General features: G+C 67.2%; 118 protein-coding genes and 3 pseudogenes (2 of these 121 only partly in view). 60 read left to right on the forward strand and 61 right to left on the reverse strand.

The window, feature by feature from the left end:
- On the forward strand, positions 1 to 265 hold the 3' portion of the coding sequence (locus LRQ07_RS03150) for an FMN-binding protein (RefSeq protein ID WP_062635609.1). Its footprint begins 215 nt before the window's first position; only the last 265 of its 480 coding nucleotides appear in the window; its start codon lies off the left edge, out of view; it ends in the stop codon at positions 263 to 265.
- Complete coding sequence (locus tag LRQ07_RS03155; RefSeq protein WP_062635611.1) at positions 265 to 1104, forward strand: FAD:protein FMN transferase; 840 nt, start codon at positions 265 to 267, stop codon at positions 1102 to 1104. The genes LRQ07_RS03150 and LRQ07_RS03155 overlap by 1 nt, the downstream gene beginning before the upstream one ends.
- On the opposite strand, the gene LRQ07_RS03160 is transcribed toward LRQ07_RS03155, so the two are convergent.
- Positions 1095 to 2072: a sensor histidine kinase gene (locus LRQ07_RS03160; RefSeq protein ID WP_062635612.1), complete on the reverse strand. Its 978-nt coding sequence runs from the start codon at positions 2070 to 2072 to the stop codon at positions 1095 to 1097. The two genes, LRQ07_RS03155 and LRQ07_RS03160, sit on opposite strands and share 10 nt — an antisense overlap.
- On the reverse strand, positions 2069 to 2782 hold the full coding sequence (locus LRQ07_RS03165) for a response regulator transcription factor (RefSeq protein WP_256535808.1): 714 nt from the start codon (positions 2780 to 2782) through the stop codon (positions 2069 to 2071). The genes LRQ07_RS03160 and LRQ07_RS03165 overlap by 4 nt, the downstream gene beginning before the upstream one ends.
- A gap of 637 nt (positions 2783 to 3419) precedes the next feature.
- On the opposite strand from LRQ07_RS03165, the gene LRQ07_RS03170 reads away from it, so the two are divergent.
- A complete protein-coding gene (locus LRQ07_RS03170) occupies positions 3420 to 3989 on the forward strand; it encodes a TlpA family protein disulfide reductase (RefSeq protein ID WP_136054588.1) in 570 nt (189 codons plus the stop codon).
- Positions 3986 to 4747, forward strand: a complete 762-nt coding sequence (locus LRQ07_RS03175; protein WP_256535809.1) for a cytochrome c biogenesis CcdA family protein — start codon at positions 3986 to 3988, stop codon at positions 4745 to 4747. The genes LRQ07_RS03170 and LRQ07_RS03175 overlap by 4 nt, the downstream gene beginning before the upstream one ends.
- A gap of 97 nt (positions 4748 to 4844) precedes the next feature.
- Here the strand turns inward: LRQ07_RS03175 and LRQ07_RS18550 are convergent.
- From LRQ07_RS18550 to LRQ07_RS03245, 14 genes and pseudogenes are all read right to left on the reverse strand, one after another.
- Positions 4845 to 6204, reverse strand: a pseudogene (locus tag LRQ07_RS18550) (M23 family metallopeptidase).
- A 193-nt stretch (positions 6205 to 6397) separates the two neighbouring features.
- Positions 6398 to 7081, reverse strand: coding sequence for a copper resistance protein CopC (locus LRQ07_RS03185; protein ID WP_256535810.1), 684 nt, complete (start codon positions 7079 to 7081; stop codon positions 6398 to 6400).
- Complete coding sequence (locus LRQ07_RS03190; RefSeq protein ID WP_256535811.1) at positions 7078 to 8976, reverse strand: cytochrome c oxidase assembly protein; 1899 nt, start codon at positions 8974 to 8976, stop codon at positions 7078 to 7080. The genes LRQ07_RS03185 and LRQ07_RS03190 overlap by 4 nt, the downstream gene beginning before the upstream one ends.
- Positions 8973 to 9488 carry a DUF3515 family protein gene (locus LRQ07_RS03195; RefSeq protein WP_058631458.1) on the reverse strand — a complete coding sequence of 172 codons (516 nt, stop codon included), beginning with the start codon at positions 9486 to 9488 and terminating at the stop codon, positions 8973 to 8975. The genes LRQ07_RS03190 and LRQ07_RS03195 overlap by 4 nt, the downstream gene beginning before the upstream one ends.
- Positions 9473 to 10936 carry an apolipoprotein N-acyltransferase gene (gene lnt / locus LRQ07_RS03200; protein ID WP_256535812.1) on the reverse strand — a complete coding sequence of 488 codons (1464 nt, stop codon included), beginning with the start codon at positions 10934 to 10936 and terminating at the stop codon, positions 9473 to 9475. Before lnt ends, LRQ07_RS03195 begins: the two co-directional genes overlap by 16 nt.
- Positions 10937 to 11060: 124 nt before the next feature.
- Positions 11061 to 12011: a cytochrome c oxidase assembly protein gene (locus LRQ07_RS03205; RefSeq protein ID WP_058631457.1), complete on the reverse strand. Its 951-nt coding sequence runs from the start codon at positions 12009 to 12011 to the stop codon at positions 11061 to 11063.
- 25 nt (positions 12012 to 12036) lie between these two features.
- The gene (locus tag LRQ07_RS03210; RefSeq protein ID WP_045278974.1) at positions 12037 to 12372 is read right to left on the reverse strand and encodes a DUF6804 family protein; all 336 of its coding nucleotides are present in this window, start codon (positions 12370 to 12372) and stop codon (positions 12037 to 12039) included.
- On the reverse strand, positions 12369 to 12902 hold the full coding sequence (gene lspA / locus LRQ07_RS03215) for a signal peptidase II (protein WP_058631456.1): 534 nt from the start codon (positions 12900 to 12902) through the stop codon (positions 12369 to 12371). The genes LRQ07_RS03210 and lspA overlap by 4 nt, the downstream gene beginning before the upstream one ends.
- Entirely contained in the window at positions 12895 to 13563 is a 669-nt protein-coding gene (locus LRQ07_RS03220) for a copper resistance protein CopC (RefSeq protein WP_256535813.1), read from the reverse strand. The genes lspA and LRQ07_RS03220 overlap by 8 nt, the downstream gene beginning before the upstream one ends.
- Positions 13556 to 14470, reverse strand: coding sequence for a cation diffusion facilitator family transporter (locus LRQ07_RS03225; protein ID WP_255163673.1), 915 nt, complete (start codon positions 14468 to 14470; stop codon positions 13556 to 13558). The genes LRQ07_RS03220 and LRQ07_RS03225 overlap by 8 nt, the downstream gene beginning before the upstream one ends.
- Positions 14471 to 14479: 9 nt before the next feature.
- The gene (locus tag LRQ07_RS03230; protein ID WP_319944139.1) at positions 14480 to 15469 is read right to left on the reverse strand and encodes an NAD(P)-binding domain-containing protein; all 990 of its coding nucleotides are present in this window, start codon (positions 15467 to 15469) and stop codon (positions 14480 to 14482) included.
- Positions 15466 to 16131, reverse strand: coding sequence for a DsbA family protein (locus LRQ07_RS03235; RefSeq protein ID WP_055876976.1), 666 nt, complete (start codon positions 16129 to 16131; stop codon positions 15466 to 15468). Before LRQ07_RS03235 ends, LRQ07_RS03230 begins: the two co-directional genes overlap by 4 nt.
- Before the next feature lie 71 nt (positions 16132 to 16202).
- Positions 16203 to 16676 carry a hypothetical protein gene (locus tag LRQ07_RS03240; RefSeq protein ID WP_127481847.1) on the reverse strand — a complete coding sequence of 158 codons (474 nt, stop codon included), beginning with the start codon at positions 16674 to 16676 and terminating at the stop codon, positions 16203 to 16205.
- A 66-nt stretch (positions 16677 to 16742) separates the two neighbouring features.
- Positions 16743 to 17078 carry a hypothetical protein gene (locus tag LRQ07_RS03245; protein WP_255164181.1) on the reverse strand — a complete coding sequence of 112 codons (336 nt, stop codon included), beginning with the start codon at positions 17076 to 17078 and terminating at the stop codon, positions 16743 to 16745.
- Between LRQ07_RS03245 and LRQ07_RS03250 the strand changes: the two are divergent.
- Positions 16989 to 17207: pseudogene (locus tag LRQ07_RS03250) on the forward strand (CoA-disulfide reductase); the annotation flags it as partial. The gene LRQ07_RS03245 and the pseudogene LRQ07_RS03250 overlap by 90 nt on opposite strands.
- Positions 17208 to 17287: 80 nt before the next feature.
- Here LRQ07_RS03250 and LRQ07_RS03255 read toward each other — a convergent pair.
- The 6 genes from LRQ07_RS03255 to LRQ07_RS03280 all read right to left on the reverse strand — a co-directional run bounded on the left by LRQ07_RS03255 (position 17288) and on the right by LRQ07_RS03280 (position 22217).
- Positions 17288 to 18154, reverse strand: a complete 867-nt coding sequence (locus LRQ07_RS03255; protein WP_045278977.1) for a F510_1955 family glycosylhydrolase — start codon at positions 18152 to 18154, stop codon at positions 17288 to 17290.
- Positions 18155 to 18214: 60 nt separating this feature from the next.
- A complete protein-coding gene (locus LRQ07_RS03260; RefSeq protein WP_029259139.1) occupies positions 18215 to 18814 on the reverse strand; it encodes a DUF305 domain-containing protein in 600 nt (199 codons plus the stop codon).
- 85 nt (positions 18815 to 18899) lie between these two features.
- Positions 18900 to 19361 (reverse strand): DUF6153 family protein, encoded by a 462-nt coding sequence (locus LRQ07_RS03265; protein WP_051671013.1) that lies wholly within the window; start codon positions 19359 to 19361, stop codon positions 18900 to 18902.
- A 51-nt stretch (positions 19362 to 19412) separates the two neighbouring features.
- Complete coding sequence (locus LRQ07_RS03270; RefSeq protein WP_200935185.1) at positions 19413 to 21524, reverse strand: heavy metal translocating P-type ATPase; 2112 nt, start codon at positions 21522 to 21524, stop codon at positions 19413 to 19415.
- 56 nt (positions 21525 to 21580) lie between these two features.
- Entirely contained in the window at positions 21581 to 21904 is a 324-nt protein-coding gene (locus tag LRQ07_RS03275; RefSeq protein ID WP_055876979.1) for a heavy-metal-associated domain-containing protein, read from the reverse strand.
- A gap of 31 nt (positions 21905 to 21935) precedes the next feature.
- On the reverse strand, positions 21936 to 22217 hold the full coding sequence (locus tag LRQ07_RS03280; RefSeq protein WP_029259144.1) for a metal-sensitive transcriptional regulator: 282 nt from the start codon (positions 22215 to 22217) through the stop codon (positions 21936 to 21938).
- A 234-nt stretch (positions 22218 to 22451) separates the two neighbouring features.
- Here LRQ07_RS03280 and cmtR point away from each other — a divergent pair, with 234 nt between their 5' ends.
- The 5 genes and pseudogenes from cmtR to LRQ07_RS03305 all read left to right on the forward strand — a co-directional run.
- Entirely contained in the window at positions 22452 to 22811 is a 360-nt protein-coding gene (gene cmtR, locus LRQ07_RS03285) for a Cd(II)/Pb(II)-sensing metalloregulatory transcriptional regulator CmtR (protein ID WP_029259145.1), read from the forward strand.
- A complete protein-coding gene (locus tag LRQ07_RS03290) occupies positions 22808 to 24724 on the forward strand; it encodes a heavy metal translocating P-type ATPase (protein WP_036271584.1) in 1917 nt (638 codons plus the stop codon). The genes cmtR and LRQ07_RS03290 overlap by 4 nt, the downstream gene beginning before the upstream one ends.
- Positions 24724 to 25332, forward strand: a complete 609-nt coding sequence (locus LRQ07_RS03295) for a cadmium resistance transporter (RefSeq protein WP_029259147.1) — start codon at positions 24724 to 24726, stop codon at positions 25330 to 25332. Before LRQ07_RS03290 ends, LRQ07_RS03295 begins: the two co-directional genes overlap by 1 nt.
- Complete coding sequence (locus LRQ07_RS03300; RefSeq protein ID WP_231494440.1) at positions 25329 to 25862, forward strand: signal peptidase II; 534 nt, start codon at positions 25329 to 25331, stop codon at positions 25860 to 25862. Before LRQ07_RS03295 ends, LRQ07_RS03300 begins: the two co-directional genes overlap by 4 nt.
- A gap of 51 nt (positions 25863 to 25913) precedes the next feature.
- Positions 25914 to 26126: pseudogene (locus LRQ07_RS03305) on the forward strand (CoA-disulfide reductase); the annotation flags it as partial.
- Between the two features lie 175 nt (positions 26127 to 26301).
- Here the strand turns inward: LRQ07_RS03305 and LRQ07_RS03310 are convergent.
- The 5 genes from LRQ07_RS03310 to LRQ07_RS03330 form a co-directional block, all read right to left on the reverse strand.
- Complete coding sequence (locus LRQ07_RS03310; RefSeq protein ID WP_081860107.1) at positions 26302 to 26613, reverse strand: thioredoxin family protein; 312 nt, start codon at positions 26611 to 26613, stop codon at positions 26302 to 26304.
- Between the two features lie 681 nt (positions 26614 to 27294).
- Positions 27295 to 29214 (reverse strand): alkyl/aryl-sulfatase, encoded by a 1920-nt coding sequence (locus LRQ07_RS03315; RefSeq protein WP_256535814.1) that lies wholly within the window; start codon positions 29212 to 29214, stop codon positions 27295 to 27297.
- 459 nt (positions 29215 to 29673) lie between these two features.
- Complete coding sequence (locus LRQ07_RS03320; RefSeq protein WP_232762577.1) at positions 29674 to 30276, reverse strand: TetR/AcrR family transcriptional regulator; 603 nt, start codon at positions 30274 to 30276, stop codon at positions 29674 to 29676.
- Between the two features lie 3 nt (positions 30277 to 30279).
- Positions 30280 to 31569, reverse strand: coding sequence for an ABC transporter permease (locus LRQ07_RS03325; protein ID WP_256535815.1), 1290 nt, complete (start codon positions 31567 to 31569; stop codon positions 30280 to 30282).
- Positions 31566 to 32276, reverse strand: a complete 711-nt coding sequence (locus LRQ07_RS03330) for an ABC transporter ATP-binding protein (RefSeq protein ID WP_256535816.1) — start codon at positions 32274 to 32276, stop codon at positions 31566 to 31568. Before LRQ07_RS03330 ends, LRQ07_RS03325 begins: the two co-directional genes overlap by 4 nt.
- 601 nt (positions 32277 to 32877) lie before the next feature.
- Between LRQ07_RS03330 and LRQ07_RS03335 the strand changes: the two genes are divergently transcribed.
- Both LRQ07_RS03335 and LRQ07_RS03340 read left to right on the forward strand, forming a co-directional pair.
- Positions 32878 to 33564, forward strand: coding sequence for a hypothetical protein (locus LRQ07_RS03335; protein WP_256535817.1), 687 nt, complete (start codon positions 32878 to 32880; stop codon positions 33562 to 33564).
- Positions 33565 to 33614: 50 nt separating this feature from the next.
- Positions 33615 to 34052: a hypothetical protein gene (locus tag LRQ07_RS03340; RefSeq protein WP_256535818.1), complete on the forward strand. Its 438-nt coding sequence runs from the start codon at positions 33615 to 33617 to the stop codon at positions 34050 to 34052.
- Positions 34053 to 34178: 126 nt separating this feature from the next.
- On the opposite strand, the gene LRQ07_RS03345 is transcribed toward LRQ07_RS03340, so the two are convergent.
- From LRQ07_RS03345 to LRQ07_RS03370, 6 genes are all read right to left on the reverse strand, one after another.
- A complete protein-coding gene (locus LRQ07_RS03345) occupies positions 34179 to 34793 on the reverse strand; it encodes an HAD family hydrolase (protein ID WP_256535819.1) in 615 nt (204 codons plus the stop codon).
- Positions 34794 to 34920: 127 nt separating this feature from the next.
- On the reverse strand, positions 34921 to 35442 hold the full coding sequence (locus LRQ07_RS03350; RefSeq protein ID WP_256535820.1) for a hypothetical protein: 522 nt from the start codon (positions 35440 to 35442) through the stop codon (positions 34921 to 34923).
- A gap of 33 nt (positions 35443 to 35475) precedes the next feature.
- On the reverse strand, positions 35476 to 36534 hold the full coding sequence (locus LRQ07_RS03355) for a zinc-dependent alcohol dehydrogenase (RefSeq protein ID WP_256535821.1): 1059 nt from the start codon (positions 36532 to 36534) through the stop codon (positions 35476 to 35478).
- A 35-nt stretch (positions 36535 to 36569) separates the two neighbouring features.
- A complete protein-coding gene (locus LRQ07_RS03360; RefSeq protein ID WP_256535822.1) occupies positions 36570 to 38009 on the reverse strand; it encodes an MBL fold metallo-hydrolase RNA specificity domain-containing protein in 1440 nt (479 codons plus the stop codon).
- On the reverse strand, positions 38006 to 38584 hold the full coding sequence (locus LRQ07_RS03365) for a flavodoxin domain-containing protein (protein WP_256535823.1): 579 nt from the start codon (positions 38582 to 38584) through the stop codon (positions 38006 to 38008). The genes LRQ07_RS03360 and LRQ07_RS03365 overlap by 4 nt, the downstream gene beginning before the upstream one ends.
- A 316-nt stretch (positions 38585 to 38900) precedes the next feature.
- Complete coding sequence (locus LRQ07_RS03370) at positions 38901 to 40598, reverse strand: GAF domain-containing protein (protein WP_256535824.1); 1698 nt, start codon at positions 40596 to 40598, stop codon at positions 38901 to 38903.
- 270 nt (positions 40599 to 40868) lie between these two features.
- Between LRQ07_RS03370 and LRQ07_RS03375 the strand changes: the two genes are divergently transcribed.
- The 7 genes from LRQ07_RS03375 to LRQ07_RS03405 all read left to right on the forward strand — a co-directional run bounded on the left by LRQ07_RS03375 (position 40869) and on the right by LRQ07_RS03405 (position 46503).
- The gene (locus LRQ07_RS03375; protein ID WP_232762566.1) at positions 40869 to 41519 is read left to right on the forward strand and encodes a universal stress protein; all 651 of its coding nucleotides are present in this window, start codon (positions 40869 to 40871) and stop codon (positions 41517 to 41519) included.
- Positions 41516 to 41623: a universal stress protein gene (locus tag LRQ07_RS03380; RefSeq protein WP_232762565.1), complete on the forward strand. Its 108-nt coding sequence runs from the start codon at positions 41516 to 41518 to the stop codon at positions 41621 to 41623. Before LRQ07_RS03375 ends, LRQ07_RS03380 begins: the two co-directional genes overlap by 4 nt.
- A gap of 338 nt (positions 41624 to 41961) precedes the next feature.
- The gene (locus tag LRQ07_RS03385) at positions 41962 to 42630 is read left to right on the forward strand and encodes a response regulator transcription factor (RefSeq protein WP_256535825.1); all 669 of its coding nucleotides are present in this window, start codon (positions 41962 to 41964) and stop codon (positions 42628 to 42630) included.
- A 64-nt stretch (positions 42631 to 42694) separates the two neighbouring features.
- A complete protein-coding gene (locus LRQ07_RS03390; RefSeq protein ID WP_256535826.1) occupies positions 42695 to 43156 on the forward strand; it encodes a universal stress protein in 462 nt (153 codons plus the stop codon).
- A 102-nt stretch (positions 43157 to 43258) separates the two neighbouring features.
- Positions 43259 to 43909, forward strand: a complete 651-nt coding sequence (locus tag LRQ07_RS03395) for a GntR family transcriptional regulator (RefSeq protein ID WP_256535827.1) — start codon at positions 43259 to 43261, stop codon at positions 43907 to 43909.
- 199 nt (positions 43910 to 44108) lie between these two features.
- Positions 44109 to 45125, forward strand: a complete 1017-nt coding sequence (locus LRQ07_RS03400) for a TerC family protein (protein WP_256535828.1) — start codon at positions 44109 to 44111, stop codon at positions 45123 to 45125.
- 94 nt (positions 45126 to 45219) lie between these two features.
- Entirely contained in the window at positions 45220 to 46503 is a 1284-nt protein-coding gene (locus tag LRQ07_RS03405; RefSeq protein WP_256535829.1) for a hemolysin family protein, read from the forward strand.
- Positions 46504 to 46526: 23 nt separating this feature from the next.
- Here LRQ07_RS03405 and LRQ07_RS03410 read toward each other — a convergent pair whose 3' ends face one another.
- From LRQ07_RS03410 to LRQ07_RS03425, 4 genes are all read right to left on the reverse strand, one after another.
- Positions 46527 to 47429, reverse strand: a complete 903-nt coding sequence (locus LRQ07_RS03410; RefSeq protein ID WP_256535830.1) for an SDR family NAD(P)-dependent oxidoreductase — start codon at positions 47427 to 47429, stop codon at positions 46527 to 46529.
- A 32-nt stretch (positions 47430 to 47461) separates the two neighbouring features.
- Positions 47462 to 48118: a cation diffusion facilitator family transporter gene (locus LRQ07_RS03415; protein ID WP_256535831.1), complete on the reverse strand. Its 657-nt coding sequence runs from the start codon at positions 48116 to 48118 to the stop codon at positions 47462 to 47464.
- Positions 48118 to 48453, reverse strand: coding sequence for an ArsR/SmtB family transcription factor (locus tag LRQ07_RS03420; protein WP_134352982.1), 336 nt, complete (start codon positions 48451 to 48453; stop codon positions 48118 to 48120). The genes LRQ07_RS03415 and LRQ07_RS03420 overlap by 1 nt, the downstream gene beginning before the upstream one ends.
- An 86-nt stretch (positions 48454 to 48539) precedes the next feature.
- Positions 48540 to 49085 (reverse strand): small multidrug efflux protein, encoded by a 546-nt coding sequence (locus tag LRQ07_RS03425; RefSeq protein WP_256535832.1) that lies wholly within the window; start codon positions 49083 to 49085, stop codon positions 48540 to 48542.
- A 155-nt stretch (positions 49086 to 49240) separates the two neighbouring features.
- Here LRQ07_RS03425 and LRQ07_RS03430 point away from each other — a divergent pair, with 155 nt between their 5' ends.
- The 11 genes from LRQ07_RS03430 to LRQ07_RS03480 all read left to right on the forward strand — a co-directional run bounded on the left by LRQ07_RS03430 (position 49241) and on the right by LRQ07_RS03480 (position 62240).
- The gene (locus tag LRQ07_RS03430) at positions 49241 to 50440 is read left to right on the forward strand and encodes a sensor histidine kinase (RefSeq protein WP_256535833.1); all 1200 of its coding nucleotides are present in this window, start codon (positions 49241 to 49243) and stop codon (positions 50438 to 50440) included.
- Positions 50437 to 51039 (forward strand): response regulator transcription factor, encoded by a 603-nt coding sequence (locus LRQ07_RS03435; RefSeq protein WP_047521181.1) that lies wholly within the window; start codon positions 50437 to 50439, stop codon positions 51037 to 51039. Before LRQ07_RS03430 ends, LRQ07_RS03435 begins: the two co-directional genes overlap by 4 nt.
- A gap of 225 nt (positions 51040 to 51264) precedes the next feature.
- Positions 51265 to 52029, forward strand: a complete 765-nt coding sequence (locus LRQ07_RS03440) for a ribosomal RNA small subunit methyltransferase A (RefSeq protein ID WP_256535834.1) — start codon at positions 51265 to 51267, stop codon at positions 52027 to 52029.
- 49 nt (positions 52030 to 52078) lie between these two features.
- Positions 52079 to 52585, forward strand: coding sequence for a methylated-DNA--[protein]-cysteine S-methyltransferase (locus tag LRQ07_RS03445; RefSeq protein WP_256535835.1), 507 nt, complete (start codon positions 52079 to 52081; stop codon positions 52583 to 52585).
- A gap of 89 nt (positions 52586 to 52674) precedes the next feature.
- Positions 52675 to 54078, forward strand: coding sequence for a threonine synthase (gene thrC, locus LRQ07_RS03450; protein ID WP_134352992.1), 1404 nt, complete (start codon positions 52675 to 52677; stop codon positions 54076 to 54078).
- A 468-nt stretch (positions 54079 to 54546) separates the two neighbouring features.
- Complete coding sequence (locus tag LRQ07_RS03455; protein ID WP_232762550.1) at positions 54547 to 55884, forward strand: purine-cytosine permease family protein; 1338 nt, start codon at positions 54547 to 54549, stop codon at positions 55882 to 55884.
- A 41-nt stretch (positions 55885 to 55925) separates the two neighbouring features.
- Complete coding sequence (locus tag LRQ07_RS03460) at positions 55926 to 57473, forward strand: hydantoinase/oxoprolinase family protein (RefSeq protein WP_256535836.1); 1548 nt, start codon at positions 55926 to 55928, stop codon at positions 57471 to 57473.
- A gap of 1 nt (position 57474) precedes the next feature.
- Complete coding sequence (locus LRQ07_RS03465) at positions 57475 to 58575, forward strand: DUF917 domain-containing protein (protein WP_256535837.1); 1101 nt, start codon at positions 57475 to 57477, stop codon at positions 58573 to 58575.
- A complete protein-coding gene (locus LRQ07_RS03470) occupies positions 58572 to 59690 on the forward strand; it encodes a DUF917 domain-containing protein (RefSeq protein WP_256535838.1) in 1119 nt (372 codons plus the stop codon). Before LRQ07_RS03465 ends, LRQ07_RS03470 begins: the two co-directional genes overlap by 4 nt.
- A 10-nt stretch (positions 59691 to 59700) precedes the next feature.
- Positions 59701 to 60729, forward strand: coding sequence for a DUF917 family protein (locus LRQ07_RS03475; protein ID WP_256535839.1), 1029 nt, complete (start codon positions 59701 to 59703; stop codon positions 60727 to 60729).
- Positions 60726 to 62240, forward strand: a complete 1515-nt coding sequence (locus LRQ07_RS03480) for a PucR family transcriptional regulator (protein ID WP_256535840.1) — start codon at positions 60726 to 60728, stop codon at positions 62238 to 62240. Before LRQ07_RS03475 ends, LRQ07_RS03480 begins: the two co-directional genes overlap by 4 nt.
- Positions 62241 to 62252: 12 nt before the next feature.
- Here the strand turns inward: LRQ07_RS03480 and LRQ07_RS03485 are convergent, their stop codons facing one another.
- Positions 62253 to 62666, reverse strand: coding sequence for a VOC family protein (locus LRQ07_RS03485; RefSeq protein WP_232762546.1), 414 nt, complete (start codon positions 62664 to 62666; stop codon positions 62253 to 62255).
- A 118-nt stretch (positions 62667 to 62784) separates the two neighbouring features.
- Positions 62785 to 63525, reverse strand: coding sequence for an SDR family oxidoreductase (locus LRQ07_RS03490; RefSeq protein ID WP_256535841.1), 741 nt, complete (start codon positions 63523 to 63525; stop codon positions 62785 to 62787).
- Positions 63526 to 63645: 120 nt separating this feature from the next.
- Between LRQ07_RS03490 and sigJ the strand changes: the two genes are divergently transcribed.
- From sigJ to LRQ07_RS03505, 3 genes are read left to right on the forward strand one after another with little or no spacing between them, the layout of a single operon-like run.
- The gene (gene sigJ / locus LRQ07_RS03495) at positions 63646 to 64527 is read left to right on the forward strand and encodes an RNA polymerase sigma factor SigJ (RefSeq protein ID WP_256535842.1); all 882 of its coding nucleotides are present in this window, start codon (positions 63646 to 63648) and stop codon (positions 64525 to 64527) included.
- Between the two features lie 25 nt (positions 64528 to 64552).
- Positions 64553 to 65893 (forward strand): M20/M25/M40 family metallo-hydrolase, encoded by a 1341-nt coding sequence (locus LRQ07_RS03500; protein WP_413775530.1) that lies wholly within the window; start codon positions 64553 to 64555, stop codon positions 65891 to 65893.
- A 55-nt stretch (positions 65894 to 65948) separates the two neighbouring features.
- Entirely contained in the window at positions 65949 to 67409 is a 1461-nt protein-coding gene (locus LRQ07_RS03505) for an MFS transporter (protein WP_248539737.1), read from the forward strand.
- Positions 67410 to 67411: 2 nt separating this feature from the next.
- On the opposite strand, the gene LRQ07_RS03510 is transcribed toward LRQ07_RS03505, so the two are convergent.
- The 4 genes from LRQ07_RS03510 to LRQ07_RS03525 all read right to left on the reverse strand — a co-directional run bounded on the left by LRQ07_RS03510 (position 67412) and on the right by LRQ07_RS03525 (position 71061).
- Positions 67412 to 68239: an acyl-CoA thioester hydrolase/BAAT C-terminal domain-containing protein gene (locus LRQ07_RS03510; RefSeq protein ID WP_256535844.1), complete on the reverse strand. Its 828-nt coding sequence runs from the start codon at positions 68237 to 68239 to the stop codon at positions 67412 to 67414.
- Positions 68239 to 68496, reverse strand: a complete 258-nt coding sequence (locus tag LRQ07_RS03515; RefSeq protein ID WP_256535845.1) for a hypothetical protein — start codon at positions 68494 to 68496, stop codon at positions 68239 to 68241. Before LRQ07_RS03515 ends, LRQ07_RS03510 begins: the two co-directional genes overlap by 1 nt.
- Before the next feature lie 236 nt (positions 68497 to 68732).
- Positions 68733 to 69902 (reverse strand): RtcB family protein, encoded by a 1170-nt coding sequence (locus LRQ07_RS03520; protein ID WP_256535846.1) that lies wholly within the window; start codon positions 69900 to 69902, stop codon positions 68733 to 68735.
- Positions 69903 to 70293: 391 nt separating this feature from the next.
- Positions 70294 to 71061, reverse strand: coding sequence for a siderophore-interacting protein (locus LRQ07_RS03525; RefSeq protein WP_256535848.1), 768 nt, complete (start codon positions 71059 to 71061; stop codon positions 70294 to 70296).
- A 100-nt stretch (positions 71062 to 71161) separates the two neighbouring features.
- Between LRQ07_RS03525 and LRQ07_RS03530 the strand changes: the two genes are divergently transcribed.
- Genes LRQ07_RS03530 through LRQ07_RS03545 form a run of 4 tightly spaced genes read left to right on the forward strand, consistent with a single transcriptional unit; the run spans position 71162 to position 74980 of the window.
- Positions 71162 to 72157 carry a siderophore ABC transporter substrate-binding protein gene (locus LRQ07_RS03530; RefSeq protein WP_256535849.1) on the forward strand — a complete coding sequence of 332 codons (996 nt, stop codon included), beginning with the start codon at positions 71162 to 71164 and terminating at the stop codon, positions 72155 to 72157.
- 48 nt (positions 72158 to 72205) lie between these two features.
- A complete protein-coding gene (locus tag LRQ07_RS03535; RefSeq protein WP_232762538.1) occupies positions 72206 to 73192 on the forward strand; it encodes an iron chelate uptake ABC transporter family permease subunit in 987 nt (328 codons plus the stop codon).
- Positions 73193 to 73199: 7 nt separating this feature from the next.
- Positions 73200 to 74228, forward strand: coding sequence for an iron chelate uptake ABC transporter family permease subunit (locus tag LRQ07_RS03540; RefSeq protein ID WP_256536461.1), 1029 nt, complete (start codon positions 73200 to 73202; stop codon positions 74226 to 74228).
- Entirely contained in the window at positions 74225 to 74980 is a 756-nt protein-coding gene (locus LRQ07_RS03545) for an ABC transporter ATP-binding protein (RefSeq protein ID WP_256535850.1), read from the forward strand. The genes LRQ07_RS03540 and LRQ07_RS03545 overlap by 4 nt, the downstream gene beginning before the upstream one ends.
- A gap of 18 nt (positions 74981 to 74998) precedes the next feature.
- On the opposite strand, the gene LRQ07_RS03550 is transcribed toward LRQ07_RS03545, so the two are convergent.
- From LRQ07_RS03550 to LRQ07_RS03560, 3 genes are read right to left on the reverse strand one after another with little or no spacing between them, the layout of a single operon-like run.
- The gene (locus LRQ07_RS03550; protein ID WP_047520535.1) at positions 74999 to 75196 is read right to left on the reverse strand and encodes a hypothetical protein; all 198 of its coding nucleotides are present in this window, start codon (positions 75194 to 75196) and stop codon (positions 74999 to 75001) included.
- Between the two features lie 22 nt (positions 75197 to 75218).
- Positions 75219 to 76178: a DNA-3-methyladenine glycosylase family protein gene (locus tag LRQ07_RS03555; protein ID WP_131491745.1), complete on the reverse strand. Its 960-nt coding sequence runs from the start codon at positions 76176 to 76178 to the stop codon at positions 75219 to 75221.
- Positions 76179 to 76221: 43 nt separating this feature from the next.
- Positions 76222 to 76929, reverse strand: coding sequence for a winged helix-turn-helix domain-containing protein (locus LRQ07_RS03560; RefSeq protein ID WP_256535851.1), 708 nt, complete (start codon positions 76927 to 76929; stop codon positions 76222 to 76224).
- 331 nt (positions 76930 to 77260) lie between these two features.
- Between LRQ07_RS03560 and LRQ07_RS03565 the strand changes: the two genes are divergently transcribed.
- From LRQ07_RS03565 to LRQ07_RS03575, 3 genes are all read left to right on the forward strand, one after another.
- Positions 77261 to 77569 carry a GNAT family N-acetyltransferase gene (locus LRQ07_RS03565; protein ID WP_047520540.1) on the forward strand — a complete coding sequence of 103 codons (309 nt, stop codon included), beginning with the start codon at positions 77261 to 77263 and terminating at the stop codon, positions 77567 to 77569.
- Between the two features lie 112 nt (positions 77570 to 77681).
- Positions 77682 to 78851: an exonuclease SbcCD subunit D gene (locus LRQ07_RS03570; protein WP_256535852.1), complete on the forward strand. Its 1170-nt coding sequence runs from the start codon at positions 77682 to 77684 to the stop codon at positions 78849 to 78851.
- A complete protein-coding gene (locus tag LRQ07_RS03575; RefSeq protein WP_256535853.1) occupies positions 78852 to 81851 on the forward strand; it encodes an AAA family ATPase in 3000 nt (999 codons plus the stop codon).
- A gap of 26 nt (positions 81852 to 81877) precedes the next feature.
- Here LRQ07_RS03575 and LRQ07_RS03580 read toward each other — a convergent pair whose 3' ends face one another.
- The gene (locus LRQ07_RS03580) at positions 81878 to 82435 is read right to left on the reverse strand and encodes a nucleoside phosphorylase (RefSeq protein WP_153243591.1); all 558 of its coding nucleotides are present in this window, start codon (positions 82433 to 82435) and stop codon (positions 81878 to 81880) included.
- 109 nt (positions 82436 to 82544) lie between these two features.
- Between LRQ07_RS03580 and nadE the strand changes: the two genes are divergently transcribed.
- The 3 genes from nadE (at position 82545) to LRQ07_RS03595 (ending at position 87695) form a co-directional block, all read left to right on the forward strand.
- Complete coding sequence (nadE, locus tag LRQ07_RS03585) at positions 82545 to 83363, forward strand: ammonia-dependent NAD(+) synthetase (RefSeq protein WP_047520547.1); 819 nt, start codon at positions 82545 to 82547, stop codon at positions 83361 to 83363.
- A gap of 85 nt (positions 83364 to 83448) precedes the next feature.
- Positions 83449 to 86919 carry a TM0106 family RecB-like putative nuclease gene (locus LRQ07_RS03590; RefSeq protein WP_256535854.1) on the forward strand — a complete coding sequence of 1157 codons (3471 nt, stop codon included), beginning with the start codon at positions 83449 to 83451 and terminating at the stop codon, positions 86917 to 86919.
- Positions 86916 to 87695 (forward strand): hypothetical protein, encoded by a 780-nt coding sequence (locus LRQ07_RS03595; protein ID WP_256535855.1) that lies wholly within the window; start codon positions 86916 to 86918, stop codon positions 87693 to 87695. The genes LRQ07_RS03590 and LRQ07_RS03595 overlap by 4 nt, the downstream gene beginning before the upstream one ends.
- A 6-nt stretch (positions 87696 to 87701) precedes the next feature.
- Here LRQ07_RS03595 and upp read toward each other — a convergent pair whose 3' ends face one another.
- Positions 87702 to 88334, reverse strand: a complete 633-nt coding sequence (gene upp / locus LRQ07_RS03600; protein WP_047520553.1) for a uracil phosphoribosyltransferase — start codon at positions 88332 to 88334, stop codon at positions 87702 to 87704.
- An 80-nt stretch (positions 88335 to 88414) separates the two neighbouring features.
- Between upp and tadA the strand changes: the two genes are divergently transcribed.
- Positions 88415 to 88870, forward strand: a complete 456-nt coding sequence (tadA, locus tag LRQ07_RS03605) for a tRNA adenosine(34) deaminase TadA (protein ID WP_256535856.1) — start codon at positions 88415 to 88417, stop codon at positions 88868 to 88870.
- A 28-nt stretch (positions 88871 to 88898) separates the two neighbouring features.
- On the opposite strand, the gene LRQ07_RS03610 is transcribed toward tadA, so the two are convergent.
- Entirely contained in the window at positions 88899 to 89870 is a 972-nt protein-coding gene (locus LRQ07_RS03610; protein WP_047520558.1) for a cation diffusion facilitator family transporter, read from the reverse strand.
- A gap of 60 nt (positions 89871 to 89930) precedes the next feature.
- Between LRQ07_RS03610 and proC the strand changes: the two genes are divergently transcribed.
- Together proC and LRQ07_RS03620 are read left to right on the forward strand one after the other, a co-directional pair.
- On the forward strand, positions 89931 to 90770 hold the full coding sequence (proC, locus tag LRQ07_RS03615) for a pyrroline-5-carboxylate reductase (protein WP_256535857.1): 840 nt from the start codon (positions 89931 to 89933) through the stop codon (positions 90768 to 90770).
- 3 nt (positions 90771 to 90773) lie between these two features.
- On the forward strand, positions 90774 to 91061 hold the full coding sequence (locus LRQ07_RS03620; RefSeq protein WP_256535858.1) for a DUF1905 domain-containing protein: 288 nt from the start codon (positions 90774 to 90776) through the stop codon (positions 91059 to 91061).
- A 16-nt stretch (positions 91062 to 91077) separates the two neighbouring features.
- Here the strand turns inward: LRQ07_RS03620 and LRQ07_RS03625 are convergent, their stop codons facing one another.
- The 4 genes from LRQ07_RS03625 to LRQ07_RS03640 all read right to left on the reverse strand — a co-directional run bounded on the left by LRQ07_RS03625 (position 91078) and on the right by LRQ07_RS03640 (position 95601).
- The gene (locus tag LRQ07_RS03625; protein ID WP_256535859.1) at positions 91078 to 92670 is read right to left on the reverse strand and encodes a hypothetical protein; all 1593 of its coding nucleotides are present in this window, start codon (positions 92668 to 92670) and stop codon (positions 91078 to 91080) included.
- A complete protein-coding gene (locus LRQ07_RS03630) occupies positions 92652 to 93428 on the reverse strand; it encodes an ABC transporter ATP-binding protein (protein ID WP_153243596.1) in 777 nt (258 codons plus the stop codon). The genes LRQ07_RS03625 and LRQ07_RS03630 overlap by 19 nt, the downstream gene beginning before the upstream one ends.
- Positions 93429 to 93506: 78 nt before the next feature.
- Positions 93507 to 94178, reverse strand: coding sequence for a potassium channel family protein (locus tag LRQ07_RS03635; RefSeq protein ID WP_047520565.1), 672 nt, complete (start codon positions 94176 to 94178; stop codon positions 93507 to 93509).
- The gene (locus tag LRQ07_RS03640; protein ID WP_232762525.1) at positions 94171 to 95601 is read right to left on the reverse strand and encodes a TrkH family potassium uptake protein; all 1431 of its coding nucleotides are present in this window, start codon (positions 95599 to 95601) and stop codon (positions 94171 to 94173) included. Before LRQ07_RS03640 ends, LRQ07_RS03635 begins: the two co-directional genes overlap by 8 nt.
- Before the next feature lie 106 nt (positions 95602 to 95707).
- Between LRQ07_RS03640 and LRQ07_RS03645 the strand changes: the two genes are divergently transcribed.
- The 9 genes from LRQ07_RS03645 to LRQ07_RS03685 all read left to right on the forward strand — a co-directional run bounded on the left by LRQ07_RS03645 (position 95708) and on the right by LRQ07_RS03685 (position 100437).
- Positions 95708 to 96124, forward strand: coding sequence for an ArsR/SmtB family transcription factor (locus tag LRQ07_RS03645; RefSeq protein ID WP_134353029.1), 417 nt, complete (start codon positions 95708 to 95710; stop codon positions 96122 to 96124).
- A gap of 349 nt (positions 96125 to 96473) precedes the next feature.
- The gene (locus tag LRQ07_RS03650) at positions 96474 to 96665 is read left to right on the forward strand and encodes a helix-turn-helix domain-containing protein (RefSeq protein ID WP_047520567.1); all 192 of its coding nucleotides are present in this window, start codon (positions 96474 to 96476) and stop codon (positions 96663 to 96665) included.
- Between the two features lie 123 nt (positions 96666 to 96788).
- Positions 96789 to 96887: a 30S ribosomal protein bS22 gene (locus LRQ07_RS03655; RefSeq protein WP_003792170.1), complete on the forward strand. Its 99-nt coding sequence runs from the start codon at positions 96789 to 96791 to the stop codon at positions 96885 to 96887.
- Between the two features lie 78 nt (positions 96888 to 96965).
- Positions 96966 to 97268 carry a rhodanese-like domain-containing protein gene (locus LRQ07_RS03660; protein ID WP_047520569.1) on the forward strand — a complete coding sequence of 101 codons (303 nt, stop codon included), beginning with the start codon at positions 96966 to 96968 and terminating at the stop codon, positions 97266 to 97268.
- A complete protein-coding gene (locus tag LRQ07_RS03665) occupies positions 97265 to 97561 on the forward strand; it encodes a glutaredoxin family protein (protein ID WP_232762524.1) in 297 nt (98 codons plus the stop codon). Before LRQ07_RS03660 ends, LRQ07_RS03665 begins: the two co-directional genes overlap by 4 nt.
- Entirely contained in the window at positions 97558 to 97860 is a 303-nt protein-coding gene (locus LRQ07_RS03670) for a Dabb family protein (protein WP_047520573.1), read from the forward strand. The genes LRQ07_RS03665 and LRQ07_RS03670 overlap by 4 nt, the downstream gene beginning before the upstream one ends.
- A 174-nt stretch (positions 97861 to 98034) precedes the next feature.
- Positions 98035 to 98853: a basic amino acid ABC transporter substrate-binding protein gene (locus tag LRQ07_RS03675; protein WP_131491759.1), complete on the forward strand. Its 819-nt coding sequence runs from the start codon at positions 98035 to 98037 to the stop codon at positions 98851 to 98853.
- Positions 98854 to 98887: 34 nt separating this feature from the next.
- A complete protein-coding gene (locus LRQ07_RS03680) occupies positions 98888 to 99685 on the forward strand; it encodes an amino acid ABC transporter permease (protein WP_232762523.1) in 798 nt (265 codons plus the stop codon).
- Entirely contained in the window at positions 99682 to 100437 is a 756-nt protein-coding gene (locus LRQ07_RS03685) for an amino acid ABC transporter ATP-binding protein (protein ID WP_047523409.1), read from the forward strand. The genes LRQ07_RS03680 and LRQ07_RS03685 overlap by 4 nt, the downstream gene beginning before the upstream one ends.
- 175 nt (positions 100438 to 100612) lie before the next feature.
- Here LRQ07_RS03685 and LRQ07_RS03690 read toward each other — a convergent pair whose 3' ends face one another.
- The 6 genes from LRQ07_RS03690 to LRQ07_RS03715 all read right to left on the reverse strand — a co-directional run bounded on the left by LRQ07_RS03690 (position 100613) and on the right by LRQ07_RS03715 (position 105484).
- The gene (locus tag LRQ07_RS03690) at positions 100613 to 100792 is read right to left on the reverse strand and encodes a YegP family protein (protein ID WP_153243598.1); all 180 of its coding nucleotides are present in this window, start codon (positions 100790 to 100792) and stop codon (positions 100613 to 100615) included.
- Positions 100793 to 100880: 88 nt separating this feature from the next.
- A complete protein-coding gene (locus LRQ07_RS03695) occupies positions 100881 to 101972 on the reverse strand; it encodes an ABC transporter ATP-binding protein (RefSeq protein WP_256535860.1) in 1092 nt (363 codons plus the stop codon).
- Positions 101969 to 102763 carry an ABC transporter permease gene (locus LRQ07_RS03700; RefSeq protein WP_256535861.1) on the reverse strand — a complete coding sequence of 265 codons (795 nt, stop codon included), beginning with the start codon at positions 102761 to 102763 and terminating at the stop codon, positions 101969 to 101971. Before LRQ07_RS03700 ends, LRQ07_RS03695 begins: the two co-directional genes overlap by 4 nt.
- Positions 102760 to 103698, reverse strand: a complete 939-nt coding sequence (locus LRQ07_RS03705) for an ABC transporter permease (protein ID WP_256535862.1) — start codon at positions 103696 to 103698, stop codon at positions 102760 to 102762. The genes LRQ07_RS03700 and LRQ07_RS03705 overlap by 4 nt, the downstream gene beginning before the upstream one ends.
- Positions 103695 to 104834, reverse strand: coding sequence for an ABC transporter substrate-binding protein (locus LRQ07_RS03710; RefSeq protein ID WP_256535863.1), 1140 nt, complete (start codon positions 104832 to 104834; stop codon positions 103695 to 103697). Before LRQ07_RS03710 ends, LRQ07_RS03705 begins: the two co-directional genes overlap by 4 nt.
- Positions 104835 to 104968: 134 nt before the next feature.
- Complete coding sequence (locus tag LRQ07_RS03715; protein ID WP_248539755.1) at positions 104969 to 105484, reverse strand: GNAT family N-acetyltransferase; 516 nt, start codon at positions 105482 to 105484, stop codon at positions 104969 to 104971.
- Between the two features lie 65 nt (positions 105485 to 105549).
- Between LRQ07_RS03715 and LRQ07_RS03720 the strand changes: the two genes are divergently transcribed.
- Positions 105550 to 106377, forward strand: a complete 828-nt coding sequence (locus tag LRQ07_RS03720) for a sulfite exporter TauE/SafE family protein (protein WP_131491767.1) — start codon at positions 105550 to 105552, stop codon at positions 106375 to 106377.
- 76 nt (positions 106378 to 106453) lie between these two features.
- Here LRQ07_RS03720 and aspS read toward each other — a convergent pair whose 3' ends face one another.
- Complete coding sequence (gene aspS, locus LRQ07_RS03725) at positions 106454 to 108235, reverse strand: aspartate--tRNA ligase (RefSeq protein WP_131491768.1); 1782 nt, start codon at positions 108233 to 108235, stop codon at positions 106454 to 106456.
- A 143-nt stretch (positions 108236 to 108378) separates the two neighbouring features.
- Between aspS and LRQ07_RS03730 the strand changes: the two genes are divergently transcribed.
- Together LRQ07_RS03730 and LRQ07_RS03735 are read left to right on the forward strand one after the other, a co-directional pair.
- The gene (locus tag LRQ07_RS03730; RefSeq protein ID WP_256535864.1) at positions 108379 to 108753 is read left to right on the forward strand and encodes a DUF5684 domain-containing protein; all 375 of its coding nucleotides are present in this window, start codon (positions 108379 to 108381) and stop codon (positions 108751 to 108753) included.
- 1 nt (position 108754) lies between these two features.
- Positions 108755 to 109384 carry a histidine phosphatase family protein gene (locus tag LRQ07_RS03735; protein WP_256535865.1) on the forward strand — a complete coding sequence of 210 codons (630 nt, stop codon included), beginning with the start codon at positions 108755 to 108757 and terminating at the stop codon, positions 109382 to 109384.
- A 73-nt stretch (positions 109385 to 109457) separates the two neighbouring features.
- Here the strand turns inward: LRQ07_RS03735 and LRQ07_RS03740 are convergent, their stop codons facing one another.
- Positions 109458 to 110363 (reverse strand): NAD(P)/FAD-dependent oxidoreductase, encoded by a 906-nt coding sequence (locus tag LRQ07_RS03740; protein ID WP_256535866.1) that lies wholly within the window; start codon positions 110361 to 110363, stop codon positions 109458 to 109460.
- 54 nt (positions 110364 to 110417) lie between these two features.
- Between LRQ07_RS03740 and LRQ07_RS03745 the strand changes: the two genes are divergently transcribed.
- Together LRQ07_RS03745 and LRQ07_RS03750 are read left to right on the forward strand one after the other, a co-directional pair.
- A complete protein-coding gene (locus LRQ07_RS03745) occupies positions 110418 to 110822 on the forward strand; it encodes a MerR family transcriptional regulator (protein ID WP_047520711.1) in 405 nt (134 codons plus the stop codon).
- Positions 110823 to 110884: 62 nt separating this feature from the next.
- Positions 110885 to 111052: the 5' portion of a TlpA family protein disulfide reductase gene (locus tag LRQ07_RS03750; RefSeq protein WP_256535868.1), read on the forward strand. It continues 483 nt past the right edge of the window; the window shows 168 of its 651 coding nt (coding positions 1-168); its start codon is at positions 110885 to 110887; its stop codon lies off the right edge, out of view.

Here is a 111052-nt window from a genome sequence, read left to right on the forward strand (position 1 = left end):
CACCGGCGCATCGTCGCAGACCCGTTACGGGCCGGTGCAGGTGCAGATCACCGTCTCCGGCGGACAGATCACAGATGCGCAGGCGGTCGACTACCCGAACAGCAACGGTCGAGACCGGCAGATCAACGGGACCGCGGTCCCGAGGCTCGTCTCGGAGACGATCCAGGCGCAGAGCTCCAAAATCCAGATGGTGTCCGGCGCCACCTACACGAGCGATGGCTACCTCTCGTCGCTGCAGAGCGCGATCGACCAGGCGCACGGCTGATGCATACCGCGAATGAGAAGACGCGGGTCTGGGTCGAGGAGATCATGGGCATCCCGATGAGCATCCATCTGATCGGCCCGGAGGAGACGACTAATGCTGGCGCCGACCGGGCGGTGCGAGCATGCTTCGACGAACTGCGCGAGATCGATCGGGTGTTCTCGACGTATCGCGCCGATTCCGATATCAGTCGCATCCGTCGCGGTGAGCTTGCTATCGCGGATGCCGACGGCAGGGTGGCGCTGGTCGCGGATGCCTGCGATCTCGCCGAACAGGAGACCGGCGGCTTGTTCTCGGCCCGGTGGCGGGGATGGTTCGACCCGACGGGGTATGTGAAGGGCTGGGCGGTGGAAGCTGCGGCACGTCGGCACCTCGAGCCGCTGCTGGGTGTGGCGACCGCGGTCGGGATCAACGCCGGAGGAGACCTGCAGCTGTTCACTGCCGAGGGAGCCGACTGGCGATGGCCGGTGGGAATCGCCGACCCGCACCACCGCGGCGAGATGATCGCGGTGGTCGACGTGTCGAACGGTGCGGTGGCGACCTCGGGCACGGCGGAGCGGGGGCTTCACATCCTCGATCCCCGCACCGGCCGGCCCGCGACAGGCACCGCCTCGGCCACAATCGTGGCCGATGGTCTCACCCATGCGGACGTCTGGGCGACCGCTGCCGTGGTGGCCGGTCCAGCGGACCGTTCATGGATCGCGGCTGCGGGGTCGCGCACCGGCATCATCGTCGACGACGATCGTCGCGTGACCCGCTGGCTCGGCTCGACGATGGTGGACGTGCAGACGACGACGGCCGGTTCGCCGCCGATCGGAGGATACGCACCCGTTCACGCATGAGCCGGCAATGTGAGCAGGAAAGTCGTGCCGGATGCCGTCGACCGTTCGACCTCGATGGAACCCCCGGCGCGACGGGCGACATCCCGCACGAGTGAGAGCCCGAGACCGAAGCTACGGGGGCGTCCACTCTCGCGCGGACGCGCGAACCGCTCGAAGACCTGGTCCGGGGAGATGCCCTCGATCCCGGAGCCCTCGTCGATCACGCGCACCGTCACGTTCTGTCGGTCTCTCCCGATGTGGATCGAGACGGTGCCGCGGGCGGGGGAGTGCTGCACTGCGTTGTCGAGCAGCGCGACCAGGATGCGGACGAGCGTGACTTCCGGCAACTGGGCTTCCGCGTCCTGTTCCACCGTGATCGCGAGGGAGACCTCGGACTCCTTCGCGCTCGTCGTCATCGTCGCGACGGCTGCGGCTGCCGCTGTCGCGACGTCCGCGTTCCCGTCGGCAAGCGATTCCCCCTCCGCAGCAATGAGCAGATCATTGAGTACGTCTGCCATCATGTCCGCATCGTGCCGCAGGTCGGTGAGACCCGCTCCGAGCTCCTCGCCCCGGTCATGACGGCGTTGCAGAACCTGGATACGGCTTGTCAGTGTCGTCAGTGGGGTGCGGAGCTCGTGACTCGCGTCGGCCACGAAGTTCCGCTGCCGACGCAGCGCCTCCCCGAGCGGGCGGACCGACCGTCGCGCGGCGACCGCGGCGACCACCCCGAGCAGCACCACGCCGATCAACCCGAGGATGATCACGGTCGGCACGACCACGTCGATGTCGACGATGAAGTCGTCTCTGACACCGTCACCACCGCCGAACCAGCCGCCGCCGTGCTCCTCGCCTTCGCGGCGCGACGTAGAGAGCACCACCGCGATCAGCACCCCGATGCCGATCGCGACGATCACACCAGACGAGATCCCGACCCAGAGCCCGATGGACAGCGCTGCGCGTCGCACGCGCCTGGTATCAGCGTCGCTCATGACGGTGTTCCCGCGCGGTAGCCGCGCGCGCGGACGGTCTCGATCATGTCGGGAGTCGTCTTGCGCCGCACATAGTGCACATACGTATCCACGGAACTCGTCGTGTCTCCTTCATGGAACACGGCGCGGAGGATCTCGTCCCGACTGAACACGTGCTCGGGGCTGGTGCTCAACAGCTCCAGGAGCGCGCTCTCCGTCGCCGTCAGCGCCACTCGGATTCCCGATGGATCGTACGCGGCCTGGGCGTCCGGCGTGAACACCCACTCCCCGAGTCGCCGACGCTTCCCATCAGCCCGGAACGCGCGCCGCAGCGCACGGAGACGCGCCAGTAGCTCGTCGTAATCGAAGGGCTTCACCAGGTAGTCGTTCGCTCCGCCGTCGAGACCGGTGACACGATCGTCCACGGTGCCGAGCGCGGTCAGCATCAGGATGGGGGTCGTGATGTGGGCCGTGCGCACGGCACGGATGAAATCCACACCGTCCATGCCGGGGAGTCGTCGATCGACCACCATGACGTCATACCGCCGGCTCAGCGCGAACCGGAGCGCGGTCTCGCCGTCTGAGGCATGCTCGACGTCGTACACGTCTTCCAGCACTTCGACGGTCAGCGCAGCGATGTCGGCGTCATCCTCCACGTAGAGCAGCGAACTGCGCGGCCTCTGTGCCGAGTCACCCATGGTCGCCGTCCTGTCGTCTGCGATCGAGATCATCAGCGTACGCCCGACCCAAACCCGGTCGGGTATCGCAGACTGATCTCCGCATGCCGTCGCCGTCCGGCCAGAAACGATCGTTTACGGCAGACGCACGGAGGTCGCCGGCCGATCGCACGACACGCCGATCGCGCACCCGCCGAAACCCCCTGCCGAAACCAGATGCGCCGAAACTGGCCGTTCGACGTTTTAGGCAGCGTGAGAGTGGAAGGTGATTTACGACATCTTTCGTGAGACAGCCGGCAGCCTCGACCGTGCATCACTCACCCGTCTTCCCGGGAATGTTCTGTCTCACCGACCGACAGCTTTCGTGAGATCGGACAAGATTTCGACATGTCGTTTCTCATGAAACCTGTCGCATTCTCACGAAACCTGTCGCATTCTCACGAAACCTGTCGCTGTTCTCATGAAAGGTGGCGGATTCTCGCGGATGTTGTCACACGGTCGTCCGGGATTGACGCCGTGTGTCAGCAACGCCGAGGTCGCCTACGCATCAACTTGCTCTGACGAACATCGAAAGTGGCAAGCGATCTCGTGGGGCGGTGGCACGGTTCGGCGGACGCATAGGGGATCTGCGTAAGGTGCGAATGTGCCTCGAGACCCACGTTTTAGTACCGTTCGCGGTGCGGCGGGAGTCATGCTCGCCGCAGTGTTCGCCATCGGTCTGAGCGGGTGTGCGCCGGATCCGGTCAGCGATTCCTACCTCAAGGGTGAGAACACCGGGTATGTGGCCGGCAACGGCGCTATTGTCGAGGTCCCGGTGGCCGAGCGGAGCGAGCCCGTGGTCTTCAGTGGCGTTACTGAAACTGGTGATGATTTCGACAGTGCGGACAACGCCGGCAAGGTCACGGTGGTGAACTTCTGGTACGCCGGGTGCGCGCCGTGCCGCATCGAGGCGAAGGATCTTGAAAGCGTCTGGCAGGAATACGGCGGCGAGGATGTGGCTTTCATCGGCATCAATACCCGCGACCAGGCTGACACTGCCCAGGCTTTCTCTGACGAGTTCGGCATCACCTACCCGAGCCTGATCGACGTGAACACGGCCGAGGCGAAACTCGCTTTCTCCGAGGCTGTGCCGATCCAGGCGACACCGACCACTCTCGTGCTCGACAGACAGGGCCGTGTCGCCGCCCGCATCATCGGGCCCATCGACGGCACCTCGATCCTCTCGACCCTCGTCAAAGACGCCCTAGCGGAGACGCCGTGAACGCAGACACCATCATCGGGTCCGGTGCGCTCTGGCTCGCAGTCCCCGTCGCGATGCTCGCCGGCCTCGTGTCGTTCCTGTCGCCCTGCGTGCTCCCGCTGGTCCCCGGCTTCCTCGGCTTCCTCGGCGGAGCGGTCGCGCCGCGCTCGAAGGGTGACGCGACGAACGCAGTCGCGCCTGAGCGCCGTCAGCTCGTTGTCGGCGTGCTTCTGTTCATCCTCGGCTTCAGTGTCGTCTTTGTTCTCATCACTGCGCTGAGCGGGACGGCCGGCGTGTTCTTCCTACGCTGGGGTGACCTGGTCACGCGCATCCTCGGAGTCGTCGTCATCCTGATGGGGCTCGTCTTCCTCGGGTTGTTCAGTTTCGCCCAGCGGGAGGTCCGCTTTCACGTTGGCTCCCGGGCCGGTGTCGTCGGGGCGCCGCTACTCGGAGTGGCACTCGGTATCGGCTGGGCGCCGTGCATGGGTCCGACGCTTGCCGCGATCATCGCGCTCTCGTTCAACGCCGGCGACCCTGTCCGGGCCGGCTTCCTTGGCCTCGTGTATTCGCTTGGCCTCGGCATCCCGTTCCTGCTGGTCGCACTCGGGTTCGGTTGGGCGGCAAAGACGGTCGAGTTTCTCCGACGTCATATCCGGGTGGTGAACGTTTGCGGCGGCATACTGCTGATCGTCCTCGGCATCCTGATGGTGACCGGGCTGTGGACCGACATCATGTCGCGGCTGACGGCGGTGATGGGCAGCGTCATCCTTCCTCTCTGAGATCCCTAGCAGGGACGTCGCGAGTGCCGACTGGAGCAGTCCTCTCTACCCAACTGCTCATGTCGACGGCGCCAGTTCGTGATCCCGTGTCGGAGCCTTAGATGTAGACGCCGCGATCTTCCATGAATCGGACGGGGTTGGTGTAACCACCGTTGATATAGACCTCGAAATGCAGATGGCACCCGAAGGATCGGCCGGTGTCACCCGCGTAGGCGATGACCTGGCCGGAATTGACCCACTGCCCCCGGCCAACGGCGATGCCACCGGGTTTGATGTGGGCGTAACCGGTGCTGACGCCCCCGCCGTGTTGGATGCGGACGTAATTGCCGTAGTTGCCGTTGGCGCCGGCGTAGTCCACTGTTCCGGAGTTGGCGGCGTAGATCGCCGCTCCGCAGCCGTTGGCCATGTCCGCGCCGTAGTGGTAGCTCGAGGAGCAGCCCTGCGATCCGCAGATGGGGGTCCGCGGGCCGTAGCTTGAACTCCGGCCGCCCCCGTGGGGACGAACCCAACCGCCGCTCCCGGCGGAGCCTCCGCCGCCACCGTTGCCGCCTCCGTTGGCTGCGGCTTCGGCGGCTTCGCGTTCGCGACGGGCTCGCTCTTCGGCCTCGCGTGCGGCTACACCCGCCTGGTAGCCAGCGACAGTCTGCGTGGTGGTGTCTTTCAGCGCGGCGAGCTGCGCCTGCATCGTCTCGAGGTTCGCGGCTTGCTCGTCGAGAGCGGCTTGCGCGGCGTCGGCCGCTTCTTGTGCGGCAATCATCTTCTGCTCTGCGACCTGCTGTAGTCGGTCCCGTTCGTCGCGGGCGACCTTCGCCTGATCGGTCAGCGATTGGGCGGTGTTGCGCGCCGAGATTGCGTCATCGTAGACCGATCGGTTGTACTCGAGTAGCTTGTCCATGGTGCCCAGCCGGGGACAGGAGCTCATCGGCGTTGGCCGCGGAGCCGGAGAAGAACAGTTGCAGTGCTGAGTCGTCTCCACCGTTGCGGTACAGCTGTGCCGCAACTTGACCGGCCCTGCGCGCAGAGGTTTCGGCCATCGCTGATTGTTCGTCGGCCTGCGCCTGCAGGCTCTCGGCTTCCGTGATCGCAGCGAAGTATTCCTGTTGTGCTGCGTAGAACTCGTCGGAGGCTGTATCGGCGGCAGCCTGGGTCTCGGCGACTTTCTGCGTCAAGGACTGGATCAGCCCTTCGATTCGGGTGATCTCGGCGGCCTTGGCAGCTTCGTTGTTCTTGGCGCGTTGGACATCGTCCCAGCTCGGGTAGGACGCAGCGTACGCCGCTGAGACGCCGGAGCCGATACCGAATGCAGCGAATGCAGCGACGCCGAGGGCGCCGAGTCCGAAAGCGCCACGTCGAGTCACACTCAGCTTCCAGAATGAGTCGCGTTCGGCGGGCGTGGGTGCACACCCGCATTCTTCAGCCGCCTCCGTAGCAGCCGCGGAGACGCGTCGTTCGTTCACTGTGCCCTCTCCTCGAGTTCGGCTTCGTGGATTCTGCTGCCATGGGCGCGCCGATTGGCCATGCTCGCGTTGCCCGCTGTCTGGTCTATCGTCCGTTCGTGGGGGCCGAAGTCGCGCCGACTCGCCCGTGATCTCTGATCTGTGCCCCATATCTGACGCACCGGGCTTGAGTTCGACTGCTCTGACACGAAGCTCACTCTTTCGGGTCCGTGTGGGCGTCGGCGCTCAACCCGTTGCGTTTCTTCTTCTTTACTTGCCGTACGACAACGGTGGCGGTGATCACCGCGGCACCTATGACAGCAACGGCGATGATGAGCGGGATCGCGATTGCATCCACCTCGTTCTCGCCTGCAGATGCCGCCGGGGGAGGGGTGTCCGCTGCTGGAGGTTCGGTGGTTGGCGCGGCGGAGGGCGACGCCTTTGCCGGTTGGATCCGTGATTGTTCGTTCCCGCATGCGGGTGTGTCCCATCCAAGTCCCGGCTCGATGCCGGTGGGAGCGTATGTGAACGTGAAGCTCTCGGAGATGGGGTGACCGTCGCTGGAGACGGCGTTCCACAGCACGGTGTAGACGCCCGGTTCTCCGAGTGCGACCGGGGTGGTGAGGATATTGCGGTCGATGGTGGAGCAGCTGGATTCGTAGAAGAGGCCGTCGGGTCCTTGCACTTGGGCGAAGCTGGCCTGGCTGAAGTCAATGAGTTCCCCGCTGAACGTGAGAGCGACGTCGTCAAGTTGGGCGACGGTTTCGTCTGCCCCGGGCACGGTGTCCAGGAGGTTGTCGTGCGCGAGAGCAGCGGGGGCAGGTGTAGCCAAGATTCCCAGTGTGATGAGGGCAAGAAGTGTGCTGGCGAGCCAGCGGGTGCGGTGGGTGGAGGTCACAGGTGTGGGTCCTTTCGTACGGCGGGCACGGGGGTGCTACCGGTAGGTCGGTTGTTGCGTTTCGTGTGGAGAACGGAGATGCCGGTGAGGATTGCGAGCGTTCCCGCGATCATCAAGGTGGCGCCTCCGGCGAGGGCCTGGTCCTGGAGGGGGGTGGGTCCCCACGTCCGCCCCATGGCGCCAAACCACTCCGCGACGATGAGGTCGGCGCGGGTGATCGTGGCGATGCCGAAGAAGGCGGCCACGCCTGTGAGCGCAATGAGTGAGGCGAAACGCCACCGCCCCTCGGGGGTCGTGGACGCATCTAGGGCGATCGATCGTGCGAAGAGGCACCCGGTGACGAGGAGCTGGCTGATCATCCATTCCGCTCCGAGCTGGTCGTAGAGCGACCAGCGGAACAGGTCGGAGTAGTGGAACAACCACAGCGACGTGGCGAAAAGAGCCGCGGCGACGACGGGGCGCAGAGTAAATCTGGCCAGCGGGCTGTGGGCGGCCCAGAGAAGCCATTCCCGCGGTCCTCGGCTTCCATCGTCCCGTGGATGGATGACCAAGGCTGCGAGGGTGATCGGCGCCGCGAAGACAAGGAGCAAGGGGATCGCGAGGCTGAGGAGAGCGAAGGAGAGGAATCGCATACTGATGAGCGAGTCGTCGTAGGCGGCGAGCGGGCCACTGGTTGTCCACAGAAGCGCACCCATCCCCGCAATCCAGCTGACCGTCCGCCTGGCTGGCCACGGATACCCGCGGCGCCGTGCGCGTTGGACGCCGACGAGGTAGAAGACGATTCCGAAACCCGCGACGAGCACCCAGAGGAGGTCGGGGCTCCACGCCGTGAACCATCTCTGCAGGGTGAGTGCGATCGGGACGGGTGCGTCGGTGAGGATCTCCGCGGCGGTGTTCTGCGGCAGTGTGATCGTATCGGCGGGGGCGGCGGTGCGGGCGAGGGCGGCGGCCGCACCGCTCGCGATACCCATGAAACCGAGTTCGACGCTCACGATCATCCAGAAGGCGCCACGGCCCTCGCTGGCATTTGCGAGGAGTCGACGGCGGTAGGCGGCACCCAGGACGCCCATGACCAGAAGAGCGCCGATCTTTGTGAGAAGGATGAGGCCGTACGGTGAGGCCAAATCCTCCCACCGGCCGAGGGCAGTGAGCGCCCGCGCGTATCCCGAGACGGCGACACCGATGAACGCGATGAGCGCCACCGTCGAGTACCGGCGAAGCACGTTGTCGAGTTCGTGCGGAGAGCTGATCGGTCGCACGACGACGAGCAGGATGAGACCTCCGAGCCATATCGCTGCTGAAATGACGTGCAGGACGAGGGACATGACCGCGGGATCGTGGTTGGCGAGCTCACCCGAATGACCTTGGGTGGCCATGGGTATCAGGCTGATGATCGCAAGCATGGTTGTGATCAGCACCGCACCATAGCTGCGCACAGCGAATGCGAGGACTGTCACGACCGAGGCGAGGATCGCGGTGATAAGCCATGATCGTCCCAGTTCGGTGTCGAGGAGGAAGCGGCCCAGCTGCGCGCCGAACTCAGCGCTCAGGTTCACTTGCGGATTGAATGAGGACAGGAAGGTGAGGTAAGCCACCACCCCGCTTGTGATGGTGAGGGTCGCGGCGCCGGCGGAGGCTATATCGAGCGCGACGGTGAAGGGCTTCCCTGCCGAGGGGAGAGCGAACACCGCCAGTACCAGGGGCCCGAGCATCGCCGCACCGGAGAGATTGACGAACAGTTTCGCGGCCGGGAGTCCCCATCGCACGAGCGCTCCAGGGTCACTGGTGAGTCTTGGTGCAGCTCCTCCACCGATCGCGAGCCCGACGACCACAGCGATGAGTGCGGCGGCAACGAGGAGCGTCGGTCCAGCGATCCGGAGAACAACGGCATTCATGGAGTGGTATCCCCTGTCTCAGTGCCAGGAGCGTCCGGGTCTTCTGTCACAGGCGCCGTGCATTCACCGGTCTTGGTGAGCTGCTGGATCGCCCCGGCAAGAGATTCGAGAACCGCGTCCGCCGACAGGGTGGTGGTGTCCACGTACACCTGGGCAGCTGGCTCTCGGCCGTAGGTTGTGAGCCGCAGATTCGGGGTCTCCTCCTCGTCGACGATCCAATCGACGCCACCCAAGCTGACACATTGCAGGGTGGTGGGGGCCGGGGGCTCCAACCCGCAGGTGAGGAGCACGCTGCTGGGGGTACCCCATGCTGCGGTGGCCTGAGCGTCCGTCCAGACGCGAGCCTGGTCGCCAATTGAGTCCGGTAGTCGTACGGTGACCTCTGCGCACAGCGGGTCGTTCGCGTTTGCTGCGGGCTCGAGGTGGATGGTGGGTGCGCAGCTGGTGAGCACAAGCAGTGCGCACAGCGCCGCGACAGAGGTCAGAATCTTGAGCTTCACAACGTCATCCATCCGTCTTCCTGGGAGTCAGCACGAGTCCGTCGCGGTCGGATCGACATGACGAGCAGCGCTAGTACCGTTCCGATACTGAGCATCCAGTCGAGCCACGGCATCAGCACGACAGCGAGAGTCGTGCCGGTGCGGAGGGGGACCTCGGTGATCTTCGCCGCGGTCGTGTCCACCGCAACCTGCGCCAGCACCTTTCCATCGCGGCCGATGACTTGACTGGTCCCGGTGGTGGAGACGTTCACCGCAGTTCTCCCTGTTTCGAGCGCGCGCATGCGGGCGATGGCCAGCTGTTGGAGGTTCTCGTCGGTGCCTCTGAAGTCCGCGTTGTTGGTTTGAAACACGAACATTTGCGCGCCAGAGGCAGCGCTTTGGTGGATGACGTCGTCGTAGATGACGTCGAAACAGATCGCCAGACCGATGGGCACATCGTCAACGTTCATGAGGGGTGTGTTGGAGCCGGGCGTGTACTCGCGTTGTATCAATCCGATGAGGTCGGGGGCGATGGCTTCGTAGAACCAACGGTCCGGGACGTATTCGCCGAAAGGGACGGGGTTGACCTTGTCGTGGAGCTGCTGCGGCCCGGCGCTGGTCCACAGCATGGAGGTGTTGAACGTGTCGGCTCCGCGGGTGGTTGCCGCATTCACCAGTGCCGGAGTGCCGGCACTCTGCACGAGTCGATCAAGGCGGTCTGCGACGGCGGCATCGCGCAGGGGATCGGCGTCGACGGCCCCTTCTGGCCAGACGAGAAGGTCCATTTCACGCCCCAGGAGAGGAGATGTCGCTTCTTCCTGTGCGCGCAGGATGTCGCCTGGTGTCCTGGTGTCGAAGTAGCCGCTGGGTCCGTTGCCCTGTACCCATCCGACGCGCATCATTCCCGCTTGCTCGGTGGGGAACAGAGGGATGGCTATCGCGGCAACGACGATGACCACGGCCGTTGCTGCTGGCTCCCATCGGCGGAGGATGAGGGCTTCCACGACGCTCGCGCAGACGAGAACGGTCAGGAAGGACAGCCCCGTGGTTCCCACCCATGAAGCGGCTTCCGCGAGCGGGCTCTCGGCGAGGCTGAAACCGACGCGCGCCCATGGGAACCCGGTGTACGGCGTACTCCCCATCAGCGTTTCTCGCAGCACCCACACCCCGGCGACGAGCACGGGAGTGATCGCGCGATACCCGTGTCGCGCCCGGGTGGTGGCGACACGATAGGCGAGTGCGATCAGCGCGCCGCCGGCACCGAACAGCAGGGATTCCAAGCCAGCCAGCGCGACCCACGGGATGGGGCCCAGAAACCGTGACACCCATACCAAGTGGGTGAAGTAGAAGGCCGCGCCGTAGACGAGGGAGATCAGGAACGCCCTGGGGAGAGAACGTCCGCGGAGCGTCCACAGCCCGATGGTTACGCTCACGAACGTTGCAGGCCACCACCCGTATGCGGGGTAGCCGAGATCCAGCATGCCTCCTGCGATGGCGGACGCGACGATCGCTACGGGAAACGGCACCCCAGCTGGTAGGCGCGCATCGTGCGCTCGGGGGTTCCCGCGCCGTGGTCGAACGGAGAGGGCGTGTCTCACCAATGGGTCAGCGGTCACGGTCATGAGAGCTCAGTTTTTTGAGGTAGGCGTTGTACATGTCGAGGTCGGTGTTCCCGTGCACGTCGGCGTACCGGTCGGCCGCGGCAGCCCGGGCGGTGTCGCTGCGGAACCAGCGATGCATCACGTAGATCAACATCAGCACGGTCGGGGCTTCACCGTAGGACCATGCCAGAGCGCCGGCTAGCTGCTGATCGGCGAGGGGATCGATGCCCAGTGCTTTGGTGGGGGCGACGAATGAGCCGACCAGGATCGTGCTGGCCATCATGAGGAACACCCCGAAGAACGCGTGGAGCGCGGCTTCAGCAAACACGTCCAGTGCACGGGCACCATGACCCAACCTGACCGGCAGCGGATCGGAGGACAGGATGGGGATGGTGAAGAGCATGCCGGCGAGGAGGAATCCGACCTCGAGTGCGACGTGGCCCCCGGGGAGAGCGAGGATGGCATCGGCAGCACCCGCAAGGTAGATGCCGTAGAACGCGAACAGGTACAGCGGGACAGTGGCCCACGGGCTGAGTATCCATTTCGCGGCCGGGCTTCGAAGAGCACTGTGGGCCGCTGTGAGGACTACCCGTCCCGCCCCATGGTGCGGTGTTGATCGCAGAAGAAGGGTTCCGGGTGAGCCGAGGACCAGTAGCGGCGGCACCATCATCATCAGAGTGAGCTGCTGGAACATGAAAACGGACACCAGCGCCTGGCCGTAGGTTTCAACACCCAGACCGGTGACCGCCGCGAGGAGAACGCACCCGAGCAGGAAGCTGACCGTGCGCCACACGGGCCAACGACGCCCGTGCGTCCACAACCGGATCGCGCCGACGAGATACAGCGCAGCGAGGATCCCCGCAACGATCGGTAGCACTGGAAGCGGAATGTCGGCCGGTGCGAGGAACGCCTGCAGAGATGGGGGGCTGTCGGGGATCTCGCCGCTCATACGCATGGTCGTGACAAGAAGATCGCGCAGTTCACTTCCGGATCACCTTGATCGTCGCCCCCGCTGCCAGGAACACCACGGCCGCGATGGGTTGTGCTGTGGTCCACACGACACCGGAGAAGGGGAAGGGCATCACCGGATTCCAGAGCACGGCAATGGCGAGGAAGACCGGGATCCACCACCAGTGGCGTGCCTGGAGCGCAAACCACGCGACGATCAGCCCGAAAATTGAGGCAATGAAGAGGACGAGCGGCGCCCAATTCGCCTGGAAGAGCGCCGGGGCCAGAAACAGGATCGCGGCGGCGACGAGGCTGGGGGCCAGGGCGTTCCGCTGGTAAGTGGAGGGGACGCGTTCTTTGGGACTCATGGGTGAACCGTTTCTTCGGCGGGTACAGGGTCGTCGGGGCGGGACGTGGGGTCTGGCCGGCGACGGCTCGTGCGCAGACCCGCGACGATGAGGAACACGGCACCGATGCCGAGAGCGATATCGGCGAGGTTGCCGATGAACAGGTTCCCGTAGGCGAGGAAATCGGTGACGTGCCCGATCCCGAACGCGGGCGGCGAGAATAAGCGATCGATGAGGTTCCCGATCGCACCGCCCACGATGAAACCGAAACCAACCGCCGACCACACGTTCCGGGCTCGGGTGGCGGCAACGATGAGGACCGCGGTGACAGCGACCCCGATGACGGTGATGACCCATGTGGAGCCTTCCCCGAGCGAGAAGATCGCGCCGGGGTTGAAGGCCAGTTGAAGACCGAGCCAGTCACCGATCAGCGGTATACGCGCATCCTGCCGCAACGTGTTCAGAGCAAGAGTCTTGGTGCCTTGATCGATCAGGATGACGATGGCGGCGACGATGAGCATCACGGCCGACCGGCGGACTCGATCACGCATCGGCGTCTTTCTCCTTAGCTGCAGCATCCTTGGCGGCCTGTGCGCGGTCGCGCTGGTGACGCTGGCGCCCGGCCATAACCACTCCCACGACGCCGATCCCCAGAATCAGTGCCAGACCCGAGAGGAAGAACAGGGGCAGCAGTTCGAAAGCACCGCCGCCGGATGCCGTGCCACCGTATGTTTGCGCGGGTCGGGCCGGTTCCGGCTCCTCGGTTGGGGAGGTTTCAGGGGTGGGGCTTGTGGTCGCAGTGCTGGGTTCCGTGTCCATCGCGGACGTGACCGTGTACACATACTCCCCGTTGATCGGGTGTCCGTCGGCGGAGACGGTCTTCCAGCGGACGGTGAAGATGCCGGTTGCGGCGTCGGGGGAGAGGTGTTGGGTGATCGAGTCACCGCTCACCGTTGGCGGGTCGACGGCGACGTTTGCTCCGCTTTCATCGATAACCTCGACGACCGTTGCGTCGTCATCACCGGTGAGGGTCCCGGTGAACATCAGAGAGATCTCATCGGGGGAGCCGTTGATGGTCGAGTCGGCGGTGGGGTACGACGAAACGAAGTCATCATGAGCGGCGGCCGGAGATGCAGTCCCAAGTACGACGGATGCCGACAACAACAGGGTGGTGAGGACGGCAGTGGTGCGTGCCGAGAGGCGTTTATGCATGGGTGTCGTGCTCTCCGGGGTGGGATTCGGGTTCGATCTGAAAGGTGGAGTGTTCGATGCTCACGGCGAAATGTTCGCTGACGCATTGCTGAAGTGATGTCAGCAGTGCGGCGGAAGCTTCCATCGTGACGGTGTCATCGACCACGACATGGGCGGTGAGCGTGGGGAGGTCGGTCGAGACCTGGGTCGCGTGGAGGTCGTGCACAGCGACCACGTGCGGCAGGGCAAGGATGTGGCGGCGGACATCCTCGAGATCGAGGCCGGCAGGTGTGGACTCCATCAATACCCGGCCGGATGCTCGCAACAGGATGAGGGTGCGGGGGATGATGAGGAGCGCGATCAAGACGCCCGCGACGGCGTCCGCCTGATACCAACCGAAAACGGCGATGAGGATGGCGCTGGCGATGACGCCGACGGAACCGAGGGCATCGTTGACGACCTCGAGGAACGCGGCGCGCATGTTGAGGTTGCGTCCGCGGCCGCTGAACAATACGAGCATGGAGGCGATGTTGGCGACGAGACCGACGATGCCGAAGAACAGCAGACTTCCCGATGCGATCTCAGGGGGCTCGAACAGCCGCCGTACGCCTTCCACGAGCGCGAAGATGCCCACTCCGAGCAGCAGAGCTGCTTGAGCGAGCGCACCGAGCACCTCCGTGCGTTGAAGACCGAAGGTGTATTTGGGAGTCGGGGGACGGTTCATCAGATGCGCAGCGGTGACGGCCATCGCCAACCCGATGACATCGGTGAGCATGTGCGCCGCATCAACGAGCAGTGCGAGGCTGCCTGTGATGATCGCGCCGATCACTTCGACGATGAAGACCGAGGAGGTGATCGCGAACGCGATGACCAGGCGATTGCGGGGAGTGGGGTCACCAATACCGTGACTGTGCCCTGTTTCTGTCATGGTGCTCCTTTACGGCCGTCCAACGATGAGCCGGGCGACGGTCGCCGCATCGCGACTCGTCCCAGCGAGGGTGTCAGCGTCCGCGCGGGAGTATCGCGGCATGCCAACAGTGAACAGTCCGGGGATGCGTGCACTGACGTGCAATGGCTGCCCGGGCGGCTCCGAATCGGGCAGCCACCCGTCTGCCGCCCTGTATCCGGTCGCGAGGATCACGGAATGCGGCTTCATGGACGCCCCATCGGCGAACATCACGGTGTCTCCGTGAATCTCCGTCACGGCGGCGGCATGAGTGACGTCTGTCGAAGCTACGCGGTGGCGTGCCTCGGACATCGGACCCTTACGCCGCAGCCTTGACCAGACGGACCGCTCCGATATCCGTGCTGGTTCGGCTCGAGTCGCGAGGGTGACGTCGTGGGAGGACGCGAGTTCTTCAGCAATCTCTACTCCGCTGTATCCGCCGCCAACGATCAACACGGGGCCGGGGGGTATCTGCGCGGGGTAGAGGTACTGGCTGGAATGCAGCACAACACCGGGTACTGCCAGTTCCTGGCGCCATCCCGGTATGCGCGGCACGGCGGCAGCTCCCGTTGCGCAGACCACATTTCGGGTTTGCACTTCCCCGGCGGAGGTCGACAGATGCAGCGTGGATCCGTCGCCCAACCGGTTGACTCCAAGAGCTCGTGTGCTCCACACGGTTTTCACACCGATGGCTTTCTCCACCGAAGACAGGTAGTCGGACATCTCATCCGCACTCGGATGACGGTCTTCATCGCCCGGGAAAGGGAACCCGCGGACGACATTGTGGCGTGCCGCACTGCGTAGTTTCATCGCCTGCCGCCGTGTGGCCCAGCTTCGTTGACCGGGGGGTGCAGAATCGATGATCACGAAGTCTTTCTGTGGCTCAAGCCCGGAGGACCTGAGCGCGGCGGCTGTCGCCAATCCGGAGTGCCCGGCGCCAACGATGATGACGCGACGGTGCGATAGCGAATGCGCCATCATTCAGCACCGTTCACCGCGGCTTCAATGCTGTCTTCCAGGTCAGTCCACGTCTCCAGTACGACAGGCTCCCCATCGATGAAGAACGAGGGGGTGCTGCTGACACCGAGCTGCTCACCCTCGTCGAGATCGAATTGGACCCGTTCTGCTGTCGCCGGATCAGCGACCGCATCATCGAACGCGGCCATGTCCAATCCGAGTTCCTCCGCAAACCCCCGGAACAGGTCCGCACGAGACTCTTGAGCCTCACCCCATTGAGGCTGCGTCTCGAACAGGCGGTGATACATGTCTTCCAGGCGGCCCTGCTGCGCTGCGGCTTCGGCAGCGATTGCGGCGTTCTTTGAGTTGAGGTGACCCGGCAGCGGGAAGTAGCGGATCACGTAGGTGATCTCGCCATCGAACTTGCCGCGGAGATCCTCGACGAGGGGATAGAAAGCACCGCAGGCCTCGCACTCGAAATCGAGGAATTCGACGACCGTCACCGCCCCTTCTCCTCCGTCATCGAGGACGTGCGAGTTCTCACGGACGACCTGTGGACCGTCAGCGGGCCCCGTCTCGGGTGCGGCAGCTTGATTCTGATTGATGAGGACGAAGACCAGCGCGACGACCAGCAACACCACGGCGATAGCCACGGTGACAAGTACCGCTTTCACGGAAGATTTCATAGACACTCCAAACACACACAACGAACGAGGACGACCAGTGGAGCGCCATCGAAAAGATGGCGCCGCCAGGGTCAGGTCCGCGACAGAGAAAGCTGTGTGAGAGAAGGAGGCAGTGCGAACAGGCGCCCCGTCAGGGCCGCCATTGATGGTGCGCGCGGCAAACGTTCGCGAATACGAGAAGAGGGGATGTGACGGCGGAAGGTCCGCGTGACGATGAGCACCAAGAAGCAGCAGATGATACCCAAGAGGCACCCGGCAACACCGATCATGATGTCGTTTGCTGTGTCCCCGGTCACGAATTGTTCGGCGGTCGCGCCGGCAACGCTTTCACCCGAACCCGCCGAGACATGGCCAGTCGAAGGCGTCCCTAGTGCGGATGAGGATGTCGTGCTCAGATATGGAGTCGCATCCGTCGCGTCACGGTGGCCGCCCGGCCATGCTCCGACAACGAGAAGAAGAGCCAGTCCGAGGGCTGTAATGATCTTCGTTATCAAGAATTTGTCGGCGCGGCTGGCGCAGTTGCGAGTGCGACCGTGGACGACCATGACCTCAGGATGCTACCAGCCCCACCAATCAAGATTCCTTGCGAACCCGTGAGCCACGCGCCCGTTCTACCGGCGAAACGAGGAAGTCTTAGGACGTCCGCTGAGCCAGCCCATCGCCCATTCAACTGGGCCAGTTCCGACGAAGCGCCACCACAGCCAACCCACCACGATCATGCCCGGAACGATCACCAGCCAGCCCAAGTAGAAGTTCTCGGCAGGGCGGCCATACGCGTTACTCCAGAGCGCGATGAGGCCGCCGTGCAGCAAGTACAGGGACAACGCCACCCGACCGCACGCGCACAGGGGAACAAAAGGGGTCTGCTGCTCGGCGCGCAGCTCGTCGGCACCCGCGGTGCGGAGATCTCCAAGCGCGTCGACACCTACGCCACGGCTCTGCACCACGGCATGACCGTCGCAACGATGAGTGACCTCGACCTCTCCTGCACGCCCCCGCTCGGCTCCCCATGGGACGCCGTGCAGCTCGCAACGCAGGCATGGGAGCGCCAAACTCGGACGAGCACTTTGGTGTAAGTAACCCTGGGATCGGCTACCTCAGCCCAAGTCGTTGCTGCGATCCGAACCCGGGAAAGATTGTGACCGTTCGGGGCGGCCTAGCGGGGCAGCGCAGTGAGTCCGCTCTGATCGAAGACCAAGATGTCGCCGCCGTTCGTGATGGTGATCGCTTGTGCGGAGCCGTGGGTTGTGCCGGCGGGAACCCACTCCGCGCCTGATGCGGGTCTGACCCAGATCTGTCCGCCGTTGCCGACACCGACGAGGCGCTTGCTATCGGGTGAAGCGGCGAGGAGGTAGAGCAGCGGTGCATCGTTCACGGTGGTGAACGTGGCGCCCTCATCCGCGCTGACTTGCAGCCCGTCGGGTGTGGCGGCGAACAGTTGCCCTGCGGCGTCGATGGCGAGGTTGACCGCGACGACTTCCCCGGCGGGCGACCATGTCTGTCCGGTGTCGTCGCTGCGGAGCAGTTCGATGGAGTCTGACGCAAGCCCGTACAGGCTCTCGTCCGGGCCGGCGGCGAGAGCGTGGAAGTCCTTCTCTCCGGTGAGCGAGACCGGTGACCAGGATCGGGCGCTGTCGTCGCTTCGGATGATTCCGAGGTTGGGGGAACCGAGTTCGGGGGCAGTCGTTCGCCCGGGGTGTCCAGACGCGATGAGGGTATCCCCGATGGCGGTGAGGCCCATCGCGTCAAAGTCGGTGTTCTGGACGCGGTCGCCAATTTCGCCGTCAAGCGTGGCCGTGTAGATCCCGTCGTGGGCGCCCAGTAGGTAGCCGTCTCCTGAGGGGTCAGGCACGATCGCGTGGACGTGTTCGATGGTGGTGGCGTGGTCGTGTCCGGTGGTCGGCTCGGCAGGTGCTGTGCACCCGGCGAGCACGATGCTGGCCGCGATTGTCGTAGCGATCGTGAGTGCTCCGCGACGTCGCAGGCGGGAAGTAGGCAGGGTGAAGTTCTTGAGGGTTCGCATGATGGTGTCCGCAAACAGATCTATGGGTGGGGTGCGGGAGTCCCGCACCCCACCCGTGGATCACGGAGTTGCGAGGATCTCCTTCATGGTGGCGATCTCTTCCGTTTGCGTGTCGATGATGGTCTCGGCCAGTGCGACGGCGTCGCTGTTCTGACCGTTGTCGACTTCGTCTTGCGCCATGTCGACGGCACCCTCGTGGTGCTGGATCATCTGCTCGAGGAACAGACGCCCCGCATCGGGACCGGCGGCATCTTCGAGGGCCTGCATGTCCTCTTCGGACATCATGCCGCTGCCGTGATCCATGCCCTCCATGCTGTCCATCTCCGCGCCCCAGTCTTCGAGCCACTGGTCCATCTGCTGGATCTCGGGCTCCTGAGCGGCTTTGATTTCTTCGGCGAGAGAGACGACGCGCTCGTCAACGCCGTCCTTGCTGAGGAGGACGTCGGACATCTCGATGGCCTGTGCGTGGTGTTCCTTCATCATGCTGGCGAACATGATGTCGGCGTCATTCGCATCTGCTGTCTCTGCGGGCGCGGACGAGCTGCCGCCGTGGTCCATGCCTTCCATGCCGTTGTCGGATCCGGTGGTTCCCGCGCAGCCGGCGAGGGCGAGCAGTGCGGTGAGGGTGAGTGCGGCGATCGCCGCGGGTCGAATCTTCATGAGGGTTCTCCAAGGGTCAGTGATGGGGCCCGGCGGCTGCCGGTGCCCGAGGGTGCGTTGCCCGCCAGAGCGGGCTAGCGCGTGATCACGTGCGACTGATGCAGAGAACCGTGAGAGATGGAGGCGGGGGAAGGGCGTGAGCGCGGGCGGGCCCGCGTGTTGTCGCGGGCGCGCGGGTCGCAACCAAGAGGGTGTGCCGCCAGCCGAGCCCGATCCGCCTGAGAAGGATGGTGGCCACCAGGAGCGCGAGGACGCACGCCATCCACGTCATCGAATCTCCGGCCCCACACGTCGCGCATCCCGCCTCCTGTGTCGGCGCGGCTGGCACGAGGGCGGTCGCGGAGGCGTCGGGGTGATGGGCGGATACTTCGGCCTGAGTGCTGACGGTGACGGTGTCATGGTGACCGGCGGCCGTCGCATGCGAGTTGAAGGAGTGCATCGCCAGTAGGCCGGCGATAATGCCCACGGCGATCGCGAGGACGGCCAGGACGGTGTGGGTGAGCGTGCGCGGTCCGCGCACCTGTTGTGAGACCTTGATCAGCGACATACTCACCTCCCGTTCGCCCCAGCCTACGTCCGTCGACCTAACTGTTTCTCGCTACTTACCGGCCACGGCGTCCGGGCGCAGATCCAGTCGGCGCAGCAGCTGCGCGTTGAGCGCGACGACGATGGTTGACAGGGACATCAGCAGCGCGCCCACGGACATCGGGAGCACGAACCCGATCGGGGCGAGCACTCCGGCGGCGAGGGGGACGGAGAGCAGGTTGTAGCCGGCGGCCCACCAGAGGTTCTGCTTCATCTTCCGGTAGCTGGCCCGCGACAGTTCGATCACCGAGAGCACCGACCGGGGGTCGTCGCTGGCGAGGATGACGCCCGCGGACGCGATCGCAACATCCGTCCCGGCGCCGATGGCGATGCCGACGTCGGCCTGCGCGAGCGCGGGGGCGTCGTTGACACCGTCTCCGACCATCGCGACCTTGCGCCCTTCGCCTTGCAGCTCTTTCACCTTCGAGGCCTTGTCTTCGGGTCGGACCCCGGCGAAGTACCGGTCGATGCCGAGCTCGCCCGCGACGGAGGCTGCGACCGCGTCGGCGTCACCGGTGATCATGACCACCTGCACGCCACGCTCGTGGAGGGCCTCGACGGCGTGACGCGACTCCGAGCGGATCTCATCCGCCAAGCGCAGGGCACCCGCGACCTGTCCGTCGACGAGCACGTGGAGGATGATCGCACCCTCACGGCGCCACTCGTCGGCGACCGGTAGCTCGGAGGCGTGTTCCTGCTCGAGCATGTACGGGCCACCGACCTGCACCACGCGCCCATCGACACGTGCACGGACCCCGACCGCCGGGGACGATTCGAAATCGGCTGACGAGGGGACCGTGAGGGTCTTCTCTTTCGCCGCGTTGACGATCGCGCGGGCGAGGGGGTGTTCGGAGTCTGCTTCCGCGGCCGCGGCCCAGGCCAGCAGCTGGTCAGGGTCGGTCCCGGAGACGGGGTCGATCGCGGTCACGGCGGGGGTGCCCTTGGTGAGCGTGCCGGTCTTGTCGAACAGGACGGTGTCGACGGTGCGCATGCTCTCCAGCGCGAGACGGTCCTTGATCAGCACGCCTCCGCGAGCGGCACGCTCGGTGGCGATCGACACGACGAGCGGGATCGCCAGACCGAGCGCGTGCGGGCAGGCGATCACCAGCACGGTGATCGTGCGGATCACGGCGGCGTCGGGCATGCCGACGATCGTCCAGACGATGGCGGTGATCGCGGCGGCGCCGAGCGCGAACCAGAACAGCCACCCGGCGGCCTTGTCTGCGAGCCGCTGCGCGCGCGAGGATGAATTCTGCGCTTCGGTCACCAGCTTTTGGATCCCCGCGAGAGCGGTGTCGTCGCCGATCGCGGTGATCTCGACCCGCACCCCGGAATCGGTGGCGACGGTGCCGGCGATGACCTGGTCGCCGTCGCTGCGGCGCACGGGCCGGGACTCGCCGGTGATCATCGACTCGTCCATGCTGGCCGAGCCCTGCACGATCCGCCCGTCAGCGGGCACCCGCCCGCCTGGGCGCACCACCACCACGTCACCCACCAGCAGATCGGACGGGGCGACCGTCACGGTCGTGTCGCCTTCGATCTTTTCCGCCTCGTCGGGCAGCAGTGCAGCGAGGGAATCCAGTGCTGAGGTGGTCTGTGCGAGGGAGCGCATCTCGATCCAGTGGCCGAGCAGCATGATCACGATCAGCAGCGCCAGCTCCCACCAGAAGTCCAGCTCATGATGGAGGAGGCCGAGGCTCGCGCCCCAGGATGCGAGGAACGCGACCGTGATCGCGAGGGCGATCAGGAGCATCATTCCGGGCTTGCGGGCACGAAGTTCACTCACCGCGCCGGTGAGGAACGGGGCCCCACCCCAGATGTACATGACCGTCCCGAGAACCGGGGACACCCACCCAACCCAGGCGGCTTCCGGCAACGGGTACCCGAGCAGCATCGAGAACATCCCCGAGAACCCGACAACCGGGACCGCAAGGACCAGCATGATCCAGAACAACCGCCGGAACTGGCCCACGTGATCGCCGTGGCCCGCGTGACCGCCGTGGCCCGCGTGACCTTGAGGAGCGCCGTGGTCGTGGCTCATCGCCGCGTGGTCATGCTGCGCCGTCGGCGCGGTGCCGGGATTCTCGTGTGCGATGTGATGGGTGTGCTCGTCGTGCTGGCTCATCAGAACTCCTTGTTCGATGCGCCCGGGGTCGAGCCGGGTGCGGACGGATAAGTGAATCAGGCCTGGCTGGTCGCGAGGCTGTAACCGGCCTCTTCGACCGCAGCCCTCACGGCAGCGGGATCGACAGGGGCTGCGCTGTGGATCGTCACGCGGGACGAGCCGCCGGCGTTCAGGTCGACAGCGACGAACGCGACACCGTCAAGCGCGCTCAGTTCCTCACTGACGCTCGACACACAGTGCGAGCACGTCATTCCCGTGACCAGTACCTCTTCCGAGACCGGGGCCGCCACAGGAGTGGATGCCTCGATGTTCGATGGGGCTGCGCAGCATGCGCAACCAGCGTTTGCGTCCTTCAGTCCGAGTTCGATGCGGTCAGTCATAGTGAATTTCTCCAGATCGTTAGACGTGTGGTTATGAACGGACCAGGCGAGCGATGGCGTCGTTAGCTTCGCGGACCTTCTCCGCCGCAACCTCGCCACCCTCAGCGCTTGCCTGAGCGACGCAATGGCTCAGATGGTCACCCAGGAGCGACAAGGCCACCGTTTCGAGCGCCTTCGTGGCCGCAGCGACCTGCGTCAGGATGTCGATGCAGTACTTGTCCTCATCGACCATCCGCGAGATACCTCGCACCTGACCCTCAACCCGACTCAATCGCTTGCGCAGATCCGCCTTGTTGTCGGTGTAACCGTTCATACCCACAACATACCCCCTGGGGGTATGTAACTCAACAGGCACCGGCCTATTCCCGAACGACAGCCTCCGGCTGCAGTTTCGCGGGACGATCGCTATCGAGCGCCCGGCGGCATGCGGCGTCGTCCACCACAGCAGGATCGCGCACCTCACGACTGGTTGACGCGGCGACGAACAGAACGCCATAACATTCGATCGAATTGATAACCAGTCAGCGGTCACTGTATAGTTCAGTGCATGCTGACCATTGCTTCCCGTCTTGATGTGATGAACCGACTCGGCCGGGCCATGGCTGATCCGACCCGTTCCCGGATCTTAATGACGTTGCTCGACGGACCGAGCTATCCCGCTGTGCTCTCGCGCGAACTGGAGCTGACGCGCTCGAACGTGTCGAACCACCTCACCTGCCTGCGCGATTGCGGCATCGTCGTTGCCGAGCCGGAGGGCCGTCAGACCCGATACGAAATCGCCGACCCGCACCTAGCTGCTGCCCTCGTCGCACTGGTGGACGTGACGCTGGCTGTCGACGTGCACGCCCCGTGCGTGGACTCGGCGTGCACGGTGGCGGGCTGCTGCGGAGCGGGGGCTGGCGCGTGAGCGAGGCGTGTGGTTGCGAGCATGAGCCTGCCGCCACGGCGGGAGAGGAACACGAAGAGGCTGAGCGGCCCTGGTGGAAAGACCGCGGGATCATGGTGCCGATCTTCTCGGGTGTCGCGTTCCTGGGGGGTCTGATCCTCGAGTGGTCCGGCTTAGAGATCCCGGCGTTGGTGCTGTTCTGGGTCGGACTACTGCTGGGCGCGTCGACGTTCACGCCGGGCGCGATCCGGAAACTATTCAAGGGCAAGCTCGGCATCGGGTTGCTGATGACGATCAGCGCGATCGGCGCAGTCATCCTCGGGTACGTGGAGGAGGCTGCAGCTCTGGCGTTCTTGTACTCGATCGCTGAGGCGCTCGAGGACAAGGCGATGGACCGCGCCCGCGGCGGGCTAAGGGCACTGCTGAAGCTCGTGCCGGAGACAGCGACGGTGCTGCAGGGCGGTGTCTCCGCGCAGGTACCGGCGAGAGAGTTGACGGTTGGCCAGGTCATGGTGGTCCGCCCGGGTGAGCGGATCGCGACCGATGGGATCGTCCGATCCGGGCGCTCCAGCCTGGACACATCGGCGATCACCGGGGAGTCGATCCCGGTCGAGGTCGAGCCTGGCGATGTTGTGTCGGCCGGTGCGATCAACAGTGCCGGCGCGCTGGAGGTTGAGGCGACGGCTGCGGGCACCGATAACTCGCTCACGACGATCGTGGAGCTGGTCGAGAAAGCGCAGACCGACAAGGGCGAGCGTGCCCGTCTGGCGGACAGGATCGCCCGCCCACTGGTGCCCGGCGTTCTGATCCTCGCGGCGCTCGTCGCGATCATCGGTTCGCTGCTGGGTGACCCGGAGGTGTGGATCACCCGCGCGCTCGTCGTGCTGGTCGCGGCGTCTCCGTGTGCGCTGGCGATCTCGGTCCCGCTGACGGTCGTCGCTGCGATCGGCGCCGCGAGCAAGTTCGGTGTGATCATCAAGTCCGGCGCCGTTTTCGAGCGCTTCGGTACGGTCCGGCACGTCGCCGTCGACAAGACCGGAACCCTTACCCGCAACGAACCCGTGGTCACCGCCGTACTCACCGCGAACGGTGTAACCGAGGTCCAGGCGTTGGCGTGGGCGGCTGCGCTGGAGCAGCACAGCACACATCCTCTTGCCTCAGCGATCACCGCCGCAGCTCCGGGGACACCGGCAGCTGCAGATGTGACCGAGCAGGCCGGCCATGGTATTGACGGCACCGTCGACGGATCGAGAATCACCGTCGGCAGTCCCCGCTGGCTGGACGCCGGCGACCTCGTTGAGCGGGTCGCAACGCTGGAAGAGCAGGGCATGACCGTCGTCATCGTGCACCGAGACGGGTCACCGGTCGCCGCGATCGGCGTCCGCGACGAGCTGCGCCCTGAAGTCCCCCAGGTAGTCCGGACACTCACCGGCCAGGGCGTCGGGGTGACGATGCTCACCGGCGACAACGCCCGGACCGCTCGTGCCCTGGCTGCGCAGGCCGGGATCAGCGATGTGCGCGCGGAGCTGCGCCCGGAGGACAAGGCGACCGCGATCGGGGAACTGTCGAAGGCGGGACCGGTCGCGATGATCGGCGATGGCATCAACGATGCCCCCGCCCTCGCGGGCGCAGACGTCGGCATCGCGATGGGCGCGACCGGCTCCGACGCAGCGATCGAATCCGCGGACGTGGCCTTCACCGGCCATGATCTACGCCTCATCCCGCGGGCGTTCGATCACGCCCGGCGCGGTCGACGGATCATCAACCAGAACATCATCCTGTCGCTGCTGATCATCACCGCCCTGCTCCCGCTCGCGCTCTTCGGCGTCCTGGGGCTCGCGGCTGTCGTCCTGGTCCACGAGGTCGCCGAGGTCATCGTGATCCTCAACGGCCTGCGGGCCGCCCGCACCCGCACGCCACGACTGGGACGCTGATGCTCGCCACCATTGGATCAGCGATCGGCCTGTTCGCGGCAACCAACATCGACGACATCGTCGTGCTCACCGTGCTTTTCCTCGCCTCCAGCCGAGGGAAACCCCGGCCGTGGCAGATCGTCGCAGGCCAGTACCTCGGGTTCATCACCCTCGTCGTCATCAGCGTGATCGCCGCGCTCGGCCTCACCATCGTCCCGGACGAATGGGTCGGCTTCCTTGGCCTGATCCCGCTCGGCATCGGCATCTGGACGCTCATTCGCGGCCTGCGCCGCAACGGCGATGACGATGACGACGACTCCAAGATCACCGCGGTCGGACTGTGGGGCGTCGCTGGTATCACGATCGCCAACGGGGCGGACAACATCTCCCTCTACACGCCGATCTTCCGCACCAGCACGCCCGGCGACGTCGCGATCATGATCGTCGTGTTCCTCATCCTCGTTGCCGTCTGGTGCGCGGCGGGCCGGCTCATCGGCACTAACAAGGCAGTCACCGAGGGGTTGGAGCGCGTCGAGCACTGGCTTGTACCGGCAGTTTTCATCGGTCTGGGCCTGTTCATCCTGATCGAATCCGGGGTCATCGTCCGTCTGATCGAGGTCCTCGCATGATCCCTTCCGAAACAGAAGCTCACCCGCCCGCTGTGCGCGAGCGGTCGTCGGCGCGGCGGTGGCAGCTCACTGGTGGAGCGCTCCTGATCGCCGTGATTGTCGTGTTGATTGATCAGGGAACGAAGGTGTGGGCTGAAGCGGCCCTCACTGAGCGTGAGCGCGTCCCCCTAATCGGTGACCTGTTGGGTTTGCAGCTCGCCTACAACCCCGGAGCGGCATTCTCCTTCGGGGAAGGCTTCACCTGGGTGTTCGCGCTGCTAGCCGTCGCCGCCACCGTCACAGCAATCGTGTTCGCGTTCCGAGTACAACGCCTGGGATGGGCAATCGTCATCGGCGCGCTCGGAGGAGCTGCCGCCTCACACGCAGGCGACCGCCTTTTCCGCGATCCGGGATTCGCCCGCGGACACGTCGTGGACTTTCTCGCCTACGGAAATTGGTTCATCGGGAACATCGCCGACATCGTGATCTTCGCCGCAGCGGTCACCGGAGCGCTCCTCATGATCCGCGCCGGCGATGAGGCCACAAAGTGAAACCGCTTTGAGAAGCGGGGATAACCCATCAACTCGCCCTCTACATCGGCGCTATTGCTCGGCGCGCAGCTCGTCGGCACCCGCGGTGCGGAAATTTCCAAGCGCATCGACACCTACGCGGCAGCGCTGCACCACAGCATGACGATCGCCGCAATGAGCGACCTCGACCTCTCCTACACGCCCCCGCTCGGCTCCCCCTGGGATGCCGTGCAGGTCGCAACACAGGCATGGGAGCGCGAAGTCCGGACAATCGCCGTGGTGTAGCTCGCCCGTGCGTGCGGCTTCTGAGTGTGGGGACTACGTAGGCGGGCGGTCACGTCGTAAGCGAAGCGCGACCCACAAACCGCATCGTCGACAGATGAACGCACCGTCGTCTCCGAGGGCGTGCAGCTTCCTTCGTGGTAGATGCCGGCCGCAGCACGTGCAGGCGACATCGAGCTCAGTCTCCATAGGCCCTCATTGCCTCTCGGATCTGTTCAACCGTTGGCATCCCGGCCAACCCAGCAGGTGTGCTGTAGATGCGGCAAGCCAACTCACTACTACGATCCGACCCCGGGAAGAGATCGTTTCCGTCCACCGTGATCGTCGGGGAGCCCGCAAATTGAACCCCGGCGGCGTCTTCCTCTGTTCGGATGAGTCGATAACGCAGGCTCAATCCGTCGTGGCCTGTTTCGCTAAGCGCCTCGGCAACACGACGACTGGCCTCAACCCAGCTAGGGCAATCAGCGATATGCAGCAGCTCAATCTCCACGACTCAATCATCCTCGATTCTCTGCTGATGTCGTGACCCATTTGTGGTGGAGGGCTATCACCGAAAACGATCGTTTCCGGCCGACGTACCGAGGTCGCCGGCCGATTGTGCGACACGCCGGTCGCGCACCTGCCGAAAACCCCTGCCCGAACCTGTTGCGCCGAAACGGCCCGCCCGACCCTTTAGGCAATGTGAAAGCGGCCGCGATTTCCGACAAGTTTCGTGAGACAACCGGCAGTTTCCGCAGCGCACCACTCACCCGTCTTTCCGGGGGTGCTCCGTCTCACCAACCGACAAGTTTCGTGAGATCGGACAACAGATGTCCGTTCTCACGGAAGGTGTCGGATTCTCAGTAGTTGGCGCAACGTCTCACGAAACGTGTCTGATGCTCACGAGAGGTGTCGGACCTGTGATTGGCGGCAGGGTCATCGACCCTGCCGGAAACGATCGTTTTCGGTGGATCGCCTTTTCGGCGACGCCTCGCCCTCGAGGAATGTCTGACCTCGCGTTAGACCATGGATCCTGAATGACAGCATCCCGCGGCAAGATCTCAAGACCGGACCGCTCCCAGCCCCATCGATCGTCGACGACGACTCAGCCGTGCAGGGGCTGCCGTAACAGGCCGAACGGGCAGAGCCACAAGAAGGTGGTTCCGCCCGTTCGGTGACGTGCGAGGTTGGTTTATGGCTCGACGATGTGGAACCAGAGCGGGAATGCGGTGAGGAGGCCGAACAGCGTCCTCACCGCGGCCGGGTCGCCCTCGACGCTCGCCGATCCGTCTGAGAGGGCGGTGTCGAGGTCGGTGCTTCCGAACACGAGAGCAGCGAGCTCGCTCTTGGTCGATGTGACGGTGGCGTCAGCGGTAGCGGAGGTGGTGTTGGGGGTGTAGATGAGGCAGCCGTTTCGCAGTTCGAGTGCGTAGGTGACGCCGTCGGCTCCAGCGTCGCTGATGACCCAGTCGAGGGTGGACCGGCGGTCGGCAGCGGCGGGGCCGTCGAGCTTGATGCCCATGAAGTCGAAGATCATCTCCGGCGTCATGGAGTTCAGCACGTCGAGGGTGGCGAGGCTGAGCGTGCCGAGGTCTCTGACACCGTTCCGCAGCTCGAGAGCGGCCATCAGGTACTCGTTGCGCCACGTCGGGTTCTCGGACTGGTATCCGAGCTGCTCGAAGGCGTCAGCCTGGAGCTCACGGGCTGCCTGGTGGTCGGGTTCACTGAACACCACGTGCGTGAGGACATCTGCGACCCAGCGGTAGTCGCCCTTGTCGAAGGAGGCTTTCGCTTTCTCGACGACGGCGTCAGCGCCGCCCATGAACTCGACGTAGCGGGCGCCGACCTCGGTCGGTGGGAGCGGGTGCAGGTGCGCGGGGTGGGAGTCGTACCAGCCGATGTAGCGCTGGTAGACGGCTTTGGAGTTGTGGTTGAGGGAGCCGTAGTAGCCGCGGTTGTACCACTGCTGGTCGAGAGCGGCGGGGAGTTCCATCTGCTCCGCGATCTCGACAGGTGTCTGGCCGAGGTTGGTGAGGCGGAGGACCTGGTCGTGGATGTACTTGTACAGGTCGCGCTGATTCGCGAGGAACTCGATGATCGATTCCGTGCCCCAGCGGGGCCAGTTGTGCTGTGCGAACACGACGTCGGTGTCCGCGCCAAACAGGTGGATCGTCTCGTTGAGGGTCTTCCACCAGGTGGCAGCGTCGCGCACCTGGGCTCCACGGAGGGTGAGGAGGTTGTGCATGACGTGGGTTGCGTCCTCGGCCGTGCACAGGGCGCGGTGAGCGGGGAAGTAGATCAGGAACTCGGAGGGCGCTTCCGTGCCGGGGGCCATTTGGAAGACCATCTCGACGCCGTCGACGACGCGCGTTTCGCCGGTGGTGGCGATCGTGTCGGTGGGCGGCACGAGGCTGGATGAGAAGCCTGCGCCTCCGCCTGAGGACAGGCCCGCGTCGATTTGTCCGCGTTCGCCGATCGGCAGCAGAGGACCGTACATGTACAGGGCCCTGCGAGTCATCGCGGTACCGGCGTAGACGTTCTCGGAGACGGCCTCGGAGAGGAACCCGTCCGGGGCGATCACGACCGTGCGGCCGGCGGCGATGTCGTCGTCGCTGACGATGGCGCGCGAGCCGCCGTAGTGGTCGGCGTGGCTGTGTGTGTAGATCAGGGCTTTCACGGGGCGGACGCCGCGGTGCTCTCGGTAGAGCGCGAGGCCTGCGGCGGCGGTCTCGTTACCGACAAGGGGGTCGATGACGATGATTCCTTCGTCGCCTTCGACGATGGTCATGTTCGACAGGTCGATGCCGCGGAGCTGGTAGATCCCGTCGGTCACCTCGAACAGGCCGCGACCGCTGTTGACCTGCGCGTGACGCCAGAGGCTCGGGTGGACCGTGTCGGGCGCGTCGTCGGACTCTTTGACGAAGTCCCAGGCCGCGAGGTTGATGACCGGCGCGCCGGATTCCTTGCGCACGACCGGGTCGGCGAGAGGGGCGATGAATCCGCGGGCCACGTCGTCGAAGTCCTGCCGGTCATCCCAAGGGAGGTGCTTCGCTGCCTCAGCGTTGGCCTTCCTGGTCGCGTCGGTCGCGGGTTTGGGGGTCGTGGCGTCCATCAAAGCTCCTCAGCGTCGTTGTGCTGAGGCTAATGACGTTTCATCGAGACGCACAAGATCGTTCCGGCGACGATCGATGTCGTGAAGATGACTCGTGAGGAACAACACCACCGTCATGACGGTGCTCGTTCGGGTTCTTGGGGTGAGCATGATCGGCAAAGGGCTCGGGAACTTCTAACCAGCGACCGAGTTACGACATCGCTCGCCGAATCTCCCCGCCGATACCGGGTATCGACTGACGTCCTACGGAGGGCTCTGCGAGACCTCGTTCTCGGCTGCGCCGTAAACGATCGTTTGTGGCGGGGTGCGCTGTCAGGCTTGTGATGGGCTGCCGGAAAGGATCACCAGAATCCGCTTTCGGCAGACGGATTCGACGTGGTCGGCTAGTGCTCATTCCTTCGTTCGTCAGCGGGGGGCATCAATGCGTTGGTCAGCGGGGCCAGAAGTGGCGCGTCGGGCCTAGAGCAGTCGGGGCCAGACCCAGGCGAGGTCCTGGATCGACGGGGCGAGCGGTTGGTCGGGGCGGGGGAGGGCGGACGTGAGCATGAGCCCGGAGGCGATCTGCGTGATCAGTGAGGCGGACGTGTGGAGTTCTTCTCGGGTGCGGTCGGGCGCGATGTCGGTGAGTTTGAGCGTGATGATGCTCTGCACCTCGTCGGCGAGGGGGCGCAGCCGGAGCGCCTGACGTTCGGCGAGAGCGGGTGATGTCGAGAGGAGAGCGATCCGGGCGAGGAGGAGTTCGTGGTCGCTGTCCCCTGGTGTCGGGAGTCGCACGAGGTTGAGGGCGCCGGCGAGCACACCGACAGTGGTGGAGCTCAGGTATTCACGGGTGCGCTGCTCGTCGACCTGGGGGAGATCCTTGCCGAGAAGTGCGTCTTCCTTCGTGTCGAAGTGGTTGAAGAACGTGCGCTGAGCGATGCCGGCTTCCGCGCAGATCTGATCGACAGTCACTGCCGCTACGCCGTGCTCTGTGGCGAGGCGCACCGCGGCGGACTCGATGGCGCGCGCGGTGGCTCGTCCTCTCGCGTTGCTGTTCCCGCGCGCGCTCATCGTTTCGCTCATCCTCTATTCGTACCGCAGGGCGTCGATCGGGTACTTCTTCGCCGCTCGTCGCGCGGGAAGTGTTCCGGCGAGGAAGGCGATGATGACGATGAGCGCGATGACGCCGATGATCCCGCTGGGCTGGAAGAGCAGGACGGTCAGGCCCGAGAGCCCCGAGAGAGGCCCGCTGGCGAGTGCGCCGTTGAGTGGCAGCCCGACAGCGATCGCAACGACCACGCCGAGCGCGCTGCCGAGGAAGCCGATCACGGCGGCTTCGAGGCTGAAGAGGGTGAAGATGCGGCCGCTGCCCATTCCCATCGCCTTCATCAGGCCGATCTCTCTTGTTCGTTCCTGCACGCTCATCAGGAGCGTGTTCACGATGCCGAAGGCGGCGGCAAGGAGCGCGATAATCGCGAAGGCGTTCAGCACGCCCGTGATCCCGGTGATGATCGTCTGCACGACTCCGAGTTGATCTTCGATGGTCTGGGCCGACATCCCGGCCTCGGTGATCCTGTCTTTCAGCTGCGCGATCTGAGCATCAGTGGCGTCCGCGTCGAAGTAGGCCACGGCCACCTGGTAGCGGTCGGGAGCGCTGGAGCCAGCTTTCTGCTCCTGGGCGATCGCGGCAACCAGCGCCGAGTTCGCGCCCGCTCCCGCGCTGAGCAGGCTCGTGTTCGAGACACCCACGACGGTGGCGGTCTCGGCGTGCTGTGTTCCGGTGACGTCGGTGAATCCGAGCGTAAGGGTGGCGCCCACCGCCTCTTCGTTGCTGCCCAGGTCGAGGGGATCGACATAGTCCTCGGGCAGGATCACCTGATACTCGGAGCTCGACGAGTCCAGCTGATTGCCCGCGGTGAGGTCGGCCTGGGCGATCGAAGAGGTTGGCGCGATCGTGAACTGGTACCTGTCGCTGCCATCGGCCTCGACATAGTCGATGGCGACCGTCGACACGGGTTCCACGTCCCGGAGACCACCGATCTCAGAGAGTGTCCTGATGTCGGAGTCCGACAAAGCACTTGTGGAGCCAGTCAGCGGATTGCCGGTGCCCGTTCCGGGGCTGGAGGTCGCGGGGTCGTACTTTTGCGGACCGCTGTCGGTAGCGGTCGCGCTCGAGTCCTTGGCGACGAGGAACACGTCGTTCGCGCCGAGGGACGCGACTTGCTTGGTGACGTAGTCCGACACTCCGGCCCCGAGGGCTGTCGTGAGAGTGAGGGTGAACGCGCCGATGAACAGCGCGAGGACGGTGAGGGTCGTGCGCAGCTTGCTTCGGAACGTGTTCGCGAACGCGGTCCGGATCAGATCGGTAGTCTTCATGCCGCCACCTCCGCCGTGTCGACGATGCGGCCGTCGCGCACGAGGATCTGGCGGTCGCACCGAGCGGCAAGATCCTCGTCATGGGTAACGATCACGAGGGTGATCCCCTGCTCCCGATTCAGTTGGAACAGCTCCTCCTCCACCAGGCTCCCCGTCGCGGAATCCAGGTTGCCGGTGGGCTCGTCCGCAAAGATCACCGCGGGCTCACCGACCAGCGCCCGAGTGAGCACCACTCGCTGCTTCTGACCACCGGAAAGATCGCTCGCCCGATTCTTCGCCTTGTCCTCCAGCCCGAACTTCTGCAACGCCGCAAGGCCGCGGGCGCGACGCTCCCGTGCTGAGACGCCCGCGATCTTCAACGGCAGGGTCACGTTGTCGAGAACGGACGTGTTCGCAGTGAGGAAGAACTGCTGGAACACGAACCCGAACTGACGGTTGCGCAGCTCGTTCACCTCCCGCGGCCGCAGCCCGGAGGCGTCGCGCCCCTCGACGATTACGGCGCCCTCGTCCGGGGCGTCCAGGAGGGCGAGCAGATGCATCAGCGTCGACTTGCCCGACCCGCTCTTCCCGACGATCGCCACGGACTCGTCTTTGCGGATCCGCACCGTGACGTCGTCGAGGGCCCGGAACCGCCCTTCGCCCTTCCCGTACCACTTGGACAGCCCACGCGCCTCCAGGAGGGGAGAGGACTCTTGCTCACTGTTCATGGCAGTAACTGTAGCAACTTTCTACAGTTACTGCCATAACGAGGCGAACTCATCAGGTGGAATTTGCACATACCTTCCGGGCGGCCGGAAAGGATCGTTTCCGGCATCCGCGTCGAGTCCGCTAGTTGACTGCGTGACACGACGGTCGCGCACCCGCCGAAACTCCCTGCCGGAACCTGATGCGCCGAAACCGTCCGCTCGACGTTTTGGGCAGGACGGGATGAAACGCGATCACCGACAACTTTCGTGAGACAACCGGGCCCCTCGGCAGCGCGCCCCGCACCCGTCATTCCGCGGCTGTCGTGTCTCAGCGACTGCGAACTCTCGTGAGATCGGACACGTCTCATCAGATCCGCCGAAATCTCACCTACCTGCAGATCGCCGACGACCAACTGGCTGCAGGCGGTCGATTACGCATGCCGCCCCGTCGCAGGGCTACCTTGCCGGAAGCGATGGTTTCCGGCAGGACGCCGCCGAACGGGCCAGATGGGCACCAACTAACGTCCTTCAGAACCGTCGATCTACGGAGGTAATCGGCGGGGCGTCAGCTGCCCGCCCGGTCGACGTCGAGAAGCTTGAACCGGTCTGTCAGTATGGCGTCATGTCCGGCACACACAAGCTCGCGCCTGTACTCGCCGCACTCGCCTTGGCTGCAGCCGCGCTGGCCGGGTGCACCGCCACAGTGCCAGCGGCAGATCAGACATCCAAGTCATCCGCTCCCACGGCTGTCGTCGACCCAAGTACCGAGGCTATGCCGACGCCGGAATCGACCGAGCCGGAATCCTGCTCCGGCATGTCGGAGGTCTACGGAGACGGCGGCGGTCTGTATTTGGAACGGCAGGGGACTCTCCGTGATCTAGGTCCACGTGAGTTCGCGCGGGGCGAGGTGACAGTAGATGAGAACGGCATCCCCGTGACCTATACCGTTCAGCCTGGAGACGTCGAGGCGGTGGTCGCTGAACGACTCTGCGCGTACCCAACTCTTGCCTCGATGAACCACAGGCGCGACATTCACCCCGGCCAGGTGCTCTGGCTCACGCCCGACCCCGACCTCCCTTGGGTGCCGTACTACAACCCTTGGGATGCGCCCGCTGGATTCCCGCAGATTCCGTACCAGCAGGCGATCGAGTCCGCGGGCACGGCCGTGGATGCCGGTGATGTGGACACTGTGCGGAAGATCTGGAACCGCACCCTGAAGGCTATGTTCACCAGTCAGGAAACCGTCGCCGCCGTCCAGAAGGTCGTCGACTCCGGCGACCTCAACGCCCTCCGCCAACTCTTCTCCTGACGGGGGCTATGTCGGAGTCGGCTCCGCGGTCCGGCTACTAGGCTCACAGCGTGGACACCGCTACGCCCTTCGACCAAGCCGCGTGGGTCGCGAAACAGAGAGCGGCCAAGCGGCGACGGGTGATGTGGACCGCGCTCATCATCGCGGCAGCGCTCCTGGCATTGTTCTACGGCGGACGGGTCGCGTGGCTGACCACGATGGCGACGGAAGGCGACGTGCCGCCGGCGTCGTCGGTTCCGCTGCCGGAGGGGGCGGAGATCCTCGGCGACAGTATCGGCTGTGGAAGTGGCGGATGCTCGGTGACCTTCACCGTGCGACCTCCCGCGGGACAGTCCCCGCAGGCTCTCGCAGAAGAGATGGGCGCCACCCCGCAGATGTCGATACCCGGCACTTTCTGGGACCCTCGCACCGTCTGGGTGTCGGCGCGACCGGCGGGCAGCGTCCTGAACCTCATCGTCGATTACTGGTCCACGGAGTGGATTCCGTAGAACTCCACGCTCACGACGCTCCCGCGAGACCGGACGAGATCCAGAAGCCGTCGAATCCGGGGCCGAGGTCTTCGATCTCATCTCGATACCGAGGTGCCACGGGGAGTGCAACATTGAAGTTGCAGTTCAGTTCGCCAAGAACCGTTCGATCGCGGCGATCGTCGTGGCGTTGTCGCGGTGGAGAACCGCGCGGATCCCGCAACTCTCTGCTCCCCGCGCCGGGGCGTCGTTGTCGTCGATGAAGAGGACATCCTCCGCACGCGCTCCCATCCGTTCGAGGGCGGTGAGATAGGCTCCGGCGTCCGGCTTCGCCACCCCCTGCTCGTGGCTGTAACAGATCGGATCGAAGAGGGACGAGAGCTGAAAACGTCGTTCTTCTTCCTCGCGTGCTCCATCGCCGGAGTTGGAGAGGATGGCGAGGCCGGCGCGTCCGCGCAGCGAGCGCGCATGTGCGAGGAGCTCGACATTCGCCTCACCGCAGTATGCGTCCCACAACTGGGCTCGCATGGCCGCGACTTCCGCGTCATCGAGTGTCAGCGCGGCGGCGAACTTTCGCCAGAACTCACCTTCGACGCCCGCCTGCAGCGTCGTGTCCGGGAGGTCGGCGGCATCGAGACGAGCGCGCAGGGCTTGGACCGTTAGCCCGAGGCGGTCGCTCCACCTCTTCTCCAAGATCTGCGGCCAACGGTCATCGTCGACGAGTTCGAGGACGCCGCCGATGTCGTAGAGGACCCACTTCATCCCGGCACTCTATCCCGGGCGCTTTCGTCGTCCCCCGCAGGTGCGAGACACTCCCCGGTCCGTCCTCGGCGACGCTACGCGCATCATTGCCGCGCAGGTGCAACGTCAGCTTCTGCGTCATGGTCGCTCAGCGGAAGACGCGATCATCTCCAGCGAGTTGTCCCGGGCGAACGTCTGAGCGATGCTCTCGTCGCTCAGGGTGATTCGGTGCGAGACGAAGCACATCAAGGGAAAGGAGCACCAAGCCCAACTCGGCGAGGCCGGCAGCGAAGTACGCTGCTTGCAGGAAGCTGAACGGAATGACGATCATCTGGACGAAGATCCAAATGAGCAGGGCGAAACTCGCGGTCGCTGCGGCGATGATGTGCAATCTGTTCCGACGCAGTTCCAGAACGAACGCGCCGCCATGCAGACCGCCGACGACGACGGCGAGCACGAGGCCCGGAACGAGATAGCTGCTGAACGGCGTTCCGGCGAGATACTCGTCGGGTGGGCTGACTGCCGTCACGGTCTGCGGCATGATCGCCCCGAGGATGAGCGCGATCCCGCCCGCGAGAGCTGTGAGCCCGACGAGAGCCTCGACGCTCAGCAGTCCGATTCGGATGAGCGGCTGCCCCACCCGGAACTCCGGCACCATTCGGGTGTTCATCTTCCCGGTTTCCATCCGCTTGCCACTCGCGTTTCACCGAGATGCGGCTTCTGGTTCTGAGAACGGCATGACGTCAGCCGTGTGGTACTGGAACACAAGTCGAGCGGGCACCGTTCCGGCGAGCACTTCATCTACGGACGAATTCACTTGCTGCAGCTCGCGTGTCTCTGTGACGACTCGGGTGCGTCCAGCGGCATGCAAGGCGAAGACCTCGGTGAGGTCTTGCCGGGTACCGACGATGGACCCGATGATGCTGATCCCCTTGAGCACGGTGTCGAAGATCGGCACCGTCAGCTCGCCTCCGGCGGGCAGAGAGACCAGCACCAGTCGGCCTCCACGATTCAGGGAACTGAATGCCTGATCGAAAACCGTGGGGGCGACTGCGAGGACGACGGCCACGTCGGCTCCGCCGAGTCTGCGTATCTCCGCCACTGCATCCGCCTCGCCTGCGTTCACGACGTGATCCGCGCCGAGTTCGGACGCCAGCTCCAGCTTCTCGTCTGTGACGTCCACCGCGATGACCTTCGCCCCCACGAGGCGGGCGTACTGAACGGCGAGATGTCCGAGTCCACCGATACCGAAGATGACAACCGTTTCCCCCGGGGTGACGCGCGCGTTCTTGATTGCGGCGTAGGTCGTCACACCTGCGCATGTGAGGGGGGCGGCGTCGAGCGGGGTGACGCCATCGGGCACGGGCGTGGCGAAACGCGAGTCAGCCACCATGTACTCACTGAATCCGCCATCCACGGCGTATCCGTTGTTGAACTGGGCCTCACAGAGGTTCTCACGCCCGTCGATGCAGTAACGACACTCGCCGCACGCGTGACCCAGCCACGGCATCGCGACCCGCTGTCCGATGGTGCGGTTCATCACTCCGTCTCCGAGCTGCTCGACGATCCCCACGCCCTCGTGTCCGGGCACCAGGGGGAGATTCGGTTTCACCGGCCAGTCCCCGTGCATGGCATGGATATCGGTGTGACAGAGGCCGCACGTCTCCAGGCGGACGAGGACCTGTCCAGGGCCAGGCTGGGGGAGCGGGCGCTCCTCGACCTGGGCCGGCGAAGCGAATTCTCTGACAACGGCTGATCGCATCATTCCTCCTTGACGGGATTCGACTTCCTGCAGTCTTACGCTGGCGACGGGCCGGCCACGGGTCCAAGGTCCCTTCGAGTGGAGATCGACACCTCTTCTCCCTGCTCGGGGACCCGCGCCGGCCAGCCGAGTTCGCGTTCGATCCGCAGGCGGAGAGTGTCTGCCGCTGCGCGCTCGCCGTGGGTGACGTATACGGTGGCCGGCGGCCGAGGGCTCTTGCGCATCCAATCGATGATGTCGTCGGCGTCAGCGTGCGCGGACATCGACTCGATCGCTGTGATTTCCGCTCTGATCGGTACGTCCTCCCCGAAGATTCGCAGAGTGCGCTCGCCTGCTGCCAACCGTGCCCCCCGTGTTCCTCCCGCCTGGAACCCGCTCAGGACGATGGTGTTGCGCTTATCAGGACCGTACGCACGGAGATGATGCAAGACCCGACCTCCCGTGAGCATTCCGCTCGCTGACACGATGATCATCGGACCACCGCGCAGGTTGAGGAGCTTCGAGTCGTCGACGCTTCGGATCGGTGTCGCGACCTGGTAGAGGCGTTCGACCTCTTCGGGCGATATGCGGTGTTCTTCGGGGTGGTCGCGATAGACATCGGCGACGCTCACCGCCATCGGGCTGTTCACATAGATCGGCACTTCGGGAATATCTCCGCGATCCAAGAGCCTGGACAGATGGAGCAGGATCGTCTCCGTGCGGCCCACCGCGAACGCCGGGATCAGGACGACGCCGCCGCGGCGAGCAGTCCGGCGAACGATGTCTCCGAGCTGCTTCGCCGGATCGACCTCGCTGTGGCTGCGGTCTCCGTATGTGGATTCAGTAACGAGTACGTCGGCGCCATCGAACGGGTGAGGTGGGAGCATGAGCGGGTCATCTGGACGGCCCAGATCACCTGTGAAGCACAGCCGAGCCCCGCTGACATCGAGGTAAGCGCTCATGGCCCCGAGGATGTGACCGGCCCCGAGGAACCGAAACCTCGCCGCTCCGGCCAGGGCGACGTCGTTGCCCTCGGGCACCGCGACGAACCGCTCGAGAGCCGCCGTCGCGTCGTCGACCGTATAGAGCGGGCAGGGTTTCGGATGCCGGGACCAGCCGTGCTTCGCCGCGTGGCGTGCTTCCTCCTCGAGAAGATGTGCGCTGTCCAGCAGCATGATGCGGCAGAGCTTGACGGTGCCCTCACTGGCGTAGATGCGACCGCGGAAGCCGTCGCGCACGAGCGCGGGAAGGTAGCCGGAATGATCGAGGTGCGCATGCGTGAGCACGACCGCGTCGACGGACTCAGGAGGAACCGGGAACGGGGCTCGGTTTCGCTCACGGAGCACTTTGAAGCCTTGGAAGAGCCCGCAATCCACCAAGATCCGCGAGGAGGAGTCGGTGACAAGGTAGCGCGAGCCCGTCACGGTGTCGGCGGCGCCGAGAAATCTCAGCGAGACGCCGCCCGAACTCCGCAGTCGCTGGTCTCGCGCGGTCATCGTTTCCCCCGGGTCTCCCGGAGGACCGGCGCCGCAACGGTGGACGCGATTGCGCGTCCCCACCGCCGTGCACGGTCCAGTTCCGGCGGCAGCAGATGACTGTCCTTATCGACGAGAAAGCTCTCCGAGGGGAGCACCTCGTGCAGGCCCTGCTTTCTGAGCCGCTTCGAGATTGCGGAAGCTGCGGAGCCGGTGAAGATCCGCGGCATATCGACGCGGGTGTCGAACGTGACGTAACCGATACGGGCGGGGGGACGGCTGTCGATCCACTCCCTCACCCCGGTGGTGCGGCTGTCGCCTTCGAACCTCAGATCCTTGCCCGGGTCGCGTGCCCACCTTTCGGCTTCCGCCCGGGATGCCGGCCCGCTCAGTGAATGCACGTGCGTCGGCGCACCGACGACCAGGACGTCGCATTCAGTGAGCGCGGGCGCATCGACGACGGGCATCACCGTCACGGGGGTGGTTTCCCGGACTCCCGCAGCGATGGCCTCGGCTACTTGCCGAGTGCTGCCGAAGAGCGACTCGAACACGATGGTCATGGTCGGAAGCGGTGCTTCCGACGCGTCCGTGGTCACTGCCCCGCCTCCATCTGGATCAGCTCGGTGAGGTCGATCGGCTGCGTGGGCGGAAGCTGCAGGTCTGCTGGACCGACGGGAGGCAGTGGGCGGATGACGAAGCTGGTGTCGTTCATGATGCTCCTTGTGCGGTGATGTGATTCCCCGTCGTCACATCGTGTCTCCTCGCCGGCTTCACTCCAGGGTCGAACGTCCCATCGCGCTCAGCGATGGGGGGAGGACCTTTGGCCCGCTCACGGCCACATGAGCCGAGCTACCCTCCGGCGACCGATGCACTCGGATGCGGCCCGATGGTGGTCGCCGAGGAACACCACGCTCACTGCCGGGTCTCCGTTGCGGAGTCGAGGGGGACGCGCCATCGTACCCGCGCGCCACCCGTGCTTCGCGGCTCGATGTTACAGATGCCGCCGTGCGTGTGCGCGCGAGTGACGAGGTTCGCCGTGCCGCTCGCACGCGCGGGCTGCGCGGGCATGCCGATCCCATCGTCTTCCACGATGATCGTCACGTGCGAAGCAGCGGCCGAGACACTGACCTGCGCAGTCGTGGCGTGCGCATGACGAGCGACGTTCGTGAGCGATTCACGCACAACGGCGACGACGTCGTCAGCAAGCGCGCCCGTCACCAGAAGGTCAACCGGTCCGTCGAACGCGATCCGCGGTGAGCTCTTGAGAAGCGGTGCGAGTTCAGTCACCACGTCGAGCAGGCGTTGGCGGAGCGATCCGGGATCAGAGGCCTGCAGGGTGAAGATCGCCGTGCGGAAGTCGGCGATGGCGGCATCGATCTCTGCCACCTGCGCGGCGATCGTGGCGGCGTGGGCCGGAACTCTCGCCGCGAGCGCCTGTAATCCGAGTCCGGTGCCGAACAATCTCTGGATGACGTTGTCGTGAAGGTCCCTGGCGATCCGGGCTCGGTCCTCGATCAGGTCCAGCCGCTGCCGATCGGTGCGCGCTTGATCGAGCGCGAGTGCGAGACCAGCCTGAGCGGCGAACTCCGCAAGCGTCGACAGATCCTCGGGCGAGAACCGCCGGCCCCCTGCGTCACGTGTCACGCAAAGGGCTCCGGCCGTCTCGCCCCCGACCACCAGGGGAACGGCGGCCCTGGCACCGCGGGCGTGGTCCGGGTCGTCGGGCAACGCATCCTCAGGCCCCTCCGACACCGCTATGCCTCCGCTGGCCATCGCTCGCGACGCCACCGATCCGGGGTTCGAGATCTCTGTGCCCTCGAGCGACTCCGCGCCGCGTCCGCGCGCTGTCTCGATACGGGCGCGGCCGGTGAGAATGTCCGGAACGACGATGTAGACGAGGTCGGCCTTCACGAGCGAGGCGACTCGCTCGGCGAGCATGCCGAAGACGTCGCCGGAGTCCGGGGCGAGGAGGGCCGCGTTGATCTCAGCCAATGCGGTGCTCAGCCGCTGCAGTCGGCGTGATTCCTCGAACCGCCTGGCGTTGTCGATCGCGATCGCTGCGGTCGACGCCAGTGCTCGGACGAGTTCTTCGTCTTCATCGGTGAAACCACCCTCTGCCCGGTTGGTGAGGTACAGGTTTCCGTAGATCTCACCGCGTACTCGGATCGGTACGCCCAGAAAGGTGTGCATCGGTGGGTGATGGTCGGGGAACCCCGCCGCGCGGGGATCGTCTCCGAGATCTTCGAGCCGGATCGGATGCTCACTTTCGATGACGGCTCCGAGAATGCCGTGACCTTCGGGAAGGTGTCCGATCTCCCGGGCGACGTCATCGGGAATTCCCACGTGGATGAACTGCTCGAGGCGTCCGTCTCGATCGATGACACCGAGAGCGCCGTACTGTGCACCGACCAGGGTGAGCGCAGCCTCGGCGATGTGTCGGAGCACCTGTTCGAGCTCGAGATCTTCGACGACGGCTTGGGATGCGTGAAGAAGGCTGCGTAGGCGCCCCTGGGCCCCAAGAACTCGGTGAGCACGCTCGAGAAGTTCCCCGATCGTGCGCTCCAGCTCGGAACGCGGCGCATCCGGGAAGTTGAGATGCGGGCCCTCCATCGCACTCCCTTCCGGGCTCTCGATGGGACGACACTACTCCCGAACAGGCGCCGAGGGACCTTCGACTCTGCACACGGGTGACCGATGACCGACGATCGTCTCGACTCCGTTCCGATCCGAGAGGCGGTGCTCTGAATGCCCACACGATATGTCCTCGCCGTCGGCAGCTCCGACGCAAGTGCCCTAGCCGGTGCCGAGGCGTGGGCGGAGTCCCACGCCTCGTTTGCTGATGTTCCGCTGGTCCGCGTTCACGTCATAACTCCAGATGTCGTGGCTGCACGCCGACACCCCGATGAAGCCGCGGCGCACGATCCGGTGCACGTGACCGGTCGGGTCCCGGACGCCCTTGCGCGCTTCGTCGGTGCCGACGATATCCTCGTGATCGGTACAGGCAAGACCGGGTTCATCCGCAGCCGTGTCTTCGGCACGTTGAGCTTGCAGATCGTCGCTGAGGTGGCATGCACCGTCGCCGTGATCCCTGACGTCGACCTCCGGTTCCGGTCTGGGGTCGTTGCCGGTGTGAAAGACGACGAGCTGGTGCCGGCGATCGTTCGGGCCTCCGGCGACGAGGCGCGTGCGCGGAGAGAGCCGCTTCACTTGATCCAGTCATCGTCGGTCGGGCTCGTCCCCGCTCCCGTCGAGACACAGGGGACAGCGCTCGATCGCGCCGCCTTGGCAGCACGCGAGAACGGTGTCGTGAGGGTGCGGACGCACGCTACGGCCCGATCACCTGCTGAGGCACTGCTCGATGCTTCCCGCAACGCGGCGCTCCTCGTCATCGGAGCGGGGCATCCGCGAGGTGCCGGTCATGCGATCGGATCCGTGACCCACGACGTGCTTGTGAACATCAACGCGCCGGTGCTCATCGTTCGCGCGTCGCGGATGGGCCACGCAGAACCGGACGGACAGCGGACACGATGATCGAGAACGCCGGCGCGCTGCCGATCGTCGTCGGTTCGGTCAGCGCTGCGTGCGCGAGCCATGCGCGTTGCCCCGTCCTGGTCGTGCAGGCTCCCGCCGGCTGAGTCTCTGAGCTTCACGACATCTGGGACGAGCGATGCCCTGTGAATAGGGGCGGTGCACCCGAAGCACCGCCCCTTCCACCTCCCCTTTCGGCGCCACCCTTCGCCTCGCGTCACGTCTCACCTTTGACACGAGACCGAATCCCCATTGCGGGTGGCTGACCACCTCTCCCGCCGGACGCCGACGCGCTGTGCAACGTGACCTGCTGCCCAAGGTCGAGGAACGCCTCCAGTCGACACCCCCGCAGCCCGACCCGACAGGGTCGAAGGTCCCGAAACCGATCACGACTCGAGCGGTACGCTGATGCGAACCGGGAACCAGCGACGTGAACGGAGGCGAGATGTTCCGCATTTTCCTCGTCGACGACCATGAGGTGGTGCGGCGCGGTGTCGCCGACCTCCTGGAGGCGCAACCCGATCTGACCGTGATCGGCGAGGCAGCGACCGTTCGCGAAGCGTCTGCGCGCGTCGCGGCGACTCTGCCGGACGTCGTCGTGCTCGATGTGCATCTCCCCGACGGCAGTGGCATCGACCTCTGTCGTCAGATTCGGCAGGCGCATCCGCGAGTCCAGTGCCTGATACTCAGCGCCTTCGATGACGACGATGCTGTCTTCGCGGCGGTGATGGGAGACGCGGCAGGCTACCTCGTGAAGACGCTGCGCACCGGCGAAATCGTGTCTGCGGTCCGTGCCGTCGCGGAAGGCCGGAGGCTGCTGAAACCTTCGATGGTTCGGCACGTCACGCGCAGCGTCGATGATGCGGACGAGGAGGACCCGCGCTTCGGGGCGCTGAGCTTGCGAGAGAAGCAGATCCTCGCCCTCATCGCGGAGGGGCTCTCGAATCGGCAGATCGGCGATCGACTCGGCCTGGCAGAGAAGACGGTGAAGAACTACGTCTCCTCCTTGCTGAGCAAGCTGGGGCTCGAGCGACGCACGCAAGCGGCGGTCCTCCAAGCCGAACGCGCGAATCGCCCTACGCTCGACCGCTCGGCGAGTGAGCGGTCTCGCTGAGCGTCCCGGAGTTCGTGTGACCTTCGTCCCGCCCGCTGCGGCCCGAGCGAGACACCGTGTATGCATGGACAAAGCAGCCACAGATCGCATCGTCGTCGGCGTGGACGGATCTGAATCCTCTCTCTCGGCCCTTCGCTACGCCGCGCGGATGGCCGAGGCGCTCGATGCTCCGTTGCATGTCGTCACGACGTGGACAGCGCCTCCGATCGATCCCTTCATGGCGATCGAGTGGACACCCGAGAAGTACGCCGGAGAGACGCTGGACGCCGCGATCATGGAAGTATTCGGCCGAACGCCCCCTGCGGGGCTCACGCGAGCCGTTCTCCTCGGTCCCGCAGCGCGCACCCTCATCGGGCTGAGCGACACGTCCGCAATGCTCGTGCTGGGCAGCCGGGGGCATGGCGGCTTCGTGGGACTCCTGTTGGGCTCGGTCAGCGCGACGTGCGCGGAGCACGCGCACTGTCCCGTGTTGATCGTGCATGAACGGAGGACGAACGAAGACGTCGTCGCCAACCCGCTCTCGTGATCGCGATATATTGCACAGCGGGTAGAACGTCAGGTTCTACGTTCTTTCTCTCTCGCTGGAGGACATGTGGCACTGTCGGGTGGACCGCTCGAGCGCAGGTCCATGAGCGACGAGGCCTATGCGCGCTTGCAGGACGCGATCATCTCAGGCGAACTGCCCCCGGGCGAACGTCTGCGCGACTATGACCTCGCCGAGCGCCTGGGCACGTCGAAGACTCCGATCCGCCACGCGCTCGACCGTCTGGCCGATCACGGCCTCGTCGAGATGCAGCGCAACCGCTACACGCGGGTGGCCCCGATCGATCTCGAAGGAGTCCGCAACGCCGTCGACCTCTTCGGTGACATCTGGATCGGTTCCCTCCGTCATGCGAAGGCGGTGATCGAGGCCGATGACCTCGCGCACCTGACCGCGCTCGCGGACGAGGTGGTCGCGGCCGCCCACGTGCGAGACGTGGCCGGCTTCGGTATCGCGCTCCGGTCCCTCGCGACCGGGTTCGCTCGCATCGAAGGCAACGCTGCGCGCGCAGTTGCCATCGAGCGTCTCGACCCCCAGATCCGCCGATTCGCTCAGCACGCTCGTGATGCCTTCGACGCGGAGGCCGTCTCGGCGTGCGTCAAAGCACTTCGCGTGGCGCTGATCGAGCGTGACGTGGTGGAGACCAGAAGCGTGCTCGTGACTCTCTTCGACGATGTGCTCAGCGGCATGATCGACCGCGCGGAAGAACGGGGTCTCGTCCGCTCCGACCCGGAGTAGCCGCACCCCGCCGCATTCCCGGCCAATCCACAGGAACCCCAAAGGGTGTCCTCGTACTCTGGGATCTCCCAAGGGGAGTACTCCGACACGGTGGGATCGTCATTACGGATGCACGTCGCATCCCGGGCCACCGGTTCCTGTTTCACGGAATGGAGAAGACTTTGGCGGTACGGTCGTACCCCGAGTCTGGAGCCCTCATTTGGATATCACCCCGCTGATCTGGATCATCACGATCGCGATCACGATCGCTTTCTTCGTGTACGAGTTCTTCTCCCACGTTCGCACCCCGCACGAGCCGACGATCGCGGAGTCGGCGCGCTGGTCGATCTTCTACATCAGCCTCGCGCTGCTGTTCGGCGTCGGGATCGGCGTCTTCTCCGGCTGGACGTTCGGCGGCGAGTACTTCGCCGGCTACCTCACCGAGAAGGCGCTGTCGATCGACAACCTCTTCGTCTTCCTGATCGTGATGACCGGCTTCGCCGTGCCGAAGAAGTACCAGCAGAAGGTGCTGATGATCGGCATCGTGATCGCGCTGATCCTGCGAGGAATCTTCATCGCCATCGGCGCGACGCTCATCGAGAACTTCTCGTGGATCTTCTACCTGTTCGGCGCCCTGCTCCTCGTGCTCGCGTATCGCCAGGCGTTCAGCAACCATGAGAGCAACCCCGCGAACGGACGGTTCATGACGTTCGTCCGCCGTCACCTGCCCGTCAGCGACGAGTACAACGGCGACCGGCTCACGGTCGTGAAGAACGGCAAGCGCTTCGTCACGCCGATGCTGCTCACGATCATCGCCATCGGGTTCATCGACCTCGTGTTCGCCGTCGACTCGATCCCCGCGATCTACGGTCTCACCGACCAGGCCTACATCGTCTTCACAGCGAACGCCTTCGCACTCATGGGTCTGCGCCAGCTGTACTTCCTCATCGGAGGACTGCTGGAGCGTCTGGTCTACCTGGCTCAGGGCCTCGCCGTCATCCTCGGATTCATCGGAGTAAAGCTCGTCCTGCACGCACTGCACGTCAACGAGCTCACGTTCATCAACGGCGGCCAGGGCGTCGAGTGGGCGCCGGAGATCCCGATCTGGTTCTCCCTGCTGTTCATCGGCGCGACCATCGCGGTGGCCACCGCCGCGAGCCTCCTCAAGACCCGTCGCACCCCTGGCGAGGTCACCTCTTCCACCGACACCACCCCTACTCACAAGGAGCACTCTTGAGCGCGCAGCGCTGTTCTGACTCTTCGGACTCTGACAGTACGAGCGCCCGGTTCATCCCGGGCGCTCACCCCACCACAGACGAGGCGGCCCGCTGATGGGCGACCTGCTCTGGAACATCGCCCTCGTCTTCGCGTTCGTGCTGATCGGCGGTGTCTTCGCTGCGACGGAGATGGCCCTGGTCACGCTCCGCGAGAGCCAGATCAACGCGATCGGGCAACGGGGCCGCCGTGGGGCGAAGGTCGCGGCACTCGCCCGCAACCCCAACACCTTCCTCTCGGCTGTGCAGATCGGCGTGACGGTCGCGGGCTTCGCCTCGGCCGCGTACGGCGCCACATCGATCGCACCGTCCTTGGCGCCGTTGCTGGAGTCGTGGGGGCTCGCCCCCGCACTCGCCCTCACGATCGCGACCGTCATCCTCACGCTCGTGATCGCCTACCTGTCGCTCGTGCTCGGAGAACTCGTGCCCAAGCGGCTCGCGATCCAGCGCAACGCCCAGTTCGCATACGCCGTGGCCCCCGCTCTCAACGGGTTCGCGGTGATCATGCGTCCCGTGATCTGGCTGCTCTCCGTGTCGACCGACGCGCTGGTGCGACTGCTCGGCGGTGACCCCAGGAAGATGGGCGACGAGATGACCGACGAGGAGGTGCGCGACATCGTCGCGAGCCACCAGGGTCTGCCCGAAGACGAACGCCGCATCCTCGACGATGTGCTGTCCTTGCGGGGACGCCAGGTCAGCGAGGTCATGCGACCGCGGCCGGAGGTCGTGGCCCTCGACGAGGATGCCAACGTCGGTGATGTGCTGGCCCAGGTGCGGGACCTCCCGTATTCGCGCTACCCCGTCTCGAACACGTCCATCGACGACATCGCGGGGTTCGTCCACGTGCGGGACCTGTTCGAGGCGTCGTCCGACGACCCAGCGCGTCCGCTCCGTGCGCTCGTCCGCGACATCCCGTACATCCCCTCCAGCGCGCGCGTCCTGCCCACGCTGACGCGGATGCGGGCCGAAGGGCACCACATCGCGGTCGTCGTCGACGAGTACGGCGGCACGGACGGTCTCGTCACGTTGGAGGACCTCGTCGAGGAGGTCGTCGGCGAGATCTTCGACGAGTACGACGCCGAGGAGTACTTCTCCGCGGAAGAGGGACTCGATGGGCGGCTCAACCTGCAGGACTTCGAGGAGGCGACCGGGCTGGCGATGCCGCGTGGCTCGTCCGACACGATCGCAGGTTTCGTGACCGAGCAGTTGGGTCGCCTCGCGGTCGTCGGCGACACCGTCGAGGTGCCCGGTGCCTCGATTCAGGTCATGGCCCTGGATCGTCGTCGCATCTCCCGTGTGCGGGTCACACCGCATGAGATCCCGGAGCTCGTCGAGGACTGATGCCGGCGGTTTGAGGCTTCTCTTCAGGGGCGCACGCCGGTGAGACGCTCGGCGGCCGCCCATACCGCGGCTCCGGTCGTGGGGGAGCGGACCTCGTCCGAGGCTGTCACTCGTCGTGGTGCCCCACGGAACTCGAGCAGTCCGTCCGGACCCCAGTAGTCGCCGTTCACCACCTCCGCGGAGGTCGCCGCGTGCACGATGGGCAGCGCTCCGCCGTCCTTGCCCTGCACGAGTATCCGAGTGGGCGCCGTCAGGGCGCGGAGGAACCCGGAGACGTGGGCGAGGCCGGGGCGCGGGGGAGTGAGCGGGTCGACGGCATAGCCCGGGTGCGCGACGACCGCCGACCGCGAAGAGTCCGACCAACGCCGTGCGAGCTCGAAAGCGAAGGCCATCAACAGGGCCTTCGAGCGTCCGTACTGGCGGAGCGAGGAACCGCTCCACGGGGCGTCGAGGGTCGCGGGGGCGAGCCGCGCGAAACGGTGCGCGATCGAGCCCACCGCGACCACGCGGGCATCCGGTGCGAAGAGCGGTTCGAGCTGCGCCACGAGGGCGAAATGGCCGAGGAGGTTGGTGCCCACCATGAGGTCGAAGCCGTCGCCCGTGCGCGCCGCAGGGTCGGCCGCCTTCACCCCCGCGTTGCAGATCACCGCATCGACCCGCTCGCCCACTTCCGCAGCGGCGCGAGTGATGCTGTCGAGGGAGCCGAGGTCGAGTGGCAGCACGCGCAGCTCGGCATCCGGCATGCGGCTCCGGATCGCCGAGGCCGCAGTCTGCGCGCGCTCCGATGAGCGGCAGCCCAACAACACGCGGGCTCCGCGAGCGGCCAGCTGCTCGGCGCACCAGTAGCCGATGCCCGCGTTCGCGCCGGTGACCAGCACCGTGCGTCCGCGCAGGTCTTCGGCAGGCGTGAGGGAAGCGGCATCCATCTCCCCAACCTAGGCGCTGTGCGCGCCGGCAGTCAGTGGTCGTGGTCGTCCTCGTTCTCGAGGAGCATTCCGATCGAGGTGGCGCAGGCGTCGCCCCTCCAGGCCTCGATGCCCTCGCGCACGGCGAAGGCGGCGATCGCGAGTCCGGCGACGGAATCGGCCCACCACCATCCGAGCAGCGAGTTGGCGACCAAGCCGATCAGCACGGCGGCGGAGAGGTACGTGCAGATGAGAGTCTGCTTCGAGTCCGCGACCGCCGTCGCCGATCCGAGCTCCCGGCCCGCGCGACGTTCGGCGAACGACAGGAACGGCATGACCGCGACGCTGACCGCCGTGAGGATGATGCCGATCGTGCTGTGCTCCGGGCGCTCGGCCGTGACCAGTGCGGTCACGGAGGTCACGGTGACATAGGCGGCGAGAGCGAAGAACGCCACGGCGATCACGCGCAAGGTGGGTTTCTCCCAGCGCTCCGGATCGCGGCGGGTGAACTGCCAGGCGACGGCGGCCGCGGACAGCACCTCGATCGTCGAGTCCAGCCCGAAGCCGATGAGAGCCGCGGACGATGCGACCGTCCCCGCCGTGATCGCGATGATCGCCTCGACCACGTTGTAGCCGATCGTGACGCCGACGATGAGGCGGATGCGACGATGCAGGATCTCCCGACGCGGGTCGGTGAGCGTCGACGACATCAGCAGGTGCATCCTTCACCCGAGCAGCAGTCCGGTTCGACGATGAGGGTGACCCGCAGGAGCATGTCGAGGGCCGGTGCGAGGTGGCGGTCGGCGAGACGATAGCTGCTGCGACGCCCATCAGGCACGCTCTCGACGAGCCCACAGCCGCGGAGACAGGCGAGGTGGTTCGACAGGGCCTGGCGGGAGACGCCGAGGGCTTCGGCCAGATCAGCGGGGTAGCCGGGGGCTTCGCGCAGAGCGAGGAGCACGCCGGCGCGAGTCGGGTCGGAGAGTGCGTGTCCCAGGCGAGCGACGGCAGACGTGTGGGTCAGCGATGCGAGAGCGGTCGTCACGCACTTGATGATACAGAAACTGCTGAATTCAGGTATTCCTTAATTCAACAAGAGGGGGCGCGACGACGTCTCGCGCCCCCGGATGATCAGCGGATCGCGTACACCGCGCTGCCGATGATCACGGCGACGACGGTCGTCCAGCCGATGATGGCGATGGCCTGCCAGAAGAGGATGCGCGCCTTCCCGATGCCGGAGGCGGCGAGCATCGTTGCGGTGAACTGCGTCGGCAGCAGCAGCGGGCCGAGCAGGCTGACGCCGGGTACGCCGTAGCGTTCGAAGGCGCGCTGGAACTTCTCCTTCCGGGCGGAACCGCGCCCGGAGTCGGCGGCTTCCGCTGCCGGTGCTGTGTCCGTCGTGCCGCCGCCGGCGAGGACAGCGTTCCTGGCACGCGAGCGGTTCACGACCGCCTGACGCGCACCGGAGCTCGCCAGCACCAGCACCGCGACGCACAGGAAGTTGCCGACCATCGCAGCGATCGCCGCGACCACCGGAGGGATGCCGCCGAGGATCCCGATGCTCACCGCGCCCTCGCCTTCGATGAGCGGGATCGCGCCGGCGAGGGCGACGATGAGCGGCTGCACGAGCTCGGGGACCTGGGCGACCAGGTTCTGGAAGGTCTCGATGAGGTTCATGGGGTGCTCCCTGCTGTCGGTGCGAGCGGTGTCTCCGCTGCGATGACTCCAGTCCAGCCGAGGAGCAGCCGCGGCGGCAGTGTCGGCCCGTCACCTGTTCCCCTGCGGTTCGCACGGTGATCCCGTGACATGTGTCACGCCTCTATCGTGGGAGCGTGAGTTCCGTCCCGCCCCTCCCCGTCGCCGATCCGACGCCCGGCTCCCGCCAGCTCGCCCGGGGCATCATCGCCACCTGGTGGTACACCGCGAGCGCCGTGGTGTTCATCGAGCTGATGCTGGTCGGAGCATGGACCGGCATCACCGCCGCCGTCGATCTGCGCGGCGGCGCGATCCTCGTCGTCGCGATCGGTGGCGTGCTCTGGTGTGCTTCGACCATGCTGTTGCTCGCCGACTACCGCAGCCGTATCGACGCGGGTCCCGGCATCGCCTGGGGGCGCCTGGCCGTGCCCTTCCTGGTGGCGGTCGCATACGGAGCGGTGGCGGGGTCGGCCGTCGGGAGCTGGGCGCTCGCTGCCATGCCGGTCGCGCAGTTCTTCGTGCTCCTGCGATGGCCGCGCGGAATCCGGATGCGTGTGGCCGCGACGGCGACCCTGCTGCTCGTGGCCCTGACGGTGGTCGACTCGACCGCGAGAGGCCTCGACACGGGCCTCCCGTTGTGGCTGCCCGCCGTGTATGCCGTCCTGCTGCCGGCGATGACCGTGAGCTCGCTCTGGTGGTGGGATGTCCTGGTCACACTCGACCGCGCCCGCGCTTCCGAGGCCAAGCTCGCCGCGACGCAGGAGCGCCTGCGGGTGGCGACCGACGTGCACGACCTGCAGGGGCATCATCTCCAGGTCATCGCGTTGCAGCTGGAACTCGCGGAGCGGCTCCTGCCGACCGATGCGGAGGCCGGGATGGAACAGCTCCGGGCCGCGCGGCTCAGTGTCGACGAGGCGCGGCAGGGGACCAGAGACCTCGCGACCCGCTTCCGGTCCGTTCCGCTCGGCGATGAACTCGCCAACGCGCGAGATCTCCTGACCGCAGCGGGGCTCACCGTGGAGGCCGCGATCGATCCGGATGCCGATGCCGCACCGGGGACTGCGCTGGGGCCGGTGATCCGGGAGACCACGACGAATGTGCTGCGCCACGGGGGTGGCCGTCGCGCGCGGCTGCTGCTGGCACGGATCGGTGACGCCTGGCGATATGAGATCGCGAACGACAGGATGCCCGGTGCGCCGCTCGATCACGACGGATCCGGCCTCGAGGGGGTTCGGCGACGGATCGAGGAGGCTCACGGTTCTCTGCAGGTGCGGCGCGATGCCGACGAGTTCGCGGTCGTCGTGACCGTTCCGTCGCAGTCGGAGGAGGGGCGTTGATCCGCGTGCTGCTCGCCGACGACGAGGCGATGATCCGCTCTGCGCTCGCCGCACTGCTGCGACTCGAAGCCGACATCGACGTCGTCGCGGAGTGCGCCGACGGCGAGCAGGCCGTCGCCGAGGCGCTTCGTCTGCAACCCGACGTGTGTCTGCTGGATCTGGAGATGCCCGGCCTGGACGGGGTGCAGGTCGCCGAGAAACTGCACCGTGCGATCGCGACGCGTTGCGTGGTGGTCACCCGCCATGCGCGTCCGGGGGTGCTGCGGCGAGCCCTGGCATCCGGCGTCTCCGGTTTCCTGCCCAAGTCCCGGGGTGCGGACGAGGTCGCCGCCGTCATCCGCCGTGTCGCGGCAGGAGCCCGCTATGTCGATCCGGAGATCGCGGCGGACGCTCTGAGCGATGAGCGCTCGCCCCTCACCGATCGCGAGCTCGATGTGCTGCGCGCGGGGCGGCGCGGGGAGACGACCGGTCAGATCGCGCGGGCTCTCGCTCTCGCGCCCGGCACCGTGCGCAACCACATCTCCGTCATCCTCGGCAAACTCGCCGTCGACACGCGCCAGCAGGCTGTGCTCACCGCCGAGGAGCGCGGGTGGATCTGAGCGCCGATATGCTGGCACGCATGGGAACAATATGCGCCGCGCCCGTGATGGGGCGCGCCCTCGTGTTCCGCGACCGCCGCGTCTGACGGCGCGCTCGCTCACCGCACGCATCTGCGCGCCGTCCACCGAGATGTCATCGCACCTCGGGACGGGCAGAACTCACGGACGCCTCTTCGCGTCCTCCCTCCTTCCGAGGTGCTCCGATTCTTCTTCTGGAGCGCACTCATGCCTCGTTCACCCCATGGCGGCCGTCACGAACTCGGCCAGAACTTCCTCACCCACCGTCCGACCCTCGCCCGGATCACGGCTCTCGTCGACCGCACTTCCGGATCGATCCTCGAACTGGGGTGCGGCGATGGCGCCCTCACGCGCCGGCTCGCGGGGCTCGGTCGACCGCTCACGGCTATCGACATCGACGAGCACCGGGTGCGGCGGTTGCGCGCGGCCCTGCCCGGGGTCCGCGTCGAGTTCGGGGACGCGACCCGTCATCCCCTCGATGCCGCCGTGGTGGTCGGCAACATCCCGTTCCACGTGACCACTCCCATCCTCCGGCGTCTGCTGTCGCGGAAGGAGTGGAGGGAGGCCGTGCTGCTGACCCAATGGGAGGTGGCGCGCAAGCGTGCGGGCGTCGGTGGCGGCACCATGATGACCGCGCAGTCGGCTCCGTGGTTCGCCTTCTCCCTCGAGGGGAGGGTCCCGGCCTGGGGCTTCTCCCCGCAACCGAGCGTCGACGGGGGCGTGCTCACGATCACGCGACGGGCCTCACCGCTCGTTCCGGTGTCCGACCGACGGGGGTACGAGGCGTTCGTCCGTGCGATGTTCACGGGGAGAGGGGCCACGCTTCCCGCGGTGCTGGCGGCGGCGACTCGCGCTCCGATGTCGCGTGCGCGGCGCGCCGTGGTGGCAGCCGACGCGACCAGCTGTCGATGGCCGCGGGATCTGCGTCCGGAGCACTGGGCGGCGCTCTGGCGTGAGGTCTCCCGCGGATGAGGCGCGGGATCGTGACTCCGCTGTCGGACGGCGGAGGTACTCTCGACGCATGTCCGCCTTCGGCACGCTCGCGACCCCGGTCGGCGTCATCGGGGTCGTGAGCGACGGTGCGGCCGTCACCCGGGTCACGTGGCGAACCACTCCGCCCGGCGGCAGTGTCGTCGTGCCCGACACCGGGTCCGATCCCCTGCTGGTCGAGGCGCTCGCACAGATGGCGGCCTACTTCGACGGCACACTGCGTCGCTTCGATCTGCCGGTCGATCTCGGCCCGCAGACCGAGGCCACGCGTGCTGTCCTCACCGCACTCCATGAGACCGTGGCGCACGGAGAGACGATCACGTACGGCGGTCTCGCCGCGCGCGGTGGCACCGACGTGCCGGCCCGGGGGATCGGCTCGATCATGGGCGCGAACCCGGTTCCGCTGATCGTGCCGTGTCACCGGGTCGTCGCCGGCGATGGGCTGGGCGGCTATTCCGGCGGAGAAGAGGGGCACGGCCTCGAGACGAAGCGGTGGCTGTTGGAGCATGAAGGGGCGCTCCCTACCTCCCTGTTCTGACGGTGAGCGGTGGTGTCCGTCATCCCGTCACTCGGACCGGGAACACCCTGCGAGAATGGACGTGCCGAGTCCCGAGCCGAGGAGCCAACGTGCAGTTCATCTCCACCCGCGGCGGCATGCAGCCGCAGTCGTTCAGCGAGACGCTGTTGGAAGGCCTCGCGCCCGATGGCGGGCTGGCGGTGCCGGAGACCATGCCGGTCGTCGACGGCGAGACGCTCGAGCGCTGGCGGGCACTGACCTATCCTCAGCTCGCGACAGAGGTGCTCGGACTGTTCGCGACCGACATCCCTCGCGCAGACCTGGCCCGGATGACCGCCGCGGCATACGCCGACTTCCCTGACGGCGTCGTGCCGCTGCGGGCGATCGATGACGAGCTCACCCTCGTCGGGCTCTCCGAGGGGCCCACGCTCGCGTTCAAGGACATGGCCATGCAGTTCCTCGGCCAGGTGCTCGAGTACACGTTGGAGCGCAAGGGATCGGTGCTCAACATCCTCGGCGCGACCTCGGGAGACACCGGGTCGGCGGCCGAGCACGCGCTGCGGGGCAAGGAGCGCGTCGCGGTGTTCATGCTGTCACCGCAAGGGCGCATGAGCGCGTTCCAGCGCGCGCAGATGTTCTCCCTCGACGACGCGAACGTGCACAACATCGCCGTCGAGGGTGTCTTCGACGACTGTCAGAACCTCGTCAAGAAGCTCGCCGGCGACCTCGACTTCAAGCGTGCCCACCACCTCGGCGCCGTGAACTCCATCAATCTGGCACGCATCACCGCGCAGACGGTCTACTACTTCTGGGCGTGGCTGCGGGCGACCGATGCAGGCGGCTGGACCGAGCTGTCGTTCACCGTTCCGTCGGGCAACTTCGGCAACATCCTCTCCGGGTTCTTCGCGAAGCAGATGGGCCTGCCGATCCGTCGCCTGGTGCTCGCCGCGAACGAGAACAACGTGCTGGACGAGTTCTTCCGCACGGGTGTCTACCGCCCGCGCAGCGCCGCCCAGACCCTCGCGACCTCCAGTCCGTCGATGGACATCTCGAAGGCGTCGAACCTGGAGCGTTTCATCTTCGAGCTGGTCGGCCGTGACGCGGAGCGCGTCGTCGGTGCCTGGCGTGAGCTCGACGAGAGCGGCTTCTTCGACTTCTCCGCGGAGCAGGAGCGCTTCGTCGAGGAGTTCGGGATCGTCAGCGGCACCTCGACGCACGAGGACCGGTTGGCGACGATCCGCTCGGTGTACGAGACGACGGGAGAGGTCATCGACCCGCACACGGCCGACGGTGTCAAGGTCGCGCGAGAGTACGTCGAGCCCGGTGTGCCCATGCTCGTGCTCGAGACGGCGAAGCCTGAGAAGTTCGCTGAGACGATCCACGAGGCGCTCGGAGTGGAGCTCGGCTACGCACCGGAGTTGCAGGAGATGCTCGACGCACCGCAGCACGTGACCGAGATGCCCGACGACGAGCACGCACTCCGTGAGTTCATCGCCGCGAACGCTGTGAGCTGAGCGCACCCGCACATCCGCGCACCCGCGTCCCCGCATCCCCTCCGCCTCCACTCCTCGACACCCCCGCCCGCCGACGTCCCCATCACCAGTCGGTGCCCCCTCTGTCCGTCGGCACCCCCGCCCGCCGACGTCCCCATCACCAGTCGGTGCCCCCTCTGTCCGTCGGCACCCCCTCTGCCCGTCGATACCCCCTCTGCGTGCCGCGACCCGGAGGGGGTATCGACGCGGGGAGGGGGCGTCGACGTGGGGCGAGGGTCTGGACGCGGGGAGGGGTGTGGACGCGGGGCCGGGGCGTCCACGTGGGGAGGGGTGTGGACGAGGCGGACAGAGGCGTCGGGAGACGAACATCAGGCACTGATGTGCGATCTGCACATCAGTGCCTGATGTTCGTGCGATCTGCACATGTGGGCGGTGCGCAGGGCATCGCTACTGTGGCGCACAACCCGTTCCCTCTCCCGAAGGATCCTCATGGCACGCACGGCGCACCCAGACGACTTCGCGCTCTCCCGAGTGACTCCTGAGGCCCGCAAACCCTGGTTCGGAATCGCTGTGCAGCGGTTCGGTCAGGTCTCGGCCCTCTCGCAGTTCCTCCTCGGCGCGACCCTCGGCTACAGCATGACTTTCGGCGAGGCCGTCCTCGCCTTCCTCTTCGGCTCGATCATCCTCGAGGTGATCATGTGCGTGGTCGGCTTCATCGGCCAGCGCGAGGGCCTCAACACCGCACTGCTCGCCCGGTGGACCGGCTTCGGGGAGATCGGTGCCTCGCTGGTCGGGCTCGCGATCGGGATCAGCCTCATCGGCTGGTTCGGCATCCAGTCGGCCATCTCGGCACAGTCCCTCGACGCCCTGATGCCCGGTGCGCTGCCGGTCTGGGCGTGGAGCCTCATCTTCGGTCTCGCCGTCACCGCGATCGTCGCCTTCGGCTTCGTGGGCATGCAGTGGCTCGCGAACATCACGGTGCCGCTCTTCCTCATCCTGGTCGGTTGGTCGGTCATCACCGAGCTGAGCCGTCACGACATCGGCGAGCTGCTCACGGGGCCGGCACCCGGACCCACGATGAGCGTCTGGGCCGGTACGGGTATCGTCGCGGGTGGTCTCATCGTCGGCGCGATCATCACGGGTGACATGACCCGCTTCAACCGTTCTCGCGCTGACGTCGTCAAGCAGACCGTGCTCGGAGTCTCGCTCGGTGAGTTCGTGATCGGACTCGCCGGTGTCCTGCTGGCACACGCGGCCGCCACCGGTGACATCGTCGCGATCGTGACGTCGTCCGTCGGCTTCATCGGCCTCTTCATCGTGCTCACCGGCACCCTGAAGATCAACGACTGGAACCTGTACTCGTCGACCCTGGGCTTGGTGAACTTCATCTCGACGGCGTTCGGCAAGAATCTGCACCGCGTCACCACGACGATCGTGCTGGGCGTCGTCGGATCCATTCTGGCCGCGGTCGGCATCCTCGGACAGTTCACCGAATTCCTGATCGTGCTCAGCGTCGCCTTCCCGCCGATCGCCGGCATCATGGTCGCCGAGTACTACGTGGTGCGCCGCTGGCGTCCTGAGCTCGACGCGACCCGTGAGGCCGGCACCCTTCCGGCAACCGCGCCACGCATCGTTCCCGCGACGATCGTCGTGTGGCTGGTGTCCGCGCTCGTCGGCTACTTCGTGACCTGGGGCATCCCGTCGTTGCTCAGTCTCTTCCTCTCGATGGTGCTCTACATCGTGGCGGGCAAGCTCGGCTGGGTTCGCGGTGTCGGAGTCGCGAACACGCGGCAGGCGAGCCCGGTCGAAGAGACAGCCGCGGCCTGAGCCGCCCCGAGTCAGAACCTCCTCACAGGAAAGCGAGAATCATGCACATCGGCATCGACGTCGGCGGCACCAACACCGACGCAGTCCTCATGGACGGCACCCGCACGCTCGCGGGCGTGAAGCACTCGACCACCCCCGATGTCACCAGTGGCATCATCCAGGCGATCGAGGAACTGCGGGCCGGACACGCGTTCGAGGGCGCCGACGTCGACGCCGTCATGATCGGCACGACGCACTTCATCAACGCACTCGTGCAGGCGAGCCGTCTGGCGCCGGTCGCGGCACTCCGCCTCGGACTCCCGGCGACGCGAGCTCTGCCGCCGCTGATCGACTGGCCCGACGTGCTGGTCGAGGCGACGCAGGCCCGCAGCTATCTCGCCCACGGGGGCTACGAGTTCGACGGCCGACCGATCTCACCCCTCGACCCGGACGAGATCCGGGCGCACGCCGAAGACATGAAGTCGCACGGTATTCGCTCGGTCGCGATCTCGTCGGTGTTCAGCCCGGTCAACCACGACCTCGAGGTGCGGGCGGCAGAGATCGTCGCAGAGGTGCTGGGGGCGGATGCCGCCATCTCGCTCTCCCACGAGATCGGACGCATCGGACTGCTGGAGCGCGAGAACGCGACGATCATCAACGCCGCGCTGCGCGAGCTCGCGTCCGAGATCGTCGATGGGCTCACGTCTGCCGTGCGCGCCCAGGGCATCGAGGCGCCGATCTTCCTCAGCCAGAACGACGGCACGCTCATGGACGAGGAGTACGTGCGTCGCTACCCGGTCGCGACTTTCGCCTCCGGTCCGACGAACTCGATGCGCGGAGCAGCCGCGACGAGCGGTCTGGACGACTGCGCCGTGATCGATGTGGGCGGCACCACGGCCGACATCGGGCTCCTGATCAACGGCTTCCCCCGGGAGACCGCGAACGAGGTCAAGGTCGCCGGCATCCGCACCAACTTCCGGATGCCGGACGTCCTCTCGCTCGGCATCGGTGGCGGCAGCATCGTCGATGAGGAGACCGCCGAGGTCGGACCGGCATCCGTCGGGTACAAGCTGACCACGGAAGCGCTGGTGTTCGGTGGATCGACCCTCACCGCCACGGACATCGCGGTCGCGGCTGGCCGCGCCCACGTGGGCGACGCGAGCAAGGTCGCGCACCTCGACCCCGTGTTCGTCGAGCGGGTGCTCGCCCGCATCGCCGAGCGTGTGTCGGAGGCGGTCGACCGCATGCGCACGTCACCCGAGCCCATCGCGGTGGTCGCCGTCGGCGGAGGCTCGATACTGCTCCCCGACGAGCTGCCGCTGTTCGGCACCGTGCACCGACCTGAGAACTACGCGGTCGCGAACGCCATCGGCGCCTCCATCGCACAGGTCGGCGGTGAGATCGACAAGGTCTACGCGATCGAGCCCGGTCGTCGTGACGAGACACTCGCCGAGGTGCGCGCCGAGGCGGTCGACAAGGCGATCGCGGCGGGTGCCAAGCCCTCGACCGTGTCGATCATCGACTTCGACGAGGTGCCCATCCCGTATCTGCCCGGCAACGCCACGCGCATCCGCGTCAAGGCGGTCGGCGACCTCGACATGGGGGCGTGACATGAGCTGGACGATCACCCCCGCCCACATCGACGGGCTCGCTCGCGGTGCCGCGGTGCTCGGCACGGGAGGCGGAGGGGATCCGTACATCGGTGCCCTCCTCGCGCGTCAGGCCCTGACCTCCGGCGACGTCACGGTCGTCGGGCTCGACGAGGTGCCCGACGATGCGCTCGTGCTGTTCGTCGCGATGATGGGCGCGCCGACCGTCATGGTCGAGAAGCTCCCCAGTCTCGCCGAGGTCATCGAACCGGTCAAAGCGCTCAGCGTCCACCTGGGCCGTCCGGTGACCCACATCGCGTGCGCGGAGGTGGGCGGAGTCAACTCCACCATCCCGATCGCCGCCGCGGCCGCACTCGGACTGCCGCTGGTCGATGCCGATGGCATGGGTCGCGCGTTCCCGGAGCTGCAGATGGTTCTGCCGACGCTGTACGGCGTGACGGCATCGCCCCTCGCGTTCAGCGACGAGAAGGGCAACACGGGGGTGCTGCAGACGGCCGACAACTCGTGGACCGAACGCATCGCTCGCGTGGCCTGCGTCGAGATGGGCTGCTCGGTCATGATCTCCGGGTTCTCCATGTCCGGCTCGGCGGCGCGCGAGTCGCTCGTCGCGGGTTCGCTGTCCCGCTGCATCGAGATCGGGCAGCGCATCGCGACGGCACGCGAGGAGAAGTCCGATCCGGTCGACGCGGTCGTCCGGCTCCTCGGCGGACGCGAGCTGTTCGATGGGAAGGTCGTCGACGTGCACCGCGCCACCACCACGGGCTTCGCGCGTGGCCGTGCTCGCATCGACGGGGACACCGACCGCTCGCTGACGCTGCAGTTCCAGAACGAGCACCTGGTGGCCGAAGCCGACGGCACGGTCCTGGCGACCACGCCCGATCTGATCATGGTGCTCGACGGCGAGTCCGGTGAGCCGATCACGACCGAGGGACTGCGTTACGGACAGCGGGTCCGGGTGATCGCGGCTCCGGCCGATGAGCGCTGGCATTCGGACGCCGCCCTCGCGATGGTCGGCCCGGGGTACTTCGGGTACGACATGGCTGCCCACCGCTTCGACGGCAGCATCTCCACCGGAACCGTGCCGGCGGGAGCGACGGCATGAGCTGGCAGCTCACCGCGGCCGACCTTCCCGATCTCGCTCGCGGCGCGACCTTGCTCGGGACCGGTGGGGGCGGTGACCCGTACATCGGCAAGATGCTCGTCGAGCGCGTGCTGGGCGAGGGGAGCATCACGATCCTGGATCCGGACGAGCTCGCCGACGATCTGTTCGTGATCCCGACTGCCCAGATGGGTGCGCCCACCGTCATGGTCGAGAAGATCCCGGCCGGCACCGAGCCCACGCTCGCCCTGCGCACGCTCGAGGAGCACCTCGGACGCACGGCGGATGCCACGATGCCGATCGAGTGCGGCGGCATCAACTCGATGATCCCGCTCATCGTCGCGGCCGAGACGGGCCTGCCGGTGGTGGATGCCGACGGCATGGGCCGGGCATTCCCCGAGCTGTCGATGGAGACCTTCGCCGTGTACGGCGTGCATGGATCGCCCCTCGCGCTCGCGGGAGAGCGCGGCGAGAAGGTCGTGATCGACACGGGAGACGACGACCGGCAGATGGAGTGGCTCGCCCGCGGCATCACGATCCGTCTCGGCGGCGTCGGCCACATCGCCGAGTACGCGATGACCGGCGCGGACGTCCGGCGCACCGCCGTCCCGCGAACGATCTCGATGGCCCTCGCGCTGGGCCGCGCCATCCGTCTCGCCCGGGAGGAGCATCGTTCACCGTTCGAGGCGATCGCCTCGACCCTCGCGACGACGCTCTACCCGCACCTTCGGGAGCTCTGCGTCGGCAAGGTCATCGACGTCGAGCGGCGCACGACCGAGGGGTTCGCCAAGGGGCGTGCGGTGATCGCGCCACTCGGCGCAGAGGAGGGCGCCATTTTCGAGATCTCGTTCCAGAACGAGAACCTCATCGCCCGTCACGGGGAGACGCTCGTGGCGATCGTGCCCGACCTCATCTGCGTGGTCGATCACGAGACGGCCGAGCCCATCACCACGGAGGGACTCCGCTACGGGCAGCGCGTACGGGTGCTCGGCATCTCCACACCCGAGATGATGCGCACCCCCGAGGCGCTCGCCGCCTTCGGACCGTCCGCTTTCGGTCTCGCCGCGGACTTCGTCCCGGTCGAGACTCTGGCCGCGGGTGAGGACGTTTCTCCCTAGGCTGGAGCGCATGATGCTGCAGCGCGACGACCTCACGGCGCTCGCCCGCGGCTATTCGCTCCTCGGATCCGGCGGTGGCGGTTCGACGACCATGCTCGAGCTGATGCTCGCCGGGTCCGACCGGGGGCCGATCGAGATCTCTCCGATCTCCTCGCTGGACCCGCGCACACCCTGCCTGGGCGTCGCCTTCGTCGGCTCCACGATGCTGCTCGGCGAACGCCTTCCCGGCGCTGAGCCCTTCGCTCGTCTGCTGGCCGCGGTCGAACGGTGGATCGGTCATCCCGTTCCCGCGGTCTGCTCCCTCGAAGGCGGCGGGATGAACGGGCTCGCTCCGTTGACGCTGGCCGGGTCCCACATCGTGGTGGACGCGGACTGCACCGGCCGTGCCGTTCCGGGGCTGGACCAGATGTCGCTCTTCGTCGACCGGGTTCCCGGACTCGTGTTCGCCTGCGACACCGGCGCCGGAGGGGTCGCCCTCGTCGAGGCGCACCGGGCTATCGACGCCGAGCGGGTCGTGCGATCCGCGATCATCCAGGCGGGCGGCGTCGGCTGTGCGGTGCTCGGAGGCTTCACGGTCGGCGACCTCCATGAACACGCGATCGGGGGCCATCTGGCGCATGCGCTCGAACTCGGCAGGGCCTACCTCGCATCGGCGGGCGCGCCCCTCCCGCTCCTAGCGGATGCCCTCGGTGGCGAGCTACTGGCTGAAGGGCGTATCGTCTCGGTCGCCCCGTCGCCGCAGGATCCGCACGTGAACGCCGTCGAGATCAGCGGACTCGGCGGTGCCGTCCACCGTGTGGTGAGCCGATCGGAGACCCTCGCGGTGCTGACCGATGGGCTGCTGGTCGCGTCCGCCCCCACGATCATCGTGGTCGTCGATGCGGTGTCACGCGAGATCCTCGAGGTCACGGAACTGCGTCTGGCGCGGAACGTCGCGGTCTTCTCCATCCCTGCGCCCGACTGGTGGAATGCGCGGCCCGAGCGTCGCGCGAAAGTGCTGCCCTCCGCCTACGGCCTCGACGATCTGGATGCGGCGTGAGCGCGCGGCTGCCCGTGAGCGCGCTGCTCTCCCACACGGAGAACGGCGGCCTGCAGTGGGTCGCAGGACCACGCGATGCGGCGTGGGAGGAGGTGGCCGTCGGCGCGAGCGAAGCCGAACTCACCGAGAGGGGCGCCGAGCGGCTCGCGATCATCACCGCATCGGCCCCGACATCGACCTGGCAGCAGGACGCTCTGCTGCGCCGGCTGCGGGACCGGGGGTTCACCGGGCTCGCCGTGTCCGGGGCGGCGGACTTCGACGCGGGCGCGTTCCGCCTCGCGGATCGGATCGGCCTGTGCCTGCTCGACGTCCCGCGCCCCATCCAACTCGCGAAGGCCTGTTGGATGCTGATCGAGGCGCGCGATGCGCTGACGCTCAGCCAGGTGCGCAAGGTCGCGCAGTCGTTCGAGTACGCCGCCGATGATCTCACCGATCTGCTCGGACACATCGCGGCGAACCTCGGTGTCGGTGCCGCACTGATCGACTCGTCCGGTGTCCTGCAGGAGGCGGGCGCGCATCTCGACGAGCGACTGCATGCGGCCATCGGCTTCGACTCGTGGCTCGACCGGGTGCGCGTCGGCGAGACGGCTGCGGCGTCGGTGCGGGTCGACAGTCCCGGACGCAGCGGCCTGAGGCTCGTGCTCTTCGGGCAGGGTCTCGGCGAGGCACAGGTGCAGTCGCTCTCGGTCGCGGCCGAGGTCGCGATGCCCGCCGTCGCGGCCCGCATCCTGATCGACGAGGTGGCAGCCGTGAACGACGTCGCGGTGTCGTCCGGGCTGTTGCGCGACTTCGTCGATCTGCATGGGGCAGCGGATGCCGATGTCCAGCGGCGGATGCTCGAGCGCGGCTGGCGCACGAGCGGTCATCATCTCGGTTTCCGGGTGGTGGCGAGAGGGCGTCTCGACTCGTTCTCGCTGCTGCGCTCCGTCAGTGCCGGGCTCAGTGCGATCGACGCGGAGGCGCATGCTACGACAGCGGGTCGAGGACTGAGCGGGTGGCTGACGTTCCCGGATGCCCCCGATCCCGATCGCGTCGAGCGGGCCGTGGCCGCACTGCGTGAGCTCCACCTGGGTGTCCTGCGGGACTTCACCGTCGCGACCGGCGTCGGATCCTTGCAGGCCGGATCCGAGGGACTCGCCACGACGCTGGACGAGGCGGGGGATGCGGCGCGGATCGCCGCGGCGCGGTCGGCGACCGGTTGGTTCGTGCGGGTGGATAGTCTCGGCCTGGAGCAGCTGCTGCTGGCGTGGACGGGGAACGACACGTTCGTGCCCGCCGCGGAATCCCTCCTCGCCCCGCTGCGGGAAGGGGGAGGCGAACTGCTCACCACTCTTTCCGCGTATCTCGATCACGAGTCGGGCATAGCGGCGACGGCGACGGCCCTCGGTCTGCACCGCAACACCATCGCCGTGCGGATCCGTCGCGTGCAGGAGCTGCTCGGGATCGACATGAACGACCCCGAGGCGCGATTGGCGCTGCACCTGGCCTGTCGGGCCGTGCAGCCGCGCTGAGGCCGGGCGGGGTCAGTCCTCCGGATCGCCGTGCAGCATCCAGGGGATGCCGAAGCGGTCGATGAGCATCCCGAAGAGGCCACCCCACGGCGGCACATCGAGCGGCATCGTGATGGTCGCCCCTTCGGACAGCTTCTCCCAGACCTCGCGGGTGGTGTCCTGAGAGTTGCCGCTCAACGAGACCGAAAAGCCCTGCGGCTTCTCGTACGGCATGCCATCCGGGGAGTCGGAGCCCATCAGCACGAGTCCGCCCGGTGCATCCAGCTGTGCGTGCATGACGAGATCTTTCTGGCTCGGATCCTGCACCATGTCGGGGAACTCTCCGAAGGTGTTGATCACGAGCTCCCCGCCGAGCACGCTCCGGTAGAACTCCATAGCCTCGCGGGCTTCGGTGCGGAAGGACAGATACGGATTGAGGTTCGCCATGATCGCTCCGGGTGAGGTGGATGCATCGACCGCACGCTCAGTCTGCGCCGCCTCCGACCGGATCCGCAAGAGGACCCCTGCGCGCTCCGAGAACCCCGTGCGTCGGTGGAGCAGGTGCTCACCGCGCGGCGAGCCAGTCCGTGAAGGTCTGGCGTCCGAGGTCGGCGTCGGGACCGGGAAGCGCATCGCCGGCACGCATCCCCGCCATCTGCGGCCCGGGGACGTTGAGCGCCGGGATCCACCCTCGATACCCCTCCCGGCGGGCGAACGCCCGGATCATGGTGGAGAGCTGTTCCTCGCGCGGGCCGGCGAGGTCACGCACCCGGCCCTGCGGCTCCGACGTCGCGAGGGCTGCGAGCCGGGCGCCGACCTCGGAGGCGGCCACGGGTTGGGTGCGGGCGTTCGGGGCGAGGTGCAGCGGCCCCAGTTTCGCGCGCGCGAACATCTGTCCCGCGAACTCGTGGAACTGTGTCGCCCGCAGAATCGTCCAGGGCACCCGTGAGGACGCGATCACCTTCTCCTGCGCGATCTTGCCTGCGTAGTAGTCGTAGGGGATGCGGTCGATACCCACGATCGACAGGAGCACGACGTGTCGGACCCCGGCCTCCTCGGCCGCGGAGACGAGGGTGCCGGTCGCGGCGGTGAAGAACTCGATCGCCGCGGCGGCCTTGAGCGTCTCGATGCTCGTGACGTCGATCACGACGTCGGCACCGTCCAGCGCGGCATCGAGTCCCCGGCCGGTCACCAGGTCCACCCCGTGCGAACGGCTGAGCACCACCGCGTCATGTCCGTCGGCCTCGATCGCGGCCACGGTGGGCCGACCGACCGTCCCGGTTCCTCCTGCGACGGCGATTCTCATGTGTGCTCCTTCTCTCTCGATTTCATCCTTCTCCTCTTTCGACGACGCAGACCACGGGAATGTGAGGCGACAGCCGAAAGACGGCAGCGGCGGGCGCCGCGTGGGGCCAGGATGGAGGCGATGGATGATCTCGAGGTGATCGACGCCGAACGCCGCACCCTGCTCGCTCTCGCCTATCGTCTGCTCGGCACGGTCGCCGATGCGGAAGACGCGGTGCAGGAGACGTTTGTGCGGTGGTACCGGATGAGCGTCGAGGAACGTGCACAGATCAGGAACCCCGCTGCGTGGCTGACCCGCGTCGCCGGACGCATCTGCCTGGACGCGCTGGGATCGGCGCGTGCTCGTCGGGAGAGGTACGTCGGCCCCTGGTTGCCGGAGCCCGTTCCGCACGACTCGCTGCTCGCCGCCCGTCCGCACCCGGATCCGTTGGAGCGGATGACGCTCGACGAGTCGGTGGGGATGGCCCTGCTCGTCGTGCTGGAGTCGCTCACCCCCGCCGAGCGGGTCGCGTTCGTGCTGCACGACGTGTTCGGTGTCCCCTTCGCCGAGATCGCGGAGACGGTCGGTCGGAGCCCGGATGCGGTGCGCCAGCTCGCCTCGCAGGGTCGTCGGCGCGTGCGCGAACGCCGGGCGGTCGTGGCGTCGCGGGAACAGCACGATGCCGTGGCGAGAGCCTTCCTCGCCGCTGCGTCGACCGGAGAGCTGCAAGGTCTGATCGCACTGCTCGACCCCGACGTCGTGCTCGTCTCCGACGGAGGAGGGAAGAAGTCGGCTGCGCTGCGGCCGGTGGCGGGAGCGGACCGCGTGGCACGCTTCCTGCGGGGGATCGCGCAGCGCCATCCCGAGGCCGACGTCTCGCTCGTCGCGGCCCCCGATGGGCTCGTGATGCTCGCGACGATCGACGGCCGCGCGGATGCGGTCTTCTCCTTCGTCGTCCGCGTAGACCGCATCACGGAAGTCTTCGCCGTGCGCAATCCCGACAAACTCAGCCAATGGCCGTGAGACCTCACTCGGTACGATGACGAGTGTGACCACCCCGACCGTGCGCCCCGGCATCGCCGAACGGCTTTCGCAGATGATCCGGATCCCGACGGTCTCGGCGGAGCTCGATGAGCGCGGACCTGCCCCCTTCGAGGAGTTCGTGGCGCTGATCGCCGAACTGTACCCCTTGACGCACCGGGACTTGCGGCTGGAACGGCACACCGACTTCGGTCTCCTGTTCCACTGGGCGGGGAGCGGCGCGGCGGGCCGAGACCCCCTCGTGCTGATGGCGCACTACGACGTCGTCCCCGTCGACGAGAGCGACGCGTGGACGTATCCGCCGTTCGCGGGAACCATCGCCGACGGTTCGGTGTACGGCCGGGGCGCCCTGGACGACAAGGGCCCGCTGCTCGTCGTGCTCGAAGCCGTGGAGAATCTGCTCGCGGACGGCTTCGTCCCGTCCCGCGACGTGTATCTCTCGTTCGGCGGCAACGAGGAGACCTACGGGAAGGCGGCGGAGGAGATCGCACGCGTGCTGCGCGCCCGCGGCGTGATGCCGTGGCTCGTCCTCGACGAAGGCGGCGCCGTCGTCGATGCGCCGCTGCCCTTCGTCCCCGGTCGAGCCGCGATGATCGGTGTGGGGGAGAAGGGCGTGATGACCCTCCGGTTGACGGCACGGGGCGAGGGTGGTCATGCGTCCGCACCGCCGTCGCTCACCGCGGTCCGACGCGTCGCGAGAGCCGTCGACCGGCTCGGACCCACGACCTTCCGACCTCGTGCCTCGAAAGCGATCCTGCGGATGCTGTCGCAACTGGCGACGCGCACCCCGGGGCCGGCCCGCCACCTGCTCAGGTTCTTGGGGTCGATGCCGCTGGTGACGGGGCAGGTCTTCGCCGCGCTCGGGGGCGAACCCGCCGCTCTCGTCCGCACGACCGTGGCTCCGACCATGCAGTCGGGCGGCACGGCGGCGAACGTGCTGCCCTCGCAGGCATCCGCCACCCTCAACCTCCGCATCGCGCTGGGCGAGACCACCCAGCAGACGATCTTCCGGGTGCGGCGACGCATCCGCGATCCGCTCGTCTCCGTCGAGGTGGTCGAGGCGGGGGAACCCTCGCCCGAGTCGCCCACCGACAACGTGCAGTTCGCGCTCCTCGCGGCCGCGTTGGACGTCTCCCATCCCGGGGTTCCCGCCGTGCCGTACGTGATGATGGCCGCCACCGACTCCCGGCACTTCCATCGCTTCTCGCCCGCTGTCTACCGTTTCGCGCCCTTGGATATGTCGAATGCCCAGCGGGCGTCGATCCATGGCGTCGACGAGAGCGTCGAGATCGTCGCCCTGGAGCGCGGGGAGCGATTCCATCGGGCACTTCTCGAACGACTAGGGTGATCTCACCCCGCCTCCTGCCGACGCAGGAGCATCCGAACGAGAAGCAGGAGACGCGATGACGCGCACCCGCACACTGGGCACCCTCGCCGTCGTCGTCGGCTTCCTCGCCTTCGTCGAGTTCACGAGCGGTGTGCTGCAGGGGTACTACACGCCCATGCTGACGGACATCGCCCGTCATCTCGGGGTCCATGATGCCGACGTGAACTGGCTCGAGGGCACGCAGCTGATGCTCTCAGCCCTCGTCGTCCCGGCGTTCGCGAAGCTCGGCGACATGGTCGGCCACAAGCGGATGCTGCTGATCTCCACCGCGGTCACCGGCGCGGCCGCCCTGGTGCTGCCGTTCACGGATTCTTTCGGGGTGTTCCTCGCCGCCTGGGCGCTGATGGGGTTCTACGTCGTCTGGCTCCCGCTGGAGATCGCCCTCATCTGGTCACGGTCGCGGCGGATGGAGGGTCGCTCCTCGATCACCGCCAAGGCGGCGGGACTCCTGGTCGCGGCGCTCGAAGGCGGCGCGATCATCGGCGCCCTCGTCGGCGGCGCACTCATCGACGTCCTACCGCTCACCGTGGTCCTGCTGGTGCCCGCCGTGCTGATCGTGGTGTGCTTCTTCGTGATCCTGCTGGGGGTCAAGGAGTCTCCGGAGCCCGCGGGCGGCGTCTTCGACACGGTCGGTCTCGTACTGATCTCGCTCGCACTCGTCTGCTTCACCGGGGGTCTCAGTCTGCTTCGTCTCGAGGGCGGACTGGAGAATCCTTGGTCGTGGGGTGTGGTGGTCCTGGGTGTGCTGCTGGTGGTTCCGTTCGTGTTGTGGGAGCTGCGGTGCGAAGACCCCCTCATCGATGTGCGCATGTTCCGCTCGCCCGCGCTCGGCCCGGTTTTCCTGACGGCAGGGCTCTTCGGGGTGAGCGTCCTCGGCGCGCAGGCACCGCTGTCGACGTTCGCGCGCACCGACCCCGCGGTCTACGGCTACGGTCTCGGGACCAGCGGATTCGCGACCTCGCTGATCATCGGCGTCTACCTCGTCGCCATGATCACGGGTGCCCTGCTGTTCCCGTCGTTCGCCCGCTGGATCACCCCACGCCTGACGCTGATGGGGGCATCGGTGCTCGTGGGACTCGGCTTCTTGCTCTTCCTGCCGTTCCACGACACCTACACGCAGGTCATCGTGAACATGGTCGTCGTCGGACTCGGCTCAGGCGCCCTGGTGGCCGCGCTTCCTGCCGCCGCGGCCTCGGCAGCACCGGCGTCGCAGACCGGCGTCGCGACGGGCCTCACGAACTCCGTCAAGACCGTCGGCGGGGCGATCGCCTCGTGTGTGTTCGGCATCGCGCTGCTACACGGCGTCGCGACCACGGCGGGGGCGACCGAGGGGACCGCGGGTTCGCTCGCCGGCTACTTCACCGTGTGGATCGTGTGCGGCGCCACCGCTCTCGCCGCAGCCGTGATCCTCGTGTTCGTCCCGAAGGCCGCGTTCACCGACCGGGCTGCCGATGCGGAGGTCGTCCCGGCACTCTGACGTCACTCGCGCAGATCGAGCGCCCGGGCGATCGCCGTCCACGCGTCGGTGCCGAGGGCCGCATCGGCGGACGGCGTGCCGCCCCGACCCATGGTCACACCGCCGTGGACTCCGGTCTCGCCGGGAAGGGTGATGCGGTGCCCGGCCTCGGGGTGGGTGACGACGGTCGTCTCTCTCGCGTGCAACGAGCGACGACGTTGGATCTCGGCCGCGAATCGGTCGCTCGGCCAGACGCGGTCGTCTCCGCCGGCGACGAGGATGACCGGACCGGTGATGTCCTCGACCCGGATCGCCGCCGCGCGGGTGAGATCGGGATCGCGGGCGAGGCTGGATTCGTAGAGCGATCGATACTCCGGCGGTTCGGTCGTCGGGGACCACGACGGGTCGAACCCCACGGAGGGAAGCGGAGTGCCACGAAGGCTCCAGTGCGACGACCAGTTGCCGTCGACGACGCCCGACCAGACGACGGACGACGGCGCGACTGCGATGGTGGCGTCGACCGAGTGCAGAGACGCGGTGACGAGTGCCGCTTCTGCTCCGAACGACGTGCCGAAGATCGCGACGCGATCCGCATCACGGCGGAGCAGATCCAACTGGTCGATGAAGATCTCGATCGGTACCTCGTGCGGAGCGGGGCGCTGGTCCGTGCCGCCGAACCAGCGGATGGCGCGGACCCGGGCCCCGTGCCGCGCGAGCAGGTCGGCCCGCTGAGCCTCCACACGTCCACTCGATCTGGCGAGGAGCAGGACCGCGGTGCCGCAGGGAGCCTCCGGAAAGGCATCGTGCCGGTCGGCGGGGTCGACCGAGGTGCGGGGAAGCTTCGTCGTCATCACTCGCGATCGAGACCGAACGTGCGCTTCACGATGGCCTGGACGTCGCGGTCGAGGGCATCGATGCGGGTGTTCACAGTGTCGAATCGGGCGTTCATCTCGGCGCGCAGACCGCCGAGCTGTCCGTTCATCTCGGTGCGCAGGCCAGCGATCTCGCTGCGGACGATCCGGACGAACAGGGTCGAGACGACCGTGAGGGTGCTGAACATCAGCACGGTGAACGATCCGATCGTGGTCCAGATCTGTGCGTCATTCATGAATCCCACTCCGTCATCGTCGCATCGATCCGGCAAGCCTGCCAGAGTGCGGGAGACGAAGATATCGGCTACTCACGAACGGCGAACAACTGGTTTGCATGTCGTTCGGTGGAGGAAAGGTCAGTCCCCGCCCTGGGGGTTGTGCAGGAACTCGATCCGGATGCCGTCGGCATCTTCGACGGAGGCGAGGTGCTGCCACCCGACCGGGCGGTGGGGTTGCCACCGCCCGGTCCTGTTCAGTCGCCCTTCACGTTGACGATCTGCCGCAGCGTGTGCCGGATCGATACGAGGCTCGCGGCATCCGCCATCACCTGGTCGATCGGCTTGTACGCCTGCGGGATCTCATCGATGAAGGCATCCGTGTCGCGGAACTCGATTCCCGTCATCGCTGCCCGCAGCTGCTCGTGAGTGAAGGTCCGCCGTGCTGCCGACCGGGAGTACTCCCGCCCGGCACCGTGCGGAGAGGAGTTCAGCGACTGCGGGTCGCCGAGCCCCTCGACCACGTACGAGGCGGTGCCCATCGACCCGGGGATCAGTCCTGGTCGGCCGGCGTCCGCCTGGATGGCACCCTTCCGCGACACCCACACCTGCGTGCCGTAGTGCTTCTCCGACTCCGTGAAGTTGTGGTGGCAGTTGATGCGCTCCTGCTCGTCGACCGCGGTACCGAGGAACTCCGAGACCTGGCGCATGACGCGGTCCATCATCTCCTCCCGGTTCAGCAGGGCGAAGTGCTGGGCCCACCGCAGTTCCCGGATGTAGCGGGTGAACTCCGCGGTCCCCTCGACCAGGTAGGCCAGGTCGGGGTCGGGGAGGTCGATCCACCACTGCTTCGCGAGCCGCTGGGCGACACCGATGTGGTGTCCGGCGATCTTGTTGCCGACGCCTCGCGATCCCGAGTGCAGGAACAGCCAGACCCGGTCGATTTCGTCGACCGACACCTCGATGAAGTGGTTGCCCGAGCCGAGCGTCCCCAGCTGCAGCCGCCAGTTCCCGGCGTACTGGGCGGGATCGAAGCCGCTCTTCTCGGCGAGCTGCTCGAGCTCGGCGATGCGCGGCTCGGCGGTGGCCACGACCTTGCGGTTGTAGCGTCCGGCCGACAGGGGGATGGCGCGCTCGATCTGCTCCCGGAGTCCTGCGAGGTCATGACCTGCGAGGTCGTTCCCGGTGAACTGGGTGCGAACGGCGATCATGCCGCAGCCGATGTCGACGCCGACGGCCGCGGGGATGATGGCGCCGAGCGTCGGAATGACCGAGCCGACCGTCGCCCCCTTGCCGAGGTGGGCATCCGGCATCAGTGCCAGGTGCGGGTGGATGAACGGCATGCGAGCCGTGGTGTGCGCCTGAGCGAGTGTCTTCTCGTCGATCAGTGACGCCCACGACAGCAGCCGTGCGGAGAGCCTCTCCATGATTCCTTTCCTTGTGGTGGTTTCCGGCCACAGGTCAGGGGTCTTCCACGGAAAACGCCCCGGACCTGACGGTACGGGGCGTTGTGAGAGCGGGTGCTGTCACGCGGCGCGTGCCGGAGGGTACGACTCGTAGCGGTCATTGCGCTTCTGCTGAAGCTGCAACACCGCTGCGATGGGGAGGTTCCGCTGCGCGGTCATCCGTCGACTCCTCGGCTGGTGTGCTGCGCCGAATGGCACAGCTTTGCCACCCTAGGGTGCGACACGCCCGGGAGTCAAGCGGCACCGACTGCGCCGGAAGGCGAAAACCCAGACCAGCGCTGGGAGCTCCGCTGTGTCGAACCACGACCAGACGCGAACACGTCGGGTGGTCTGGGTTTTCGCCGGGGAAGGGTCAGTGTGGCGCGTGGTACTCGGCCTCGCCGCGCTTCCAGTACCCCTTCACGACGGCCTTCGTCGTGTCGACGCCCCAGCGTTCGAGCAGTGCCCTGCCCGGCTTGACGATCGACTGCTCCGCGGCGATGAACACGAACGGGTCGTCTCCGACGGCGTCGTCCGCGGTCAGAGTCTCGAGGAAGGCGATGAGTGCGGAACCGGAGGGGGCTTCGCCGCGATGCAGCCACTCGATGTCGACCGGCGCATCGATCTCGAACTCGCGTCCCTGGTTCACGGTCTCCACCACGATGCGGGCCGGGGTGCCTGCCGGGATCAGCGCGGCGAAGCGTCGGATGGCGGGGATCGCGGTCTCGTCGCCGACCAGCAGCCAGGAGCCGGGGTCGCCGGACAGCACGGCTGACCCGCGCGGACCGCCGACACCGATCCTGGATCCGAGCGGTGCCGTCGCCGCCCAGGGGGCCGCGACGCCCTGGTCTCCGTGCACCGCGAACTCGACATCGAGCCAGTCGTCGCCCCAGGCGAGCGGCGTGTACTCGCGGCTCGGCGAGGCGCGGAGTTCCTCGACCGAGTCCGTGGGGCCGGAGGGGAAGAAAAGCCGCATGTGGTCATCGGCGCCCGGCGAATCGAAGCCGGCGAGGTCCGAGCCGGTCAGCCGCACGCGGACGAAATCCGGCGCGAGCCATTCCCGGGCGCTCAGTGCGACGTGGCGGAAGCGCAGCTGCAGGCCACGACGTTCGATCGAGAATCCGGATTTCGTGTTGCTCATAAAGTAAGGCTAACCTAAAACTATCGAGGGAAGGTTGCCCTAACCTCGCCGCCCGGCGCCCGTCGTGTGCGCATCGATCCCGCAGAACAGGAGTCTCTCCATGTCCGTGCCCAGAACCCTCACCGCCACGAGCGTCGCGCTCGTCGGTCTTCTCGCCCTCGCCGGCTGCGCATCCGGCGGTTCGGCGGAATCGGAGAACAACGAACCTGCAGCCGCGACCGTCACGGTCGAGGACAACACCGGCACGCACGAGATCGCGACACCTCCTACCTCCGTCGTGGCTCTCGACAACCGCACCTTCCAGACGCTGTCCGACTGGGGCGTCGAGCTCGCGGCCGGAGCCGTCGCGCTCATGCCCGAGACCGTGTCGTACGTGAAGGACGACGGCATCGTCGACATCGGACTGCACAGCGAGCCCGACCTCGAGGCCATCGTCGCCGTGGAGCCCGACCTGATCATCAGCGGCCAGCGATTCACGCAGCACAACACCGCGATCGCCGACCTCGTGCCCGATGCGACGATCGTCGACCTCGAGCCGCGCGAGGGAGAGCCCTTCGACGAGGAGCTCAAGCGCCAGGTCACCGTGCTCGGAGAGATCTTCGGCAAGCAGGACGAGGCCGCGAAGCTCGTCGAGGACTTCGACGCCGCTGCCGAGCGCGCGAAGGCTGCGTACGACGACGCCGACACCGTCATGGCCGTCAACACGTCGGGCGGCGAGATCGGCTACCTCGCCCCGACCGTCGGCCGCTCGCTCGGCCCGATCTACGACCTTCTCGGGCTCACCCCGGCACTTCAGGTCGACGACGCGACCGATGACCACCAGGGCGATGAGATCTCGGTCGAGGCGATCGCCGCGTCGGACCCCGACTGGATCCTCGTGCTCGACCGCGACGCCGTGTTCGCTGCCGAAACCCCGGACTACGTGCAGGCTGCGGAGATCCTCGAGAGCTCCGAGGCCCTCGCCGGCGTCACGGCCGTGAAGGAGAAGCAGCTCGTCTACATGCCCACCGACACGTACCTGAACGAGGGCATCCAGACCTACACGTCGTTCCTCAACGACTTCGCAGACGCCCTCGAGAAGAGCGCGAAGAACTGAGGTATTGCGGCGGCATCCGGATGATCCGGGTGCCGCCGCACGGTCATCATGGTCTCCACCGACATCACCCAGCCGCCCCGCCACGCCGGGCGGCTCTTCGACGTGAAACTGCTCATCGGCGTGCTCGTCGTCGCGGTGCTCCTCGTGATCTCGCTCTTCACGGGCGTCTACGACATCGCCGGGGCGGACGACGGCGCGCAGATGTTCCAGATCACGCGCGTCCCCCGTACGATCGCGCTCGTCCTCGCCGGCGCCGCCATGGCCATGGCGGGCCTCGTGATGCAGCTTCTCACGCAGAACCGCTTCGTCGAGCCCACGACGACCGGGACCACCGAATGGGCGGGGCTCGGGCTGCTGATGGTCATGATCCTCGTGCCGCAGCCGTCGCTCCCGCTGCGGATGGCCGGTGCGATCCTCGCGGCCTTCATCGGCACGATGGTGTTCTTCGCGTTCCTCCGTCGAGTCGCCCTCAAGTCCTCGCTCATCGTCCCGATCGTCGGCATCATGCTCGGTGCGGTCGTCGGTGCCCTGTCCACCTATCTCGCCCTGGTCACCAACTCGCTGCAGATCATCGGCGTCTGGTTCGCGGGGAGCTTCACCTCGGTGATGCGCGGTCAGTACGAGATGCTCTGGATCGTGGCGGTCATCGGGGTGATCGTCTTCATCGTCGCCGATCGACTGACCATCGCCGGGCTCGGGGAGGAGGTCGCCACGAACGTCGGTGTGAACTACAACCGGATCATCCTGCTCGGCACGGTGCTCATCGCGGTGACCACCGGTGTCGTGACGGTCGTCGTCGGCAATCTTCCTTTCCTGGGGCTGATCGTGCCGAACATCGTCTCGATGGTGCGCGGTGACGATCTGCGCAGCAATCTGCCGTGGGTGTGCCTGCTCGGCATCGCGATCGTCACGGTGTGCGACATCATCGGCCGCACCATCATCATGCCGTTCGAGGTCCCGGTGTCGTTGATCCTCGGGGTCGTCGGCGCGGTGGTGTTCGTGCTCCTCCTGCTGAGGCAGCGTCGACGTGGCTAGCGCGGTGATGACACCGACGACGACGGGCGGCCCGGTGCGATCGGCCGGCTCGTTCACGACCCCGCGAGCGCGCCGTCGCTACGTCCTCGTCCTCGGCGTGCTCGTCGTCCTCGCCGCCGTCTCCGGCTTCGGGCTGCTGGCATGGGCGAACCCGATGCCGGTCGGCTCCGCAGGATTCTGGCGAATCGCCCAGCACCGCGCGATCGATGTCACCGTGATGGCGCTCGTCGCCGTGTCCCAGGCGATCGCCACGGTGAGCTTCCAGACCGTCACCAACAACCGCATCATCACGCCGTCGATCATGGGCTTCGAGTCGCTGTACCGCGTCGTGCAGACCTCCACCGTCTACCTGTTCGGAGTCGCCGGGCTCGTCGCGATCCAGGGCGTCGGCCAGTTCGCGATCCAGGTCGTCATCATGGTCGGACTCGCGGTCGCCCTGTACGGGTGGTTGCTCTCGGGGCGATACGGAAACCTGCAGATCATGCTTCTGGTCGGCATCGTGATCGGCGGCGGTCTCGGAGCGGTCGCCACGTTCATGCAGCGTCTGCTCACCCCCAGCGAGTTCGACGTGCTCGCCGCCCGTCTCTTCGGCAACGTCTCGAACGCGGACGCCTCCTACCTGCCGCTCGCGATCCCGCTCGTGATCGTGGCCTCCGCTCTGCTATGGATCCGATCGCGTCGGCTCAACCTCATGGCCCTGGGTCCGGACGCCGCGCGCTCGCTCGGTGTCGACCATCGGCGCGAGCTGTTCGTCGTACTGTTCCTCGTCGCCGTGCTGATGGCGACGTCGACCGCGCTGGTCGGGCCGATGACCTTCCTCGGCTTCCTGGTCGCCACGCTCGCCTACCAGTTCGCCGACACGCATGACCATCGGCTGATCTTCCCCGTCGCGGTGCTCACCGCCTTCACGATCCTCGCGGGGGCGTACTTCGTGATGAAGAACGTGTTCTACGCGCAGGGAATGGTCTCGATCCTGATCGAGCTCGTCGGCGGGACCGTGTTCCTCATCGTCATCCTCAGAAAGGGCAGACTGTGATCGCTCTCGACGGCGTCCGCCGGGACTACAGCAGCGAGGTCGCGATCGGTCCGGTCGACCTCGAGATCCCGACCGGCGGCATCACCGCGCTGATCGGACCCAACGGTGCGGGCAAGTCGACGCTGCTCACGATGATCGGCCGGCTGAACGGGATGGATGCGGGGGCCATCGAGATCGCGGGGCTCGATGTGGCCTCGACGAGGTCGAAGGACCTGGCGAAGGTCGTGTCGATCCTGCGTCAGGAGAACCACTTCGTCACGCGACTCACCGTGCGCCAGCTCGTGGGATTCGGCCGGTTCCCGCACTCGAAGGGACGGCTGAACCGGGCCGACGAGGAGATCATCAGCCAGGCCATCGACTTCCTCGACCTCGGTCCGCTGGAGGGGCGGTATCTCGATGAGCTCTCCGGAGGGCAGCGTCAGCGCGCCTACGTTGCGATGGTGCTGGCACAGGACACCGAGTTCGTGCTGCTGGACGAACCGCTGAACAACCTCGACATGCGCCACGCGGTGCAGATGATGAAGCACCTGCGACGGGCGGCGGAGGAACTCGGACGCACGATCGTGATCGTGCTGCACGACATCAACTTCGCGGGGCACTACGCCGACCACATCTGCGCGATGAAGGACGGCGCGGTCGTGGAGTTCGGATCCCCTGCCGCGATCATGACGGATGAGGTGCTGTCACGGGTCTTCGACACCCCCGTGAGCGTGATCGCCGGACCCTCCGGACCGCTCGCGGTGTACTACTGACCTCCGCGCACGAGCTCCTCAGAGCTCGATGCCGTGGTCTTCATCGTTGACGCCGGCGTTGTTCCCGCGCCGCGACTCGTACCCGAGGAACCAGCCCAGCCACACGATGGCGGCGAGAAGAACGCCCAGCCACACATTCTGGAAGATGAGCCCGACCACCACGCCGACGATCAACAGGCCGACAGTGATGGAGATGCGGATCGCTCTGCGGGACATGGCCCCAGCATAGGCGGCGGAGTCAGCGGTCGCGATGGTTCTCGGGTGCGAGGCGAGGGCCTCGGCGCGGCTCGTGCACCCCGCTGGCGGCGATGAGGCGGACCGCTCGCTGCCGTTGCCCCGCCCAGGGAGCGAGGAGCTCGAGCATCCCGGCGTCATCGGTGCGCGTGCCGGTGAGGGCGTAACCGATCTCGTGGGCGAGGTGGTAGTCGCCGACGCTGACGGCATCGGTATCGCCGAGCGCGCGGGCCCGGGTCTCCGCCGAGGTCCACACCCCGACGCCGGGAAGGCTCGTGAGAACGCGGTCGCGCGCCGTGCCGTCCGGGGCAGTCCGCACGGCGTGGGCGATGCGATCGCCTCGTTCCGCGGCGCGCACGAGGGTCCGGGACTGTGGGGGCTCGACCCCGGCGCGGTGCCACGCCCAGGAGGGGATGCGGTGCCACTGTGCGGCGGTGGGCGCGGTGAACATCGGTCGGGGCGTCGGGCCGGGGGCGCGCTCGCCGAAGCGGGAGACGAGCCAACGCCACGCTCCGAACGCCTGCATGCCGGTGACCTTCTGCTCGATGATCGCGCATGCCAGCGCGTCGAACACCTCGTCGGTGCGTGTCAGGCGCAGCCCGGGATGGCGATGCGCGGACTCGGCGACGAGAGGGTGATGCGATGCGTCGAACCCCTCGGCGTCGTCGTGGGCTCCACAGAGTGCGGGGACGGCGTCGAGCGCGAAGTCCGTTCCGGGGCCCCAGGCGGTCGCGCGCACCTCGCCACCGATCGTGCGCACCGCCAACGTCGTCGGACCGAGGGGTGTGCGCACTGCCCGCCAGATCACCGATCCGGCGATGACCATGGTCGGGTCGCCCGTGCCACGGCGAAGGAAGCCGAGTGTGCGGCCGAGATCGAGAGGGTGCGATGGGCGGTAAACGGTCTCCCGAGGGGCATCCGATGGCGCGACCTCAGCCGCTGCGGATTGCGCCGTCGATGTCATGCGCCCACCCTACGCGCCGGCCCTGACACCGACTCGCAGACGGTCAGAAGCGGTCGGGCGAGGGGGTTCCGTGTCCGTAGCGGATGACGACGTCGGCGTGACGGTCGAACCGGTAGCCGATTCCCCGCACCGTGCGGACGATGTCCTCGTAGCGTCCGAGCTTCGCGCGGAGACGACGCACGTGGACGTCGATCGTGCGTTCACCGGGGGTCTCGTCGTCCTGCGCCTGCCAGAGAGCAGAGACCAGCTCGCTGCGTTCGATCGTGCGGCCCTCGCGCAGCACGAGGTACTGCAGCAGCTCGAACTCCTTGTAGGTGAAGGCCGCGGACTCCCCGTCGATCAGGACGCGCTTGCGGGAGATGTCGACGGTGACGCCGCTCTCCTCTTCCGCCATGTCCTCTTCGGCAGCGGCCTTGGTGCGCGCGATGGCGCCCGGCTCCTGCAGGGCGAGGCGGACGACGTCGAGGTCGCGGCCGCCCGAGCCGTGCGGCGCGAGGGCGACCGTGGCGTGCGTCTCCGCACCCGGAGCGAGTTCGGCGAGGGTGCGTCGCAGGGCATCGACGAGCAACGGCAGGCTCACACCGGCTTCGGCGGCCTTGATCTCGTCGAGCCCCACGTAGAGCGCGAAGCCTCGCGGGGAGCGGACGGCGGGAAGGTCTGCGGTGGCGGAGGGCACCGGTGCGGCGGCCTCGGCACGAGTGCGGTTCGCGGCGGTGGTGGCGGGACGCTCGAGAAGTGCGGTGTTCGACATGATGATGAAGTCCTCAGGACGTGAGCCCGGATCGAGGGGGCTCTGATGCGTTGCATGAATGACCGGCGGAGCCGGGAAGCGAGCAGAGGGTGGATGCTCGGAGACACTGGCCTCGCAGTTCGCGAGGAATCAGGTCAGGCGGGGTGGCTGTTCGTTCAGCGACACATTCGGCAACACATGCCAACGCGACCGGGCATCATCATCCCGGCAGTCCTGTTCGCCTCCTGGGCGGACAAAGGGCTTGCGTTGGTGGTCATGGGGGGATTATGTCCGATCGTGACGCCCCATGTCAAAACGCCCGGGCGCTCCTGGCGGGCGTAACGTGGATCGAATGACGATCTCGCACACTGTCGGAGGCTTCATCCTGACCGACGAGAAGGACGCGTCCCGCTACACGCTCATGCGCGATGGAAAGCTCGTGAGCGTTCTCGACTACCGCGACGACGGTCACACGATCGCCCTCACCCGCGCGTTCACTATCCCGACTTTCCGCGGCAACGGCTACGCGGGCAAGGTCGTGGAGGGTGCGGTGGCCGACATCGAGGAGCGTGGCGACCGCACGGTGGACGCGGTGTGCTGGTACGTCGCCGATTGGTTCGCCGCGCACCCCGAGCACGCCCCCCTGCTGCGCTCGCGCTGACCGCCGTCGTTTCATGACGTCGTGTTACGGCGGGTTACCGACGGGGTGACGTCATGAACGGGTCGCGGCACGCCTCGGACGGAATGTCCGAGGGGGTTCGTACCGTGTGAGTATGCGAATCCTGCACACCTCCGACTGGCACATCGGCCGCACGTTCCATGGCAACTCGACCATGGACGCGCTGACCGAGGTGCTCGGGGCGCTGACCGAGCAGGTGCGCACGCACTCCGTCGACGTCGTGGTCGTCGCCGGAGACGTCTTCGACTCCGCGACGCCGTCCGGTCCCGCCTACTCGCTCCTCGGCGATGCGCTGGTGGCGCTGGAAGAGGCCGGGGCGCGAGTGATCGTCACGAGCGGAAACCATGACTCGGCCGCGCGGCTCGGTTTCCAGGCGCGGCTGCTCCGTGACGGCATCCACGTGCTGACCGATCCGCTCGCTGTCGGAGAGCCCATCACGATCGCAGATACCGATGGACCGGTTCATTTCTTCGGCATCCCCTACCTCGAGCCGGCCATCGTGCGTCAGCACTGGCCCGAGGGCGACAGTGTGGGCCGCCCGCTGCGCACCCAGGCGCAGACCATGGGGCATGCGATGGACCTCGTCCGTGCGGGCATGGACATGCACGAGGGCCGTGCGGTCGTCATCGCGCACTGCTTCGCCGCAGGAGTCGATGCCACCGCAGGCCTCGAGCGCGAGGTGCGTCAGGGTGGGCTCGATGTCGTGCCTCTCAGCGTGTTCGACGGCCCCGACTACGTGGCGCTCGGGCACATCCACGGTCGCCAGACGCTCAGCGAGCGCGTCCGCTACGCCGGGGCTCCGCTGCACTACAGCTTCGGCGAGCAGCACAAGGCGCGCGGTTCGTGGCTCGTCGACCTCGATGCCCACGGTCTCGCCGCCGTCGAGTGGCTCGAACTGCCCGTGCCGCGTCGTCTGGTCACGCTCACGGGAACGCTCGACGAGATCCTGGCGCCGGAGATGGTCGCCGAGCATGCGAACGAGTGGGTGTGCGCCGTGTACACCGATGCGCTGCCTCAGGCCGAGCCGATGCGGCGTCTGCGCGAGAGCTACCCCTGCTGCGCCATGGTGCAGCACCAGCCCGTGGCCGTCTCCGAGGCGGAGGAGAGGTCGTACTCGCAGCGACTCCGGACCGCGGTGACCGATGTCGACCGGATCGAGGCGTTCCTCGAGCACGTCCGGGCCGGGCACGGCGCCACGGATGCGGAGCGCGACCTGATCCGCGCGGTGCTCGACGAGCGCGTGCGCGCGGAAGCTCTCGTCTAGATGCGCCTCCATCGCCTGGAGATCGAGGGGTTCGGCCCTTTCCGGTCGCGGCAGATCGTGGATTTCGACGCTTTCGGCGACGATGGCATCTTCCTGATCGCCGGGCGTACCGGCGCCGGCAAGTCGAGCATCCTCGATGCCGTCTGCTTCGGTCTCTACGGTGGTGTGCCACGCTACGACGGGGGCGAGAAGCGGCTCCGCAGCGACCACTGCGAGCCCGATGATCCCTCCGAGGTCGTGGTCGAGTTCAGTACTCCGGCCGGTCGGTTCCGCGTGACGCGCTCGCCGGAGTACCTTCGTCCGGCCAAGCGCGGCGGGGGGCTGACGAAGCAGGCCGCAGCGGTGTCACTGGAGGAATGGACGGACGCGGGCTGGGTGGGGCGTGCCGCACGAGCCGTCGACGTCGCCGGCGACCTCGATGAGATCCTGCAGCTGAGCCGCGAGCAGTTCCTGCAGGTGATCCTCCTGGCGCAGAACCGCTTCTCCGAGTTCCTGCTGGCGGGGAGCAGGGATCGCCAGGCGCTGCTTCGCCGCCTCTTCGGCACTCAGCGATTCGAAGACGTGCAGGCCCGTTTCGACGAGCGGCGCCGCCAGGCGGAGCAGACGCTCGGTGCGCGGCTCGCCACCGTCGACGCTCGTGTCGGTGAGGCCGAACGTCTGGTGGACACCGCGGGCCTCTCGGGCGATGCCGACGACGGCACGGCCCCCACGGCGGCGGGGGAGCAGCCGACGGCATCACTGACGATCGATGAGCGTCTCGACGCCCTTCGCCGAGCCCAGGCGCGAGCCGACTACCGTGCCGAGCGGCGGGCCTCCGAACAGGCCGACGCCGAGAAGCGATCGGCCGAGGCCGATGCGGCGCTGGCGACGACGCGTGAGGAGCAGCGCGCACAGCAGGAACGCGACCGTGCACGTGCGGCACTCGCCCGTCTCGAAGCGGATGCGCCGCTGATCGACGAGGCGCGTGCCGAGCTCACGGCTGCGCGTGCTGCCGAGGCGCTGCGCTCGACGATCGCTGCGGCATCACGGGCTCACGAGCTGGTCGACGCTGCCGCGACGGCCGAGGAGCGCGCTCGCGCGGAATGGGACGCCTTCGAGTTCGACGTCGACGGAGACCTCGAGGCGTGGGTGACGGCGCGTACCAAGGAGACCGGGTCCTGGGAGCGGGCGCGTGAGCTCGAGGAACAGGCACCGGCCCTCGACGAAGAACTGCGGATCGCGGTCGCCGCCGTCGACGCAGCGACCGCACGCATCGAGGCCGGGGAAGCGGAGCGCGCCTCGTTGCCCGACGCGGTGGCCGCGCTGAAGGCGGAGCGAGACCAGACCCGGCGCATCGCCGATCGTGCGGACGACCTGAGGATCGCGCAGGAGTCGGCGGACGTACGTGTCGAGGCGGCGAGGGCAGCCCGACGACTCCAGGCCGACCAAGCGGCGACAGAGCGCGATCTCACCGCTGCCACCACCGAGCACGCCGCTGCGCAGACCGCGCTCGCGAAGCTTCGACAGCGTCGCACCGACGGGATGGCCGGCGAGCTGGCGTCGAGTCTCCGTCCTGACGACCCCTGCCCGGTCTGCGGCTCTGTCGAGCATCCGAGCCTCGCCACGCACTCCGATCCCGTGTCGCCCGACGACATCGCCGACGCCGAGCTCATTCGTGACGCCGCGGCAGAGCGGGAGCGGGAACTCATGTCGGCCGCATCGAGCGTGCAGGCCGAGTTGGCCGCGGTCCTGGCTCGCGCCGACGGAAGGAGCGTCGAGCAGGCCGAGAGGGAGCACGCCGAGGCGACGGCGGCGTACACACGCAGCCTGAGCGCCGTGGAGGAGTTGGAGGCGCTCGACGCGAAACTGGCGACACTGACGGCGCGTGTCGAACGGCTCGAGGCCGAGAAGGCGGCAGACGCGGCGGCCCTCGCTCAGGCGCGAGAAGACCACGCCCTGCTGCGGCAGCGGGAGGCTCAGGCGCGCGAGTCGATCGCCGAGGCTCGGGGCGACTTCGACACGGTCGCCGCCCGGCTCGCGGACACGGCGACCGCGATCGCCGCCGCCCGTGCTCTCGCTGCGGCGGTCGCGGAACACCGCCGCAGGTCCGAGGCGCTCGTCGCGGCGGAATCCGAGCGAGACACGGCCCTCGCCGACTCGCCTTTCAGTGACGCGGCGGCCGCGGAGGAGGCGCTTCGCTCGTCGGCGGCACAAGAGGCCCTCGACGCCCGGATCGCGCAGCATGCCGTCCAGCGCGAGAAAGAGCGCGGGATCCTGTTCGATCTGGAACTGCGCACGCTCCCCGAAGAGCCCATCGACCTGGAACCGGCCGAGCAGGCGGCGGAAGCCGCCCGGGCGCTCTGGAAGGGCGCGGTCGATGAGGCGGCCCGGGCTGCAGGTGTCGCCGAGCGACTCGAAGGGTTGATCGAGTCGGCTGCCGCGGAGCATGCGAGGACGACCGCGGAGGCGTCCGAATTCGAGCTGCTGCAGAATCTCGCAGACACGATCGCCGGGCGCGGAGCGAACACGCACAAGATGACGCTCGAGACCTTCGTCCTCGCCGCCGAACTCGAAGAGATCGTCGAAGCGGCGAACCGGCGGTTGCACGACATGTCGACGGGGCGCTATCAGCTGCGGCATTCGGATGCGCTCGCCGCACGAGGCGCCGCTTCCGGTCTCGGCATCGTGGTCTTCGACGCGTTCACCGGACAGTCCAGGCCGCCGCAGTCCCTCTCGGGTGGTGAGACGTTCCTCACCTCGCTCGCGCTCGCGCTCGGCCTCGCCGAAGTCGTCACCGCGCGAGCCGGCGGCATCCGCTTGGACACGCTCTTCATCGACGAGGGATTCGGCTCGCTCGACGGAGACACTCTCGATGTCGCCATGCGTACCCTCGACGAACTACGACAGGGCGGCAGGACCGTCGGGGTGATCAGCCACGTCGAGGCCATGCAGGAGCAGATCCCGGCGCAGCTCACGGTGCGGGCGTTGCCGAACGGTCCCAGCATGATCGAGCCTCGCTGAGGTGGTGCCCGCACGGCGCCGCGGTTTCACACGCCGTATTCGGCGAGGATGAACTCGCGCAGCTGCACACTGCAGCGCGCGACGGCTTCGCGCCAGTCCGTGAGAGCGCCGTCTTCGGCCTGATCGGAGATGGCCCGGAACACGCGGATCGGGACCTCGAACCGCCCCGCCACCCAGATGTACGCATAGGTCTCCATGTCGACCAGAACCGCGCCCGACGGGCGGATCACGGCGGTGATCTCCGCGTCCTCGACGAAGTGGTCGCCGGTCGCGATCAGCACGCCCTCCTTCCCGGTCGACACCTTCGTGGGAAGGGAAACGTGCTGCCCGGAGATTCCGTCGAGATCGGTGACGTCGTGCTGGAATGCCGTGCCGACCTCGTGCACCCTCGACTCGAGGTCGGGGTCGATCGCCCCGGCGGTGCCCACCACGACGATCTCGTCGTAGTCGTTCGCATCGAGGGCACGGGTGAGTGCGTACGTCGCCTGCAACTTGCCGGGGCCGGTGATGAGCCGATCGAAGCCCTCGAGCTCCTCCGGGAACGCGGACAGTTCGGAGGCGAGCGCGGCGACGAGGAGTTTCACTGCCCCATTCTCTCAGGTCACCGCGAACAGAACCTGACGAGCGACGCGGCGTCACCCGGGTGTAACACGGAGGGGCGATACTGATTCGAGGAACAGAGCGGAGGATCACATGTCGTTGCAGCAGCAGATCTCGGAGGACCTCGGCGTCCGGCCCGAGATCGATCCCGAAGCCGAGGTCGAACGTCGAGTCGCGTTCCTCGTCGAGTACCTCCGCACGACGGGCGCGAAGGGTTACGTACTCGGGATCTCGGGCGGGCAGGACTCGACCCTCGCCGGGCGTCTGGCGCAGCTCGCGGTCGAGAGGGTGCGGTCCGAGGGGGGCGAGGCGAAGTTCCTGGCCGTGCGCCTGCCGTACCGCGTCCAGCACGATGCGGCGGACGCTGAGGCAGCACTCGACTTCATCGCTCCGGATTCTTCGGTCGAGGTCAACATCCAGAACGGCGTCGACGGTGTGGAGGAAGACATCGAGTTCGCGGTCACGAGTGACATCAGCGACTTCAACCGCGGCAACATCAAGGCACGCGTGCGCATGGTCACCCAGTACGCACTCGCCGGGCACGACGGCCTGCTCGTCATCGGCACGGATCATGCTGCCGAAGCGGTGACGGGTTTCTTCACGAAGTTCGGTGACGGCGCGGCCGACATCCTTCCGTTGTCCGGTCTCAGCAAACGGCAGGGGCGTTCGCTGCTGCAGTTCCTCGATGCCCCGGATCGACTTGCGTTCAAGGTGCCCACCGCCGATCTTCTCGATGGGCAACCCGGCCGGGCCGACGAGGAAGAACTCGGGCTCACGTACGAGCAGATCGACGACTTCCTCGAAGGACGGTCGGTGGATCCCGACGTCGCCGGCCGCATCGAGGCGCGATACCTCGCGACGCAGCACAAGAGACACCTGCCGGTGACCCCGGACGACACCTGGTGGCGGTGATCGCAGTCCGCTTCTGAGGGCGTCCCGCTTCGCCCGTGTCGGATGCCGCGGATAGTGTCGAAGCATCCGACAGAACGGGAGCATCGTGCGGATCGACACTCAGGCGCAGCGCGTCATCTGGAGCGCGAGCGACCTCAAGGCGGCCGCGGAATGCGAGTTCGCGTGGTGTCGGGCGATCGACGCGAAGCTGGGCCGGGTGCCGGCCGTCGAAGAGCCGGAGGACGCGACGCTGAAGCGCGCCGCGGAGCTCGGTGACGTCCACGAGCAGAACGTGCTCGCCCGCTACATCGACGACCTCGGCGACGAGAACGTGCATCGCATCGAGAAGGTGTCCTCGGTCGATGCGGAGGCGTTGGCCGCGGCGATCGACGAGACCGTGCGGGCGCTGTGGTCCGAGGCGCTGGTCGTCTTCCAGGCGGCGTTCGCGACTGAGGAGTTCGTCGGGTTCGCTGATTTCCTGCGCAAGGACGACGAGGGGCGGTGGCGTGTCCAGGACTCGAAGCTGGCGCGCAAGGCTCGCGTGACGGCGCTCATGCAGCTCGCGGCATATGCCGATCAGCTCGACCGGCTCGGCATCCCGCGCTCCGATGAGGTCGATCTCATCCTCGGCGACGGCACCCTCAGCACGCATGCCGTCGACGACCTGCTCCCGCTGTTCCAGGTGCGTCGAGCCCGGCTTCGTGCACTCATCGCCGATCGTCGTGTCGCCGACGGTGCGACGGGAACTCCTCTCGCCTGGGGCGATGATCGCGGTGACCTCCAGATCGTGGCCTGCGGCCGGTGCGCGACCTGTGAGGAGCAGGTGCTCGCGCATCGAGACCTCCTGATGGTCGCGCGGATGCGACCGGTGCAGCGGGCGCGACTGCGGGCAGCCGGTGTCGAGACGATCGACGCCCTCGCCGCCGCGGTCCATGCTCCGGCGGGAATGAACACCGACACGTTCGAGAATCTTCGCGCTCAAGCCCGTCTGCAGCTGCGCGCGGATGCAGAGGGCGAGCCGACGTACGACGTGCACTACGCGCAAGCGATCCATACGCTTCCCCTGCCGAGCCACGGCGACATCTTCTTCGACTTCGAGGGGGATCCGCTCTACACCGAGCCCGCAGCCGACGGGGAGGCGCAGTGGGGGATCGATTACCTCTTCGGCTGGGTAGACAACGCGGACCAGTACTCGGCACTGTGGGCGCACACCTTCGCCGACGAGAAGCGGGCGCTCGAGTCCTTCCTCGACTTCGTCACCCTGCGCCGGGCGGCGCATCCCGGTATGCACATCTATCATTACGCCCCGTACGAGACGTCGCATCTGGTGGCGATGGCCGCGCGACACGGCGTGCGCGAAGGAGAGGTCGACCGGCTGCTGCGAGAAGGGGTGTTCGTCGATCTGTACCCGCTGGTGCTGCGCACCGTGCGGGTGGGATCCCGCTCGTACTCGATCAAGAAGCTCGAACCGCTCTACATGGGTGAAGACGTGCGCACGAGCGACGTGCAGAAGGGCGACGACTCGATCGTTCAGTACGTCGCGGCGCGCGAGCTCGCGGCGGCCGGGAACCAGAGTGAGGCGGAGGTGGTCCTCGCCGACCTCGCCGACTACAACCGCTACGACTGCGTGTCCACGCGAAGGCTGCGCAACTGGCTCATCGACATCGCACGGCAGAAGGGCGTCACACCGGCGCCGCCGGACGCCGCCGACGAGGTCATTTACGAGCCGTCGCCCCGCTCCGTCGCGCTCCTTGCCGACGCGGAGCAGGCCGTGGAGGCCGGGGGCGACGGACTCGTCCATCGCATCGCGGCCGCGGCGATCGACTACTTCCCTCGCGAGGCTAAGAGCTTCTGGGTGTCGCATTTCCAGCGGCTGCGGGAGCCGGTGACGATGTGGGACGGCACGCGAGACGTGGTGCGGGTCGATCGTCCCTCGTCTTCCGTCCGACGGGACTGGAGTATCGGGGAAGGGCGCAGGGTGATGTCCCGCGACATCGAGATCCGGGGAGAGGTGTCACCGGGAACGACCCTCGGCGCGGGTTCGCAACCGTTCGCCCTGTACGAGGTGCCGGCGCCCTTCGATACCGAAGTGCCGTCCCGAGCAGTCCACGTGCCGCACACCGTCACGGTGGCCGAAGTGCTCGACGACGGTTACCTCGTCACCGAATCGGCGGTGCAGGGCCAGACCTGGGACGAGCTTCCCCTCGCACTCACCCCCGCCGCGCCGCCGCGGGTCGTCTCCCTGCAAGGGGCGATCGACGAGTGGGCCGATGCCGTGCACGTTGCGGCCCCGGGCTACCCGCATGATGCCGCGACCGACATCCTGCGTCGTATCCCTCCGCGCACGACGTCAGGGGATGCGCTCCCACCCGCAGACGACGACGTCATCGACGCGATCGTGCGCGGCGTGCTCGACCTCGACCACAGCTATCTCGCCGTGCAGGGGCCTCCCGGAACGGGTAAGACGTACACCGGGTCTCGTGTGATCGCACGTCTCGTGAACGAGCACGGTTTCAAGGTCGGCGTGGTCGCGCAGTCGCACGCTATCATCGAGACGCTGCTGGCGCGGATCGTGTCCGACGGCGTCTCGCCCTCTCAGGTGGCGAAAGCGCCGAAGGATCCCGACGCCGAACCGCCGTACACCGCGATTCCGAAGAACGGCATGGCAGCCTTCCTCGCGGAGCACATCGGGGAGGGTGCGGTCGTCGGTGGCACGGCATGGGACTTCAGCAACACCCAGCGCGTCGACAGGGAGGGACTCGATCTGCTCGTGATCGACGAGGCCGGACAATTCTCGCTCGCCTCGACCATCGCCGTCGCCGCCGGTGCGAAACGGCTCCTGCTGCTCGGTGATCCGCAGCAGCTCCCGCAGGTGAGCCAGGGCGCTCATCCCGAGCCGGTGGACACGTCCGCTCTCGGGTGGGTGATGGACGGCGATCCGGTGGTCCGGCCGGAGTACGGCTACTTCCTCGCGCGATCGTGGCGCATGCACCCGGCGGTGGCGGCTCCGGTGTCGAAGCTCGCATACGCAGGACAGCTCGCCTCGGCGCCCGGCACGGAACTCCGCACTCTCGACGGTGTGGAGCCCGGACTGCACGTGGTTCCGCTCCGGCACCGGGGGAACGCCACCGCGTCAGCGGAGGAGGCCGCCGAAGTCGTGCGGCTGGTCGACGATCTGATCGGTCGGACTTTCACCGACAACGACCCGAATACCTCGGCGCGTCCGCTGAGGCAGTCCGACATCATCGTCGTCACGCCCTACAACGCGCAGCGCCAGCTGGTGCTCGATGCGCTGGCCGATGCAGGCTTCCCGGATGTTCCGGTGGGGACGGTCGACAACTTCCAGGGCAAGGAGGCGGTGGTGTCGATCACCTCGCTGGCTGCGTCGAGCGGTCGGGATGCGCCTCGGGGGCCGGAGTTCCTGCTGCTGCAGAATCGTCTCAACGTGGCGATCTCCCGCGCTCAGGTCGTCGCCTACCTCATCCACTCCCCGGCCCTCCTCGACGATCTGCCGTACACGCCCGAGGGAGTCGCTCGTCTCAGTGCCTTCGCGCGTCTCGTGGGTGCGGCGGAGTGAGCGTCCACACCACGGAGGACATCCTCCGGGCTTCCGCTGCGTGGGTGTGGTTCCCCCGCGACAGCGATCAGGTGCACGAGGAACTGCAACTCGTGCGGTACCCGGCGCGCTTCGGCGGCGGGGTTCGTGCATCGCAGGTCCGCTCGTCTGTCGATGCCTCTTCGGTGCTCGATCACGCGATCGCGCACACCCGCGGCTGGGGCGAGGCGCAGCTGACGTTCTGGACCAACCCCTCGGATTCGCCCGATCTCGAAGACGAGCTGCGTCGGCGCGGCGCTGAGCACATCGACACCGTCGCCGTCCTCGCGCGCGCCATCGATGAACTCGTCGTCGACGTCCCCGGGGAGGCGTCGGCGGAGATCGTGCGCACGCTCGAACAGGTGCGGGAGGTCGACGCGATCAACGTGCCGGTCTGGGCGCAGGAACCGCTCGACGAGGAGGAGATCCGCATCGAGAAGGATGAGGTCGTCGCAGGGCTGAAGACGGGGCGCGATGTGCGCGTCCTCGGTCGGCTGGAGGGACGGTCTGTGAGCACCGGCGGATGCACGATCGTCGACGGCTTCGCACGGTTGTGGGGAGCGGCGACATTACCGGATGCGCGTGGTCGTGGTGCGTATCGGGCTGTCCTCGCCGAGCGGTTGCGCGCTGCCGCCGAGCAGGGCGCGGCGACCGCCCTCGTGAAGGGCCGCGTCGCCACGTCCGCACCGATCCTCAGTCGTGTGGGCTTCCGATATTTCGGCGACGAGCGCGCCTATCGACTCACCCTCGCAGACTGATATCGGTCAGACCGTGCCGTAGAGGCGATCGCCGGCGTCGCCGAGTCCGGGGACGATGTAGCCCTTTTCGTCGAGGCGCTCGTCGAGCGCGCCGAGCACGAGGGTCACGTCGCGGTCGCCCGCCATCGCCTCGATCGCGGCGACACCTTCGGGAGTGCCGAGCAGGCAGATCGCCGTGACGTCCTTCGCCCCGCGGTCGAACAGGAACTGGATCGCCGCCGCGAGCGATCCGCCGGTGGCGAGCATCGGGTCGATGGCGAAGCACTGGCGGTCGCTCAGGTCGTCGGGGAGACGCTCGGCGTACGTGGTCGGCTCGAAGGTCGTCTCGTCGCGCACCATTCCGAGGAACCCGACCTCTGCGGTCGGGAGCAGCTTGACCAGACCTTCCAGCATCCCGAGGCCCGCGCGGAGGATCGGCACCACGATGGGACGCGGCTCCGAGATCTTGACGCCCGTGGTCGTCGTCACAGGGGTGGTGATCTCGATCGGGCTGACCTTCACGTTGCGGGTCGCCTCGTACGCGAGCAGGGTCACGAGTTCTTCCGTGAGCTGGCGGAACACCGGCGACGGGGTGCGCGCGTCGCGCAGCACCGAGAGCTTGTGAGTGACGAGAGGGTGGTCGGCGACGTGAACACGCATGGATACAGGGTAATGCGCCAAGGAGCCCGGCACGACATCCGGGCCCGGTGACCTGGGTGCGGCTGTCGTAGGCTCGACGCATGACCGCCGCCGACGACCTCGCGATGCAGCGGGCGCTCGCGCTTGCGGACGAGGCGGCGGCAGCGGCGGAGATCCCGGTCGGAGCGGTGATCCTCGACCGTGACGGGAACATCGTCGCCGAGGGGCGAAACACCCGCGAGGCCACGAACGATCCGACCGGTCATGCCGAAGTGGAGGCCTTGCGTCGTGCGGCGGCATCCGTCGGCTCGTGGAACCTCGAGGGGCACACCCTCGTGGTCACCCTCGAGCCGTGCATCATGTGTGCGGGGGCGATTCTGCAGGCGCGCATCGGGCGCGTGGTCTTCGGCGCCTGGGACGAGAAGGCGGGCGCGGCCGGCTCCATGTACGACGTCCTGCGCGACCGGAGGCTCCCGTACCGCGCCGAGGTGATCGGCGGTGTGCAGGCGGACGCGGTGGCGTCGCAATTGCGCACCTTCTTCGAGAAGCGGCGCTGAGCACTCGCTGCCCGTCCGGGCTCAGCGCTCAGTCGGAGGACTTCAGCACGAAGACGTCGGTCGACGGCTCGGGATCGATCGCGGGGCGATACACGTCCGGCTCGATGTAGACGATGCGAGCGACCGGAACGGCCTCGCGGATGCGCGCCTCGATCGCGTTGATGTCGTCGGCGGCTTCCCGCAACGGCTTGTCGGCGTTGAGGGCGATCTTCGCAGCGACCATCAGCTCGTCCGGTCCGAGGTAGAGAGTCTTCATGTGGATGATCTTCTCGATCTCGTCGCCCGCGTTGATGGCATCGACGATGCGGTCGTGATCGGCGGCCGTCGCCCCTTCGCCGACCAGCAGGCTCTTCGTCTCGACGCCCAGCACGATCGCGATCAGCACCAGCAGCACACCGATCATCACGGTCCCGAGGGCGTCGAACACCGGGTTTCCGGTGAGGAGCGTGAGCCCGACGCCGAGCAGCGCGAACGTGAGGCCGGTCAGCGCACCGACGTCTTCAAGCAGTACGACGGGGAGTTCGGGAGCCTTCGAACGACGCACGAAGGAGACCCACGACTGCCCCTTCTCCCGCACGATGTTGCTCTCACGCACCGCGGTGCGCAGCGAGAACGACTCGAGCCCGATCGCGATGAAGAGGACGACCAGCGGCAACCACCACCAGGTCCTGTCGAGCTCGTGGGGGTTGGTGAGCTTCTCGACGCCCTCGTAGATCGCGAACAGTCCACCGACGGAGAAGAGGATGATCGACACGACGAAGGCGTACACATAGCGCTCCCGGCCATAGCCGAAGGGGTGTGCACGGTCTGCTTCGCGACGTGCCTTGCGTCCGCCGAGCATGAGCAGGAGCTGGTTGCCGGAATCGGCGACCGAGTGGATGGCCTCCGCGAGCATCGAGGCGGAACCGGACAGCGCCCAGGCGACGAACTTCGCGAGCGCGATGCCCAGGTTCGCCAGGAACGCCGCGACGATGGCCTTGTTGCCTCCGGATGCACTCATGGGACGAGTCTAGAACCGCCCACCGGAGGATGCGGGGAGTGCCCGCCGTAGGATGACGACATGGCTGACTCGCTTCCTTCCCTCGCTTTCCTCGGTGCCGGCTCGATGGGCGGTGCGATCCTGCGCGGAGTGGTCGCGTCGGGCATCCGGATCGACGGCGGGATCACCGCGACGAACCGCACCGCGGAGAAGGCGGAGGCGTTCGAAGGGCTCGAAGGCGTCACCAGCATCGCACTCGCGGAGCGGCCGGACGGCAACGTCGAGGCCGCTGCGGGCGCGCGCATCGTCCTGGTCGGCGTCAAGCCGGCGATGGTGCCCGACCTGCTGCGCGAGATCGCCCCGCACCTCGCCGCCGACGCGATCGTGGTGAGTGTCGCCGCCGGTGTCACGCTGCAGACCTTCGCCGATGTGCTCGGCCCCGATGCCCGCGTGATCCGGTCGATGCCGAACACTCCGTCGACGGTGCGCAAGGGAGTCACCGGTCTCGCCGCAGGGGCCGCCGCGACCGCGGACGATCTGTCGCTCGTGCGTCGTCTGTTCGAGACCGTCGGCGCGGTCGTCGAGGTGCCGGAGTCTCAGATCGACGCGCTGTCGACGATCTCGGGATCGGGTCCGGCCTACGTGTATCTGCTGATCGAGGAGTTCACGAAGGCAGCCGTCGGCATGGGCTTCGAGGATGCCGACGCCAGGCTGATGGTGGAGCAGACGTTCATCGGCGCGACCGCACTGCTCGACGCCTCGGGAGAGGACCCTGCCGAGCTGCGTCGCCGCGTCACGAGTCCGAAGGGGACGACGGAGCGGGCTGTCTCGGTGCTGCAGGACGCGCACCTCGAACGCACTTTCTCCGATGCCGCTGCCGCCGCACTCGCGCGGGCGAAGGAACTCGCCGCCGGAGCCTGAACCATGCGGCTGCGTATCGAGGGACCGATCTGGTACTGGCGCGGACCCGCCCCGTTCCATTTCGTCACCGTGCCGCCGACCGAGAGCGAGATGATCCGCGATGTCGCCTCGGTCGTGACATACGGGTGGGGCATGATCCCGGCCACCGTCACGATCGGTTCCACCACGGTCACGACCGCCCTGTGGCCGAAGGACGGCAAATACATCGTTCCGATCAAGAAGACGCTCCAGGACCACGAGCGGCTCGGCGTCGATGACGTCGTGGATCTCGTCCTCGATATCGACGCATGAGGGCCGACGGCTGCGGCTAGCTCTCGCTGGCGACCTCGGCGAGCACTTCGGGCCAGCGTCGGTTGAGGATGCTGCCTCCGAGCACCGTCCCACCCCACAGGGCGAGCGCACCGAGCACGACACCGCACGCGAGGCTGACCCAGCCCAGCGCAGGATTCCAGATCCCCGCGATCGCGAACCCGAGGGCGGGTGCGCCGACGAGCAGCGTGATCGGTCCGATGATGATCATCGCGAGAAGCGACTGCACGCCACCGGAGGAGCCGCGACCGAGCGGGTTGGCCTCGGGCGCGGGAGCGCGACCCGGGAGGAAGCTGCCCACCCAGGCGCCTGCGCCGGCCGAGATCGCCGTCAGTCCGAGCGCCGCCCCGAGGCTGCCGGGCAGCAGGTCCATCCGGCCGGCGAGCAGGCAGGTGGCGACGCACAGCACGAGGGTCAGGGGCACGGCGATCAGCCCGAATCCGAGCAATCGTCCCGCCCGATCGGCGGCGCCGCGGACGCCGCCCAGGATGTGGGCGGCGATCGCGTCGTTGTCGTAGGCGATCGCCATCTGGATGATGGTGCCGGTGAGGAGCGCGTTGATCGTCGGGATCAGCGTGAGTGCGGGCCCGAATCCGACGGACTCGTCCTGCAGTCCGTTCATGAGCGCGAGCCCGATGAAGATCGCGGGCAGGAGCAGCATCATCACGACGTTCACGACCTGTCGAGGGTCGCGGCGGAAATATCGCAGTGTGCGTGCGGCGATGGCGCCGGTCGGAGTGGCCGGCAGGACCCGGTCCAGCAGACCACCGGAGCGCACACGTCCTCCGCCGCTGTTCTGGATCGGAGCGACGAGGCGTGCGGCGAGCAGCCCCCGTGCCGCGAACCACAGGGCGATGACCGTCGCCAGGGCGATGAGCAGGCGGAGTGCTGCAGAGAGGTAATCGCCCTGCGCGACCGACGCGGAGACGCCGAACACCGCACCGATGGGCGTCCAGCCGACGATGTCGGTGACGGCGGTGAACGCCCCGCCGATGTCGTTCACCCGGAACAGCGCACCCATGCCGAGGTTGAGCAGCAGGCCGGAGGAGGCGACGAGCAGCACCCCCAGGATCACGACGAGGTCGCGCGTGCCACGGCGGGCCAACCACCCGGCGAGGACCCCGCTCACCACACGGGCGCCCAGCACACACGTCACGACGGCGACGGGTGCGAGGATCAGAGCGCTGAGCAGTGCCGGAAGGCTGATCGACCAGCCGAGGAGCATGAGCAGCAGTGCCGTGATCGTGCCGAGGCCCCCGATGGTCGTCGCGCCGGCGACGACCAGTCCGGGCAGCAGGGCGCCGGCGGTGAGGGGGAGCAGAGCGAATCGCTCGGGGGCCAGCGAATCATCGCCGCTCACCAGGATCGACCCGACCCACCACCCGACGACCAGCACAGTGCCGGCGAGGACCATGACGGTGACCGCGGCCTCGGGGGCGGCGAAGCGCAGCGCCACGAGTCCCGCCGTCAGACCCGCGAGCATGCCCAGGGCGATCATCCCGGTGAGGACCAGGGTCACGATCATCCAGGGGTTGCGCGAGAGCTGGTGGCCCAGCTGCCGCCAGCGCAGGCTTACGAGGAGCGCAACCACGCGAGTGTCTCCGTCCCGAGATCGTGTGCGCCCACCAGGGCCAGGAACCGCTGCTGAAGCGTGAGACCGGCGCGCACCTCATCCAGCGTGCCGTGCGCGAGCAGACGACCCTCCGCGACGATGGCGACCCGGTCGCACATCGACTCGACGAGCTCCATCACGTGGCTGGAGAGCACCACCGTGCCGCCGCCGTCGACGAACGCGCGCAGGATCTGGCGGATCGTCTCGCCCGACACAGGATCGACCGCCTCGAGGGGCTCGTCCAGGATCAGGAGTCGCGGCGCATGGATCAGGGCGCACGCGAGGCCGATCTTCTTGCGCATGCCCGCCGAGTAGTCCACGACGAGGCGATCACGCGCATCGGTGAGGCCGAGGGCGGCGAGGAGCTCTTCGGTGCGCGATGCCACGTCAGCCTCGGGCATGCCTCGCAGCAGGCCCGTGTACCGCAGCAGCTCTGCGCCGGAGAGCCGGTCGAGCATGCGGATGCCGTCGGGGAGCACGCCCATGCGCGCCTTGGCTTCGGCGGGGTTCTGCCACACATCCGCACCGAGCACCCACGCGTTCCCGGCGTCCGGACGCAACAGTCCGGTCGCCATGGCGAGGGTCGTGGTCTTGCCCGCGCCGTTCGGTCCGAGGAGTCCGAGCATCGATCCGGCCGGCACGTCGAGGGAGAGGTTGTCGACGGCGACCTTCGGCCCGAACTGCTTGTGGAGCCCGCGGAGGGCGAGGACGGGTGGGGCCGTTGTGTGGTCGGTCATGCCCTCCATCCCACCACGGACGGGTCGTCTGCGCGTCCGCCCTGAGGGGGAGTCGTGGAACCGGGGTGGGTCCCGTCGTCAGCGGTCGAGTGCAGCGAAACGCTCGATGTCGCTGTTGGTGCCCGACACGATGATGAGGTCGTGGTTGGTGACGATCGTGTTCGCCTCGGCGTAGCGGAACGGCTTGCCGGGGCTCTTCACCCCGACGACGGTGACCTTGTACTTCGAGCGGACGCCCGACTCGTTCAGGCCGACGCCGCGGATGAACTTCGGCGGGTACATCTTGGCGAGCACGAAGTCGTCATCGAAGCGGATGAAGTCGAGCATCCGTCCGCTCACCAGGTGCGCCACGCGCTCGCCGGCCTCGCGCTCCGGGTAGATGACGTGGTTCGCGCCGACACGGGCCAGGATCTTGCCGTGGGACTGGGACACGGCCTTGGCCCAGATCTGCGGCACCTTGAGGTCGACGAGGTTGGCCGTGATCAGCACGGACGCCTCGATCGAGGAGCCGACGGCGACGACGGCGACCTGGAAGTCCTGCGCACCGATCTGGCGGAGCGCATCGATGTTCTTCGCGTCGGCCTGCACAGTGTGCGTGACGCGGTCGGACCACTTCTGCACGAGTTCGAGGTTGTCGTCGATCGCGAGCACCTCGCGGTCGAGACGGTCGAGCTCTCCGGCGCAGGCGGCGCCGAAGCGGCCGAGACCGATGACGAGGACGGGAGCGTCGCCCCGGAGGACTTCAACCAACGATCGGCCTTTCCACGGGCAGTGAGTAGTACTGCGTTCGCGATGTCGCGGCGACCGCCGCGGCGAGAGTCACTGTACCAACGCGCCCCATGAAGATGGTCGCGGCCATGACGTAGGAGGCTGAATCGGGCAGATCCGCGGTGAGCCCCGTCGACAGCCCGACGGTGCCGAAGGCCGAGATCACATCGAACAGGACGTGGCTGATCTCCTCCTTGGTGAGCTGGGCGATCACGATGGTCGACAGCGCGACGATGGTCGCCCCCCACGCGACGACGCTGAGGGCCACACGTTGCACGTCGCTCGGGATGCGCCGCCCGAAGGCCTCGACGGACTGACGCCCCTTCGCCTCCGACCACACGGCGATCGCGAGGACGGCCAGGGTGGTGACCTTGATGCCGCCCGCCGTCGATGCCGAGCCGCCCCCGACGAACATCAGCATGCTGGCCGCGAGCAGGGAGGAGCCGTTCAGATCGTCCATCTCGATCACATTGAAGCCGCCGGATCGGGTCATCGCCGAGAGGAAGAAGGCCTGGAACGTCGTGTCGGCGGCATCCATCGACCCGAACGTCTTCGGGTTGTCGAACTCCAGGACGACGAAGACGGCCGCACCCAGGATGAACAGGAGCACCGTGGTGACGAGGGTGAGTTTCGTGTGCAGCGACCAGCGCTTGACGTGCCAGACGTGCTTGGCGAGCGAGTAGATGACGGGGAAGCCGATGCTGCCGAGGAACACGCCCACCATGAGGAGAGAGAGCACGAGGTAGTCGTCGCCGAACACGGCCACACCGCCGTCGTTCGGGGCGAAGCCGGTGTTGGTGAAGGCCATGGCCGCGAAGTACGGGGCCTCCCAGAGCGCCGCGATGGGGTTGACCTCCGCCATCACGAGGGCGGGGTAGAGCAGAACGGCGAGCGTGGCCTCGATGATGAGGGCCGATACCGCGACGGTCGTGAGCAGCTGGCCGACCTCGCCCAGGCGCACGGTCTGGCTCTCGTTCACCACGCCCCCGTGCGCGCGCAGAGGGTTCGTGTCGCCTGCCGCCAGCAGTTTGGCCCGCAGCCCCAAGCGCTTCGAGATGAGCATCCCCATGAGGGACGCGAGGGTGAGGACGCCGATACCGCCGATGTTCACGCCGAGGAAGACGACGACGTGCCCGAACGGCGACCAGTGGTTCGCCATGTCCACGGTCGACAGGCCGGTGACGCAGATCGTCGACATGGCCGTGAAGAGGGCGTCGCTCAGCGGGGTGACGGTGCCGCTGGCGGACGCGATCGGTAGCGACAGGAGAACCGTGAACACGAGGATCAGGAGCGCGAAGACGACGATCGCGAAACGGGAGGGTGAGGAGGTGAGGATCTGCCTCGCACGGCCGGCGATTCCCGACAGACCCTGTCCCGGGGACGACGCCGAAACGATGCCCGACATCGCTGCCCCCTCATCTTCTCTCTCGGACGCGCCCCACGGTCGCACGGCGCCGGTCAGCCGAGCCTCCGTCATGGTACTCCGTGCCGGAGCCGACTACCCTGATCACATGACGGACATCTTCGACGTGATCGCAGACGGTACGAGGCGCGACATCCTCCAGCTCCTGCTGCGGCACATGTCCGAAGGGGAGACCGGCACGAGTGTCAGCCAGATCGTCGCCGATCTGGGCATCAGCCAGCCCACCGTCTCGAAGCACCTCAAGGTTCTTCGCGATGCCGAGCTGGTGTCCGTGCGCGAAGACGGACAGCGCCGGTTCTACAGCCTCGCGGTCGAACCGCTCGAAGTCGTCGATGACTGGCTCGTCCCGTTCCTGGTCGACGCGTACGGCGACGCGGCCCCGGACATCGACTACCCCGGTGGCCCGCTTCCCGACAGTGCGGCACATGCCGCGGAGGTCGTCGGGCGCGCCGCGGCATCCGCCAAGCACGCCGTCACCTCGGCGCTCAAGCGGTTCGGCGGCTGAACCCCGTCGACGGTTCGCGTCCCGGTGTGGCCGCTCGTGGGGCGCGCCCGGAAACGCCTCGCCCCTGACGGCCGGGGGGCATGTCGTCAGGGGCGATCCGCGGATCCCCAGATCCGCGAGGACTCGGCGCGGTGCCGGCGCGAGTCCTGCACTGACAGTGGCAGTCGCGGCTGAGCGAAAGGCGAGCGACGCCTATGTCTCGGCTGGACGGCAGGAGCGGAGGTCGGGGGCCCGCGCGAGTTCCTGGCGGTGGATCCCGCCGATGCCCCACTGATCACATGAGTCACACGGGTTTACAGGTGTCCCAGCTACCCCATAGAGTGTGCACATCGAGAAAGGGGTACGTGGGATGCCCGAGGTTCCAGACGTCCGATTCCTCACGGTGGCCGAGGTCGCCGAAATCATGCGCGTGTCCAAGATGACCGTGTATCGGCTGGTGCACGCCGGGGAACTGCCAGCCGTCCGCTTCGGCCGGAGCTACCGCGTACCGGAGTCGGCCGTGGCCGACGCGCTGCAGCGCCCCATCGCCGACGTCGGGTGAGTCGACACGAGGCCGCACGGCGCACGCCGTCGGGTTTGCTAGACTGATCCGAGGCATTTTTCCGTGCCCGTACCCGGGTGTCCGATTTCGGGGACACCCAGCCCCTGACTTAGTGAGGTTTCCGTGGGTTCTGTCATCAAGAAGCGCCGCAAGCGCATGGCGAAGAAGAAGCACCGCAAGCTGCTTCGTAAGACTCGCCACCAGCGTCGCAACAAGAAGTAAGCGACCAGACACGAGCGCCTGTCTTCGGACGGGCGCTTTGTGTCTCTGCCCACAGATCTGCACCGCCGAGAGGATGTCATGAAGTCGATCACCGTCACCGAACTCGCCGAGCGCTCCGGTGTCCCGCTCATCGATGTCCGGGAGGTGGACGAGTTCGCCGCAGGCCACGTGCCCGGTGCGGTCAACATCCCGATGTCCGAGATCGGCAACCGGCTCGAGGAGTTGCCGTCGGAGGCGTTCGACGTGATCTGCCAGGCCGGCGGCCGTTCGGCGCGGGTCGTCGAGGCGCTGGAGTCCCGCGGGTACGACGCGACGAACGTCGAGGGTGGCACCGGTGAATGGATCTCGCAGGGACGTGCCGTCGAGGTGCCGTCGGCGTGACCACGCTGACCCTGATCCGCAAGCCCGACTGCCATCTGTGCGAGGTGGCTTCTGAGGTGATCGACGCCGTCGTCGCCGAACTGCCGGACGCGGCGGCGGAGCAGATCGAGATCGTCGAGGCGTCGATCAACGACGACCCCGCCCTGTACGAGCTGTGGTGGGAGAAGATCCCGGTCCTGTTGATCGACGGCGAGTTGCATGCGCACTGGCGCGTGACGCCGGACCGTCTGCGGGAAGCGCTGGAGACAGCCGTCCGCAGCGATGTGAAGTCCGAGTCGAAGGAAGCCCTGTGACCATCCGCCATGTCGTGACTTGGAAGCTCGCCGCCGAAGACGCCACCGTGCGTGCCGAGCAGGCAAAGGAAGCCGCGCGCCGCCTGAACGCCCTCGACGGTGTGGTGCCGCAGCTCCTCTCGATCTCCGCCGGAGCCAACATGGCGTACCCGGAGGCGAACTGGGACGTGACGCTGGTCGCGGACTTCGACTCGGTGGAGGCGATCGAGGAGTACCAGGTGCATCCCGCGCACGAAGAGGTCGTCACGTACATCCGCTCGGTCGTGGCATCGCGCGTCGCCGTCGACTTCGAGGTCTGACACTCCGTCGCGGGTTGCGAGGAACTCGATTTCGTCCGTCTTCCCGGCGGTCTCGCAACACAAACGTGATACGCGGCGACGCCGATGCCATTGGTCACGCGACCGACCGCATGTTTAGATGTTCTCCTACCCGTCACCGGGCGTCACATTCGCCCTCGACTCACAGGAGCCGACATGCCTCGTCGTAACCTCATCGCCGGTCTCGCCCTCGCGGCGACCGCCACCCTCGCGCTCGCCGGCTGCGCGACGGGATCCTCCGACGCGGGCAGCGGTGGTGAGCCGGCTGCGGGTGACGACTACGGCTTGATCGAAGCGGGTACGCTCACCGTCTGCTCGGACATCCCTTACCCGCCGTTCGAGTTCGAGGACCCGAACTCGGAGACCGGCTATTCCGGCTTCGACATCGACCTGCTCGGCGCGATCGCCGCGCAGCTCGACCTGGAGCTCTCTGTACAGGACGTGGGCTTCGACGCGCTCCAGTCCGGGACCACCCTCGCTGCCGGGCAGTGCGACGTCGGGGCATCCGCCATGACGATCACCGACGAGCGCAAGGCCAACATCGACTTCTCCGACCCCTACTACGACTCGCTGCAGTCGCTCCTGGTGCGCACGGATTCGGGCATCGAGTCCATCGACGACCTCGCCGGCAAGAACGTCGGCGTGCAGCAGGGGACGACCGGCGAAGCCTATGCGGGCGAGAACGCGCCTGAGGCAGAGCTCGTGCAGTATCCGTCCGACGGTGAGCTGTGGCCGGCCATGCAGGCCGGACAGATCGAGGCCATCCTGCAGGACCAGCCGGTGAACCTCGAGCACGAGAAGGCTGACTCGAACTACAAGATCGTCGAGACCTACGAGACCGACGAGTCGTACGGCTTCGCTTTCGCGAAGGGCGAGAAGGACGCGCTGCTCGACGCGGTGAACGGAGCACTGGCGGACCTCCGCGACAGCGGCGAGTACCAGAAGATCTACGACCAGTACTTCACGGCCAACTGAGTCTGCAGGCGAGTCGGTCGAGAGGACCTTGACGATGGCGTTGAGGCGCACCACGAAAAGCAAGCTGTACCGGTACACCGTCTATGCGGTGCTGATCGCGATCGCCGTCTGGGTGATCGTCAGCACCGACTGGGCTCGGATCGCGAACCTCTACTTCAACCCCGAGGTCGCGGTGAAGATGCTCCCGGGCATCATCACCACGGCACTCGTGAACACCCTGTGGTTCACCGCGGTGGCCTTCATCGGCGGTCTGCTGCTCGGCGTCGTGCTGGCGTTGATGAAGTTGTCCGCAATCGGTCCGTTCCGCTGGATCGCGACGTGCTGGATCGAGTTGTTCCGCGGACTTCCCGCGATCCTCACGATCTTCGCGATCGCGTTCATCCTCCCCATCGGACTCGGCGTACCGGCGACGAAGCTCGGCGGACCGGTGGTCCTCGGACTCATCGGTCTGATCCTGGTCGCTTCGGCCTACATGGCCGAGACGATCCGCGCCGGTATCCAGGCGGTTCCGAAGGGGCAGACGGAGGCGGCGCGTTCGCTGGGCATGTCGCCGATGAAGACGACCTTCTGGATCGTCGTGCCCCAGGGTTTCCGGATCATCATCCCGCCGCTGACCAACGAGTTCGTCCTGCTGTTGAAGGACACCTCGCTCCTGTTCGTGGCAGGATCCTTCATCTGGTCGAAGGAGCTCACGAACTTCGCCCGCGACGCGAGCACGCAGAACGCGAACGGAACGCCGCTGATCATGGCGGCGATCCTGTACCTGATCGTGACGATCCCGCTCACGCGCTTCAGTGCGTGGCTGGAACGACGGATGGCGAGGCAGCGATGATCACCGACCTGATCGATGTCCATGCCCCCGCGATCGACGTGCAGGGGCTCGTGAAATCCTTCGGCGACAACGAGGTGCTCAAGGGCATCGACCTCACCGTCACCAAGGGCGAGGTGGTCTGCGTGATCGGGCCCTCGGGCTCGGGGAAGTCGACGCTGCTGCGCTCGGTGAACCTGCTCGAGGAACCGACCGACGGCAAGGTGCTGATCGAGGGGATCGACATCACCGATCCCGACGTCGACATCGACCGGGTGCGCACGCGGATCGGCATGGTGTTCCAGAGCTTCAACCTGTTCCCGCACCTCGATGTGCTCGGCAACCTCACCATCGCTCAGCAGCGGGTGAAGAAGCGCTCCAAGAAGGAGGCCGAGCAGGTCGCACACGCGATGCTCGAGCGCGTGGGGCTCTCCGAGAAAGCGGATGCCTTCCCAGGACACCTGTCGGGAGGACAGCAGCAGCGCGTGGCGATCGCGCGTGCACTGTGCATGAACCCCGACATGATGCTCTTCGACGAGCCGACGTCGGCGCTGGACCCCGAACTGGTCGGCGAGGTGCTGCAGGTCATGCGCTCGCTGGCGGACGAGGGGATGACGATGCTCGTCGTCACGCACGAGATGGGCTTCGCGCGCGAGGTCGGGTCACGCCTCATCTTCATGGACGGTGGACACATCGTCGAAGAGGGCGACCCGCGCGAGGTTCTCAGCAACCCGCAGCACCCGCGCACGAAGGACTTCCTCTCGCGCGTGCTCTGACTCGGCACCCCGTCCGCGTCCGCGCGTGGGCACCCCGTCTGCGCGTCGAGACCCCGTCTGCGCGTCGGCACCCCCGGTGACAGACGTCTGCCACCGGGGGTCTCGACGCTGAACGGGGGCGTCGAGCTCAGTCGGACGCGAGCTCAGCTGACCGCGAGCTCAGTCGGACGCGAGATCAGTCGACTTCGACGACCTCGGCGTCGGGGGCGTTCCGCCGGACGGACTCGATGCCGTTCAGGGCAGCGGACTTCGATGAGTAGCCCTCGCTGATCGCGATGACCTCGCCGTTGCCGGCCTTGAGGCGGAAGCGGTGCTCGCCGGACTTGTCGGTGTACAGCTCGAACTTGCCTGCCATGAGGAGTCCTTTCTCTCTCGGATGAGGGCACCCCGCCCCCTCGCGCCTCACGCTAGCGGTCGACGCAGATCCGGGGAAGAGCGCGTGGTCAGCCGCGCGGGTGCACGGCGACGGGTTCGGGAGCGACCGCGATGCGCACGCGGTCGCCGAACGAAGGATGGATCCCGGGGGCGTGCTGCACACGCACGAGCTCGCCCGACTCGGTGCGGACCAGGGTACGGCGCATGCTTCCCAGGAAGGTGCTCTCCTCGACCAGGGCGTCGGTCGACGAGTCGGCCTCCGACGCGAAGTACACGTTCTCCGGCCGAAGATAGACATCGACCGGGCCATCCGCCGGCGACTGTAGGGGGAGGCGCTGTCCCCACACCAGGACATGGTCGCCCTCCGCCACGCCCGAGACGACGCTCGAAAGTCCCACGAACGCCGCGACTCCTGCCGTGGAGGGCAGTGTGTAGAGCTGCTCCGGCGAACCGATCTGTTCGATCCGTCCGGCGTTCATCACCGCGATCCGGTCGGAGACGGCGAGCGCCTCCTCCTGGTCGTGCGTGACGAAGACGGTCGTGATCCCGAGACGCAACTGGATGCGGCGGATCTCGTCGCGCAGCTGCACCCGCACCTTCGCATCGAGCGCGGAGAGCGGCTCATCGAGCAGCAGCACCTTGGGCTCGGTCACCAGCGCTCGCGCGAGGGCCACCCGTTGCTGCTGACCGCCCGAGAGCTGATGTGGGAACCTGTCGGCCAAGTCACGCAAACCGACCAGCGCGAGCGCGTCGAGTGAGCGCTTCTCCGCCTCCACCCTGCCGATGCCCCGCCGTCGCAGTCCGAAGGCCGTGTTGTCGGCGACCCGCAGGTGGGGGAAGAGCGAGTACGACTGGAAGACCATGCCGATGTCGCGCTTGTTCGTCGGTATGCGCGACACGTCCCCACCGCCGAGCAGCACGGCGCCGGCGTCGGCTCCTTCGAGGCCTGCGAGCACTCGGAGCAGCGTCGTCTTGCCGCACCCCGAGGGACCGAGCAGGGAGACGAACTCCCCGGGTGCGATGTCGAGGTCCACACCGTGCAGGACCCGCGTGCCGGCGTAGCTCTTCACGATCCCCTGGAGCTCGACGCGCGTGCCCTCCCCGGCACGGGCGAGCAGCAGGTTGTCCTTGGTGCGGGGCAGGGCATGGTCGACGGTCATGAGCGGGCCTTTCGTGGGCCGCGGGCGACACGGCCGATCAGGAGGAGCAGGAGGAACACGAACGCCAGCGCGAGCAGGGTGAAGATGGCCGGCGCGTACGGATCCTGTTTGTTCACCACGACCATCGCGGTCTGGAACACCTGGCGGTTGAGGAGGGAGGCGATCGTGAACTCGCCGAGCACCACGGCGATCGAGATCAGCGAAGCCGCCAGGAGCCCCTGGCGGAGGTTCGGAGCGAGCACCTTGAGCACGACGACCGGCCAACTCGCTCCGAGCGAGCGTGCGGCCTCGGCGAGTGTGCGCAGGTCGGCGGCATCGATCGAAGCCTGGATCGAGCGGAAGGCGAACGGCAGCACGGTGATGCCGTATGCGAAGGCCAGCGTCCACGTGCCGGTGCCGAGCGTGCGTCCGATCTGCAGGTAGATCGGCGCGAGACCGACGACGAGCACGATCGCGGGAATCGAGATCGGGAGGAGCACCGCGAACTCGAACGCCGGCCGGAGTCTCGGGAAGCGCAGGTTCACCAGGATCATGGTCGGCGCCAGCAGGAGCAGCACGATGGCCACGGTGACGACGGCGAGGATCAGTGAGTTGCCGAGTCCCGTCCAGATCGGCTTGAGGGTGGCGGCGGCCGCGGGATCGAACAGCGCGATCCAGCGAGCGAACGACAGACCGCCCTCGGGATCGCGCAGCGTGAAGAGGAACGTCGAGACCAGCGGGACGGCGAAGAACACACCGACGACGATGCCGATGACCCAGCGGGTGGGGCGGGACGGACCGAGCCGGTTCACGACTGCCACCTCGCCGCGCGTCGCTGCACGAAGGAGTACAGGCCCATCACGATGCCGACGACCACGATCATGCCGAGCGCGAGGGCGCCGGCGAGGTTCTCCCGCCCGAGCACGGTCTCGCTCGTGAGAGCGGTACGGATCTGGAGCGGCACGATCTGCGCCCCCTGGCTCGCGAGGGCGGCGGCCGTGGCATAGGACGAGAACGCGTTCGCGAACAGCAGCAGCAGGCTGGCGAGGAACGAGGGGGCGAGCACGGGGATGCCGACGCGCATCCAGAAGCTCGCACGGGTGCCGCCGAGGGTGAGGTTCGCCTCCGCCCACTGTGGCTTGAGGGCAGCGAGGGCGGGCATGAAGGTGATGACCATCAAGGGGATCTGGAAGAAGAAGTAGGGGAGGATCAGACCAGGCAGCTCGTAGAGCCAGGTGCCGTTCGCGAAGATGTCGATGCCGAGCGAGTCCCTCAGGAAGACAGTGACGACGCCCTGGATGCCGATGGTCGCGATGAAGGCGAAGGCCAGCATGACGCCACCGAACTGGGCGAGTACTCCGGCCGCGGCATCCACGGCGGAACGGCTGCGGCTCTCGGGATCCATGCCGAGCAGCGCGTAGCAGACGAGCGCACCGACGACGGCGCCGACCAGGGCGGTGAGGAGCGAGAGTCCGGCGGAGTTCGCGAACGTGTTCAACACGACGGGGTCGGCGAGGGCCGCGATGTTCGACCAGGTGAACGCGCCGTCCTTCGTGAAGAAGCCGGAACCGACCGCGAGCACGGTGGGAACGGCCAGGAACAGCACGACGTAGGCGGCGAAGGGGACGAGCCCGAGCCAGGCGAAGGACGGAGCGGACCGCCGGGCCCTCGCGTGGGGCGAGAACCCGGCGGTGGGAGCGGGGGCGGATGCCGTGGCATCCGCCCCCGTTGCGGTGAGGGTCGTCACTGGACCGCCGCGGCCCACTTCTCGCCGAGAAGCGTGCCGGCGTTCGTGGACTGCTCTTCGGTCGGGACCACGGTCGTCTCCGGGGCCTCGGGGAGCGCAGCAGCGAGGTCGGTGTCGATCGTGCCCGCGTCGGTCATGGCCTCCATGCGCACCGGACGGGCGCCGCCCTTCAGCCACAGGTTCTGGACCTCGTCGCTGTAGAGGAACTCCTGCCACAGACGGGCTGCAGCGGGGTGCGGGGCGTCGACGTTGATGGCCTGGTTGTAGTAGCCGGCGTAGCCTGTGCCGTCGAGGACGACGACCTTCCAGTCCTCGTTGTCGGCCGAGTGCGAGGCGTTCAGGTAGTCCCAGTCGAACACGACCGGGGTCTCGCCGCTCACGATGGTCGCGGTAGTGACGTCGACCTTGAGCAGGTTGCCCGCCTGCTGAAGCTCGGAGAAGAAGTCGATGCCCGGCTGGAAGTCGTCGAGCGTGCCGTCGGACTGCACGGTCGCCAGGCCCACGGCGGCGAAGGCGGCACCGGCCTGCGTCGGGTCGCCGTTGATCGCCACAGCACCCTTGTAGTCGGACGAGAGCAGGTCGGAGAGCTCGGCGGGCGCATCGAACTTCGACGAGTCGTAGCCGATCGACATGTACCCGCCGTAGTCGCCGACGAAGAGGCCGCTGGGCTCCTTCAGCTCCTCGGGGATGTCGTTCCAGGTCTGAACCTTGTACGGCGCGAACGTGTCGGTGTTCTGGAGCGCGACGGTCAGGCCGAGGTCGAACACGTCCGGGGCGGTGTCGAGACCCTTGTTGGTCTCCGCGGCCTGGATCTCCTCCGCGCTGGAGACGTCGGGCGAGGTCTCATTGATCGTGATCTCCGGATACTTCTCGGCGAACAGATCGAGGATCTCGCCGTAGTTCGCCCAGTCGCGCGGAAGGGCGATGACGTTGAGGGAGCCCTCGGCCTTGGCTGCGGCTTCGAGGTCGGCGAAGGTGCCGAAGTCGGTGACCGAGGTCGCGATGGCGGCGTCGACATCGGAGCTGCCACCACCGGTCGCGTCCGCTGCGCCGGAGCAGGCGGTGAGTGCGAGTGCGGCCGTGGTGGCCAGGGCGATGCCGGCGCCGATGCGCGCGCGGCGGGTGATGCGGGCCATGAGTGTCCTCTCGGTGTCCGGCGCTGTGAGCCGGGTTCGGGTTGCGAGAGGACACTATGAGGCGCAGGTTGCCGACCGTCGCGGTGCGGGTGAACGGTCGGTGGCGAGAGGGTGGCCGAACAGGGCCGCGGGCCTCAGACCTGCGGGACGCTGTACTTGAAGCCGCGGTGCGAGCCGACGTAGCCCAGTCGCTCGTAGAAGCGGTGCGCGTCGGTACGGGCGGCATCGGAGGTGAGCTGCACCATCGTCGCGCCCACGGCGGGGGCAGCGACCTCTCCCACCCAGCGCATCACGGTGGAGCCGATGCCCGACGAGCGCAGACTGCTCCGCACGCGCACTGCCTCGACGAGCAGTCGCCGCGCGCCCCGACGCGCCATCCCCGGGATCGAGGTGAGCTGCAGCGTGCCGACGACGTCGCCGTCCAGCTCGACCACGAGGAGGTCGTTCGACGGCTCGGTCAGGATCTCGACGAGCCCCCGTGTGTACGCGGGACGGTCCTCGTCGGAAGCCACGTCGCCGCGCGCGGCGCTGATCGGATCGTCGGCGAGGAGAGCGATCACGGCATCCGTGTCGTCCACGGTCGCCCGGCGCAGGAGCGCGGTGCCCCTGCGCGAATCGAACGAGTGCGGCAGCGGGAGGGCATCGAGCATGCCACCAGTCTGCCAGCGCCCGGCCGGATGCCGGAGCACCGCCGACTCTCTGGAATCATGGCCAGGTGGATATCGGCGCTGTGCTCGGACTGGAGCAACTCACGTGGGGCATACTGCTGCTCGTCGTCATCGCCGCTTTCTGCGCCGGCTGGATCGACGCGGTCGTCGGTGGGGGAGGTCTGCTGCAGCTCCCCGCGCTCCTGCTGATCCCCGGCATCTCCCCCGTGCAGGCCCTCGCCACGAACAAGCTCGCCTCGGTCTTCGGCACCGCGACCAGTAGCGTCACCTACTACCGCCGCGCGAAGCCCGACATACGCACGGCCCTGCCCATGGCGGCGATCGCCTTCGTCGGCTCGTTCGGTGGCGCGGCCGTGGCGACCGTGCTTCCGCCCGCCGCGTTCAAGCCCATCATCGTGATCGCCCTGCTCGTGGTGGCGCTGTTCACCGCATTCCGTCCCCAGATGGGCGCGGCGACCCAACTGCGTTTCCACGGGCACAAGCATCACATCATGGCGGGTGCCGCCGGCCTCGGGATCGGCTTCTACGACGGGATGATCGGTCCCGGCACCGGTACCTTCCTCGTGATCACTCTCGTCGCGCTGCTGGGCTACGACTTCCTGCAGGCGAGCGCCAAGGCGAAGATCGTGAACCTGGCCACGAACGCGGGTGCCCTGATGCTGTTCATCCCGCACGGCGCGGTGCTGTGGTTGCTGGGCGGCATCCTCGCCGTGGCGAACGTCGCGGGCAGCTACCTGGGCTCGCGCATGGCCATCTCCCGCGGCACGACCTTCATCCGCGTGGTGTTCCTGGCGGTCGTGGTCGCCCTGATCGCGAAGCTCGGCGTCGACGTGTGGAACGAGAACATCGTGCCCGCGCTCGCGCTCCTCGGCTGAGCAACGAAAAAGCGCCCGGGTCGCACGAATCCGAAGATCTCGTGCGACCCGGGCGCGCGTCGCGGTAACGGCGGGGTCAGGCCTCGTCGTCCTCCGGCTCGAAGTCGACGCCGGCCTCGGCGCGCTGCGCCGCGGTGATCGGTGCCGGTGCGGCGGTCAGCGGGTCGAAGCCGTTGCCGGACTTCGGGAACGCGATGACTTCGCGGATCGACTCGGTCTTGGTGAGGTGCTGCAGCACGCGGTCCATGCCGAGCGCGATTCCGCCGTGCGGCGGGGCGCCGAACTTGAACGCGTCGAGCAGGAAGCCGAACTGCTCGTCAGCCTGCTCGTCGCTGATGCCCATGACCTCGAACACGCGCTTCTGCACGTCTTCGCGGTGGATGCGGATCGACCCGCCGCCGAGCTCGGATCCGTTGCACACGATGTCGTAGGCGTAGGCGAGAGCAGAACCGGGGTCGGTGTCGAAGGTGTCCTCGAACTCCGGCTTCGGGCCCGTGAACGCGTGGTGCACGGCGGTCCATGCCCCGGCGCCCACAGCGACGTCGCCCGAGGCCACGGCATCTGCGGCGGGCTCGAACATCGGGGCGTCGACGACCCAGGTGAAGGCGAACTCGTCCGGGCTCAGGTAGCCGAGGCGACGACCGATCTCGACGCGTGCGGCACCGAGCAGGGCGCGGCTCTCCTTGGTGGAACCGGCGGCGAAGAACACGCAGTCGCCGGTCTCCGCACCCACGAGCTCTGCGAGTCCGGCCTGTTCCGACTCGGACAGGTTCTTCGCCGCGGGGCCGCCGAGCGTCCCGTCCTCGTTGAACAGCACGTACGCGAGACCACGGGCTCCACGCTGCTTCGCCCAGTCCTGCCACGCGTCGAGCTGCTTGCGCGGCTGGCTCGCGCCGCCGGGCATCCGCACGGCGCCGACGTACTCGGCCTGGAAGACGCGGAACGGGGTGTCCGCGAAGTACTCGGTCGCGTCGACGAGTTCGAGGCCGAAGCGCAGGTCGGGCTTGTCGGAACCGTACTTCGCCATGGCATCGGCGTACGTCATGCGCGGCAGCGGGGTCGCGACCTCGACGCCGATCGTCGCCCACATCGCGACGATGAGCGACTCCATCAGGGCGATGACGTCTTCCTGGTCGACGAAGCTCATCTCGATGTCGAGCTGCGTGAACTCGGGCTGGCGGTCGGCGCGGAAGTCCTCGTCGCGGTAGCAGCGTGCGATCTGGAAGTACTTCTCGACACCGCCGACCATCAGCAGCTGCTTGAACAGCTGCGGCGACTGCGGCAGGGCGTACCAGCTGCCGGGGCTCAGTCGCGCGGGCACCAGGAAGTCGCGGGCACCTTCGGGCGTCGAACGCGTGAGGGTCGGCGTCTCGACCTCGGTGAAGTCCTCGGCGTGCAGCACATCGCGGATCGCCTTGTAGACGTCGGAACGCAGGCGCAGGTTGGCGGCCTGTCCGGGACGACGCAGGTCGAGGTAGCGGTACTTGAGGCGCGCCTCTTCTCCGACCGTCTCGGTGTCGGCGAGCGCCGTCGACACCTGGAAGGGCAGCGCAGCGGACTCGTTGAGCACCTCGACATCGGTCGCGATGAGCTCGATCTCCCCGGTCGGCAGGTTCGGGTTCGCGTTGCCCTCGGGGCGCAGCGACACCTCCCCGGTGACCTTCAGGACGAACTCGTTGCGCAGCGGGTGCGCGATCTCCTCGTCGCGGATGACGACCTGGGCAATGCCCGAGGCATCCCGCAGATCGATGAAAGCGACTCCTCCGTGGTCACGACGGCGATCGACCCAACCCGTGAGGGTGACGGTCTGACCGATGTGCTCGGCTCGCAGAGAGCCTGCCGAGTGGGTGCGAAGCACGGAGTATTCCTTCTGATCTGGGAAATGGGGAACGCGCCCATTCTACGGGGGTGGTCAACACGTCTCCGGCCCCGTCAGCGGCGCCGGAGCCGCCGGATCAGTAGGATCGCCAGGACACAGCTCTTACACAGAAAGGGAGCACCGTGGACACCAACGGCATCTCCGATCTCTACGCATCGATCTTCTCCGGCACCACGGGGCTGATCGCGCTCGTCTTCTACATCCTCGTCGCCGTCGGACTCTGGAAGGTGTTCACGAAGGCCGGATACCCCGGGATCCTCGCGATCATCCCGATCGTGAACCTCATCTTCCTGGTGAAGATCGCCGGCATGTCCGGGTGGTTCGCGCTGCTCTACCTGATCCCGATCGCGAACCTGGTCCTCGCGATCATCGTGGCGTTCAAGCTCGGCGCACGCTTCGGCAAGGGCGGGGCCTTCTCGTTCTTCCTGCTTTTCCTCTTCCCGTACATCGGGTACCTGATCCTCGGCTTCGGGGATTCGCGCTACAGCAAGGCGTGACATGACGGCGTCCCGGTTGCACCTCGTCCGACACGGCGAGGTGCACAATCCGGCCCGCGTGCTCTACGGGCGGCTGCCCGACTACCACCTGAGCACGGCGGGCCGGGGGATGGCGGCGGCCGCTGCCGAGCACGTCGCGGAGTCGGGTCGGCCGGTCTCCGCGCTGTACTCCTCACCATTGGAGCGTGCGCAGGAGTCCGCTGAGCCGTTCGCCGAGGGCTTCGATCTCGTGCCGGAGATCGACATCCGCCTCATCGAGCCGACCAACGTCTTCGAGGGCACGCAGATGCGTCGTTCCCTCATGAACCCGCTGAACTGGTGGCACCTGCGCCAACCCGCGCTGCCGAGCTGGGGCGAACCGTATTCCTCCATCGCGGAGCGGATGCTCGGCGTCATGGACGAGGCCTGGGATGAGGCGGCCGACGGAGACGTCGTGATGGTGTCCCATCAGGCGCCGATCTGGATCACGCACCTCCGCGTCGCGGGTCTGCCCCTGCGTCATGACCCGCGCACCCGACGCTGCGCCCTGTCGAGCGTCACCTCATTCGAACGCGTCGGTGATGTCTGGCGCGAAGTCGCCTACGCCGAGCCGGCCGCGACCGGCGGCGTCGTGGATGTCGGAGCCGTCTGACCCCCGTTCGAATCGCGCAACCGGCTCCCTTTCGGCGACGGATGCGGCCAGTTGCGCGATTCGAAAGCCGAGGTCAGTGCTCGGCAGCCAGGAGTGACTGGATGATGCCGACGGCTGCGAGCTGACCGGCGCCGGCCGCCAGCAGGACCGACGCCATCGGGCCGGGGAGCGAGGCACGGTGCGCGAGGTCGCCCGCGGCGAAGACCCCGGGGAGCGAGGTGCGGCCGAATTCATCGATCTCGATCGCACCGGACTCGAGCATCCGCACGCCGAGATCTGCGGCGAAGGGTGCCCGCTGCCGCATCGTGCCGGACGCCACGAAGACGCCGGCCACGACGGACTCCTCGGAACCGGCGATGATCCGTACCCCGTCGTCGTGCCTCTCGACGGATGCCACCGGAGCAGCGCTGATCCGCACTCCCTCCGCCTCGAGGGAGGTCCGTTCCTCGTCCGTGAACGCCTCGGCGATCGGGAACACCGTGATGTCCTCGACGATGCGCCCGAGCAGCCCGATCAGATGGCCGGCGCGAGGGGCGGCACCCACGATGCCGATCGACCTGCCCGCATGCTCGTGACCGTCGCAGAAGGGGCAGCTGAACGCGAGGGTGCCCCACAGGTCCTGCAACCCGGGGACGACGGGCAGATCGTCGGCGACGCCGGTGGCCAGGATGACCCGTCGCCCCTCGACGGTCGATCCGTCGGCGAGCGTCACGGTGAACGCATCCTCGGATCCGGAGATCCCGGTGGCGGCACCCTCGCGGATCTCCACGTCGGCGTAGGCCGAGAGCTCGTCTCGGGCCTTCGCTCGGAACTCGGCAGGGGGAGTGCCGTCTGCACCGATCATGTTGTGCATGTGCAGCACGGTGCCGTTGCGGTACTCGCCCGAGTCCAGCAGCAGTGCCGAGCGGTGCATCCGACCGAGGGTCAGGGCGGCTTGCAGCCCTGCCGGGCCTGCGCCGATCACGATGGCGTCGTACATGGGAATCCTTCCGTGGAGGTTGCTTTCCCGCACAGTCTGTGACTTCATGTCAACATGAAGTCAAGCGCCGAGCATCCCTGGTCCGTGGGCGACGTCGCCACCCGGTTCGATCTACCGACGAATGTGTTGCGGCACTGGGAGTCGGTCGGGCTGCTCACCCCTCCCCGCGACTCCGCCGGGCGGCGACGATATGGCGAGGACGAGGTCGTGCGGATCGCCGTGATCCAGCGCAGCAAGGCCGCGGGGATGAGCCTCGAGCAGATCGCGGTGCTGCTCGACGACGGGAGCGCCGGAAGGCACCAGGTGCTGCAGCAGCACCTGGACGACATCGACCGGCGCATGGAGGAGATGCGCCGATCGCGGGAGATGACCGAGCACGCGATGGGGTGTCGCGCGCACGACATCGCCACGTGCCCTCGTTTCCGAGCCGGTGTGGACGACGTCCTGGCGCGGTTCTGAGGCTTCGTCGAAGGCCTCCGTTTCCATCTCGCGCATAGGAAGCTCTGCGTAAACTCGGAGTCGTGCCAAGCGATTCGACGGTCCGTCCGATCCGCAGCGGCCGCTCCTCCCGCACCCGGCGCTCGCGTCGTGCGGTCGGTGCCGCGCTCGCTGCGGTGCTCGCCATCGGTCTGAGCGCGTGCGCTCCCGATCCGGTGAGTGAATCGTTCCTGAACGGCGAGAACACCGGA

It is taken from the genome of Microbacterium sp. J1-1, from assembly GCF_024498615.1.
GTDB lineage: Bacteria > Actinomycetota > Actinomycetes > Actinomycetales > Microbacteriaceae > Microbacterium > Microbacterium aurugineum.

Excerpts from the sequence above, each read along its gene's own strand:
- LRQ07_RS03155 (WP_062635611.1), top strand. The coding sequence starts at position 265 with ATGCATACCGCGAATGAGAAGACGCGGGTCTGGGTCGAGGAGATCATG.
- LRQ07_RS03160 (WP_062635612.1), bottom strand. The coding sequence starts at position 2,072 with ATGAGCGACGCTGATACCAGGCGCGTGCGACGCGCAGCGCTGTCCATC.
- LRQ07_RS03165 (WP_256535808.1), bottom strand. The coding sequence starts at position 2,782 with ATGATCTCGATCGCAGACGACAGGACGGCGACCATGGGTGACTCGGCA.
- LRQ07_RS03170 (WP_136054588.1), top strand. The coding sequence starts at position 3,420 with ATGCTCGCCGCAGTGTTCGCCATCGGTCTGAGCGGGTGTGCGCCGGAT.
- LRQ07_RS03190 (WP_256535811.1), bottom strand. The coding sequence starts at position 8,976 with ATGAATGCCGTTGTTCTCCGGATCGCTGGACCGACGCTCCTCGTTGCC.
- LRQ07_RS03195 (WP_058631458.1), bottom strand. The coding sequence starts at position 9,488 with ATGGATGACGTTGTGAAGCTCAAGATTCTGACCTCTGTCGCGGCGCTG.
- lnt (WP_256535812.1), bottom strand. The coding sequence starts at position 10,936 with ATGCTGGATCTCGGCTACCCCGCATACGGGTGGTGGCCTGCAACGTTC.
- LRQ07_RS03205 (WP_058631457.1), bottom strand. The coding sequence starts at position 12,011 with ATGCGTATGAGCGGCGAGATCCCCGACAGCCCCCCATCTCTGCAGGCG.
- LRQ07_RS03210 (WP_045278974.1), bottom strand. The coding sequence starts at position 12,372 with ATGAGTCCCAAAGAACGCGTCCCCTCCACTTACCAGCGGAACGCCCTG.
- lspA (WP_058631456.1), bottom strand. The coding sequence starts at position 12,902 with ATGCGTGATCGAGTCCGCCGGTCGGCCGTGATGCTCATCGTCGCCGCC.
- LRQ07_RS03220 (WP_256535813.1), bottom strand. The coding sequence starts at position 13,563 with ATGCATAAACGCCTCTCGGCACGCACCACTGCCGTCCTCACCACCCTG.
- LRQ07_RS03225 (WP_255163673.1), bottom strand. The coding sequence starts at position 14,470 with ATGACAGAAACAGGGCACAGTCACGGTATTGGTGACCCCACTCCCCGC.
- LRQ07_RS03230 (WP_319944139.1), bottom strand. The coding sequence starts at position 15,469 with ATGATGGCGCATTCGCTATCGCACCGTCGCGTCATCATCGTTGGCGCC.
- LRQ07_RS03235 (WP_055876976.1), bottom strand. The coding sequence starts at position 16,131 with ATGAAATCTTCCGTGAAAGCGGTACTTGTCACCGTGGCTATCGCCGTG.
- LRQ07_RS03240 (WP_127481847.1), bottom strand. The coding sequence starts at position 16,676 with ATGGTCGTCCACGGTCGCACTCGCAACTGCGCCAGCCGCGCCGACAAA.
- LRQ07_RS03255 (WP_045278977.1), bottom strand. The coding sequence starts at position 18,154 with ATGCGAACCCTCAAGAACTTCACCCTGCCTACTTCCCGCCTGCGACGT.
- LRQ07_RS03260 (WP_029259139.1), bottom strand. The coding sequence starts at position 18,814 with ATGAAGATTCGACCCGCGGCGATCGCCGCACTCACCCTCACCGCACTG.
- LRQ07_RS03265 (WP_051671013.1), bottom strand. The coding sequence starts at position 19,361 with ATGTCGCTGATCAAGGTCTCACAACAGGTGCGCGGACCGCGCACGCTC.
- LRQ07_RS03270 (WP_200935185.1), bottom strand. The coding sequence starts at position 21,524 with ATGAGCCAGCACGACGAGCACACCCATCACATCGCACACGAGAATCCC.
- LRQ07_RS03275 (WP_055876979.1), bottom strand. The coding sequence starts at position 21,904 with ATGACTGACCGCATCGAACTCGGACTGAAGGACGCAAACGCTGGTTGC.
- LRQ07_RS03280 (WP_029259144.1), bottom strand. The coding sequence starts at position 22,217 with ATGAACGGTTACACCGACAACAAGGCGGATCTGCGCAAGCGATTGAGT.
- cmtR (WP_029259145.1), top strand. The coding sequence starts at position 22,452 with ATGCTGACCATTGCTTCCCGTCTTGATGTGATGAACCGACTCGGCCGG.
- LRQ07_RS03295 (WP_029259147.1), top strand. The coding sequence starts at position 24,724 with ATGCTCGCCACCATTGGATCAGCGATCGGCCTGTTCGCGGCAACCAAC.
- LRQ07_RS03300 (WP_231494440.1), top strand. The coding sequence starts at position 25,329 with ATGATCCCTTCCGAAACAGAAGCTCACCCGCCCGCTGTGCGCGAGCGG.
- LRQ07_RS03315 (WP_256535814.1), bottom strand. The coding sequence starts at position 29,214 with ATGGACGCCACGACCCCCAAACCCGCGACCGACGCGACCAGGAAGGCC.
- LRQ07_RS03320 (WP_232762577.1), bottom strand. The coding sequence starts at position 30,276 with ATGAGCGAAACGATGAGCGCGCGCGGGAACAGCAACGCGAGAGGACGA.
- LRQ07_RS03325 (WP_256535815.1), bottom strand. The coding sequence starts at position 31,569 with ATGAAGACTACCGATCTGATCCGGACCGCGTTCGCGAACACGTTCCGA.
- LRQ07_RS03330 (WP_256535816.1), bottom strand. The coding sequence starts at position 32,276 with ATGAACAGTGAGCAAGAGTCCTCTCCCCTCCTGGAGGCGCGTGGGCTG.
- LRQ07_RS03335 (WP_256535817.1), top strand. The coding sequence starts at position 32,878 with ATGTCCGGCACACACAAGCTCGCGCCTGTACTCGCCGCACTCGCCTTG.
- LRQ07_RS03345 (WP_256535819.1), bottom strand. The coding sequence starts at position 34,793 with ATGAAGTGGGTCCTCTACGACATCGGCGGCGTCCTCGAACTCGTCGAC.
- LRQ07_RS03350 (WP_256535820.1), bottom strand. The coding sequence starts at position 35,442 with ATGAACACCCGAATGGTGCCGGAGTTCCGGGTGGGGCAGCCGCTCATC.
- LRQ07_RS03355 (WP_256535821.1), bottom strand. The coding sequence starts at position 36,534 with ATGCGATCAGCCGTTGTCAGAGAATTCGCTTCGCCGGCCCAGGTCGAG.
- LRQ07_RS03360 (WP_256535822.1), bottom strand. The coding sequence starts at position 38,009 with ATGACCGCGCGAGACCAGCGACTGCGGAGTTCGGGCGGCGTCTCGCTG.
- LRQ07_RS03370 (WP_256535824.1), bottom strand. The coding sequence starts at position 40,598 with ATGGAGGGCCCGCATCTCAACTTCCCGGATGCGCCGCGTTCCGAGCTG.
- LRQ07_RS03380 (WP_232762565.1), top strand. The coding sequence starts at position 41,516 with ATGATCGAGAACGCCGGCGCGCTGCCGATCGTCGTCGGTTCGGTCAGC.
- LRQ07_RS03385 (WP_256535825.1), top strand. The coding sequence starts at position 41,962 with ATGTTCCGCATTTTCCTCGTCGACGACCATGAGGTGGTGCGGCGCGGT.
- LRQ07_RS03390 (WP_256535826.1), top strand. The coding sequence starts at position 42,695 with ATGGACAAAGCAGCCACAGATCGCATCGTCGTCGGCGTGGACGGATCT.
- LRQ07_RS03395 (WP_256535827.1), top strand. The coding sequence starts at position 43,259 with ATGAGCGACGAGGCCTATGCGCGCTTGCAGGACGCGATCATCTCAGGC.
- LRQ07_RS03405 (WP_256535829.1), top strand. The coding sequence starts at position 45,220 with ATGGGCGACCTGCTCTGGAACATCGCCCTCGTCTTCGCGTTCGTGCTG.
- LRQ07_RS03410 (WP_256535830.1), bottom strand. The coding sequence starts at position 47,429 with ATGGATGCCGCTTCCCTCACGCCTGCCGAAGACCTGCGCGGACGCACG.
- LRQ07_RS03415 (WP_256535831.1), bottom strand. The coding sequence starts at position 48,118 with ATGTCGTCGACGCTCACCGACCCGCGTCGGGAGATCCTGCATCGTCGC.
- LRQ07_RS03425 (WP_256535832.1), bottom strand. The coding sequence starts at position 49,085 with ATGAACCTCATCGAGACCTTCCAGAACCTGGTCGCCCAGGTCCCCGAG.
- LRQ07_RS03440 (WP_256535834.1), top strand. The coding sequence starts at position 51,265 with ATGCCTCGTTCACCCCATGGCGGCCGTCACGAACTCGGCCAGAACTTC.
- LRQ07_RS03445 (WP_256535835.1), top strand. The coding sequence starts at position 52,079 with ATGTCCGCCTTCGGCACGCTCGCGACCCCGGTCGGCGTCATCGGGGTC.
- LRQ07_RS03455 (WP_232762550.1), top strand. The coding sequence starts at position 54,547 with ATGGCACGCACGGCGCACCCAGACGACTTCGCGCTCTCCCGAGTGACT.
- LRQ07_RS03460 (WP_256535836.1), top strand. The coding sequence starts at position 55,926 with ATGCACATCGGCATCGACGTCGGCGGCACCAACACCGACGCAGTCCTC.
- LRQ07_RS03465 (WP_256535837.1), top strand. The coding sequence starts at position 57,475 with ATGAGCTGGACGATCACCCCCGCCCACATCGACGGGCTCGCTCGCGGT.
- LRQ07_RS03470 (WP_256535838.1), top strand. The coding sequence starts at position 58,572 with ATGAGCTGGCAGCTCACCGCGGCCGACCTTCCCGATCTCGCTCGCGGC.
- LRQ07_RS03475 (WP_256535839.1), top strand. The coding sequence starts at position 59,701 with ATGATGCTGCAGCGCGACGACCTCACGGCGCTCGCCCGCGGCTATTCG.
- LRQ07_RS03485 (WP_232762546.1), bottom strand. The coding sequence starts at position 62,666 with ATGGCGAACCTCAATCCGTATCTGTCCTTCCGCACCGAAGCCCGCGAG.
- LRQ07_RS03490 (WP_256535841.1), bottom strand. The coding sequence starts at position 63,525 with ATGAGAATCGCCGTCGCAGGAGGAACCGGGACGGTCGGTCGGCCCACC.
- sigJ (WP_256535842.1), top strand. The coding sequence starts at position 63,646 with ATGGATGATCTCGAGGTGATCGACGCCGAACGCCGCACCCTGCTCGCT.
- LRQ07_RS03505 (WP_248539737.1), top strand. The coding sequence starts at position 65,949 with ATGACGCGCACCCGCACACTGGGCACCCTCGCCGTCGTCGTCGGCTTC.
- LRQ07_RS03510 (WP_256535844.1), bottom strand. The coding sequence starts at position 68,239 with ATGACGACGAAGCTTCCCCGCACCTCGGTCGACCCCGCCGACCGGCAC.
- LRQ07_RS03515 (WP_256535845.1), bottom strand. The coding sequence starts at position 68,496 with ATGAATGACGCACAGATCTGGACCACGATCGGATCGTTCACCGTGCTG.
- LRQ07_RS03520 (WP_256535846.1), bottom strand. The coding sequence starts at position 69,902 with ATGGAGAGGCTCTCCGCACGGCTGCTGTCGTGGGCGTCACTGATCGAC.
- LRQ07_RS03525 (WP_256535848.1), bottom strand. The coding sequence starts at position 71,061 with ATGAGCAACACGAAATCCGGATTCTCGATCGAACGTCGTGGCCTGCAG.
- LRQ07_RS03530 (WP_256535849.1), top strand. The coding sequence starts at position 71,162 with ATGTCCGTGCCCAGAACCCTCACCGCCACGAGCGTCGCGCTCGTCGGT.
- LRQ07_RS03535 (WP_232762538.1), top strand. The coding sequence starts at position 72,206 with ATGGTCTCCACCGACATCACCCAGCCGCCCCGCCACGCCGGGCGGCTC.
- LRQ07_RS03540 (WP_256536461.1), top strand. The coding sequence starts at position 73,200 with ATGACACCGACGACGACGGGCGGCCCGGTGCGATCGGCCGGCTCGTTC.
- LRQ07_RS03550 (WP_047520535.1), bottom strand. The coding sequence starts at position 75,196 with ATGTCCCGCAGAGCGATCCGCATCTCCATCACTGTCGGCCTGTTGATC.
- LRQ07_RS03555 (WP_131491745.1), bottom strand. The coding sequence starts at position 76,178 with ATGACATCGACGGCGCAATCCGCAGCGGCTGAGGTCGCGCCATCGGAT.
- LRQ07_RS03560 (WP_256535851.1), bottom strand. The coding sequence starts at position 76,929 with ATGTCGAACACCGCACTTCTCGAGCGTCCCGCCACCACCGCCGCGAAC.
- LRQ07_RS03565 (WP_047520540.1), top strand. The coding sequence starts at position 77,261 with ATGACGATCTCGCACACTGTCGGAGGCTTCATCCTGACCGACGAGAAG.
- LRQ07_RS03570 (WP_256535852.1), top strand. The coding sequence starts at position 77,682 with ATGCGAATCCTGCACACCTCCGACTGGCACATCGGCCGCACGTTCCAT.
- LRQ07_RS03575 (WP_256535853.1), top strand. The coding sequence starts at position 78,852 with ATGCGCCTCCATCGCCTGGAGATCGAGGGGTTCGGCCCTTTCCGGTCG.
- nadE (WP_047520547.1), top strand. The coding sequence starts at position 82,545 with ATGTCGTTGCAGCAGCAGATCTCGGAGGACCTCGGCGTCCGGCCCGAG.
- upp (WP_047520553.1), bottom strand. The coding sequence starts at position 88,334 with ATGCGTGTTCACGTCGCCGACCACCCTCTCGTCACTCACAAGCTCTCG.
- tadA (WP_256535856.1), top strand. The coding sequence starts at position 88,415 with ATGACCGCCGCCGACGACCTCGCGATGCAGCGGGCGCTCGCGCTTGCG.
- LRQ07_RS03610 (WP_047520558.1), bottom strand. The coding sequence starts at position 89,870 with ATGAGTGCATCCGGAGGCAACAAGGCCATCGTCGCGGCGTTCCTGGCG.
- proC (WP_256535857.1), top strand. The coding sequence starts at position 89,931 with ATGGCTGACTCGCTTCCTTCCCTCGCTTTCCTCGGTGCCGGCTCGATG.
- LRQ07_RS03620 (WP_256535858.1), top strand. The coding sequence starts at position 90,774 with ATGCGGCTGCGTATCGAGGGACCGATCTGGTACTGGCGCGGACCCGCC.
- LRQ07_RS03630 (WP_153243596.1), bottom strand. The coding sequence starts at position 93,428 with ATGACCGACCACACAACGGCCCCACCCGTCCTCGCCCTCCGCGGGCTC.
- LRQ07_RS03640 (WP_232762525.1), bottom strand. The coding sequence starts at position 95,601 with ATGTCGGGCATCGTTTCGGCGTCGTCCCCGGGACAGGGTCTGTCGGGA.
- LRQ07_RS03645 (WP_134353029.1), top strand. The coding sequence starts at position 95,708 with ATGACGGACATCTTCGACGTGATCGCAGACGGTACGAGGCGCGACATC.
- LRQ07_RS03650 (WP_047520567.1), top strand. The coding sequence starts at position 96,474 with ATGCCCGAGGTTCCAGACGTCCGATTCCTCACGGTGGCCGAGGTCGCC.
- LRQ07_RS03660 (WP_047520569.1), top strand. The coding sequence starts at position 96,966 with ATGAAGTCGATCACCGTCACCGAACTCGCCGAGCGCTCCGGTGTCCCG.
- LRQ07_RS03675 (WP_131491759.1), top strand. The coding sequence starts at position 98,035 with ATGCCTCGTCGTAACCTCATCGCCGGTCTCGCCCTCGCGGCGACCGCC.
- LRQ07_RS03680 (WP_232762523.1), top strand. The coding sequence starts at position 98,888 with ATGGCGTTGAGGCGCACCACGAAAAGCAAGCTGTACCGGTACACCGTC.
- LRQ07_RS03685 (WP_047523409.1), top strand. The coding sequence starts at position 99,682 with ATGATCACCGACCTGATCGATGTCCATGCCCCCGCGATCGACGTGCAG.
- LRQ07_RS03690 (WP_153243598.1), bottom strand. The coding sequence starts at position 100,792 with ATGGCAGGCAAGTTCGAGCTGTACACCGACAAGTCCGGCGAGCACCGC.
- LRQ07_RS03695 (WP_256535860.1), bottom strand. The coding sequence starts at position 101,972 with ATGACCGTCGACCATGCCCTGCCCCGCACCAAGGACAACCTGCTGCTC.
- LRQ07_RS03710 (WP_256535863.1), bottom strand. The coding sequence starts at position 104,834 with ATGGCCCGCATCACCCGCCGCGCGCGCATCGGCGCCGGCATCGCCCTG.
- LRQ07_RS03715 (WP_248539755.1), bottom strand. The coding sequence starts at position 105,484 with ATGCTCGATGCCCTCCCGCTGCCGCACTCGTTCGATTCGCGCAGGGGC.
- LRQ07_RS03735 (WP_256535865.1), top strand. The coding sequence starts at position 108,755 with ATGACGGCGTCCCGGTTGCACCTCGTCCGACACGGCGAGGTGCACAAT.
- LRQ07_RS03740 (WP_256535866.1), bottom strand. The coding sequence starts at position 110,363 with ATGTACGACGCCATCGTGATCGGCGCAGGCCCGGCAGGGCTGCAAGCC.
- LRQ07_RS03745 (WP_047520711.1), top strand. The coding sequence starts at position 110,418 with ATGAAGTCAAGCGCCGAGCATCCCTGGTCCGTGGGCGACGTCGCCACC.